The sequence below is a fragment of the Bifidobacterium moraviense genome (assembly GCF_012932365.1).
GTDB lineage: Bacteria > Actinomycetota > Actinomycetes > Actinomycetales > Bifidobacteriaceae > Bifidobacterium > Bifidobacterium moraviense.
In genome coordinates this window covers 1-115,343 of record NZ_JAAIIH010000005.1, presented here as the reverse complement: position 1 = coordinate 115,343, position 115,343 = coordinate 1, and the positions used below count along the sequence as shown (strand labels likewise).

Here is a 115,343-nt window from a genome sequence, read left to right as displayed (position 1 = left end):
GGCCGATCGGGTGCAGAGCAGACGTCACCACGTGCCGATCGGCGCGGCCACGGCGTCCAGCACGGTGAGCAGATCATGCGGATCCACGCCCACCGAGAATCCGCGCTTGCCGCCGGACAGCAGAATCCGGTCGAACTGGAGGGCGCTCTCGTCGAGCACCGTCCTGTGATGCACCTTCTGGCCCAGGGGGGAGATGCCGCCGACGACGTAGCCGGATTCGCGCATCGCCACCTTCGGATCCGCCATCGTGGCCTTCTTCGCGCCCACGGCCGCCGCCAGCGCCTTGAGATCCATGTGCCCGCTCACCGGCACCACGCCCACCACGCGTTCGGAGCCCGTGTCCGCCATCAGCGTCTTGAACACCTGATGCTCGTCGAAGCCGAGTTTCGTGGCGGCCTCCACGCCGTAGCCGTCGTCCATGTGGTCGTTGGAATGCTCGTACTCGTACGTCTCGAACGGCACGCCCGCCTGCTCCAGCTGAAGCGTGGCAGGAGTGGACCCCTTGCCCTTCGCGTTCTTCGATTTCTTGCTCATACGCACCGTTCTACCGCGACCCGTGGGCCGGTGACGTTCTGTTGGCGTCCGTTGTTGTGCGGGCTGGTACGAATTCGGACGGTGGTGGTCTGTGAGCGTCCGTTGTTGTGCGGGTCGATACGAAATCAGCCGCTAGGGCTCTGTCAACGTCCGCTATTGTGCGGTCTGGTACGAATTCGGACGGTGGTGGTCTGTGAGCGTCCGTTGTTGTGCGGGTCGATACGAAATCGGACGCTAGGACTCTCTTCGCGTCCGATGTTGTGCGCGTCGGCACGGAATCGGACGCGAATACACAGGCGCCCCGACCGGACGAACCGATCGGGGCGCCTGACGCTACGAAGCCGTAGCCGTTACTCAGCCGTCAGCTGCGGGGAGCTCAGTCCTCGGAGATCTCGGCGAAGTACAGCAGGGTACGGATCATGTTGCAGGTGAAGCCGTACTCGTTGTCGTAGAAGGAGACCGTGCGGGCCATGGTCACGCCGTCAACGGTGTTGACGTCGGTCTGGGTCGGATCGAAGACGCCGCCGTGGGTGTCGCCGATGATGTCGGAGGAGACGATCTCGTCGGCGTTGTAGCCGTAGTACTCCGTGTTGGAGAAGGCCTCCTTGAAGGCCTCGTTGATCTCTTCCTTGGTGGTGTTCTTCTCGAGCACGGTGGTCAGCTCGGTCACGGAGCCGTCCGGGACCTGGATGCGCTGGGCGTGGCCCTGCAGCTTGCCGTTGACCTCCGGGACGACCTTGCCGATGGCCTTGGCGGCGCCGGTGGAGTGCGCGATGGTGTTGATCGCGGCGGCGCGGTTGTTGCGGGCCTTCGGGAAGCGCGGGCCGTCCAGGATCATCTGGGTGCCGGTGTAGGCGTGGATGGTGGTCATGAAGCCGGCCTTGATGCCGAACTTGTCGTTCAGCAGCTTGACCATGGCGGCCATGGAGTTGGTGGTGCAGGAGCCGGCGGACACGATCACGTCGGTCGGCTTGAGGATCTCCTGGTTCACGCCGAACACGACGGTCGGAGTGGTGTCGTCCTTGGCCGGGGCGGAGATGAGGACCTTCTTGGCGCCGGCGTTGATGTGGGCCTGGGACTTCTCGGCGGAGGTGTAGAAGCCGGTGCACTCGAGCACGTACTCGACGCCGTCGTTCTTGACCCACGGGATGTTGTTGGCGTCCTTCTCGGCGTAGACCTTGTATTCCTTGCCGTCGACCACGATGGCGTCGTCGGTGGCGGTGACCTCGACCGGGGTGCCGTCGTCGTGGCGGAAGGTGCCGTGGGTGCTGTCGTACTTCAGCAGGTAGGCAAGCATGGAGGGGGTGGTCAGATCGTTGATGGCGGCAACCTCGATGTCACCAGCCTGGCCGCCGCGAGCCTGGAGCTCGAAGATGCGGCGGAAGGCGAGACGACCAATGCGACCGAAGCCGTTGATACCAATCTTAACTGTCATGTAATTCTCCCTTGAGGGTGGCCGTGGCGCGCATTGGCACCGGGCCATTGTTTACCAACGGTCCTTACTCTAATGCGCCGCCTGTACTTACGGCAACGTTGTCCGTCATGTTTCGCGCGCCGTTCAACGCACCGTGTGTGAGCGTTCACTCGGCCGTCCGGCGTGCGGCGCCGCGGCCTGCCGGACGGTCTGTCACGCCCGGGCCGCCGGCGAGAGGATCGAGGAGATCTCCGTGTCGAGCGGACCCAGATCGCCCTCGAACCCGTGGTATCGCGTCACCTTCGGCGCCGGCGCCTCGGCCGGGAACGTGACGATCAGCGTGCCGCGGCGCACGCTGATCGCCGAGGGGACGCCGGGCAGGAACTCGTTGCTCACGCCCTGGACCACGGTGTTGGTCAGCTCCCCGTGCTCGAGCTGGTATTTGAGACCGGGCTCGCTCACATCGTGGGACGCGTCCGAATGCGAGAACACCGAGACCATGCGCCCGGGCGCCACGTCGTTCGCCGGGAACGCGAGCTCGCCGTCGGCGATGGCGGTGACCACCATGCCGTCGCCGTGCAGGAACCCGATGCCGCCCCGCGAGGCCAGCAGCGCCATGAGCTGCACGTTCGCGAGCGTGTGGTCCAGCCGACCGCCGAGGCCGCCGTAGACGTGGAAGGTGCGCCGCCCGTGCAGCCAGCCGATCTTCAGCGCGGAGAGCATGTCCGGATCGTCCTTCTGCGGCGGCAGCGCGATCGTGCGCTCGCCGGCGGCGGGACGCGACCCCTCGAGCGAGTCGAAGTCGCCGATCACCAGATCCGGCGCCACGCCGAGCGCGCGGGCGTGGTCGAGGCCGCCGTCCGCGGCGATCACCAGCGCCCCCTCCGGCACGACCGGGGCGTCGAACGGGCCGGGGTAGTATTCGCCGGCCCCGAAGATCACGCAGGTTTCGTTCGTCATGCGTCCCACTGTACGCAGTCCCCGCGTTCCCGCGCCCGCCGCCTTCGTCCCGGGCGGAAACGATCGACTTCGAGCCGCTCGAACTGATAGGCTCTGCGGGTATGCGGCCGGGTCCCGCGCCTCGGCCGCGATCGGCAGCGCGGAGGAGAGAAGGTCGGCATGGCGAAGGCGGCGGAACGGACGAAGGATCGTCCCATCCTCAACTCGAAGGTGTTCCTCTACGTCACCGAGTTCTTCTCCGGCATGGCCGTGATGGCCGCCGAGCTGGGCGCCTCGCGCCTGCTCGCCCCGTACTTCTCCAGCTCGCAGATCGTGTGGACCATCATCATCGGCACCATCATGATCGCGCTCGCCCTCGGCGCCGTGTTCGGCGGGCGCTGGGCCGACCGGAACCCCGACCCGGACCGCCTCTACCGCCGCATCCTCGCGGCCGCCGCGTGGATCGCGCTCATCCCGCTCGTGGGCAAGTACCTCGTCATCCTCATCTCGGGCGCCCTCATCGTCACCGTGTCCACGAACTTCCTCGTCGTCGCCGCGTTTGCGTCGTGCATGCTCATCTTCGTGCCGCCGCTGTTCCTGCTCGGCACCGTGACGCCGGGACTCAACAAGTTCGCCACCGACTCGCTGGAGAACAACGCGAGCGTGGTGGGACGCCTGTCCGCCTGCAACACCGTGGGGTCGATCCTCGGCACCTTCCTGCCCACGTTCGTCACGATCCCCGCCGTCGGCACGTTCGTGACGTTCCTGATCTTCTCCGGCGCGCTCATGGCCATCCCGATCGTCTACTTCGTCGCTGCGCGCACGAAGCTCGTCGCGTCGGCCGTCGCCGCGGCCGCGTTCGTCGTCTCCGCCGTCGCCTCGCCGATGAGCGGCTTCGCGTTCTGGGAGACGAACCTCGCCTACGAGGGCGAATCGATCTACAACTACCTGCAGGTGAGGAACCTTTCCGACCGCACGATCCTGTCCACCAACGTGCTCTTCGGCGTCCAGTCCGTCACGATGAAGGACCGGGGCCTGACCGGCATGTACTACGACACCGCGCTCGCCGCGCCTGCGCTCGCCGACCATGCCGACTCGGCGCTGATCCTCGGCATGGGCACCGGCACGTACGCCCGGCAGCTCAGGCGCTACTACCCGGACATGGCGATCACCGGCGTGGAGATCGACGAGAGGATCACCGATCTGGCGGGGCGGTACTTCGACGAGCCCGCGGACATCCCCGTGACCACGTACGACGGGCGCGCCTGGCTCGCCGCCTCGAAGGACACGTACGACGTGATCATGGTCGACGCGTACCAGGACATCACGATCCCGTTCCAGATGAGCTCGGCCGAGTTCTTCCGCATGGTGCGCGCGCACCTCAATCCGGGCGGCGTGATGGTGGTCAACATGAACATGATCTCCGACGGCGCGGGCTCCATCAACGAGGCGCTCACGGACACCATCGCCTCCGTGTTCGGCTCGCGCAACATGCTCACCGCCGACGTGCCGGGCGCCACGAACCGCGAGCTGTTCGCCAAGACCGTGGGCGAGGGCCGCTCCACCAAGGGCGCCAGCGACATCCGGCGCGACGCGAAGGCGATCCCGCTGCGCTCCACCACGTACATGCGCACGCACGACGACGAGCTCAAGTGGTACATGGACCAGGTGGCCTCGCGCATGCGGGAGGTGGCCGATCCGGGCGACGGCGCCACGGTGCTCACCGACGACAAGGCGCCGGTGGAGGTGCTGGGCATGCGGGCCATCGACGCGCTGATCGCCGAGCAGGCCGGTCCGTACCGCGAGATCCTGCGCACGCAGGGCATCGGCGGGCTCATGAAGGCCGTGCGCTAGACGCGGCGGTCCCGGGGCGGTTCCGGGGGAGGGCGCGTCCGGGACGTGTCCGGGGTGTGTCCGCGACGCGCCGCGCAACCGCTGGCATGCGCGGCCGCGCGCGAAGCGGCTCGCGCTACGGTGGTGGGCATGGGCATATGGCAGTTCGTCTTCCTCGTCGCGGCCGGCGTCGCCGCCGGATTCGTGGGCTACAGCGTGGGACTGGCCTCGCTGGTGTCGTTCCCCGCCACGCTGGCGGTGGGCGTGCCGCCGGTGATGAGCTCGGCCACCAACACCGCGGGCAACGTGGGCATCACCATCGGCGGATGCCTGGGCGCGCGTCCGGAGCTCAGGGCGCGCCGGAGCCTGGCGGTCATCTACGCGTGTCTGGGACTCGTGGGCGGCGTGGTCGGCGCGTTCCTGCTGCTCGCGCTGCCGGCGCGGTACTTCGAATACTCCGTGCCGCCGTTCATCGCGGTCAGCGCGCTGCTCATCCTGATCCGTCCGAGGAAGGGCGCCGCGGCGCCGGAGACGGACGGGGATGCCGAGGACGCCGAGGCGCGCGGAGAGGTCTCCGCGGAAGGGCGGCGCGATCCGGGACGCAGCCCGCTCATGATCGCCGCCATGGCGCTGCTGTCCGTGTACTCGGGATACTTCGGCGCGGGATCCGGCACGGCCACGCTCGCGGTGCTCAGCGTGGGCCGCGTGGGCCCGTACGCGCAGATCAACGCGCTCAAGACCATCGGCTGCGGGTTCGGCAACATCTCCGCCACCGTGGTGTTCATCGCCACCGGGGTGATCCACTGGCCGGCCATGATCGCCCTGTTCATCGGATCCACGATCGGCAGCCGCATCGCGCCGGCGGCGGTCAGACGCGTGCCGGAGGGACTGATGCGCGCGTTCGCCTGCGCGGCGGGACTCGCGCTGGCCGCGTATCTGGGCGTGCGCTACTACGGCTGAGTCCTCTGCGACGGCTGATGGCGACCGGGCCATGCCGCGACACGCCCGAGGGGCGGCGATATGGTAAAGTGTCCATTCGGCTTGAGAAATCAAGAAAGCGGATTTTCCCACCTGGAGGCCTCTCATGGCTTCGGGTTCAAGGCAACGGCCTGGCCACGCGCATCGCGCGTGCGCATGACGGGCGGCGGCGCACATCGTCTGCGTCCGACCGGCCCCGTGAAGCGTGACGCCCTCGGGTGTCTTCTTCGGCGTGCCTCGAATCGCACGGATGGGGATTGAAGCGACGAAGGCATCGAGGAATGGAGTCATCATCAGCGACGAACCACGCATCAACGACGAGATTCGTGTCTCCCAGGTACGCCTGATCGGCCCGAACGGCGAGCAGGTGGGAGTCATCGCAACCTCGGTCGCGCTGAATCTGGCCAAGGAGGCGAACCTTGACCTGGTCGAGGTGGCGCCGAACGCGAAGCCCCCGGTCGCCAAGCTCATCGACTACGGCAAGTTCAAGTACAACGAGAAGATCAAGGCTCGCGAGGCTCGCCGCAACCAGAGCACGGCGGAGATCAAGGAGATCCGCTTCCGCCTGAAGATCGACGAGCATGACTTCGATGTGAAGAAGGGCCATGTGGTGCGCTTCCTCAACGGCGGCGACAAGGTCAAGGTCACCATCATGCTGCGTGGCCGCGAGCAGTCCCGCCCGATCGGCGGCGTGGAGCTCCTGCAGCGCCTCGCCTCCGAGGTGGAGGAGTACGGCTCCGTGGAGTCCGCCCCCAAGCAGGAGGGCCGCAACATCATCATGACGCTTGCGCCCAAGGGCAAGAAGGTGCACACCCAGTCCGAGCAGCGTCGTCGCGGCGATCAGTCCCGCGCCGAGCGTCAGGCCCGTCAGGCCGCGCGCTTGGCGGCCAAGCAGGAGGCCCAGGCGCAGGCCGCGGCCGATGCGAAGGCGTCCGTCACCAAGACTTCCGCACAGAAGAACACAACCAAGGAGGGCAGCAATGCCGAAGATGAAGAGTAATTCCGCCGCTTCCAAGCGCGTCCGCGTCACTGGCACGGGCAAGCTGATGCAGGTCGGCAGCGCCATGCGCCACAACCTCGAGCACAAGTCGGCCCGCAAGCGCCGCGCTCTGTCCGCCGACCAGGTGCTGGCCCCGGCCCAGATGAAGAACATCAAGAAGATGCTCAACAAGTGAGCCACTGCTCGCAATAGATAGACATTTCAGAAAGCTGAGGAATAGATTATGGCACGTGTCAAGCGCGCAGTGAATGCCCACAAGAAGCGTCGCGTCGTCCTGGAGCGCGCGTCCGGTTACCGCGGTCAGCGTTCCCGCCTGTACCGCAAGGCCAAGGAGCAGCTGCTTCACTCCTTCAACTACAACTTCCGCGACCGCAAGGCTCGCAAGGGCGACTTCCGCAAGCTGTGGATCCAGCGCATCAACGCCGCGGTCCGCGCTGAGGGCATCACCTACAACCGCTTCATCCAGGGCCTGCGTCTCGCCGGCATCGAGCTGGACCGCCGCGCTCTCGCCGAGCTGGCCGTCTCCGATCCCGAGACCTTCAAGACCATCGTCGAGGCCGCCAAGGCCGCTCTGCCCGAGGACGTCAACGCCCCGGTCGAGGCCTGAGTCGCTGATTCGTCGGGCAGGTCGGTTTCGTCCATTCGTTTGGGTGAGCCGATCAGCTGATTTCGCCGAGAACCCCGCCATCGTGCGGGGTTCTCGCGTATCTGTGCGACTTCCTTCCGCCATGCCTCCAGTGAAGGCGCGAGGGACTCGATTTGCTCAGTCTGTGTTGCACGGGACTTGATTTGCTCAGTCTTCAGGTGAGCCGTCGCAGATTGAGCGGATCCAGTTCCGAAGGAACCTTGCCGAGCCTTCCCTGAACTCGATCTGCTCAGTCTGTGTTGCACGGGACGCAATCTGCTCAATCTGCAACGCAGGAACTGACCAATGAACAGCCGTCAGTTGTGCACGGCCGCTGGAATAGTCGTCGCGTCCGTTTTTGTACGGGCAGGTACGAAAGTGGACGCTGGGGATGGTCGTTGCGTCCGGTTTTGTATGGGTGGATACGAAAACGGCCGCTGGGACGTGCTGTACGTCCGTTTTCGTATGGATGGATGCGAAGGCGGACGCTTAGGCGGCCGTTGCGTCCGGTTTTGTGTGGGGTCGTACGAAAGCGGCCGCTGGGGCGTGCTGTGCGTCCGGTTTTGTATGGGCGCGTACGAAACCGGACTGATGGGCGAGTGTGATCGGCGCGGCAGTCAGCCGGCGCGGAAGGCACGGTAGTCGCGCAGCAGGAACGCGAGGGCGAGCGTCGTGTGGTCGTCGAGGCGGCGCGGATTGTAGCCGGTGCGCGCGGCGAGATCGTTGAGATGGTTCTGCAGCGTGTTCTTGTGGATGAACAGGTCCTGCGCGGCACGGGTGACGCTGCCGTTGCGTGCGGTGTAGGCGTCGAACGCGGCGCGGAACGCGTCGATGCGCTCCGGGGGAAGATCGGCGAAGATGCGGGCGACGAACCGGTCGGCGGCATCGGCGTCGATGGCCGGCAGGATCATGCCGAGGTCCAGATCGTCGTATGCGATGACGCCGGCGTGCGCCGTGAACCGCAGCCAATCGACGGCGACCTGCGCCTGACGGTAGCTGGTCGGGTACCGCGCCGCCTCCGCTGTCGAGCCGACGCCCATGCTGATGGGGCGGCCGAGCGCCCGCTCGATGCGCTGCCGCATCCGCTCGATCAGCTGCATGTCCGCGTCTGCGGCCGACGTGCTGCCATCCGCGCTGCCGCCGGCCTCGCCATCCGCGCCGCCCTGAGCGTCGAGCAGCACGCAGAATCCCTGCGCCGACGCGCTGAACACCGCAGCCGGACGGTCTGCCAGCGTCGATTCGAGCACGTCGAGCAGCAGGTCGCGGCGCGTGTGGTCGGCGTATCGTCCCGTGCATCGGCCGAACACGGCGCGTCGCGGCATGCTCAGGTTCACGTCGAGCGACGCGGCGAGATAGTCGATGAGGTTCGCGTCGCGCTGCGGGGAGACGAGCAGGCTGACGAGGTTCGTCATCATGAGTCGGCGGTCGAAGCGCGTGAGCTGCTCGACGTTCTCGCGGATGAGGATCTCGGTCATCTTGGTGATCATGATGCCGAACGGCTCGACCTCGCTGCGCCGTCCGGTCACGCCGATGACCGCGGCGACCGTGCCGTTGAACATGACCGGCGCGTTGATGCCGTTGCGCGCGCCGGCGAACTGGCCGTCGCCGTCCACGGCCACCATGCGCTTGCGTTCGGCGGCGAGCCGCGCCGCCTCGTGCAGCGTGCCGATGCGCGTGCGGTCGGTGCTGGCGATCATGCGTCCGCGCGCGTCGAAGAAATTGATGTCGTGGCGGATGATGCCCTTGAGGTTCTCCACGATGGTCTGCGCGATGTGCGGATCGATCTCCACGCCGGTCTCCTTGCATGACGCATGCGGTCGTAAATGGTATGCATACCAATTCTAGGATGCCAGCCGTTACTGAAACGCGGTCTGCGGCATATGGAATTCGACTGAAATCGCAGGAATAATGGGGGTCATCAACGCGGATGCCAATGCGATGCAGCATCACCTCATAGTTTGCAGACCATCATTCGCGTATCCCGCTGCATGCGGCACAGCAGCCATGCAGCACTGCAGAGATCACGAGATCAAAGGAGATTCCCATGGTTACCGGTGTTTCGATCGCCTGGTGGGCCGCGCTGGTCGGCCTCGCGCTGGCCATCGTGCTCATTCTCAGGAAGCTCAACGCCACGTACGCGCTGCTGCTCGGCGCGATCGTCGGCTGCCTGATCGGCGGCGCGTCGCTCACGCAGACCGTCAACGTCATCGTCGCAGGCGGACAGAGCGTCATGGGCACCATCGTGCGCGTGCTCGCGGCGGGTGTGCTTGCGGGCGTGATGATGGAGTCCGGCGCCGCCAACCGCATCGCCAAGACCATCGTGTCGAAGTTCGGCGAGAGCCTCGCGATCTTCTCGATGGCGTTCGCGACGATGATCATCTGCGCGGTCGGCGTGTTCATCCCCGTCGCCGTGCTCATCGTGGCGCCCATCGCCATCGAGGTGGGCAACCGTCTCGGCATCTCCAAGCTCGCCCTGCTCGTCGCGCTGTCCGGCGGCGGCAAGGCCGGCAACATCATGTCGCCGAACCCGAATACCATCGCCGCCGCGTCCGGCTTCGGCGTCCAGCCCTCGCAGGTCATGATCGGCAGTGTCCTGCCCGCGCTGTGCGGCCTGGCCATGGCCGTGCTGCTCGCCACGCTGCTGCGCAAGCGCGGCGCCGCGCCGAGCCTCGACGAGGTCGACGCCACCGACGAGGACGACAAGGACCTGCCGCCGATCGGCCGCGCGCTGGTCGCGCCCATCGTGGCCGTGGCGCTGCTCGTCATCAACCCGCTCGGCAGCCTGCTGCACATCGATGCGCTGGCCAGCTTCCAGATCGACGCCATGTACATCCTGCCGCTCGCCGCCGTGATCGGCCTGCTCGCCATGAGGCAGGGCCGCAACCTGCTCGCCTTCACCAAGGCCGGCCTGGGCCGCATGACCGACGTCGTGCTCATCCTCATCGGCGCCGGCGCGCTCGGCGGCCTCATCACCAACTCCGACCTGTCGGCCCAGATCGTGGGCCTCATCAAGGCGTGGGGCGTCTCCGGCTCGCTGCTCGCCCCGCTCGCCGGCATCCTCATGGCCGCCGCCACGGCGTCCACGTCCACGGGCGTGATCCTCGGCGCCAGCTCGTTCGGCGCGTCGATCCTCGACTTCGGCGTCTCGCCGGTGGCCGCCGCCGTGACCATGCAGGCCGGCGCGACGGTGATCGACCACCTGCCGCACGGCAACTACTTCCACGTCACCGCGCAGGCCATGAAGATGACCGTGGGCGAGCGCATGAAGAGCGTGCCGTTCGAGTCGATCGTGGGTCTGACCATGACCGTCGCGGCCACGCTGCTGACCATGGTGTTCTGATCCGGTCCCACCCTGATTCCCATCCAGACGAATATGATTCATTGCAGGCAAAGGAGCAAGTCATGAAGTTCGTGATCGCACCCGATTCGTTCAAGGGATGCATGACCGCCAAGCGCGCCGCGGAGGCGATCCGGGAAGGCGTGGCGCGCGTGTTCCCGGACGCCGAGTACGTGATGGTGCCGATGGCCGACGGCGGCGAAGGCACCGTGCAGTCGCTGGTGGACGCCACCGGCGGCGAGCTGCGCGAAGCCGAGGTGCTCGACCCGCTGCAGCGCACCACCACGACGGCCTACGGATTGCTCGGCGGCTCCGGCGAGCGCACGGCCGTGATCGAGATGGCGGCGGCCAGCGGCATCCAGTTCGTCGACGAGACCACGAAGAACCCGCTGGAGACCACGACGTACGGCACCGGCCAGCTCATGCTGCACGCGCTGGACGACGGCGCCCGCACCATCATCCTGGGCGTGGGCGGATCGGCCACCAACGACGGCGGCGCCGGCATGGCCGAAGCGCTCGGCGTGCGCTTCCTCGACGCGGACGGCAATCCGATTCCGCGCGGCGGCGGCCATCTCGATGCGCTCGCCACGGTGGACGTGTCCGGTCTGGACCCGCGTCTGGAGGAGACGACGATCCTCATCGCCTCCGACGTGACGAACCCGCTGGTCGGCCCCACGGGCGCGTCCGCGGTCTTTGGCCCGCAGAAGGGCGCCACGCCCGAGATGGTGGCGCGTCTCGACGCGAACCTGACCCACTACGCGGCCGTCATCAAGGATCAGCTCGGCATCGACGTGGCGCATGCGCCGGGCGCGGGCGGCGCGGGCGGACTGGGCGCCGGCCTGCTGGCCTTCACCCGTTCGACCATGCGCGCCGGCGTCGAGATCGTGGCCGACACGGTGCGTCTCGCCGAGCGCGCGGCGGGCGCGGACTACTGCTTCACCGGCGAAGGCGGCATCGACTTCCAGACCCAGTACGGCAAGACGCCCATGGGCGTGGCGCGCGCCGTGCATTCGCTGAGCCCCCGCACCGGCGTCATCGCGCTCGCCGGCTACGTAGGCGACGGCATCGACCAGCTCTACGATCTGGGCATCGACGCGGTGTTCGGCATCGTGCCGGGCGCCATGCCGCTGGCGCAGGCGCTCGAGGCCGGACCGGAGAATCTGGCGCGCACGGCGGAGAACGCGGCCCGGCTCATCGCGATCGGCCTGCGGTAGCCTCCGGCAGGCGATCCGCCCGCCTCCGACGCCCGTCACGGCCATGCGCCGCGGCGGGCGTCGCCGCATGTCCGCGTACAATCGTCGCCTATGACGAAGGACGACGCGAAGGACGATCTCGACGGGCTGCTGGGACGCTTCGAGGCACACATCGACGTGGAACGCGGGCTCGCGCCGGCGACCGTCCGGGCCTACGCCTCCGATCTGGCGCGCTACGCCGCGTGGCTCCGCGGCCGCGGCACGACGCGGCTCGGCAACGTGACGCGACGCGACGTGGAGGACTACGTGGCGCATCTGGACGCCGAGGGGGAGTCCGCCCGGTCCAGGGCGCGTCGGCTCGCCGCGGTGCACGAGCTGCACCGCTTCGCCGCGGCGGACGGCGCCGTGGACGCGGACGTGGCGGCGTCCGTCAAGGCTCCCAGGGCGGCGTCGACGCTGCCGGACGTGCTCACCGTGGACGAGGTGACGCGCCTGCTCGACGCCGCGGGCATGCACGGCTCCGACGATCCGGTGGTGCTGCGCGACAAGGCGCTGCTCGAGTTCATGTACGCCACCGGCGCGCGCGTGTCCGAGGCCGTGGGCGCGAACCTCGACGACGTCGACCTCGACGAGCGCGTGGCGCGGCTCATGGGCAAGGGATCCAAGCAGCGGCTCGTACCGGTCGGATCGTACGCGTGCGCGGCGATGCGGCGCTATCTGGACGCGGGACGCGGCGAGCTGGAGCGGCGGAGCACGGCGGCGACGCCGGAACGCCGCGCGATCTTCCTCAACAAGCGCGGCAGGAGGCTGTCGCGGCAGTCCGCGTGGGAGATCATCCGCGAGGCGGGGCGCCGCGCGCACATCGACCGTCCGCTGCATCCGCACACACTGCGCCACTCGTTCGCCACGCACCTCATCCAGGGCGGCGCCGACGTGCGTTCGGTGCAGGAGCTGCTCGGACACGCCTCCGTCACCACCACGCAGATCTACACGCACGTCAGCCCCGAAACGCTCATCGAGACGTATCTGACCAGCCATCCGCGCGCCCGGTGACGCCGGAGGCGCACGGCACGTCGCACCCGTTCGACATGCACGGATGTTGCTATGGTGGTCGGTATGCCTACGGATCTGCTTGGACGCGACTATGAGACTTTTCCCGCCCCCGACACACTGAGCCAGCACGGCCCCGCCCGTGTGATCGCCATGTGCAACCAGAAGGGCGGCGTGGGCAAGACCACCAGCTCCATCAACATCGCCGGCGCGCTGAGCCAGTACGGCCGCCGCGTGCTCATCGTGGACTTCGACCCCCAGGGCGCCGCCACCGTGGGACTGGGCATCAACGCGAACAGCGTGGAGAACACCATCTACACGGCGCTGTTCAACCCGCGCATGGACGTGCACGACGTGGTGCAGCACACGCGGTTCCCCGATCTCGACATCATCCCGGCGAACATCGATCTGTCCGCCGCGGAGATCCAGCTCGTCACCGAGGTGGGGCGCGAGCAGGTGCTGGCCGGCACGCTGCGTCCGCTCAAGGACGAGTACGACGTCATCATCATCGACTGCCAGCCGTCGCTGGGCCTGCTCACCGTCAACGCGCTGACCGCCGCGGACGGCGTGATCATCCCCGTGGCCGCCGAGTTCTTCGCGCTGCGCGGCGTGGCGCTGCTCATGCAGTCCATCGACAAGGTGCAGGCGCGCATCAACCCGGGGCTCGAAGTGTATGGCGTGCTCGTGACCATGTACACGCGCACGCTGCACTCCGAGGAGGTGCTGCAGCGCATCTACGAGGCGTTCAAGGGCAAGGTGTTCCACAGCGTCATCACGCGCTCCATCAAGCTGCCGGACGCCACGGTGGCGGCGGCGCCGATCACCATGTACGCGCCCGAGCACAAGACCGCCAAGGAGTACCGCGAGGTGTCCCGCGAGCTGATCTCGCGCGGCATCGTGGCCTGAGCGGGGCCTCGCGGTGAGCGTCGCGGACGCGTCCGGCGGCGGGTTCTCGGTCAGTCTCGAGGCGTACTCGGGCCCGTTCGATGTGCTGCTCGGCCTGCTCGCCAACCATCGTCTGGAACTCACCGAGGTGTCGCTCGCGCAGGTCACCGGGGAGTTCCTCGCCTACGCGGGGACGCTCGACCGGACGCGCGGCATGGACGAGGCGAGCGCGTTTCTCGACGTGGCGTCCGTGCTGGTGGAGGCGAAGAGCGCGGCGCTGCTGCCCGGCGACGAGCGGGGACGCCGCGACGAACGAAGCATGGAGGCGCTCAGGGAGCGTGATCTGCTGTTCGCGCGGCTGCTGCAGTACAGGGCGTTCAGACAGGCGGCGGCCGTCTTCCGCGAGCGCATCGAGGCGAACGCGGGACGTTTCCCGCATCCGGGCTTCGCGGACGCGACGGTGGGCGCGATGCTGCCGGAGCTCGTCTGGACGCTGGACGCGGACTCCCTGGCGCGCATCGCCGCCCGCGCGTTCGCCAACGCGCCGGCGAGCGAGGTGAGCGTGCATCAGCTGCACGTGCCGCCGGCGGATCTGCGGGCGCAGGCCGCCATCGTGCGCGCCCGGCTGCGCGGGCGTGAGGGGCGTGCCGTCGCGTTCGACGAGCTCGTCGCGGATGCGGCGGGCCGCATCGAGGTGGTGGCGCGGTTCCTCGCGCTGCTGGCGTTCTTCAAGCAGGGCGCGGTGCGGTTCAGGCAGGACGGGCCGTATGCGCCGCTGTATCTGCGCTGGGAGTCCGGCGCGGACGGCGGCGACGTGGCCGGGACGATCGACGAGGGGGATTTCTCATGAGCGTGCGGGAACGGACGGCGGCGGGTTCGGACGGCGCGGCGGCGGGCGGAACGACGACGGACGGGACGGGAGCCGGCGGCGTCGACGCGTATCTCGGCGGGCTGCGCGCCTGCCTCGAGGCGGTGCTCATGGTCGCTGATGCGCCGCAGGCGGCGGAGGATCTGGCGCGCGTGCTCGGTGTGGGGGAGGATCGCGTGCGGCGCGGACTGGAGGCGATGCGCGCGGAGTACGACGACGAACGTCGCGGCTTCGAGCTGCGGTGCACGGCCAGAGGATGGCAGCTGTGCAGCCGTGCCGCGTTCGAACCGGTGGCTGCGGCCTTCGTGACCGACGGGCAGACCGCGCGTCTGAGCCAGGCGGCGCTGGAGGCGTTGGCGATCATCGCCTACCGGCAACCGGTGACGCGCGCGCAGGTGGGCGCGATCCGCGGCGTCAATTCGGACGGCGTGATCCGCGCGCTCGCCGTGCGCGGGCTGGTGCGCGAGGAGGGCGTCGACCCGGATTCGCGCGCGGCCCTGCTCGTCACCACAGCGCTGTTCCTGGAGCGCATGGGGCTCGATTCGTTGGACCGTCTGCCGTCGCTGGCGCCGTTCCTGCCCGCGTCCGCGGCCGACGTCGCCGACGAGGCCGGCTGCCTGCCGTGACGTCGCGTGGCGTTGCGTGGAGTCACGTGGCGTTGCGTGACACGCGCTGCGCGCATGACTATTAGTCATGCTGACCATTAGTGATAGGCTCTGCCCGGACGTCGGGGACGCTGAAGGCCCCGGGAAAGGCGGAGGCGTCGGATATGGGACTCAACGTCAGCGAACGCCTGCGGCAGCCGCCGCGGGTGGGGGTGTCGGTCGTCGTGCTGGCGCTCGACCCCGACAGCGAGCACGGCCGCCTGTGGCTGCCGCTCGTGCGGCGCGTCCGCCAGCCGTTCCTCGGAAGCTGGGCGCTGCCCGGCGGCGACGTGAGCGCCGACCGCACGCTCGCGCAGTCGGCGTACGAGGCGCTCGAATCCATCACCGATCTGCGTCCGAGCTACCTCGAACAGCTGCACGCCTTCGGCGGCCCCGACCGCTCGCGCGGCGGGCTGCCGATGGTCTCCGTGGTCTACTGGGCGCTCGTGCCCGAGGCCGAGGCCGGCGACTTCGTCGAGACGGACAACGTGCGCTGGTTCCCGGAGACCGATCTGCCCGGACTCGACCTCGCCTTCGACCACCGCGAGATCATCGCCTATGCGCTCGGCCGGCTGCGCACGCGCATCGAATACCCGGACATTGCCGCGAGACTCGTCGGCCCCGCGTTCACGCTGCGCCAGCTGCACGGCGTGTACGAGGCGGTCACCGGATCGGTGCTCGACCTGCCGAACTTCCGCCGCAAGATGCTCGCCTCGGGCGAGATCGAGGCGACGGGCGAGACGCTGCGCGAGGGCCGTCATCGTCCCGCCGCGCTCTACCGGTACGCGGCCGGCGCGACGTCCGCCGAGGCCCACGCCTACGCGATATCGGGGGAGCGGCTCGCCGAGCTCGACGCCCGCGTGCGCGCGCACGACGGCGACCGGGGGACGGGCGGCGCCGGGGACGACGCGCTGTCCGCGCTGACCACCGTGTAGCGCACGGGCCGGCCCATGTCCCCGCCGCGGCGAGGACCGGAACATCAGGAGAGGAAACCATGTCATCACCAATCGCGCGGCAGCGGACCGCGCAGCAGCCATCGGAACAACCGGCGAGGCTCACCCGCAACGAGCGCCTCGACCGTCTGCCGTTCAACAAGGCCCACCGCCGGCTCCTCGTCGCCTCCGGCATCGGTTGGGCGTTCGACGCCATGGACGTCGGCCTCGTCTCGTTCGTCGTCGCCGCCATCGCCGCCGACCCCCTGTTCCACCTCACCGCCACCGAGAAGTCGTGGGTGCTGTCGATCGGCTTCATCGGCATGGCCATCGGCGCCGCGCTCGGCGGCTACGTGGCCGACCACGTGGGCCGCAAGACCGTCTTCACCGCCACGCTCGTCATCTTCGGCCTCGCCAACGGCGGCATGGCGCTCGCCTGGTCGCTCGCCGCGCTGCTCGTCGCGCGGTTCGTGATCGGCCTCGGCCTCGGCGCCGAACTGCCGGTCGCCTCCACGCTCGTCTCCGAGTTCTCGCCCACGAAGCACCGCGGCCGCATGACCGTGCTGCTCGAATCGTTCTGGGCGGTCGGCTGGATCATCGCCGCGTGCATCGGCACGTTCGTCATCCCCAACACCGGCGACTGGGGCTGGCGCTGGGCGCTGCTCATCGGCGCGCTGCCGCTGCTGTACGCGATCGTCACGCGCATCCACATCCCCGAATCCGTGCGCTTCCTCGAGGCGCAGGGACGCGAGGACGAGGCCGAGCGCGCCGTGCGCTACTTCGAGGAGGCCGGCGGCGTGGCTCCCGTGCCGTCGCCCAAGGGCCGTCCGCTGCCGAGGATCAGGACCCGCGAGCTGTTCGGCTCCCGGTACGTCGCGCGCACCGCGGCCATCTGGGCCACGTGGTTCTTCGTCAACTTCTCGTACTACGGCGCGTTCACGTGGATGCCCTCGCTGCTGGCCGACCAGTTCGGCTCGCTCACCAAGTCGTTCGGCTACACGCTCATCATCTCGCTCGCCCAGCTGCCCGGCTACTTCCTCGCCGCGTGGCTCGTGGAGATCTGGGGCCGCCGCTGGACGCTCTCCGTGTTCCTCGCCGTGTCCGCCGTGGCCGCGTTCGCGTTCTCGCAGGCCGGATCCGTGGCCGCCGTGCTGTGCTTCGGCATGCTGCTGTCCGCGTCCAATCTGGGCGCGTGGGGCGTGCTGTACGCCGTGACGCCGGAGATCTATCCGACCCGTCTGCGCGGCGCCGCGGCCGGTGCCGCCGCCGCGTGCGGACGCGTGGCCGCCATCATCGCGCCGCTGCTCATGCCGTGGTTCCTGGGCCTTGCAGGCGGCAACAAGTCCGTGGCGTTCGTGATCTTCGCCGGGGCGTTCGTGCTCGCCTGCGTCGCCGCGCTGTGCCTGCCCGAGCGCAAGGGCCTCGAGCTGGAGGACTGATCGCGCGGGCGGCCGCGTCGTTCCGTGGCCGTCATCCTGCGCATCCCGATCCGCAGACACCTGTCCCGCGCTTTCAGATTGCAGGCATCCGCCCGACATCTTCCTGACCGGCGGATCGTCATCCGGGCTCCTGATGCGAGGGACCGCCGTCCGGCGTCTCCCGGGCCTTGGACCGGACCCCAATTCACGGGCTGAAAAGGACGAAATCCGCGATTCCGAGTACCAAACCGACGCTCCGGCGGGGGTTTGACGCTTGGAATCGCGGATTTCGTCCTTTTGCGCCCGTAATTGCTGCGTGCAGTCGGCGACCGGTCACCGGTTGCCGCGGACGCCGGTCAACGCATGCCGCTATGCTTGGCTCGGTTTGTGTGTAAGTACAGGTAGAACCAAGCAACAGAATCGATAGAGAGAGGTTTCGATGGCGGTTCGTGGCGATATTCGAAATGTGGCGATCGTGGCGCACGTCGATCACGGCAAGACCACGCTCGTGAACGCGATGCTCCAGCAGTCCCACGTGTTCAGCGAGCGCGAGGAGGTGCCGGATCGCGTGATGGACTCCAACGATCTGGAGCGCGAGAAGGGCATCACCATCCTCGCCAAGAACACGGCCGTGGAGTACACCGGTCCGCTGGCCGCCAAGTACGGCCACCCGGAGGGCATCACGCTCAACATCATCGACACCCCCGGCCATGCCGACTTCGGCGGCGAGGTGGAGCGCGGCATCTCCATGGTCGACGGCGTCGTCCTGCTCGTGGACGCCTCCGAGGGCCCGCTGCCGCAGACCCGCTTCGTGCTGCGCAAGGCGCTCGAGGCCAAGCTGCCGGTGATCCTGTGCGTGAACAAGGTCGACCGTCCGGACGCCCGCATCTCCGAGGTGGTGGGCGAGACCTCCGACCTGCTGCTCGGTCTGGCCGACGACGTGCAGCACGAGGGCATCGACCTCGATCTGGACCAGCTGCTCGATCTGCCGGTGATCTACTGCGCCGCCAAGGCCGGCTACGCCTCCGCCAACCAGCCGGCGGACGGCGCCCTGCCGGACAACGACAACCTCGAGCCGCTGTTCGAGGACATCATCAAGTACATCCCCGCCCCGGAGTACGAGGAGGGCGCGCCGCTGCAGGCCCACGTCGCCAACATCGACTCCTCCGACTTCCTCGGCCGACTCGGCCTCGTGCGCATCTACAACGGCACGCTGGAGAAGGGCAAGACCTACGGCCTGTCCCGCGTGGACGGCTCCATCGAGAACTTCCGCGTGGCCGAGCTGCTGCGCACCCAGGGCCTCGAGCGCACGCCCGTCGCCTCCGCGGGCCCCGGCGACATCGTGGCCGTGGCCGGCGTCAACGACATCATGATCGGCGAGACCATCGTCGACCCCAACGACCCGAAGCCGCTGCCGCTCATCCACGTCGACGACCCGGCCATCTCCATGACCTTCGGCGTCAACGACTCCCCGCTGGCCGGCACCGAGGGCAAGGACCACAAGCTCACCGCCCGCATGATCAAGGACCGTCTGGAGCGCGAGCTCATCGGCAACGTGTCCATCAAGGTGCTGCCCACCGACCGCCCGGACGCGTGGGAGGTGCAGGGCCGCGGCGAGCTGGCGCTGGCCGTGCTGGCCGAGCAGATGCGTCGCGAGGGCTACGAGCTGACCGTCGGCCGCCCGCAGGTGGTCACCAAGAAGATCGACGGCGTGGTCAACGAGCCGATGGAGAACACCACCATCGACGTGCCCGAGGAGTACATGGGCGCCGTCACGCAGCTCATGGCCGACCGCAAGGGCCGCATGGACAACATGACCAACCACGGCTCCGGCTGGGTGCGTCTGCAGTTCACCGTGCCGTCCCGCGGCCTCATCGGCTTCCGCACCGCGCTGCTGTCCGCCACGCGCGGCACCGGCATCGCGTCCTCCATCTCCGCCGGCTACGCGCCGTGGGCGGGACAGATCGTCACCCGCCAGAACGGCTCCATGGTCTCCGACCGTCAGGGCATCGCCACCCCGTACGCCATGCAGCGCCTGCAGGCGCGCGGCAACTTCTTCGTCGAGCCGCAGTCCCCGGTGTACGAGGGCCAGGTCGTGGGCGTGAACAACAAGCCCGACGAGCTGGACGTCAACATCACGCTGGCCAAGCACATGACCAACATGCGCTCCTCCACCGCCGACGTGCTCGAGACCCTCACCCCGCCCATCAAGATGAGCCTCGAGGAGTCCCTCGACTTCGCCAACGAGGACGAGTGCGTGGAGGTCACGCCCGAGTCCATCCGCGTGCGCAAGATCATCCTGGGCCGCGAGGACTGGTACAAGTGGCGCGCCAAGCAGCGTCGTCAGAACAACCAGGCCAACAAGTAAGCCTGCCGGTTCGCCTGATTGACGGGGAGTTCCTTCGGGAGCTCCCCGTTTTTCGATGCTCTGCGTGCGGTTCCGCACCCGCCCAGACGATTCCGGACGCGGAACGGGCGCGCGTCCGTCCCGGGCATACACTGGTGAACCATGACGACATCACAGCAACCGTCGCGGCAGCGCGACCCGATTCCCTACGCCGCGCGACTCGCCTCCTGTGCGCTCGTCGGCGCGGTCGTCGCGGTGACCGGCACCGGCGCGCACCGCATGGGCGCCGCGCAGAACGTGCCCTACGGACTGGCGCTGGCGTTCGTCCTCGTGGCGATGGGCGCGCTGCTGTCCCGCACGCTCGCGGGGACGGTGGGCGCGGCGCTGCATCTCATCGTCTCCTCGGTCGTCGTGTATCTCATGAGCGGCTACGGTCCCGGCGGCGACATCATGATGCCCACCGGCGGCGCGGCGCTCACCACGTTCTTCTCGCTCAACGCCACGCTGATCTGGATGGGAGGTCTGCTGCTCGTCCAGCTCGCCGTCATCATGCTGCCGCGCGGCGCGGTGGAGCGTCTGGTGCCGCGCCGGTCCGTCGCCGCGCCGTCGCCGTCCCGCCGCGCGAAGGACCCGAAGGAGGCGCGCGCATGAGCCGCACCGTCGCGTTGCACTATCTGGGGCCCGAGGGCACGTTCACCCATCAGGCCGCCATCGCCGCGTGCGAGTCGCTGCGTCCGCTGAGCGACGCCGGCACGGAGTTCGAGCTCGTCGCCGAGCCGGACGCGGCCTCCATCGTTCGCGCGGTGCGGTGCGGCGAAGGCTATGGCGTGATCGCCTGGGAGAACAACGTCGAGGGCTACGTGGTGCCGAACCTCGACATGCTGCTCGACGCCGAGGACGTGGCCGGATTCGCGCGCGTGGGCGTGGACGTGGCGTTCGACGCGTTCGTCCGCCCCGGCACCGACGTGTCCGCCGTGCGCGAGGTGAGCGCGCATCCGCACGGGCTGGCGCAGTGCCGCCGCTTCATCGCCGAGCACGGCCTCACCCCGGTGCCGGTCTCGTCCAACGCCGCCGCCTGCCGCGATCTGGAGGTCGGCAGGATGGCGTTCGGCCCGGCGATCTGCGGCAGGCTGTACTGGCTCGACACCGTGGCGTCCGGCGTGCAGGACTATCAGGGCGCGCGCACGGAGTTCCTGGTGCTCGGCACGCGCGACGACGCCGCGGCGATGCTGGACGGGGCGCGCGGCAACGGCGTGACGGAGTTCGAGTCGATCATCACGTTCATCCCGCTGGTCACCGGTCCCGGCGTGCTGGCGAACCTGCTCGACGTGCTGCGCGACGCCGGGCTCAACATGACGAGCTTCATCTCGCGCCCCATCAAGGGGCAGGACGCCACGTACAGCTTCATCACCACGCTCGACGCGGCCCCGTGGCAGGAGAACTTCCGCGAGGCGCTGACCGAGGTGGCCGAGCACGGCGACTGGATCAAGACGCTGGCCGTCTACCCGCGGCGCGAACGGCCCAACCCGCCGGTGGACGCGTGGATGCTGCCGGAGGGCGGCGTGCATCTGGACGCCGGGGCGCGCGGCGGTGCGCCCGGCGAGGGGTGGCGCGATGACGAACGAGTGAGGAAGGAGCTGCTGTGGTGAGCGTCGGGGCGAAGGGGACGGCCGCAACGGCCGGGACCGCCGCGCGCGTGCGGCGCGTGGGCGTCGTGGGGCTCGGCCTGATCGGCGGATCGCTGGCGCTGCGGCTCGTGGCGCGCGGCTTCGACGTGGTGGCGTGGAACCACACGCCGCGCCCGTATGGGTCCGCGGAACGCGCCGGCGTGCGCTGCGCGGCGTCGCTGGCTGATCTTGTCGCGGCCGCCCCGGACGTGATCGTGCTGTGCAATCCGCTCAGGGCGATGCCGGAGATCCTGCGCGCGCTGGCCGCGCTGGCCGAGGACGGCGCGCTGGACGAGTCCGTCACGCTCACCGACGTGGGCAGCGTCAAGGGCATGGTGCGCGACCAGGTGAAGGCCGCCGGGCTCGCCGACCGCTACGTGGGCGCGCATCCGATGGCGGGCAACGAGAAATCCGGCTGGGACGCCGCCGACCCCGCGCTGTACGACGACGCGCTGTGGGCCGTCACCGTGGACGAGGGGACCTCGTACCGCAGGTTCCTCGACGTGGCCGAGCTGATCACGGCAGGCGTGGGCGACCGGATGATCGTGCTGGACGACGGGACGCACGACCGCGCCGCCGCGCTGATCTCGCACATGCCGCACGTCGTGGCCACCGCGCTCGCCAACGAGCTGACGGAGAGCGACGACCGCAACGTCGCCGTGGCGCTGTCCGCCGGATGCTGGCGCGACATGACCCGCGTGGCGCTGACCGACCCGGACCGCACGCGCGCGATGGTGGAGGAGGACGCCGCCAACGTGGAGGCGCTGCTCAGGTCCATGGCCGACCGTCTCGTGGCCGTCGCCGATCTGCTGCGCGGGGAACGCGAACAGGCGGCCGAATCGCGGGACGCCGACGCGCACACGCCGCAGGCCATGCTGGACTTCTTCGCCGACGCCGATCCGTTCCGCGCCTACAAGGCCGCGCAGCCGGGGCATCTGGCGGCCGGCGACCATCCGCGCGTCACGGTCATGGTCTCCGCCGACGGCTGGCGCGGCGAGCTGCTGGCCTCGGCCCGGCGCGGCGAGCACATCGTGCGCATCGACGCCGAGCGCACGTTCACCGCGCTCGTGCGTTCCGCGCTGTGAACGAGGGACGTTCGGGCACCGGCTTGAGCCGCACGATCGATGCGGCCGGGATCGCCACGTCCTGTTCCGGGCGCGACCCGTTGGCGGCCGCGTCGCGCGTCAGGCACAGCAGCCCGCCGTCCCATGAGCGCACATGGCCCACGTAGTCGCGGTACTTCTCGCGCCCGTCGGCGGGGTCGACGCCGATCGCCGTGCGCACCACGACCCGTGCGCCGGCGGGGATGGTCCGGGGCAGTCGCTGATCCGTCATCGTGTGTTGTCCTTTCCCTGCATGAACCCTTGCATGAACGCGTCGCACATGAGCGTGCTCGGCATGAGCGCGTCCGGCGTGCGCGTCACTCGTCGCCCACCGCGTCGAGCACCGGCTGCCTGAGCGCGTGCGAGGCGGGGGAGACCGACGCCACCAGCCCTACGAGCACCGACAGCGCCAGGAACAGGCCGATCTGCCCCCACGGGATCGACAGCACCTCAAGCCCGTCGGCGGCGTACGTCGCACGGATCACCACGCCGGCCGCCACGCCCACGACGAGCCCCAGCAGCGTGCCGAACACGGCGATGATCGCCGCCTCGATGCCGAGCATGCCGCGCACCTGTCCGCGCGACGTGCCGATCGCGCGCAGCAGGCCGATCTCCCGAGTGCGCTCCGAGACGCTCAGCGCCAGCGTGTTCACGATGCCGAAGATCGCGATGACGATCGACAGCGCCAGCAGCGCGTAGAGGATGAGCAGCACCTGATCGACCATCGATCCCATCGTGGACTTATAGTCATCGCGGTTCATGACGCTGACCACGTAGTACGGCCTGACGGCCTCCCTGAGCCGCGTCTCGAGCGATGCGAGATCCTGCCCGGGCTCCGCGGCCAGGTACATGGCCATGGTGACCATGGTCTCCTTGGTGCCGAGCTCGTCGCCGAGGGCGTCGTTGACGATGATGCACGTGCGGTACACGCTGTTGTCGATGATCGCGCCGACCGTGACCTGCCGGCTGACGCGACGCGTGGTCGTCCTGACGAACCGGCTCTGGTCCACCTGCCGCGCCTCGTCGCCGATCTGCTGGATCTGCGCGGCGGTCTGCTGCGCGGCGGCGACCTGCCGGGCGGCGGTCTGCTGTGCCAGCTCGGTCTGGAGCTGCGCGATGCGCGCGGCGACCTGGTCCTGATAGTCCTGCGCCGCCTTGCGCGTGGCGTCCTCGTCGACGACGGTGTTCTCTGTGGACACGTCGACCGTGTCGCCCACCTTCCATCCGCGGTCGTCGGCGATGTCCTTGCCGACCACGAGCTGGCCGCCCCTGAGCGCCGCGTTCGCGTCGCCGGATTCGGCCTCGGGCGCGAAGACGTCGGTGAACAGCGTGTCCTGCGCGGCGAACGTCATGCCCCGCACGCGCTCGCCGTCGAACTTCGCGCCGAACAGGAACCGGTTCGCCGACACGGACTTGATGCCGTCCACCGCGCGGATCGCGTCCTCGGCGCCTTGCGGAATCCGCCCGGACGACGCGGACATGACCGCGAAGTCGGCCTTGAGCCCGGTGTCGACGATGCCGTTGACCGACGCCTTCGCCGACGAGGCGATCACGCCGAGGCAGCTGACGATCGCCACGCCCACGAACAGCGCCGCCGCCGTGTTGGCGCTGCGGCGCCGGGCACGGGCGAGGTTGCGCGCCGCGAGGCGCCCGGTGACGCGGAAGACGTGCGCGGGGATCCAGCCGAGCACGGTCCCCGCCGGGCCGACCAGCGCCGGTCCGAGCACGATCACGCCCACCACGAGGCATGCCGCTCCCACGCCGAGCGGCCAGCCGGCGCCGGTCCATGCCGCGAAGCCGTCCAGTGCGGGCACGCCGGTGGGGACGCCGTCCATCGCGGCGATGCGCCATATCCACAGCCATGCGGCCGCACCCAGCACGCACAGTGCCGCGCCCGCCGCGCCGCGACGGGCGACGGGACGCTCCGGGTTGACGGTCTCGTTCATCGCCTGGATCGGCGGCGCGTAGGCGGCGTGGCGGGCGGGCATCGCCGCGCCGACCAGCGTCACCATGAGTCCCACGGCCAGGCCCGTGAGCGCGTCCGTCGCGCTCGGCGCGGCCGAACCGGACAGCGGCGTGCCCATGCGCGCCAGGCCCGCGGCGATGAGCTCCGTCATGCCCCAGCCGAGCCCGATGCCCAGCGCCGAGCCGATCGCGCCGAGCACGAGCGCCTGCACGATCACCGTGGCGAACACCTGCATGGGCGAGGCGCCGATCGAGCGCAGCAGCGCGTAGCCGCGCATCGACTCGCGCACGATCATCGAGAACGTGTTCGCGATGATGAACGAGCCGACGAACAGGGCGATCGCCGCGAAGATCAGGATGAGCGGCTGGACGAAGCCGAGCGCGTCCTGCGTGGACGAGGTGGCCTCGGCGCGGTACTCGTCGCCGGTGACGGCGTGCGCGTGCGCGTCGGCGGGCAGCGCCGCGTTGACCGCATCGGCCAGCGAACGCTGCTGCGCGTCCGTGAGCGGCGCGCCGCCGTTCGCGTCGCCGTACACGCCGATCGCGTCCGTGGTGGTCGGATCGCTGGTCTTCAGATCGCTGTAGTGCTTCGCGGTGGCCGGGTCCAGGCCGAGGATGATCGCGCCCGCCTGCGCGCTGGACGTGGCGAAGACGCCGGACACGGTCACGTCCCTGGGGCCGTCGTCGTAGACGACCTTCGCCGTGTCGCCGACCGTGAGCCCCGCGCGCCGCGCGGCGAACTCGTGCAGCGCCACCTCGCCGTCGCCGCTCGGATACGTGCCGGCGGTGAACGTCGCGGCGCGCCACGGGTGCTCGGCGCTCATGCCGATGCCGAGCGTGGGGGAGCCCATCGTGGAGACGGGGTCGCCGGCGCCGTCCACGAGCACGAGCCCGCTGACGGCGTAGGTGACGGCCACGGGCTCGGTGCCGGGCACGGCGTCGATCGTGCCGGTCAGATCCGTGGCCACCGGGTTGTACTTCGACGAGGAGACGCCGGAGGCGGAGACGGCCGCGGATCCGTCGTCCCCGTCGTCGGTCCTGTCCGTGCCGCGCACGTACACGTCGTGGTCGGCGTTCGTGGCCATCATCTGCGCGACCTGGTCGTTCATCATCGCGCGGAAGCCGAACGATCCGACCACGAACGCCACGCCGAGCGCGATCGCGACGATCGACATGGCGAACCGTCCCAGATGGGCGCGCGCGTCCCTCAGTCCGATGCGGATCATGCCCGGGCCTCCGCGTCCGTGCCGTGCGCGTCGTCCGCGCCGTGTCCGTCATCGGTTCCGGGATCCTCGTCCCCGGCGAACACGTCGAGGATCTCCTCGTAGGAGGGATGGTCCAGATCGCGCGTGATGCGCCCGTCGGCGAGCACGAGCACGCGGTCGGCGTAGGATGCGGCGCGCGGATCGTGCGTCACCATGACGATCGACTGGCCGTAGTCGCGCACGCACTGCCGGAGGAACCCCAGCACCTCGCGCCCGGAACGCGAGTCGAGGTTGCCGGTGGGCTCGTCGGCGAAGATCACCGAGGGGCGCGCCATCATCGCACGCGCGCAGGCGACGCGCTGCTGCTGGCCGCCGGACAGTTGGCTCGGGCGGTGGGAGAGACGCCGTTCGAGCCCCACCACGCGCACGATGCGACGGAACCACGCGCGGTCGATCGGACGGCCGTCGATCTCGAGCGGCAACAGGATGTTCTCCTCGGCGCTCAGCGTGGGCACGAGGTTGAACGACTGGAAGATGAAGCCGATCCGGGTGCGCCGCAGATCGGTGAGCTGACGCTGGCTCATGGCGGAGACCTCGAGCCCCTCCACGAACACGCGCCCGGACGTGGGCGCGTCGAGTCCGGCCATGCAGTGCATGAGCGTGGACTTGCCGGAGCCGGACGGGCCCATGATCGCGGTCATCTGCCCGCGGCGAAACTCCACGTTCACGTGGTCGAGCGCCGTGACGAGCGAGTCGGCGTCGCCGTAGGTCCTCACGAGGTCCACGGCGCGCGCCACCACCGGATCCGCGTCGGCGCCACGGTCGTCGGCGCCCCGGATGCCCCTGTCGTCCCGTGCCTTCGCCTCGCGCACGCCCTTCGCCGAATGCCTGCCCATGGTGCCTCTTTCGCCGCGTTGCCGTCCTTGATTGCAGTGTATGCGGGGCTTGCGTCATCCGGGGAGGGGCGTCCGCGCGGTTCGCCGTCGCAACGTTGCGACGATGCGCCGTCGCGCGGTGCGGAAGGCTCCCATCCGACGGTCGTTCCCCGCAACGTTGCGACGATGTGCCGTCGTACGGCCCGGAAGGCTCCCGTTCGATGGTCATTCTCCGCAACGTTGCGACGAAGGGGACGGTCACGAGGCCGGAAGGCGGGACGGAACCGAGGGACGCGCCCCTAGGATGGTGGGCATGGCATGGTATGACGAGCCGCTCGACGAGTATCTGACCTTCCTCAGGGCGAACCGGGGCCTGAGCCCGAATACGCTCAGGGCGTACGGCGCCGACGTGGCCGGATGCCTGCACCTGCTGACGCTGCGCGGCGTCGGGAGCCTCTCCGACGTGACGATCGACGCGCTGCGCCTGTGGATGGCCCACGAATCGCGCTCCCATGCGCGCAGCAGCATGGCGCGCAGGACCGTGGCGGTGCGCGGCTTCTTCCGGTTCTGTCTGGACCGTGGGCTGATCGGAGCGGATCCCGCGGCGGGGCTCATGACGCCGAAGATCCCCTCGACGCTGCCCGCCGTGCTCACCGAGGCGCAGGCAGCCCGGCTCATGACCAGCGCCGACCGTGTGGCCGATGCCGCGACGGGGGAGACACGGAAAGCAGGGGAGACTGACGCCGGCTGCGACGGGCATGGGCGCGACGGACTCGGCTGCGTGGCCGATGACGGCGCAGGGAACGATGGCGTCGGGACCGACGGCGACACGGACACGCCCGTCGCGCTGCGCGACGCCGCGATCATGGAGCTGCTCTACGCCACCGGCATCCGCGTGGCCGAGCTGACCGGGCTCGACGTGGACGACGTGGACTTCGCGCAGCGCACGGCGCGCGTGACCGGCAAGGGGAACAAGCAGCGCGTGGTGCCCTTCGGCGCGCCGGCCGCGAGGGCGCTGCGCCGATGGCTGGAGCGGGGACGCCCGGCGCTGCTGCGCGACGATACGCCCGCGCTGTTCCTGGGCGTGCGCGGCGGACGGCTCGGCCAGCGCGCGGCGAGGCGCACGGTGCACGAGGAGGCCGCGCGCGCCGGCGTGCCGGACATCTCGCCGCACGCCCTGCGCCATTCGGCGGCCACGCACATGCTCAACGGCGGCGCCGATCTGCGCGAGGTGCAGGAGATGCTCGGACATTCCTCGCTCGCCACCACGCAGCGCTACACGCACGTCTCCATCGAACAGCTGCGCGGCCGCTACGCGCAGGCGTTCCCTCGCGCCTAGCGCCCGGGCGCGCCCGCACCCGGCGAGTTTCACGCAATTCCCCCAAGAATTAACATTCCCGTAACATGGGGAACGCGGATCACGGCCGCCTTGGCGTTGCCTGTGAACACGCCGCGCCCAGTCTGCCAATCGGCCGCGCGTCCCCATGTTTCCAAGGTGAATCACGCATGGACGCGGACGGCGTGACCCCCGTTCGAGACCGCGTTCGAGACGGGACGGGGCGGCGGATCGGTTTTGGACGGATGAATTGTGCGATTCACGATCGCGGGGAACAATGGAAACCAGCAAGCAAAGGGGTTGGCGTGAACGAGCACCGACCCCTTTTGCATGTTGCGGGCATCGGAAACCCGCATCCATAGGAAAAGGAGACAACCCTTATGAAGAAGAGTGTGAAGCTCTTTGCTGCCAGCGTGTGCGCGGCCACCATGCTGCTCTCCGCCTGCGGCGGCTCCGGCAACACCACCGCCGACGCCACCGGCTCCGTCGAGACCGACCCGAACGCCATCATCAACGCCTACGGCTGCGAGCCGCAGAACCCGCTGATCACCACCAACACCAACGAGACCTGCGGCGGCAACCCGATCGACCTCATGTACGCCAAGCTCGTCGCCTTCGACAACGAGGGCAACGCCAAGAACGAGGTGGCCGACTCGATCACCGCCAACGAGGACAACACCGTCTACACCATCAAGCTCAAGGACGGCTGGAAGTTCACCGACGGCACCCCGGTGACCGCCGAGTCCTTCACCAAGGCCTGGAGCTACGGCGCCAACGCCAAGAACGCCCAGGTCTCCTCCGGCTTCTTCGCCAACATCGCCGGCTACGACGACCTGCAGAACGCCGACGCCCTGACCGGCAACGAGCAGCTCTCCGGCCTCAAGGTCGAGGACGACAAGACCTTCACCGTCACGCTGTCCGCCGCGTCCTCCACCTTCCCGATCCAGGTGGGCTACACCGCGTTCGCCCCGCTGCCCGAGTCCTTCTTCCAGGATCCGGCCTCCTTCGGTGAGCACCCGGTAGGCAACGGCCAGTACAAGTTCGACTCCTGGAACCACAACCAGGACATCAAGCTCGTCCGCAACGACGACTACAAGGGCAACTTCCCGGCCAAGAACGGCGGCATCGACTTCAAGGTGTACACCGACACCGAGCCGGCCTACGCCGACGTCTCCGGCGGCAACCTGGACATCATGGACACCGTCCCGAACTCGGCCGTGAAGACCTTCCAGTCCGACGGCAACGTCCAGGCCATCAACAACCCGGGCTCCGTGTTCCAGTCCTTCACCTTCGCCGCCAACATGAAGCACTTCGGCCTTGACCAGGAGGGCCGCCTGCGTCGCCAGGCCATCTCCATGGCCATCGACCGCAACCAGGTCAACGAGAAGCTCAACGGCAACCTGAACACCGTGGCCACCGAGTGGACCTCCCCGGTCACCCCCGGCTACAACGACAAGCTCGAAGGCAACGACGTGCTGACGTACAACCCGGACAAGGCCAAGCAGCTCTGGGAGCAGGCCAACGCCATCAGCGCCTGGGGCGCCGACGACAAGTTCCAGATCGCCTACAACGCCGACAACGGCTCCAAGGACCAGTGGGACGCCATCTGCAACCAGATCTCCAAGACGCTCGGCATCACCGCCGAGGGCGCTCCGTACCCGACCTTCAAGGAGATGCGCACCGCCGTCTCCAAGCGTCAGATCACGACCGCCTTCCGTTCCGGCTGGCAGCCCGACTACCCGTCCCCGGAGTCCTACCTGGTCTCCCTGTACGCGTCCTCCGCCGCTGACGGCAACGGCTCCAACGACGGCGACTACAAGAACCCGGCGTTCGACGACTTCATGGCCAAGGCCGCCGCCGCCAAGTCCACCGACGAGGCCAACAAGTTCTACCAGCAGGGCGAGCAGATCCTGTTCCAGGACATGCCGGCCGTGCCGCTGTGGTACACCTCCACCAAGGCCGTGGCCGCCAAGAACGTCCAGAACGTGGCCACCAACTGGAAGAACGAGCCCGACTACGCGTCCCTCGCGAAGCCGGCCGCCTGATCCCCGGATCTGATCCGACGCGATCGGTGAACGATCGGCCGCTGCCCTGAGCGGCGGCCGATCCACGACAACCCAATGCGAAAAGGCGAGGTGCGAGCCTCGCCTTTTCTGCGTTCATCCCTATCCTTGATGCCAGCTGGAAGCCGGCGGCGTGCGACGACGATGTGTGCACGGCGTCCGGGCCCGTCCGACGGGATGCGCGGGAGGCCCTTCGTTACCGTCCCGTTTCCCGCGATGTCGGCGGTGCTGGTACACTACATACAGTTTCTTCACAGGTGGGTGCCTGTTCACCTGGGCGTAAGGTCGTCCATGCGGTTCGCCGCACAGCCCACCGCAATCCAAAAGGAGCACAGCCGATGGGCCGATATCTTCTGCGACGCATTCTGCAGATGATCCCCGTTGTTCTCGGCACGACGCTGCTGATCTACGCGCTTGTCTTCCTCATGCCTGGCGACCCGGTGGCCGCCATGTTCGGAGCCAAGCCGGTGCAGCCCGCCGTCGCAGCCCAGATCAGGGCGGAGTACAACCTGGACAAACCGTTCATCATCCAGTACCTTCTCTTCCTCAAGAACGCGCTGACCTTCAACTTCGGCAAGACGTTCTCCGGCCAGCAGGTCCTCGCCGTCATCGGCCGCGCCTTCCCGGTCACCGTGAAGCTCGCCATCATGGCGTTCGTCTTCGAGGCGGTCTTCGGCGTGGTGTTCGGCATCATCTCCGGCCTGAAGAAGGGCAAGTGGTACGACACGGTCATCCTGGTCATCTCCCTGCTGCTCATCTCCGTGCCCACCTTCGTGACCGGCTTCGTCATGCAGTACTTCCTGGGCGTGCAGTGGCACCTGCTGCCCATCACCGCCGGCCCCAACCCCGGATTCCTCGACCTGCTCATGCCCGCAATGGTGCTGGGCAGCGTCTCGATGGCCTCCATCATCCGCCTGACCCGTTCGGAGATCACCGCGAACATCGCCGAGGACTACGTGCGCACCGCGCGCGCCAAAGGCATGAGCAACAAGATGGTCGTGCTGCGCCACGTGCTGCGCAACTCCCTGATCCCCGTGGTCACGTACCTCGGCGCCGATCTGGGCGCGCTGATGGGCGGCGCCATGATCTCGGAGCGCATCTTCAACATCCAGGGCATCGGCAACACGCTGTACCAGGCCATCAACCGAGGCGAGGGTACGCTGGTGGTCTCCATCGTCACGCTCATGGTGCTCATCTTCGTGGTGTGCAACCTGATCGTGGACATGCTGTACGCCGTGCTCGACCCGCGCATCCGCTACCAGTGAGTGAGGGGAGCGAGACAACCCATGTCTAACGACCAGAACATCAACCAGAACTCGGACGAGTTCTTCGCCGACCCGCTGCCCGGTCAGGAGCGCTACGTGGCGCCCCTCGACGAGACGCCGCTGCAGGACGTCGACACCGTCGACGAGACCAACCCGCCCACCAGCATGTGGGCCGACGCGTGGAAGACCCTGCGCAAGAACCCGCTGTTCATCGTCTCCGCCGTGCTCGTGGTCCTCGTGTTCGTGGTGGCGCTCTTCCCGCAGCTGTTCACCCGCATCGACCCGCGCGACTGCGACCTGACCTACTCGCTCGAGCCGGCCTCCCCGGGCCATCCGTTCGGCTTCAACAACCAGGGCTGCGACGTGTACGCCCGCGTGATCTACGGCGCGCGCACCTCCGTGGCCATCGGCATCTACACCACGCTGCTCGTGAGCGTCCTCGGCGGCCTGATCGGCGCCGTGGCCGGCTTCTTCGGCGGCTGGGTGGACGCGGTGCTCTCCCGCCTGACGGACATTTTCTTCGCCGTGCCGCTGCTGCTCGGCGCCATCGTGCTGCTGCAGATGTTCCGCACCTCCTCCTCCATCTGGAAGGTCATCTTCACGCTGACGCTGTTCGGCTGGGTCTCCATGGCCCGCATCGTGCGCGGCGCGGTGATGGAGGCCAAGAACCTCGAGTTCAACACGGCGTCGCTGGCGCTCGGCTCCACGCCGGGACGCAACCTGTTCCGCCACATCCTGCCGAACTCGCTCGCTCCGGCCATCGTCATCGCCACCATGTCCCTGGGCAGCTACATCGTCTCCGAGGCCACGCTGAGCTTCCTCGGCATCGGTCTGCCGAGCTCCGTGGTGAGCTGGGGCGGCGACATCTCCACCGCCCAGCAGTACCTGAGGACCAACCCGTCCGTCCTGTTCTACCCGTCCGCGGCCCTCGCCATCACCGTGCTCGCGTTCATCATGCTCGGCGACGCGGTGCAGGATGCGCTTGACCCCAAGGCCCGTACGGCGTGAGTGGAGGAATCATGACTGACAACCAGAGCATCATCGCAGCCCAGCAGATCAAGCAGGGCCCGATCCTCGAAGTCAAGGACCTGCAGGTCGACTTCACCACCGACACCGGCAAGGCCGTGCACGCGGTGCGCAACTCCTCGTTCTCGGTCTACCCGGGACAGTGGGTGGCCATCGTGGGCGAGTCCGGCTCCGGCAAGTCCACGTCCGCCATGGCCGTGCTGGGCCTGCTGCCCGGCACCGGACACGTCGTGGGCGGCTCCATCAAGCTCGAGGGCCAGGAGATCGCCGGGCTCTCGCAGAAGGAGTACGACAAGCTGCGCGGCTCCAAGATCGGCCTGGTCCCGCAGGACCCGATGAGCAACCTCAACCCGGTGTGGCGCATCGGCACGCAGGTCAAGGAGGCGCTCGACGCCAACAACATGGACGTCTCCAAGGAGAAGCGCTCCAAGCTGGCCGCCGCCCTCGCGTCCGAGGACTCCTCCGTGGCGCTCAAGGGCGAGGACGACGAGCTCTTCGTCGCCTCCAAGGACCTGCCCGCGCTGCTCGACGCCGCCAAGGCCGCTCTGGAGAAGAACGGCGTCAAGCGCGTCGAGGAGGAGATGAACTACTTCCGCGACGAGTGGGTGCCCGGCTCCGAGACCCGCTGGCGCGTGGCCAAGGACCTCATCGACGCCGGCGTGAAGGACGACGAGGCGTGGGCCATCGCCAAGAAGTACGTGCTCGGCTCCACGATGGAGGACCGCATCGCGGGCCTGCTGTCCGAGGCCGGCCTGCCGGACGCCGCCACGCGCGCCCGCCAGTTCCCGCACGAGTTCTCCGGCGGCATGCGCCAGCGCGCGCTCATCGCCATCGGTCTGGCGTGCCGCCCCGATCTGCTCATCGCCGACGAGCCGACCTCCGCGCTCGACGTGACCGTGCAGAAGAAGATCCTCGACCATCTGCACATGCTCACCGACTCGCTGGGCACGTCCGTGCTCTTCATCACCCATGATCTGGGCCTCGCCGCCGAGCGCGCCCAGCACATCGTCGTGATGTACAAGGGTCAGGTCGTCGAGTCCGGCCCGTCGCTCGAGGTGCTCCAGCACCCGCAGCACCCGTACACCAAGCGCCTCGTGGCCGCGGCCCCGTCGCTTGCCTCCCAGCGCATCATCTCAGCCAAGGAGCGCGGCGAGAACACGGACGCGCTGCTCGAGCACAAGGTGGCCGGCGAGAACGAGCTGGCCAAGAGCGAGCACATCATCACCGTGGAGCATCTGACCAAGGAGTTCAAGCTCCCGCGCAAGAAGGAGATGTTCAAGGCCGTCGACGACGTCTCGTTCTCCGTCAAGCGCGGCACCACGCTGGCCATCGTGGGCGAGTCCGGCTCCGGCAAGTCCACCGTGGCGAACATGGTGCTCCACCTGCTCACGCCCACCTCCGGCAAGATCACGTACGAAGGCCGCGACACCTCGACGTTCAAGGCCAAGGACATCCTGGACTTCCGCCGCCACGTGCAGCCGGTGTTCCAGAACCCGTACGGCTCGCTCGACCCGATGTACTCGATCTTCCGCTCCATCGAGGAGCCGCTGCGCATCCACGGCATCGGCGACAAGAAGAGCCGCTCCAAGCGCGTGCGCGAGCTGCTCGACATGGTCGAGATGCCGGTCAGCGTCATGGGCCGCTACCCGAACGAGCTGTCCGGCGGCCAGCGCCAGCGCATCGCCATCGCGCGCGCCATGGCCCTCGAGCCGGACGTGATCGTGTGCGACGAGGCCGTGTCCGCCCTCGACGTGCTGGTGCAGGACCAGGTGCTGCGTCTGCTCAACGACCTGCAGGCCGAGAAGGGCCTGAGCTACCTGTTCATCACCCACGATCTGGCCGTGGTGCGCCAGATCGCCGACGAGGTCGTGGTGATGCAGCACGGCAGGCTCGTGGAGCACGCCACCACCGACGAGGTGTTCGACCACCCGCAGAAGCAGTACACGCGCGACCTGCTCGACGCCATCCCCGGCGGCAAGCTGCAGCTCGGCCTCGACTGAGCCGACTGCGCGCGTCCGCGATGGCGCTGCACTAGCGCTTCGATATCGCCGCGACAACGAATGAGCCCCTTCCCGTGGAATGCGGGAAGGGGCTCATTCGCGTCAGAAGGCGTGGAATCGCTGCATCAGCGGCAGATGCGGGAGATCGGCTCCCACGGCTGGATCACCGTCGCCTCGCCGTCCGCGGCGGCCAGCGTGCGCTCGTCCAGATACTCCCTGCGGATGATGAGCTCCTGCACGAAGCGGTCGAACCAGTCGGCGGAGGCCACGAAGTAGCCGTCCTCGCCGTTGTCCTTGCCCCAGCTGTTCTCCACCTTCCAGCGGTCGGGACGGCCCTGCTCGTCCAGGTTCACGCCGGTGAGCGTCATCGCGTGGTTCGAGGGGCTGTCGCCGTACTCCAGCCCCTGCGCCTTGTCGAACGTGAACTCGGTGCCGAACAGCTCGTCCACGCGCACGCTGGCGCGGTCGAAGATGCCGGCCTTGCGCAGCGCGAACTGCGTGCAGTCGCAGGCGAACCAGATCGGGTGGCCGGCGGCGAGCTGGTCCACGGCGGCCTTGCGGAACGCGTCGAGCGGCACGTTGACGAAGCCCATGAGCCCCGCCTCGGCCACGTTGCCCGTGTAGGCGAGCTCGTAGCGGCGCCAGTACGGGCGGCTCTTCAGCGGCGCGTTGACGATGGAGACGAAGCCGTCGAGGTCCTCGCCGACGTACTTGGCGGCGAACTCGCGGGGCGTGATGCCGCGCTCGACGATCCGGCGGCGCGCGTCGATGCCGGAGTGGGCGTCGCCGTCCTTCGTTGCGTCGTCGGCGCCGTCCTTGACGCGCAGCAGCAGGTCGAAGCGCGCCGGCGGCTCGCCCATGGCGATCGCGCAGATGCGGTACACGGTCGCCATCATCGCGCGCTTCGCCTCGCGCAGCTCGTCGACCGAGGCCCCCGCCGCATGGCGGTCGCGCAGCTCGGCGGCGAACTCGCGCGCCTTGGTGTTGAGGTACTGCCCGAACGCGGCGGAATCCTCGGAGTTCGCGGTCTCCGGGTAGGCGCTCTTGGGCACGAGGCCGTACTTGTTCACGAGGTTGACGAACATCTGCCACCAGCCGCCGTCGTCGGCGGGGCCGGCGTTGATCTCCTGGAAGACTCGGCCGTCGGTCGGCTCGTCCAGCGTGGCCAGCACGTTCTCCAGATAGAAGTTCGTCTTCTCCAGCTTGTCGTAGAAGAACAGGTAGCTTTCCGAGAACTCGAAGTCCTCCAGGTTCCAGCGGTGCATGAGCTCGTAGCGCAGCGTGTTGAGCGCGGCGAACATCCAGCAGCGGCCGGAGTGCTTCTGGTTGGTGATCGAGCCCTGCTTCAGCTCGATCGAGAACGTGCGCGGCAGCTCGCGCACGCCGCGGTACGCGGTGGCGGCGGCGAGCACGCCGACCGACGTCGCGGCGTTGGCGGCCACGAGGTTGGCGCGGTCGGCGTTGAACGCCTTCGAGTATTCGCTGAGCTGTTCGGGCGTGATGGCCGTCGCGGACGCGGATGATGCCATGGGATTCCTTTCGTCGGATCGTGCGGGCTCCTCGGGCCCGCCCGTGCGGAAGTCTACTCGGCGCGCCGCGGCCGCGGCGGACGGCGCGGGGATGCGCGGCGCGGCATGCGCGGTAGGGGAGGAGCGGTATGGTCGGCAGATATGACGATCACCATCACGACATCGAACCTCAACGGCATCCGCGCGGCGAAGCGCAAGGGCATCGACGCATGGGGGCGCGCCAACGCGCCGGACGTGTGGTGCATGCAGGAGGTGCGCGCCCCGCAGCAGGACGTCGACGCGATCTTCGACGGATTCGCCGAGGAGTATGCGGCCGCCGGCAAGGTGAAGGGTCCCGGCGATCTCGGCCGCATGAACGAGGTGTGCCGCGTCAGGGGACGCGCCGGCGTGGGCCTCCTCACCGATCTGGAGGTGCTCGGACGCCGCTTCGGACTGCCGGGCCTCGACGAGGACGTGGACTCCGGGCGTTGGATCGAGGCCGACGTGAGGACGCCGCAGGGCTACGTGATCACCGTGGCCTGCGTGTACGTGCACGCGGGCCAGGCCGAGGACGAGACGAAGATGGCGCAAAAGTACCGTTTCCTCGACGCCATGGGGGAGCGCCTCGCCGCGCTGCGCGACGAGGCCGCGCGCGGCGGACGCCAGGCCGTGCTGTGCGGCGACTTCAACATCGCGCACACCCCGCTGGACATCAGGAACGCGAAGGCCAACGTCAGGCACGCCGGGTTCCTGCCCGCCGAGCGCGCCTACGTGGACCGCTGGACCGACGAATACGAGTTCGTGGACGTGGTGCGCTACCTCGCCGGCGACATCGACGGGCCGTACACGTGGTGGAGCCAGCGCGGCCGCGCGTTCGACAACAACGTCGGATGGCGCATCGACTACCAGTTCGCCACGCCCGAGCTCGCGGAGACCGCGTGCGGGTTCGTGGTGGACAAGGCGCCCACGTACGAGGCGCGCTGGAGCGACCATGCGCCGCTGACCGTCCGCTACGACGTGTGAGGACGGGCGCATCCCGCGTTCAGGCGACGCCAAGGCGGGGTGCTAGGCTTGGCAACGTTGCAACCTGCGATCCGTGTTTGAAATGAGGAACCATGGGACTGTTTGGATTCGGCAAGAAGAAGCATCAGGACGACGCCGCGTCCGAGGCCGAGGCCGACGAGACGAAGAAGGACGCCGTCGAGGCCGAGGCCTCCGAGGCCGATGAGCAGACCGATGCCGACGAGCAGGCCGCCGAGGGCTTCTCCGGCCGCGGCGAGACCACCGGCCCGTGGGACGTGGACGACGAGGACGTGCCCGACTACGACGAGTACCTCGACATCGGCTCCCTGATGCTGCCGATGCTGCCCATGCAGTTCGAGAACGCCGCGCTGCGCCTCAAGGGCGACCGCGCGACCGGCGCCGTGCTGGGCGCCATCATCACCGTGGGCAACTCCACGCTGGAGCTCGAGGCCTACGCCGCGCCGAAGACCATGGGCCTGTGGGACGACGTGCGCGCCGATCTGCGCGACGCCAACCAGGAGGCCACCGAGGTGGACGGCACCTTCGGCAAGGAACTGCTGCTGCCGGTGCACCTCAAGGGCGGCACCGTGCTCACCCGCATCGTGGGCGTGGACGGCCCGCGCTGGATGCTGCGCGGCATCTTCGCCGGCAAGGCCGCCGAGGACGGCGAGGAGCAGAAGAAGGTCCTCGACGAGTACTTCACCAAGGTCGTCGTGGTGCGCGGCGAGGAGCCGCTCGCCCCGCGCGACATGATCCCCATGCACCCGCCCATCACCCCGGCCCAGCGCCGCGCGATGGCCGAGGCCGCGGCCAACGGCGAGCAGGACGACGCCGCCGACGGCGTGATCCCGGGACGCCCGCAGGGCCCGTTCAACTCCGACCACGAGACCGAGACCAAGACCACGCTCTCGCGCGGTCCGATGTTCTCCGAGGTGCGCTGATCCCCGCATGGCAGGCATGAGCGACGGGAACGCGGCCGGACGGGACGCGCGCAGACGCACGGGACTGGCCTCGCTGGCAGGCGCGGACGCCGACGACTTCTCGGTGATCGAGGCGATCGGCGGTCCGCGCGGCGTGGTCGAGTCCCTGCTGCCCGGACTGGTGTTCGTGGTGATGTTCATTGCCACCTCCAACCTCGAGCTCACGGTGATCGTCTCCGCGGTGCTCGCCGGCGTGCAGGTGCTGGCCCGGCTCGTCCAGCGCCAGTCGGTGATGGGCGCGCTGAGCGGGCTGATCGCCGTGGGCATCTGCCTGGTCTGGGCATGGAAGAGCCACGAGGCGCGCAACTACTACACGTTCGGCTTCATCACCAACGCCGTGTATCTGGCGCTGCTGTCGCTGTCCATGATCGTGCGCGTGCCGGGCATCGGCCTGATGGTGGAGTTCGTGCGCACGCTGCCCACGTCGAACCTGCGCGCGTGGCTGGCCGACTGGCGCGGCGACCGGGCGCTGTGGCGCGCGTACATGATCGTCACGGGCCTGTGGATCGCCCTGTTCGGGCTGCGTCTGGCGGTGCAGGTGCCGCTGTGGCTGGCGGACAACGTGGCGGCGCTCGGCATCGCGCGTCTGATCATGGGCATCCCGCTGTGGGCGATGGCGATCTGGGTCTCGTATCTCGTCATCGCCACGCCGCTGCACCGGCACCGCGCCCGCGCGCTCGCCGGCCCCACGGAACCCACGGAACCGACGGAAAGGAACCGCACCGCATGAAGGCACAGGTGCGCATCGAACGCTACGCCGATCAGGGACGCTGCGTGGCGCACATCGACGGGCGCGTGGTGTTCGTCCGCTTCGCCCTGCCCGGAGAGCTGGTGACGGTCGAACTCGACGAGCCGCATGAGCGCGACGACCGTTTCTGGACCGGCGAGGTCACCCAGGTGCTGGAGCCGAGCGACGACCGCGTCGACCCCGTCTGGCCGCTGGCCGGACCGCTCGCGTTCGGCGGCGGCGTGGGCGGCGCCGATCTGGTGCACGTCTCGCTGCCCGGGCAGCTGAGGTGGAAGGCCGCCACGGTGGCCGAGCAGATGCGCCGTCTGGGACACGTGGACGTGGACGTGGACGTGGAACGCATGCCCGGGGACGAGGGGGAGCAGGGCCTGCACTGGCGCACCCGCATCGAGCTGATCGCCGACGAGGAGGGATTCGCCTCGATGCGTCGCCGCGGATCGCACGTGCGCGTGCGTCTGGACGACATGCCGCTGGCTAGCCGGGCGCTGCTCGACGTGGCCCGGCGCGAGCACGTGTGGGACGGCGGCTTCGAGCCCGGCGCGCAGATCCGGCTGGCGGTGCCCGAACCGCGCGGCGGCGCGGCGGACGGCGATGCGGCGGGGGACGACGACTTCGCCGTGCTGGTCGACGGCGAGCTCGTCGCGGGACGCCGCCGCCTGACCGAACGCATCCGCGTGGACGGACGCGGCTTCCGTTACGACGTGGACGCCGCCGGCTTCTGGCAGATCCACCGTCAGGCGCCCATGCGTCTGCCCGAATACGTGCTCTCGCTGGTGCGCGGGGCGCTCGACGGCGCCGGGAACGCCACGATCTGGGACCTCTACTCCGGCTCGGGCCTGTTCTCGCTGCCGCTGGCCGCGCTCGCCGCGCCGCGCACGCGCATGCTCACCGTCGAAGGCGCGCCCGCCGCCGTGAAGAGCGCCCGGCGCAACCTGCGCGCCGCGGGTCTGGACGGCGTGGACGCCCGCTGCGGCGACGTGGCCAAAACCCTCGCGCAGGTGCCGGACGATCTCGCCTCCCCGGACGTGGTGGTGCTCGACCCGCCCCGCGCCGGCGCCCGCGCCAAGGTGTGCCGCAGGATCGCCGCATCCGGCGCCCGGGCCGTGGTCTACGTCGCCTGCGACCCGACGAGCCTCGCGCGCGACACCGCGACGTTCGGCGAACTCGGCTACGTGCCGGCGAGCGTGCGCGCGTTCGACATCTACCCGATGACCCACCACGTCGAGACGGTGGCCCTGTTCCGCCGGGCCTAATACAATCGCGTCCTATGGCAATGGCAAGGAACAGCATCCGGCGGGTCGCGCGCGCCGCCGCATCGCTCGCGGCGCTCGCCTCCGTCGCGTCGCTCTGCGCGGCATGCGTGCCGAACGGCGTGGCCGTGGGCGACACGCAGGCGGTCGAACCCTCCATCCAGCACGACGGCGTGGATGTGTGGGACGCCATCATCATCTACGTGGGCTCCACGGGCGAATCGTCCACCGACCGTCCGGTCGTGAACGCGTTGCAGGACTCCGGGCTCAACACGGCCTACATGTCGATGCAGGGCATCGACCCGTCCTCGGGCAACCGCGCCATCGTGGACGCCACCAACCGCAACCTGTCGGCCGTGATGATCGGCCCCAACGACGTCAACGGCTGGGCGGACGGCCTCGCCACGGCGCGCGAGGCCGGATATCCGGTCATCCTCGTGGATCCCACCGCCCCCGTGACGCTCGACGAGACGCTGTACGCCGTGATCTTCCACGTCACCGACGATCCGTCCGCGCCCACGGTCCACGACGCGGCGATCCAGGTGATCGACGACCACGCGCACGAGAAGACCATGGACGTGCGCCTGGGCTGACCGGCATACGTGCGTTTCGTACGCATCCGTCGACGGACCGCACCGTCCAGCGCATGCTGCGGCTAGGCTACGAACTATGACCTCCCAAGCCGCATCCGCCGGCCGCGCCGCGTCGCCGGCGCCCGCCGAGCCCGCACCGTCCGCATCCGCCGCCGCGTTCCCCGAAGTTCCCGAGACCGGCCTGACCGACGCGCAGGCCGCCGAACGCGCCGCGCAGGGGCAGGCCAACCGGGTGCGGACGCGCTCGTCGCGCTCCGTGGCCGAGATCGTGCGCGCCAACGTGTTCACCCTGTTCAACGGCATCATCTTCGCCGCCATGGTCATGGTGCTCGTCACCGGGTCGTGGAGGGACGCGGTGTTCGGTTTCGTCATCATCATCAACACCGGCATCGGCATCGTCACCGAGCTGAAGGCCAAGCGCACGCTCGACCGCCTGTCCATCCTCGTGGCCTCGCGCTTCACGGTGCGCCGCGGCGGACGGGACGTGGAGGTGCGCCACGACGAGATCGTGCTGGGGGACCTCCTGTGGCTCAGGGGCGGCGACCAGGTGCCCGCCGACGCGAGGATCGTGCGCACGTGGGGGCTGGAGCTCGACGAGTCGATGCTCACCGGCGAGTCGCGCACCGTGCGCAAGGGGGAGGGCGACCAGATCTACTCCGGGTCCACGGCCGTCTCCGGCATGGCGCTCGCGGAGGTGAACGCCGTGGGCGAGCACGGCTACGCGGCCACGCTCACCGTGCAGGCGAAGGTCTACAAGAAGACCGTGTCCGACCTGACGCGCGGCATCAACACGATCCTCAAGTTCATGACGTTCCTCGTGGTGCCGCTGTGCGTGCTGCTCGTCTGGTCGCAGATCCGCGCCGTGGGCGGATGGGACCATGCGCTCGCCACCGGCGAATGGCGCGCGGCCGTGGTCTCCGCGGTGGCCGGCGTGGTGGGCATGATACCGGAGGGCCTGGTGCTGCTCACCTCGCTCAACTTCGCGCTCGCCGCCATGAGGCTCGCGCGCCGGCAGACGCTGGTGCAGGAGCTGGAGTCCGTGGAGACGCTGGCGCGCGTCGACTGCCTGAACCTGGACAAGACCGGCACCATCACGGACGGCGGCATCGCGTTCGACCGGATCGAGATGCTTCCCGGCGCGGCGACCGGCGAACCCGAGGCGCTGCAGGCCCTGTACGATCTGGCGAACGAGGAGAACCCGAACGGCACCGGGCTCGCCGTGCTCGCGGCGCTCGGCGCAGGAGACGACGGGGGAGACGGGGGAGACGGAGCGGGACTCGCCCCCGGCGACGTGTCCGCGCGCGTGCCGTTCTCCTCCGCGCGCAAGTGGAGCGCGGTGGCGCGCCCCGACGGCACGGTCTGGTTCATGGGCGCCCCCGAGGTGCTGCTGTCCGCGCTCGACGCGGACCGTCCCGACGTGCTGGAGCGCGTCAACGCCCACGCCGCGGACGGCAGCCGCGTGCTGCTCGTCGCCCGCGCGGACGTCTCCCGCTCCGCCGCCGCGTCCCTCGCCGACGCGCCGGGCCTGAACCCTCACGCCCGTCCAGAGGCGCTCGTCCTGTGCTCCGAACGCATCCGGGCCGACGCCGAACCCACGCTCGCTTGGTTCCGCGAACAGGGCGTGCGCTGCCGCGTCATCTCCGGCGACAACCCCGTCACCGTGGGCGCCATCGCCCGACGGGTGCGCCTCACCGGCGACGAACCGCCCGTGGCCATGGACGCGCGCGACCTGCCCGAGGACGTGGACGAGCTGGCGCGCGTGCTGGAGAACGTGGACGTGCTCGGCCGCGTGCTGCCGGACCAGAAGAAGGCCATCGTGAAGGCGCTGCACACGCAGGGCCACGTGGTGGCGATGACCGGCGACGGCGTCAACGACGCACTGGCGCTCAAGGAGGCGGACCTCGGCATCGCGATGGGCAACGCCGCGTCCGCCACCAAGGCCGTGGCGCAGGTGGTGCTCGTCGATTCGCGGTTCTCGCACCTGCCGGACGTCGTGGCGCGCGGACGTCAGGTCATGGCGAACATGGAGCGCGTGGCCAGCCTGTTCCTCGTCAAGACCGTCTACTCGGCGCTCATCTCCCTCGCCGTGGTGCTCACGCAGATCCCGTACCCGTACCTGCCGCGGCACATCACGTACATCGGCGCGCTGACCATCGGCATGCCCGCCTTCATCCTCGCGCTCGCGCCCAACACGCGCCGCTACATGCCCGGGTTCCTCCGACGCGTCGTGCACTTCGCGCTGCCCGGCGGCGTGGCCACCGCGGCCTCGGTGCTGCTGGCCGCCTACGCGCTGCCGCGCGTCATGGGATGGGACGTGGACGCCTCGGACGCCGACCTCGCGAATCTCAGGGCCACCTGCGCGATCATCCTGTTCGTCATGGGCATCTTTGTGCTCGCCCGCGTGGCCCGTCCGCTCAACGGATGGCGCGGCGTGCTGGTCGCCTGCTTCGCGGCGGCCGGCGTGATCGGCCTGTTCATCCCGTTCGTCCGGCGCTTCTTCGCGCTCGTGGTGCCCGGCGGCACGCTCATCCCCGCCACGTTCGTCGCCATGGCCGGATCGGCCGCGGTGTTCCTCCTGTGCCTGTGGATCGTGCCCATGATCTGGCGGATTATCGCACGCATGACCGCGACACGCTAGAGTTCATGTTTACGTAACCGACCACTGTTGCGCGGATAATCAGGATCATCCACACAACGACGTTCAAGCACGGAGGAAGCATGTCCGTTCGCGATGACCAGCTGTCCACGCTCAGCGTGGGAGGCAAGGACTTCGACTATTACCGCATTGACAATCTGCCCGGCATCGACCATCTGCCTTACTCCCTCAAGGTGCTGGTGGAGAATCTGGTGCGCAACATCGACGGCGCCAACATCACCGACGACCACGTCAGGGCGCTGCTCGACTGGGACGCGGACGCGCAGCCGAGCCACGAGATCCAGTTCACCCCGTCCCGCGTGGTGATGCAGGACTTCACCGGCGTGCCGTGCGTCGTGGATCTCGCCACGATGCGCGACGCCGTGGCGGATCTCGGCGGCGACCCGGAGGTCATCAACCCGCAGGTGCAGTCCGACATGGTCATCGACCATTCCGTGCAGATCGACAAGTACGGCACGCCGGACGCGCTCAAGCAGAACATGGACATCGAATACCAGCGCAACGGCGAGCGCTACCAGTTCCTGCGCTGGGGCCAGCAGGCGTTCCGCAACTTCCGCGTGGTGCCGCCGGGAACGGGCATCATCCATCAGGTCAACATCGAGTATCTTGCGAAGGTCGTCATGACCAAGGCTGCGGGGGAGACCGGGCTCGCGGACGGCCGCGACCTCGCGTACCTCGACTCCTGCGTGGGCACCGATTCGCACACCACCACCGTCAACGGCCTGGGCGTGCTCGGCTGGGGCGTCGGCGGCATCGAGGCCGAGGCGGCCATGCTGGGCCAGCCGATCTCCATGCTGGTGCCGCGCGTCGTGGGCTTCAAGCTCACCGGCTCCATCCCGGAGGGCGTCACCGCCACCGACGTGGTGCTCACCATCACCGACATGCTGCGCAGGCACGGCGTGGTGGGCAAGTTCGTGGAGTTCTACGGCGAGGGCATCGCGTCCGTGCCGCTGGCCAACCGCGCCACGATCGGCAACATGGGCCCGGAGTTCGGCTCCACGTGCGGCATCTTCCCGATCGACGACGTGACGCTCGACTACCTGCGTCTGACGGGCCGTTCCGACGAGCAGGTCGCGCTCGTGGAGGCATACGCCAAGGCCAACAAGCTGTGGGGCGACGCGTCCGCGCCCGACTACGTGGAGCCGCAGTACTCCGAGTACCTCGAGCTCGACCTCGGCACCGTGGTGCCGTCCATCGCCGGCCCGAAGCGCCCGCAGGACCGCATCGTGCTCGCCGAGTCCAAGCCGATGTTCGAGAAGACGCTGCCGGCCTACGAGACCGAGAGGACCGTGAAGGATCCGGTGGCCGTGTCGACCGACTTCCGCGGCGACTTCGCGCTGAACAACGGCGACGTGGCCATCGCGTCGATCACCTCCTGCACCAACACGTCCAACCCGTCCGTGATGGTGGCGGCCGGCCTGATCGCGCGCAACGCGCACGCCAAGGGCCTGAAGCCCAAGCCGTGGGTGAAGACGTCGCTCGCGCCCGGCTCGCAGGTCGTGGCGGACTATCTCGCCAAGGCGGGTCTGCAGGACGATCTGGACGCGTTGGGCTACGAGCTGGTCGGCTTCGGCTGCGCCACCTGCATCGGCAATTCCGGCCCGCTGCTGCCCGAGATCTCGGAGGCCATCAACGCCAACGACCTGACGGTCACGGCGGTCCTTTCCGGCAACCGCAACTTCGAGGGCCGCATCAGCCCCGACGTCAAGATGAACTACCTCGCCTCACCGCCGCTCGTGATCGCATACGCGCTGGCCGGCACCATGGACTTCGACTTCGCCACGCAGCCGCTGGGCGTCGACCGGGACGGCAACGACGTGTACCTCAAGGACATCTGGCCGTCCAACGAGGAGATCGAGCAGGTCGTGGCCGATACGGTCAGCCGCGAGATGTTCGTCAAGGACTATGCGTCCGTGTTCGACGGCGATGCGCGTTGGAAGGGGCTCGACGTGCCGGAGGGCGAGCGCTTCGCGTGGGATCCGAAGTCCACGTACGTGCGCCGCCAGACGTTCTTCGACGGCATGAGCGCCGAACCGGAGCCCGTGAAGGACATCCACGGCGCCCGCGTGCTGGCGCTGCTGGGCGATTCGGTGACCACCGACCACATCTCCCCGGCCGGCGCGTTCAAGGCGTCCAGCCCGGCTGGCCGCTATCTGATCGAACGCGGCGTGGAGCAGCGCAACTTCAACTCGTACGGCTCCAGGCGCGGCAACCATGAGATCATGGTGCGCGGCACGTTCGGCAACATCCGCCTGCGCAACCAGCTGCTCGCCTCGGTGGGCGAGGAGGTCACGCCCGGCGGCTTCACCTACGACTTCCTGGCCAAGAAGCCCACGACGATCTTCGAGGCGTCCGAGGACTACATCGCCAACAAGGTGCCGCTCGTGGTGCTCGCCGGCAAGGAGTACGGCACCGGCTCGTCGCGCGACTGGGCTGCCAAGGGCACGGTGATGCTGGGCGTCAAGGCCGTGATCACGCAGAGCTTCGAGCGCATCCACCGCTCCAACCTCATCGGCATGGGCGTGCTGCCGCTGCAGTTCCCGGAGGGCGAATCCTACGAGTCGCTGGGGCTGGACGGCACGGAGACGTACGACATCTCCGGCGTGGAGGAGCTGAACTCCGGCGTCACGCCGAAGACCGTGCACGTCACCGCCACGCACGCGGACGGCTCGGTCACCGAGTTCGACGCCGTGGTGCGCATCGACACCCCCGGCGAGGCCGACTACTACCGCAACGGCGGCATCCTGCAGTACGTGCTGAGGAACCTCATGAAGTGACGTTTGTTCGGGCGACGTTTTCGTCGTCCGAACAAACGTCATCCTGAGCGAAGGTGAACGCCGGATCCGAAGGATCCTTGGACTCTCCGGGATGTCCGTTTCCCGGGCGTCCAAGGATCCTTCGACTGCGCCCTGAAGGGCTTCGCTCAGGATGACGGGAGAGTACGGCTGACGGGAGAGTACGGCGCCCCGCCCATGTGCGGCAGGATGGCGTCAGGATGACGGGAGCAGGGCCGCGCTCCGCTCGGCATGATGGGGGAACGCGGCCCTTTCGTTCAGGGGACGGCGGAGGATCGCCGGGCATTCCGCCCGGCATGGCGCTTACGCGGCGCCTCTGCGGTACGTCTGCCAGATGTCGGAGAGGCTGCGCCCGTCGGAGACGCGTTTCCACACTTCGAGTCCGCCGCTGCGGCGTCCTCCCGCCGCGGCGCGTGCGGCGGCCGTCGGCGTGGGATATTCCGATCCGTCGTCGAGGCGGAAGCGTCCGTTCTCGGTCACCGTCGCGAACCATCGTTCGCCCTTGCGCGGCCGTTCCCACACCAGCTTCTCCCCGGGGATGAGGAGTCCCGCGGCGATGACCTGGCTGATGGTGACGCGCTTCGACCCGCGCTGCGGTCGCGCGGTCGCGGATGCGGGATCCAGCTCCTCCGGGGTCTTCTCCGTCAGGTCCGTGTGCCGCTCGTCGTAGCGGATGCCCCAGTATTCGGCGATCAGCCGTATCGTCGTCTCCTGCCGGTGCGCCAGCATCTCGGGCGTGCACGCGCCGAAGTCGTTGAGCTGTCTGGTCAGCGGGAACCGTTGCGAGTCCTTCTTGAGCGTGATGCGTTCGCGGCGGTCCGCGTATTCGGAGAGCGAGTCGAGCTGCTTCCGGTCGCCCTGCGCCAGCACCATGTTGCCCAGCCGCGGCAGCCAGCGGTCGTGGTCGTCCTGCGACCAGCCGGAGAACGATGCCGCGTGCGCGATGTCCAACGGCATGATGGGCAGCACGCACAGGCGTCGCGGCCTGGCGAGCCGGCGGCCGGTCAGCTGTTCGTTGGCTCGGACGAGCAGGAGCCGGGCGAGGTCGTCCTCGCCCTGGAAGTTGCCGTGCAGGCGGATGAGCGCCGCGTTGCGTTCCCGCGAGCCGACGTTGAGCGAGCTGATCTGCCGCAGCGCGAGTCCCTTGTCGAGTCCGCGGACGGCGTTGACCGGCAGCGCCTGACGGTCGTAGGCGCTCATGCGGGTGAGCGTGGCGACGCCGGTGACCCGTTCCAGCGCGGCGAGGACGTCGTCCAGCCGCTGCAGGTCGTGCGCGCCCAGGTCGGCGGTCCCGCCGGCTCCCGCGTGCGAGCCATGCCGTGCGCGCTGCGGCGTGTCTGCCTGCGCCGTGTCTGCCGGTGCGAACGGCGAGGCGTCGGGATCGCCGAGTCCGCGGAACGAGTGGACCAGCGCCCACATGGCCACGGGCTTCCATTCGTCGCTGCCGTAGTCGTTCAGCGCCTCCAGCCTGTCAGTGACGTTTCCGGGCAGCGCCGTCGCCGCGGACGGGCGTTCGATGACGCGCCATGCCATGGAGTATGGGGCGAGCACGTCGTCGATGAACGCGGCGGCCTTCCCGTCGTCCAGATATGGGCGCAGCACGCGCGTGGTGAAGTCGTCGATCAGGTTGCCTCGGGCCCGGTCTCTGGTGAGGATCACGGTCAGGGCGGTGAAGAAGCGTTCGATGACCGGCGAATCGTCGCCGAGCGGGTCCATGATGTCGTCCCACCGCGCGGCGTAGGCGTCGAGCTGCGTGGGGGAGAGCGCCGCGGCGACGTGCGACTTGAACACGTCGGCGGCGGTCAGCGGCAGTCCGCGCATGTTCATCACGTCGAAGATGCGGTGCGCGCCGTCCAGGTCATCGGTGGTGACGATCACCAGCGTGACGCCGTTGACCAGGTACGAGGCCAGATGATGCCGCTCGTCGGCGTCGAGGTTGTCGAGCGCATCGTACACGGCGCGCGTGTTGCGGAAGATGTTGCGCTGGGCGCCGGTGGGCAGGTCGTCCTCGTTGAGGTCGAACAGCGGCTCGAGGTTGCCTTCCTGCACGTATTCGCGGAAGAACGCGGCGTCTCGCTCGCGCAGGGTCAGTCTCGGCTCGTGCTCGATGCCGCGCAGCTTGTCGCCGTGTTCCATGAGCAGTCCGTCGAGCTTCTCCATCCAGTCGGCGTCCTGCTCGTGGTCGCGCAGCGCCGCGATGATGATCGATAGCGAGATGAGTCGCTGCTGGCCGTCGATGACGCTGAACCGGCGGTCCTCCTCGCGCACCAGGATGAGCGACCCCAGGAAGTAGGGGATGCCGGGGGTCTTGCATGCCTGCTCGAGATCCTCCACGAGCTGGAGGATGTTCTGCACCTTCCACACGTATGCGCGTTGGAAGGACGGGATGGTCAGTCGGAAATCCGGCGTGAACACCTTGCTGAGCGTCAGTTCCTGCGCATTGATCGCCATGCGACCCCCTTGGCTTGCGGCGCTTCGTGCGCCGATGGTTCCACCCTAGCAACGTGCGTGTATGTGCCCGGCGGCGGACCGGCGGCGGATGGACGGGCGATGGGCGGGCGACGGATGATGGACGACGGGCGAAGGACGCTACGGCCGCATGGGCAGGTCGGCGCGCTCCACGAGCCGGGCCATCTGGACCCGTCCCATGTCGAGCTTGTCGGCGGCGGAGGAGAGGTGGGCCTTCGCGGTGCGTTCGGAGATGAACATGCGCTGGGCGATCTCCGCGTTGGTGAATCCCTCGGCGGCGAGGACCACGGCCTCGCGTTCGCGCTCCGGCAGCCGGTCCAGCAGCGCCCTGGCCTCGTCCCTCCGGGATTGCGGCCGGGAGACGTTGAGGTCGGCGATGAGCTGGCGCTGGCTGGAGGGGTTGAACTGCGGGTCGCCGTCGCATACGCCCAGCACGCGGCGGATGATCTCGCCCGGCGCGTCGGTCTTGGAGACGAATCCCTCGGCCCCTGCCTCGATCGCGCGTTCCACGGTGCCCGCGGGGCTGAGCGACGTCAGCATGAGCACGTGCGGCGCGTCGGGCAGCGCCCGCAGCCGCCGCGTCGTCTCGATGCCGTCGATGCCGGGCATGGCGATGTCCATGAGCACCACGTCGGGGTGCTCCGCCGCGGCCCGTTCGAGACAGGTCGCGCCGTCGGTGGACGTGGAGATGACGGTGAGGCGGCCCGACGAATAGTCGGTGAGGATCAGGCTCATCGCCTGGCAGATCATCGGGTCGTCGTCGATGACGCTCACGGTGACGGTGCGTGCGTTCACCGGCGTCCGCGCGTCCGGCGCTTCCGCGCCGTCCGCGTGCGGGACGGTCATGCCCTGCTTGGCCGATCCGGGCACTGCCTCACCCGTGACGATGCCCGTGCCCGCGTTCCCCGCGTCCTGCACCCGTCCGTATCCGTCGTCGCTGCTCTTCTCGCTCACGTTGGCCATCTTAACCGTGCCATGGCAGCGTCACGTCGACGTGGAAGACATGTCGCTCGTCGACGCCGTACCGGCAGGTGCCGCCCGCGGAACGCACGCGCGCCACCAGCCCGGGCAGACCGGCGCCGTTGCGGGCCTCCGGCACGCCGGGCGGCGTCTCCCGTCTGGACGCCGGGTCGGGAGACGGCAACGCGCCCGTGCGAGATGAGGGTTTCCCGGATGCGGGTGTCCCGGAGACGGGTGCCGCGGCCTGTGCCGGCGCGATCGATGACGGCGCGGACGGTGTCGTCGCAGACGCCGGCATGTCCGGCGCGGGGGGAACCGCCTCACGCGTCGCTTCCCGGTCGGCGGGGACCGGATTGCTGATGTGGATGTGCACGCCGTCCTGAGGCGCGGCGGCGACCTCCAGCGACACCGGCGTGCCGGGCGCATGGCGGCGCGCGTTGGTCAGTCCCTCCTGCACCGCGCGGTACGCCACCTTGGCGATGTCGTCGTCCAGGGTGCTGATCTGGCTGATGTCGATCCAGGTGTTGAGCTGCATGCCGCTGTTGCGGACGTCGGTGATGAGATCGTCCAGCGATTCGCGGGTCAGCGACGTGCTCGTGGAAGGCCCGAGCTGCCGCCATGCCTGTGCGGGGTCGCGCAGCATGTTGATGATCGAATGGGCCTCGTCCAGCGCGCCCGCCGACTGACGTCGGATGTCCTCGGCCTTCTGCGCCAGCGTGCGGGCCTGCGCCGAATCGGGCAGGTGCGACGCCTCGGTCTGCAGCGCGCTGGCGTTGAGCGCGATGAGCGACAGCGAGTGCGCCAGCGTGTCGTGCGCCTCGGCGGCGATGGCGTCCGCGAGCTGCTGGTTGTTGAGGTCCGTTTGCAGGTTCTCCGCGTGGTGCCGCGCCGCGTTCACGCGGGCGTCGGCCTCGTCGAGCGCGGCCTTCGAGCGGATGTGCAGTCCGATGAGCACGGCGACCAGCGTCTCCGTCATCGCCGCGACGATGGCGAAGATGACGATCGTCAGGTCGTCGGTGAGCGGCACCAGCGGCACGCCGTTGGTGCCGGTTCCCGGCTTGGCGAACACCATGTGCCAGAACGAGGAGTCCGCGGGATGATAGGCGTCACGCGTCTCGGCCCACACCGAGACGACGGATCCGGCCACGATCGCGCGCAGCGTGCGCGACCGGTCGCGCCTCCTCGCCAGCAGCGAGGTCAGGGACATCAGCATCAGCGCCGGGCTGTAGGGCAGCAGCGAGACGATCGCGCAGCAGCACCAGAACACCGGTTCCGGGCGTGCGTCGCGCAGCAGCAGGACGAACGGCAGCACGAAGGACAGCAGCGTGGCGACGATCATCAGCGTGCCCATGGCGTTCGCGGCGTCGGCCACGTACCGTTGCGCGGCGAACGAGCACTGCGCCAGACAGCAGAAGACCGCGCACGGGATCATCACGGCCGTGCACCAGCGACGCGTGCGCACCGGCACCTCGTCCGGCGCCGGCGTCTGCGGATGCGCCCATGGTCTCGGCATGGCGCGATGCGGTCTGTCTGATTGAAGCATGACTCCACCGTATCGCCATTCCGCGGTCCGACACCATGGGACGAACGGGCACCGTGTTGACATGCACGTTGCCCGAACGGGCAGAGAGAAACGACCGGTCGGACAGTAGCGGCAACGATGCATGTTTTCATACCGTGAGCATGGACCTATCGAGATTCGAGAAAGAAGAACGACCATGGGAGACTCGAAAACGACTGCGCAGACGCAGCCCGTGAACGGCAAGAATGCGGAGAAGACCAAAAAGCCGATCTGGAAGCGTTGGTGGTTCTGGGTGATCGTCGTGATCGCGGTAGCGGCCATCGGAGGACAAGGCATGAAGTCGACGGGTGATCAGTCATCCGCTCCGACGACCGTGTCGCAACAAACCACATCGCAGCAGCAGACCACGACGCAGAACGATGCACCGTCCCAAACCGCGGCTCCGTCACAATCGGCGCAGCAGCCTCAGCAGTCCGCCGAGCCGAGCGTGCCCGCGGAATACCAATCCGCGCTAAAGCAGGCCGATACCTATGCGAACGTGATGCATATGTCGAAGGCAGGTCTACTCGCTCAGCTGACGAGCGAATACGGTGGACAGTTCTCTCAGGAAGCTGCCCAATACGCAGCGGATAACGTTCAGACGGATTGGAATGCCAATGCGCTGGCCAAGGCAAAGATCTATCAGAAGGATATGGCCATGTCTCCCAACGCGATCCACGATCAGCTGACGAGCGAGTACGGCGACAAGTTCACCCAATCCGAAGCGGACTACGCCATTCAGCACCTCAACGATTGAGTGCGGAAGATACCCTCGCCATGTCATGAACGCATGATGATGTCCCGATCACGGCGGGGTCACGGATATTCGGCAAGCTTTCAGGAAACCTCCTGAAAGCTTTGCCGTCTTTCCGGGAGGAATCGCACGGGGAAGTCGGTTCGCGTTCGGGCTGCGACGGTTCGATGGGGACCATGAACAACGAAACCAACATTCCGCAGGCCGGCCCCGCAGCGCCGGCAGCCGCTCCCCGTCGGAGCGACGCTCTTCCCACGGACGGCGGTTCCCGGACCGTCGAAGCCGTCGCCGTCGGCGCCGGCGTTCCCGGCCCCGCCGACGTCATCGCCCAGCACGCCGGCGCCCCGCGCCGCGTGGACGCGGACATCGTGATCCCCGTCTACAACGAGCAGGAGCAGCTGGCCGCCTCGGTCGTCACTCTGATGAACCATCTGGAGACGCACCGACGCGAGGGCTGGGCCTACACCTGGAACATCGTGATCGCGGACAACGCCAGCACCGACGCCACCTGGGGCATCGCCGAGCGGCTCTCCGCGCAGTACCCCGAACGGGTCCGCGCGATCCGCATCCCCGCCAAGGGGCGCGGCCGTGCGCTCAAGCTCGCGTGGGGCGAATCCCGGGCACGGGTCGTCGCCTACATGGACGTGGACCTGTCCACGGACATCGCGCAGACCGACGAGCTCATCGGCGCGCTGCTGTACGGCGGGGCCGACGTGTCCATCGGATGCCGCCTGTTCGACGAGTCGCAGGTCGTCCGCTCCGCCAAGCGCGAGGTCATCTCGCGCACCTACAACACCATGCTGCGCGTCATGCTGGGAGCCGCGTTCCACGACGCCCAGTGCGGCTTCAAGGGCATGACGTCCGAGGCGGCGCGGTATCTGCTGCCCCTCATCCGGGACGACGAATGGTTCTTCGACACGGAGATGCTGCTGCTGGCGCAGACCGTTAACATGCGCATCTGGGAGTTCCCCGTCCACTGGGTGGAGGACGCCGGCACCACCGTCAACATCCCGGACACCGTGCGCAAGGACCTCGCCGGCATGTGGCGCATGCGCCGCACGCTTTCGCGCATGCGGGCGAACGCCGAGGCCGCCGTGCCGCCGGCACCGGACGGACGCGGCAGGACGGCGGTCGCCGGGACGTCGGGCAAGACGGGACCCGCCGCGGCCGCGGCGACGGCATGAACATCCGGACACGCAAGGAGAACGCAAACTGATGGTCAACGCAGCATCACCCGCCGTGTCCGCAGGCCGCGGCATCCGCGGATACGTCCGACAGGCGACGGCATGGATGACGGGAGGACGGTTCGTGCAGCCGGAACCCGTCGTCACCGTCCGCGAGTCGGTCGCCGCCAGACGCACGCGCGCCGACTGGATCGGCCTCGGCACGCTCATGGGGTTCAGCCTCATCGTCATGTTCGTCAACCTCACCGCATCCGGCTACGCAAACGAGTTCTACTCGGCCGCGGCGCAAGCCGGATCCGTGGACTGGCGGGCGTTCCTGTGGGGCTCTTCCGACGCAGGCAACTCCATCACCGTGGACAAGCCGCCGGCAGCGATCTGGCTCATGGCCCTGTCCGTGCGCATCCTCGGACTGAGCTCGTTCGCCATCCTCCTGCCGGAGGCTATCTGCGGCGTGATCTCCGTCTGGCTCGTCTACGCGTGCGTCCGCAGGACCTGGGGCAACTGGGCCGGCATCATCGCCGGCTTCACGCTCGCCACCACGCCCGTGGCCGCGCTCATGTTCCGGTTCAACAACCCGGACGCCCTGCTCGTCGCGCTCATGACGGGCGCCGCCTACGCCGTGCTGCGATCGCTCGAATACCCGGACGAACGCCGCGCCAACCGCAGACGCACCGCATGGATGGCGCTCGCCGGCGTGCTCATCGGCTTCGGATTCCTCACCAAGCAGATGCAGGTCTTCCTGGTGCTTCCCGGCTTCGCCCTGGCGTTTCTCGTCGCCTCGCCCACCGGATTCCCGCGCCGCATCGTCGACGGTCTCGCCGCCGTGCTCGCGCTGGTGGTCTCCGCCGGATGGTGGGTGCTGCTCACCGTCATCGTGCCGTCCGGCTCGCGCCCCTACATCGGCGGCTCGCAGGCCGATTCGTTCCTCGAACTCACCTTCGGCTACAACGGCCTCGGCCGTCTGACCGGCGATGAGACCGGCGCCGTCGTGGGCGGCGGCGGCAACGGCAACGGCGGCGGCATGTGGGGCCAGACCGGCATCACGCGACTGTTCGACGGCGAATACGGCGGCCAGATCGCCTGGCTCGCGCCGCTCGCCGCCATGGGCATCATCGCCGGACTCATCGTCACGCGCCGTGCGCGCCGCACCGACGTGCGCCGCGCCAGCGTCATCGTCTGGGGCGCCTGGCTGCTGGTGACCTGGCTCACCTTCAGCCATATGGCGGGCATCTTCCACCAGTACTACACGGTGGCGCTCGCCCCCGCGCTCGCCGCGCTCGTCGGCATCGCCGCATCCGCGCTCTGGTCGCGCCGGAACACCTGCTGGGCGCGCGCCGCGGCATCCCTCACCGTGCTCGTCTGCACGCTGTGGAGCATCGAACTGCTCGGCCGCTCCACCTGGATGCCCGCGCTCAAGGCGCCGGTGCTGGTCTTCGGTCTCATCGCCACGGTCGCGCTGGCCGTGCTGGCGCTCGCGGCGGTGCCGATGCGCGGTCTGCGCGCGCTCAGAGGCATGGAGGCGACCGCGGCGCTCAACGTCGCGGGAGCGGCGTCGCTCGTGCTCGCCGCCGTGGCGCTCGCCATCGGGCCCGTGGCATGGACCGCCTACACGGTGTCCACCGGCCATCAGGGCTCAATCGTCACCGCCGGCCCCAATGTCACCAACTCCACCGGCATGGGCGGCGGCCCCGGCGGTCAGGGAGGTCCCGGCGGCCGCGGCGGCATGGGCGGTCCCATGGGCGACGGCGGTTCCGATGGCGGCTCATCCGACGGGGGCTTCCCCGGCGGCGACGGCGGCTCGGACGGCCAGAACCAGAGCCAGACGCAGGACGGCACGCGTCCGGGCGACGGCGGCAACGCCGAAGGCACCGGCATGGGCGGCGGCCGCGGCGGCGCGGGCGGACTGCTCGGCGGCGGCACCGCCAGCAGCACCGTCGTCGAGATGCTGCAGGAGAACGCCGACCAGTACACCTGGGCGGCGGCGACCACCGGATCCCAGAACGCGGCCAGCTACCAGCTCGCCAGCGAGCAGGCGGTCATGCCGATCGGCGGCTTCAACGGCTCGGATCCGAGCCCCACGCTCGAACAGTTCAAGCAGTACGTCGCCGAAGGGCGCATCCACTACTACATCGGCGGTGGCGGCATGGGCGGCAACCAGCTCGGCGGCTCCAGCGCCGCCAGCGAGATCGCCGAATGGGTCGCCGCCAACTTCGAGGCGCAGACCGTCGACGGCGTCACCATCTACGACCTGACCCAGACCGCCACCCAGACGGAGTGACGGAACGGGAAAGAAGACCCGCGCCCCGAACGGGAAGGCCCGGACCGATCGTCACCACCGATGGACGATCGGTCCGGGCCTTCCCGGCGTCTCCGCCGCGGTCAGCGGCCGGTTCGATCCGCCGGTCGCCCGGACCGTCTCCGCGGCAGCCGCGCAGGCATCTGCGCCATCATCGTGCCGGCGAAGATCAGCGCGCAGCCCAGATATCCGCGAAGCGTCATCGCCTCGCCGAGGAACAGCGCCCCGCCCACCACGGAGAAGAACGACTCCAGACTCATGAGCAGCGACGCGCGCGTCGGCGGCACCCAACGCTGGCCCACCACCTGCAGCGTGTAGGCGATGCCCACCGACCCCACACCGGCATACAGGACCGGCATCCACGCGCCCGCCGCGCCCGCCCAGTCCACGGAGCCCTCGACGAACGAGCCAACCCAGCTCAGCGCCGCGGTGGTGACGAACTGCGCGAACGACAGCCTCAGCGGATCGACCCGCGCGCCGAGCGTGTCGATGATCAGGATGTGCGCCGCGAACAGCAGCGCCGTGAACAGCAGCAACGCGTCGGCCAACGTGAGCGAACCGAATCCGTCGGTGATGCACAGCAGATAGAACCCCGCGATCGCGACGACCACGCTCGCCGCCACCGTCACCGTGATGCGGCGCCGCAGGAAGACGAACGCCAGCAGCGGCACCATCACGATGTACAGCGCCGTGATGAACCCGGCGCGGCCCGCGGAGCGTCCGAACATGATGCCGTACTGCTGCAGCGTGCTCGCGGAGAACAGGAACACGCCGCACAGCGCCCCCACCAACGCCGGGCTGGAAAGCCACGAGCGCCCCTGGCGGCGCCGGTCTCCGTCGTCCGCCGCCGCGCCGGGCGCACTCCCATGCCCGCGGCCCCGTCCGCGTCCGGCGACCATCATCACCGGCAGCAGCGAGAGCGCGCCCAGCGTGAATCGCGTCGCGTTGAAGAACAGCGGCGTCATCGTGTCCATGCCCTGCACCTGCGAGACGAACGAGAATCCCCAGATCAGCGCCGTCAGCAGCAGGCACAGCATGCCGACCGGTTCCTTGCTTCCCATGCTCATGGGGGACAACGCTAATCCGGCATGATGACGAAACGACGGCGGGGACGCGGCGGGGACGCGACGGCAACGCGACGGCAACGCGAAGCCCCCGGACCGCTTTCGAGGCGATCCGGGGGCTTCGAACGATGTTCCGGCGAGACGGCGGGAATTAGTCGCGGTTGCCGAACAGCTGCAGCAGGTAGAGGAACATGTTCACGAAGTCGAGATACAGGTTCAGCGCGCAGATGATCGACACCTTCCTGATCATGTCCGGGCCCTGGCTCTGGTACTGGCGGAAGATCGCGCGCGTGGACTGGGCGTCGTACACGGTCATGCCGGCGAACAGGATCACGCCGATCGCCGCGATGAGCTGCAGGGCGCCGTCGGACGGGAAGAAGATCGCGACGACGAGCTGCGAGACGATGAGCATGAGCAGGCCCACGAACAGGATGGGACCGGCCTTGAGCATGTCGAACTTCGTGGTCAGGCCCAGCATCGTGAGCGCGAAGAAGAACCCGGCGCACAGCGCCAGGCACACGCCGATGTCCGCGATGTCGTACGCGGCGAAGATGGAACTGAGCGTGAAGCCCATGAGCGCGGCGTAGACGTAGAACATCGCGCGCGCCGCGGCGGGGGTGATGCGCATGATGCGCGCGCCCAGATAGATGGCCAGACCCACCTGAACGACCGCGAGGCCGATCCAGCCGACCATGCCGGTGGCGGCGAGGAACGCGTACAGCGCGCCGGTGGTCTGGGTGAGGATGGCGACTGCGGCGGTGATGGCCAGTCCGATGGTCATCTCGCCGTAGGCCTTGGTGATGGAGACACGCTGCGCCTTCTCGTAGGAGTAGGCGAGTCCGGCATCCATGGTGGCGGCGCCGGCCCCCGCGGTGCCCGCGTAGGGCGTCTGCGCGTACTGGTCCTGCGCGGGCGTCTGCTGATACTGCTGATACTGCTGGTACTGGGGAGCCGCGTACGGCTGTCCGTACCGCGGCTGCTGGTTATCGTCGGGAATGCGACCGAACGTCATGACGGCTCCTTCTCGGTTGTTTCGACACGGCCCACCGTAGGGGAGCAACCTTACAGAACGGTGAATACGCCCACGGCGAGCGCGCGCACGCCGTTTGGGAGGCGTCCCGCCTACGATGGGGCATGATCGAAACCACTCACCAAAGGAGGTAAGACATGGCCGATCAGCCGACCATCACCCTGAACAACGGCATCACCATCCCGCAGCTCGGTCTGGGCGTCTTCCGCACGCAGAAGGGGCAGGAGACCGTGGACGCGGTGCGCTGGGCGCTCGAGACGGGATACCGCCACATCGACACCGCCAAGGCGTACGACAACGAGGAGTCCGTGGGGCAGGGCATGCGCGAGTCCGGCGTGAAGCGCCGCGACGTCTTCCTGACCACCAAGCTGTGGAACCAGGACGTGCGCGACGGGCGCGCCCGCGAGGCGTTCTTCGAGAGCCTCGACCGTCTGGGCACCGACTACGTGGACCTGTATCTGATCCACTGGCCCGCCGACGGCTGGCAGAAGGCGTGGGAGGCGATGGAGGAACTGTACAACGAGCGTCGCATCCGCGCGATCGGCGTGAGCAACTTCCACCGCCATCATCTCGAGGAGCTCAGGAGCTTCTCGGATCTGACGCCGGCGGCGGACCAGATCGAGTCGAGCCCGCAGTTCCCCAATCAGGAGCTCATCGACTGGGACAGGGCGCAGGGCATCACCGTGGAGGCATGGAGCCCGCTGGGCGGCACCGGAGGCGACCTGCTGCACAACCCCGTGGTCGCGCGCGTCGCCGAGGAGCACGGCAAGTCCCCGGCGCAGACGATCATCCGCTGGCATCTGCAGCGCGGCGTGGTGGTCATCCCCAAGTCCACGCACGAGGAGCGCATCCGTCAGAACTTCGACGTCTTCGACTTCGCGCTGACGGACGACGACATGGCGGCGCTGTCGAACCTGGGCATCAACCGCCGCCACGGCTCCGACCCCGACAACTTCAACTTCTGACCGGTCGTTCCAGCAGTCCTGCACGCGCGGACGCGCGAGTGACCGTCACCGTGCGCCCGCTCGAGGACCGGAGCGCGCATGGAGTCCGCGACCGTAGGCTTGGCCGAGCGGCCTTGAGCGTGTCGCGGACTCCATGCGCGCGGAGCGTCCGGAAGTCACCGTCGAACGAACAGCCAATCAGGCGTCCGTCGCCGGCGACTGCCCCTCCATGCGGGGCGCCCCGTTGATGTCGCGGTGGATGTTCTGCATCTGCACTTCGATGTTCTGCAGGCTGCGCGCGCAGTCGAGCAGCGTCTGCGAATGCTCGCTGAGCTTGGCGTCCGGCAGGTCGGTCTTGTAGCGCAGCGCGTGTTCGAGGCTGGCCCAGTAGTCCATGGCGATGGTGCGGAACTGCACCTCCACGGGCGTGTAGTGCGGGCCGGAGGAGAGGAACACCGGCACGGCGTAGATGACGTGCAGCGAGCGGTAGCCGTTCACCTTGGGGTTCTTGATGTAGTCCTTGACGCGCAGCACCTGGATGTCGGACTGCGCGGACAGGTAGTTGGACACGGAGTATACGTCGTCGCGGTAGTTGCAGATCACGCGGATGCCGGCCACGTCGAAGAGGTTGTCGCGCACCGACTTCACGGTCACGGGCAGCCCCTTGCGGTCGAGCTTGCCGATGATCGAGTTGACGGACTTGAGCCGGCGCTCCATGTGGTGGATCGGGTCGTGCGCGAACCGCACCTGGAACTCGTCGTCGAGGATCTCCAGCTTGGTGCTGATCTCGTACATGGCGCCTTCGTACACCTGCATCATGTCGATGAACCTGCCGACCTCGTCCATGTCGAAGCGCTGATCGCCGAGGTCGATGGTCTTCAGTCGGGCCTGGATTTCGGAGGTGTTGATGCGGCTGTGTCGGTCTAGAATCACGGCATCCATTCTAACGGGAGGGAGCCCCGGATCCTGAGCGAAGGCTGGGAGCGTCCGGCGAGACGGCGGGGAGGCCGCGGCCGCACGCCGACGGCGCTGACAAGCCCGGCGGATAGGATGGGCCATTATGGATGAAGCGATGATGACCGAGGCGGAGCGCGCCTCGAAGACGAGTGACGCCGCCGACCCCGCGGCGCGTGCGGGCGGCCGCGGCAAGGGCGTGTTCGCCATTCACACGCTCGGATGCCAGATGAACGTGCATGATTCGGAGCGCATCGCCGGCGTGCTCGAGGCGGACGGCTACGTGGCCGCCACCGAGGAGCAGGCGGCCGACTTCGACGTGGATCTGGTGGTGCTCAACACGTGCGCCGTGCGCGAGAACGCCGCCGAGCGCATGTACGGCACGATCGGACGGTGGATGCGCTACAAGTACGCCCGCCCCAACCTGCAGATCGCGGTGGGCGGCTGCATGGCGCAGCTGGACCGCGAGCGCATCGCGCGCCGCGACCCGTGGGTGGCCGCCGTGTTCGGCACCAAGAACATTGGCAGCCTGCCGCGCCTGCTGGAGCAGAACCGCGTGACAGGCAAGCCGCAGACCGAGGTGAGCGAGACGCTGACGACGTTCCCCAGCGACCTGCCCACGGCGCGCGCGTCGAAGATCAGCGCGTGGGTGTCCATCTCCGTGGGCTGCAACAACACGTGCACGTTCTGCATCGTGCCCACCACGCGCGGCCGCGAGCGCGACCGCCGTCCGGGCGACATCCTCTCGGAGATCCGCCGCTGCGTGGACGAGGGCGCGAAGGAGGTGACGCTGCTGGGGCAGAACGTCAACTCGTTCGGCTACGCGATGGGCGACCGCTACGCGTTCTCCAAGCTGCTGCGCGCCTGCGGCGAGATCGAGGGGCTGGAGCGCGTGCGCTTCACGTCGCCGCATCCGGCGGCGTTCACCGACGACGTGATCGCGGCGATGGCCGAGACGCCCAACGTCATGCACCAGCTGCACATGCCGCTGCAGTCCGGCTCGGACCGGATCCTCAGGGCCATGCACCGCAGCTACCGCAGCGCGCGGTTCATGGACATCCTCGGCAGGGTGCGCGCCGCGATGCCGGACGCGCAGATCTCCACGGACGTCATCGTGGGGTTCCCCGGCGAGACGGACGAGGACTTCGAGGAGACGATGCGCGTGGTGGAGCAGGCGCGCTTCTCGTCCGCCTTCATGTTCGAGTACTCGCCGCGCCCCGGCACGCCGGCCGCGGCGATGGAGCAGATCCCCAAGGCCGTGGTGCAGGAGCGCTTCGACCGTCTCGTGGCGCTGCAGACCCGCATCACCGAGGAGGGGCTGCGTCGGTTCGAGGGGCGTGACGTGGAGGTGATGATCACCGGCGCGCAGGGCAAGAAGGATGCGGCCACCAAGCGCGTCACCGGGCGCGAGCGCACGGGCGTGCTGGTGCACATCGGCGTGCCGGAGGGCTTCCCGGAGCCGCGGGTGGGCGACTTCGTCACGGCCACGGTCACGCACGCGGCGGGGCACAACCTCATCGCCGATCCGGATCCGAAGGCGGGGCAGACGTATGTCGTGCGCCGCTGAGCAGGGGACTTCCGGGCGCGTCTCCGGACCGCGCGTCGTGTCGATCGTGGGCCCCACCGCCTCGGGCAAGACGGGGCTCGGCATCGCGATCGCCGAACGGCTGTCCGCGCGCGGGGAGCGCGCCGAGATCGTGAACGCCGACGCCTACCAGATGTACAAGGGCATGGACATCGGCACCGCCAAGCCGTCCGCCGAGGAGCGGGCGCGCGTGCCGCACCATCTCATCGACGTCATCGAACCGGACGACGCGATGAGCGTGGCGCGGTTCCAGACGCTGGCGCGCGACTGCATCCGCGATCTGCGCTCGCGCGGGATCCGTCCGATCCTCGTGGGTGGATCCGGGCTGTACGCCAGGGCCGCCATCGACGACATCTCGTTCCCCGGCACCGATCCGGCGATCCGCGAGCGGCTGGAGCGACGGGCCGAGACCGAGGGACCGGGGCTGCTGTTCGACGAGCTGCGCGAGAAGGATCCGGAGGCCGCCTCCCACATGGATCCGCGCAACCCCAGGCGCACGATCCGCGCGCTCGAGGTGATCGAGCTGACCGGGCGCCCGTACTCATCCACGCTGCCGCGCTACCGGTACGTGATCCCGTCCGTGCAGATCGGCCTCGATCTGGACCGCGCCGATCTGGACCGCCGCATCGCGCTGCGCACGGCGCGGATGCGCGACGAGGGGTTCCTCGACGAGGTGCGGCGCCTGCGTCCCCGGCTCGGCTTCACCGCGGGCCGCGCGCTCGGCTACCAGCAGATGATCGACGTGCTCGACGGGCTCGTGGACGAGGACGAGGCGTTCGCCGACGTGGCGCAGAAAACGCGGCGTCTGGCGCGCAAGCAGATGGGATGGTTCGGACGCGACCCGCGCATCCACTGGCTGCAGGCGCTCAACCCGGCGCTCGTGGACAACGCGATGGCCGTGATCGCGCACGCGGACGCCGGCGACTACGATCCGATCGACGCGCGCGCGGACGACTACGTGCAGCACCATCTCGGCGACGTCGGAGCATAGAACCGCCCGCCGGCCGGAAGCATCGACGCGCGGACCGCACGGACCGGTACGCTAGGGAGACGTTATGGCACGAGAAGCATCATCATCGAAGAAGGGGAGCGGGGACGCGGCCAAGCGCAAGGGCGGCGCCGCGTCGTCCCGCGCGCAGGCCGAGGAGACGCTCGGCAAGCGCGCGCTGCTGTTCGTCCCGCGGCAGCTGGGCGCGCTGGTGCGATCGCTCACTGGCGTGGGCGAGTACGACCCGGTGTACCGCCGGGACGGCCTGTGCTTCGTGCTCATCGTGCTCGCCATATGTCTGGTGGCGAGCGAATGGGTGCGCGTGCAGGGCGCCCTGGGACTGGCGCTGCACGCCGTGGCGTCCGCGGCGCTCGGCGTGATGAGCGTGGTGCTGCCGGTGATCCTGATCATCGTGGCGATCCGCCTCATGCGCAATTCGGGCAAGGGGTCGGACAACCCCCGCGTGGTGAGCGGCTGGGTGCTGCTGCTGTGGTCGGTCTGTTCGATCATCGACGCCGCCGGCGCGTCCGACGTGCGCGGCTTCGATCTGGGCGCGCTGCAGCGCACCGGCGGACTGCTCGGCTTCGTGCTGGGGTCGCCGCTGGCATGGGGACTCTCCAAGGCGTTCGCGATCGTGGTGTTCGTGGTGATGGCGCTGTTCTCGCTGCTGCTCATCACCCGCTCGCACGTGACCGACCTGCCGGACAAGGCGCGCGAACTCGCCGACCGGATCCGCGAGGGCGTGGGCGCCGGCGACGGCGCGCGGGACGGCCGCGACGCCGCGGACGACGACCAGTTCCCCAACGAGGTGCGCGTGGGCGACACGACCCTCGCGCTCGCCGACGGCGTGCCCGCGCACGACGGCGAGGACGAGGGGACGGAAGCCGCGCCGGGCCGCCGCTCGTGGCTGGACCGGTTCGCCGGGCTGTTCCGTCGCCGCGACGCCGACGACGACCGTTCGCTGGACCGCTACGAGGGCGATCAGGCGTTCGACCGCGCCGCCCGCCGGCACGGCGAGGCCGCCGAGACCTCGCTGCTCAAACCGCATGCGTCGTCGGATCGGATGCCGGCGTCGCCGCGCATGGCCACGTCGGCGCTGCCCGACGGCTACGGCGTGCAGCCCGCCGCCGCGGCGGATCCCGCGCCGACGCCCGCCGCGCGCCAGACGCGAAGCGTGTCCTCCGCCTCCGCGCCGCCGCCCGCGCCCGCCGCGGGCGGCGACCCGTGGGACATCGACGCCGCGCAGCCTCCCGTCGCCGGATCCGTCTCCGCCGCGCCGGCCGCCGCATCCGCCGCCGCGGACGCCGCGGGCGGCGCCTCGCCCGACGAATCGGCCTACGACGCCGCGCCGGACGATCCGGACGCCGCCTACCATCTGCCCGATCTGGGCATCCTCGTCAAGGGCCAGCCGCATCAGGCGCGCACGCCCGCCAACGACCGCGTGATCCGCGCCCTGACGTCCACGTTCCAGCAGTTCGGCGTGGACGCGAAGGTGGTCGGCTTCCTGCGCGGCCCCTCGGTCACCCAGTACGAGGTGGAGCTCGGCCCCGGCGTGAAGGTCGAGAAGGTCACCAACCTGCAGCGCAACATCGCCTACGCGGTCGCCAGCTCCGACGTGCGCATCCTCTCGCCGATCCCCGGCAAGTCGGCCATCGGCATCGAGATCCCCAACGAGGACCGCGAGATCGTGCATCTGGGCGACGTGCTCCGGAGCGACAAGGCCATGAACGACCCGAACCCGATGCTCACCGGCATCGGCAAGGACGTGGAGGGCCACTTCGTCACCGCGGACCTCACCAAGATGCCACACCTGCTGGTCGCCGGCGCCACCGGCTCCGGCAAATCGAGCTTCATCAACTCCATGCTCACGTCGATCATCATGCGCGCGAACCCCGAGCAGGTGCGCCTGATCATGGTGGACCCCAAGCGCGTGGAGCTTTCGGCGTACGCGGGCATCCCGCATCTGCTCACGCCCATCATCACCGACCCCAAGAAGGCCGCGCAGGCGCTGGAATGGGTGGTCAAGGAGATGGACTCGCGCTACTCCGATCTGGAGTTCTTCGGATTCCGCCACGTCAAGGACTTCAACGAGGCCGTGCGCGCCGGCAAGGTGCACGCGCCGGCCGGATCGAACCGCAAGGTGGCGCCCTACCCGTACATCCTCGTGGTCGTCGACGAGATGGCCGACCTCATGATGGTCGCCAAGAACGACGTGGAAAGCTCGATCCAGCGCATCACGCAGCTGGCGCGAGCCGCGGGCGTGCACCTCGTGCTCGCCACGCAGCGCCCGTCCGTCGACGTCGTGACCGGCCTGATCAAGGCGAACATCCCCTCGAGGCTCGCGTTCGCCACGTCGTCGGCCACCGATTCGCGCGTCATCCTCGACACCACCGGCGCCGAGACGCTCATCGGCCAGGGCGACGCCCTGTTCCTGCCGATGGGCGAGGCCAAGCCGCTGCGCGTGCAGGGCTCCTGGGTGAGCGAATCGGAGATCCGCAAGGCCGTGGAGTTCGTGCGCACGCAGCGCAAGCCGCACTACCGCGAGGACATCGAGCAGATGGCCCGGGAGGCGGAGAAGAGCGCGCTCGAGCCCGACGAGGAGATCGGCGACGACATGGACCTGCTGCTGCAGGCCGCCGAGCTGGTGGTCACCTCGCAGTTCGGCTCCACGTCGATGCTGCAGCGCAAGCTGCGCGTGGGCTTCGCCAAGGCGGGCCGCCTCATGGACCTGCTGGAGTCGCGCGGCGTGGTGGGTCCGTCCGAGGGCTCCAAGGCGCGCGAGGTACTCGTGCAGCCGCAGGATCTGCAGGCGGTGCTCGCCTTCATCCGCGGCGAGACGAGCTCGCTCGAGACGTCGCCGGCGAACGCGGGCGGGGAGGACGCGTGACGCAGCCCGCCGCGGCGACACGGCGCGCGACGCGCGGGCCGCGCACGCGGTACGTTTGAAACGCACAGTGCTGCGGACCTGTGTCGGAATTACGCAAGGCTATGCAAGGCAGGGAGGCTCCGTGAACGAGCGCGAAACGAAGAAGTCGCTGTTCGAAGGCTGGAACAGCGCGCCGAATCTGGTGACGTACGCGCGCATCGCGCTGGTGGTGGCGTTCATCGTGCTGCTCGCGATGGCCGGCCCCCAGCCCAGCGCCGACATGCCCTCGCTGGGCGGCGCGCTGACGCCGGGCGTCGCGGACGCGGGACGTCTGGGACTGCGCTGGGCCGCGGCCGGGGTGTTCCTGGTGGCCGCCTGCACGGACAAGCTCGACGGCTGGCTGGCGCGCAGGACCAACGCGGTCACCGAGCTGGGCAAGCTCATGGATCCCATCGCGGACAAGCTGCTCATGCTCTCCGCGCTGATCGTGCTGTCCGTGTTCGGCGAGGTGGCCTGGTGGGTGACGGCCCTGTTCCTGGTGCGCGAGATCGGCATCACCGTGATGCGCCTCGCCGTCATCGACGGCGGCGGGAAGGTGATCGCCGCGGCGTGGCCGGGCAAGCTCAAGACGCTGTTCCAGTCGATCTCGCTGACCATGCTGCTCGCGCCGTTCCTCGCTCTGGGGGCCTCCGCGGCACAGCCCGATCTCCTGCCCGCGGAATACGTGAGGGTCTACTACGTCCTCGCCTACGCGATGCTGTACGTGGCGCTGGCGCTGTGCGTCTACTCGGGCGTGGAGTACGCGGTCAGGGCGTGGACGGCGAGGGGCGACCGAGCCGCCGCGGAGCGGTGACGGTCGAAGGCATGATAGCGCCGGACGGCACGGCGTCGCCGGCGAATGTTCCTTCCGAGGAGGTTCCGATGACGGATGACGCGCAGACCCGCCGCGACGAGCTGGCGGCGACGATCCTGGACATGTGCGGGCGACGGGGGGTGTACGTCGCCGCGGCGGAGTCGCTCACCGGAGGGCTGCTGGCGGACGCCTTCGTGCGCATCCCCGGCGCCTCCCGGGTGTTCCTCGGCTCGGCGGTGACCTACGACATCGCGGCCAAGGCGGCGGTTCTCGGCGTGGACGCGGGGCTGCTGGCCGCGGGCGGCGCGGTGCAGGCCCCGGTGGCGGCGCAGATGGCGGCCGGCACGGCGCGTCTGTACGGCGTGCCCGGCAAGGCGGGGCGCGTGATCGGCCTGTCCACCACCGGTGTGGCGGGGCCCGGCCCGGACGGCGACAAGCCCGCCGGACTGGTGTACGTCGGCATCGCGCTGCCCGGTGCATCCGGGCCGGAGACGAGCACCTACGAGCTGCATCTGGGCGGATCGCGCGAGGACGTGCGGCTGGGCACGGTGCTGCACGTGCTGCGGCACCTGTCCGAGGCGATGCCGCGCATCCGTCTGTGACGTGCGCCACATCGGCGTTCACCCGGGGAATAATGGCCGCCGGACATCGGTTGAACGCAGTAGTTCGAATCGAGAAAGGGCTTGCTATGACGATGACCGAGACGGCCGCGATCCGCGGCGACGAGACGGTGCTGGTCCCCACGGTGACCCCGGTGCCGCGGGAGACGGGCGCCCGCGTGCGCAGCCTCACGCCGGCGCAGCAGCGTGCCGTGATGTTCGCCCAGCAGCAGATCCTGCGCGCCAAGGCGGCCCGGAAGGCCAGGGACGAGCGCGAGGCGGCATTGGGGCGCATGCGCGAGGAGGAACCTCGCGACGACGTTCGCACGGAGGAGCCCGAGACGCGTCGGGGACGTCGCCGCGGCCAGACGCTGTCGCTGCGCGAGGCGATCGGCCACGTGCTGCGCGACCTGCGCACCAAGGACCGCAAGACGCTGCGCGAGGTGTCGGAGAAGGCCGGCGTGTCCCTGGGATACCTGTCCGAAGTGGAGCGCGGCCAGAAGGAGGCCAGCTCCGAGCTGCTCAGCTCCATCGCCGAGTCGCTGGGCGTGAGCACGCCGCAGATGCTGCGCATGGTGGCCGACTACATCGAGTCCATGGAGGACTGACGGCGGCGTCCGCTAGGGTGTGGTCCCATGCAGGAACGTGAATTCTGGGAGCTGCTGGACGAGGTGTTCGGCCGTTCGTACGGGCGCAGTCTCGCCCATGACCAGCGTCTGGCGGCGCTGCGGTCGATGACCGTCGTCGAGGCGCTCGCCGCCGGCGAGGAGCCGCGGACGGTGTGGAACGTGCTGTGCGATCAGATGGACGTGCCCGACGCCAGACGATGGGGCAGGGGAGACGATCATGTCGCGCCGCCCAAGCCGTACGGGTGGCGCGCCTGAGCCGCCGCTTTCGCGTCGCCGGCGCCGCGGTCCGGCGTGTCCGTTCGAACAAATGTTCGTAGTGTTGTGTATAGTGATGCCTCAGACGTCCACATGTGGATAACTCCGCGTGCGACACGCCCGAACGAGCGGTGGATGGGGCACATTCGACCACATGCATCCGTCGGGGTTGTGCCGCCGCGCGGAGCGACCGTACCGTGATCGTACGGTTGTTGGACACGAACGTAAGGAGCGCCGGATGGCACAGCAGACAGACAGCAAGGAACAGTCCGTGCAGGACAAGCGCAGGGCCGCGCTGGACACCGCGTTGGCGCAGGTGGAGAAGAGCTTCGGCAAGGGGTCGGCCATGCGTCTGGGGGACAAGCCCCCGCAGAACGTGGAGGTCATCCCCACCGGTTCCCTGGCGCTGGACATGGCGCTCGGCATCGGCGGTCTGCCCAAGGGGCGCATCGTGGAGGTCTACGGCCCCGAATCGTCGGGCAAGACCACGCTGGCGCTGCACGTGGTGGCCAACGCCCAGCGCGCCGGCGGCGTGGCGGCGTTCATCGACGCCGAGCACGCGCTCGACCCGGAGTACGCGCGCAAGCTCGGCGTGGACACGGACCAGCTCATCGTCTCCCAGCCGGACAACGGCGAGCAGGCGCTGGAGATCGCGGACATGCTCATCCGCTCCGGCGCGCTGGACGTCATCGTCATCGACTCCGTGGCGGCGCTGGTGCCCAAGGCGGAGATCGAGGGCGACATGGGCGACAGCCACGTCGGCCTGCAGGCCAGGCTCATGAGCCAGGCGCTGCGCAAGATGACCGGCGCGCTGTCGCAGGCGGGCACCACGGCCATCTTCATCAACCAGCTGCGCGAGAAGATCGGCGTGTTCTTCGGCAACCCCGAGACCACCACCGGCGGCAAGGCCCTGAAGTTCTACGCCTCGGTGCGACTGGACATCCGCCGCATCCAGACCATCAAGAACGGCGACGAGCCCATCGGCAACCGCACCAAGGTCAAGGTGGTGAAGAACAAGATGGCCCCGCCCTTCAAGGTCGCCGAATTCGACATGCTCTACGGTCAGGGCATCTCCGAGGAGGGGTCGATCCTCGATCTCGGCCAGCAGGTGGGCCTGATCAAGAAGTCCGGCTCGTGGCTGCTGTACGAGGACGGCCAGCTCGGTCAGGGACGCGAGAAGGCGCGTCAGTACCTCAAGGACAATCCGGAGGTCCGCCACCGCCTCGAGGATCAGATCAAGATCAGGTTCGGCCTGCTCGAGGATCCGGAGGCGGCCGAGGCCGACGCGTCCGTGGACGGCGATGCGGCCGAGACCGAGGCCGTGGCCGAACAGCCGCAGGCATGATCGACGCGAAGGAGTTCCTCGCCGCCCATCCCGTTCCCGACCCCGCTCATTCCGTCCCCGGCTCCGCCATGCGATTCGACGGGGATCGCGGTCGCGGACCGGGCGAGGACGGGGCGCGCGGCGAAGGGGTACCCAACGCGGTGATGCGTGACGAGGGGATGCATGACTCGGAGATGCATTGCGGCGTCCGTGGATTCGGGATCTCCGACGCCGACCGGGCGGATGACGGTCCGTACGTCGGCGTCGCGCGGCGTGGTTCCGCGCGACGTGGCACCGGCATGCGGAGATCCGGTCGGCGGCGCGCCGTCGACCGTGCGGTCGCTTCCTTCCCCGATGCGGCCGACGCGTTCGATCCGGCTGACGCGTTCGATCCGGCTGACGAGGACGCGTGCCGGGAAGCCGCCCTGCGGCTGCTGGACGCGGCCGCGCGCTCCTCGGGTTCGCTGCGTCGGCGGCTGACGGACAAGGGCTACGCCGCGCCCGTGGCGGACGCGGTGGTGGAGCGACTCGTCCAGGTGCGGCTGATCGATGATCTGGCCTACGCCCGCGACGTGACGCGGCACTGCGCCGGGCGGGACATGGGGTCGCGCGGCGCCTTCGAGGAGCTGCTGCGCAGAGGCGTCGCAAGGGACGTCGCCTCGAGGGTCGTGGCCGAGGCGGAGTCCGACGGCGTGTTCGAGGATGCCGCATGGGAGCTCGGGCGGAAGGTCGCGTGCAGGACCGAGGGGCTGGAACGCGCGGCGCGGCTGCGCCGGCTGTGGGCCGCGGGCGGGCGCAAGGGGCACGACGCCGAGACGCTGCGCAGGATCGCGCAGGAGCTTTTCGTCTGAACGCGTCGCGGACAGCCGGTTCGCGACGATGCCCGTCGACGTCGCGACGGCGCGAACGGGGCGACGGGTCGGATATATGGACCGGAAACGGTGTCATGGCATGACGCCGCGGATTCAAAGAATGAGGTGAGACCCCTTATACCCCGGGTTCTGTCGCATCGCCGAAGCGATGCGGATGGCCATCCATCTCGACCTGACGTCGCCGCCAGGCTCTAGCAGCCTACCCGAGGACGCGGGCGAGCAACCCGATGGTCCTCTGCTTGGCCTTGCTCCCGATGAGGCTTGCCATGCGGCCTGCCGTTGCCGGAGGCCCGGTGGTCTCTTACACCGCCGTTTCACCCTTACCGCCCGGCCGGAGCCGGGAGGCGGTCTGTTCTCTGCTGCGCTATCTCTCAGGTCACCCTGGGCGGACGTTATCCGCCATCGTGCTCTGCGGAGCCCGGAAGTTCCTCAGTCCGGATCGCTCCGGACCGCGGCCATCAAGGGGTCTCGAACGCACAAGCCTATCAGAGGCACCGGCCAACGGAATTCCCATCATGTTCCGGGAAGAAATTCAGCGAGTTATACCGTTGTTTACCTCCGGTTCGATTACAATTGGCACTACCCGGACGCGAAGACGCTGATCCGGCACACACAGCGGCTCACACCGCTTGAGCATAAGGGAGGTCCACATGGAAATCGTCGTTACCGGACGTCACACTCAGGTCAAGCAGAGGTTCCGTGATGTCGTCGAAAGCAAGATGAATCGTGTGACCACCATCGCTCCCGATGCCCAGCGTGCGCAGATCGTGCTGACCCACGAGGGCAACCCGAGCCAGGCCGACACGGCCAAGCGCGTGGAGATCACCATCATCGCGGGACGCACCGTGGTGCGCGCCGAGGCCTCCAGCACCGACGAGTTCAGCGCGCTGGACATGGCGCTCGACAAGCTCACCCTGCGTCTGCGCCGCACGCGCGACCGTCGCAAGGACCATCGCCGCGGCTACACCAACCCGGTCCCGGTGGATCTGGGCGTCGTCACCCCGGAGCCGCAGGCGGAGGAGCCCGAGGAGGCCGAGGAGGAGCCCAACAACAGCCCGGCCGCGGCCGTGGCGTCCGATCTGGGTCCCGGCGAGTCCGTCGAGGTGCAGGTGGGCGACACCCCCATCGTCATCCGCCGCAAGCTGCACATCGCCGAGCCCATGAGCATCGACGAGGCGCTGTACGAGATGGAGCTCATCGGCCATGACTTCTTCCTGTTCGTGAACAAGGAGACCGGTCGCCCGTCCGTCGTCTACCACCGTCACGGCTGGAGCTACGGCGTGTTCGAGATCGACACCCCGGAGAACGTCAAGAAGGCCGAGGCCTGATCCGTCGTCCCGCGGCCGGCTGACGAGGCCGGTCCCGTGACACGCAACCGACACGCATGGGTCCCGCGCATCACCGCGATGCGCGGGACCCATGCGTTTGCGCATGCCCGCGATCGGGTATGCTCGAAAACCGTAAGCGTCATGGCGATTATCCCATCGTTCGCGTAGTATGGTCGGAGTTTGTGCCTGACGGTAAGCAATGAGGAGCATAACGTGGTGAATATCCTGGACAAGGCCCTGCGCATGGGTGAGGGCCACCAGATCAAGAAACTCGAGAACGTGGCCAAGGCCGTCAACGCCAAGGAGGACGAGATCTCGGCGCTGAGCGACGAGGAGCTCAAGGCGCAGACCGGCAAGTTCAAGCAGCGCATCGAGAACGGCGAGTCCCTTGATTCCCTGATGCCCGAGGCGTTCGCCACCGTCCGCGAGGTCTCCAAGCGCACGCTCGGCCAGCGCCACTTCGACGTGCAGCTCATGGGCGGCGCCGCCCTGCACTGGGGCAACATCGCCGAGATGAAGACCGGCGAAGGCAAGACCCTCGTCGCCACCCTGCCGAGCTACCTCAACGCGCTCGAAGGCAAGGGCGTGCACGTGGTCACCGTCAACGACTACCTCGCCAGCTACCAGAGCGAGCTCATGGGCCGCATCTACCGCTTCCTCGGCCTGTCCGTCGGCTGCATCATCACCGACCAGAAGCCGCCGGAGCGCCGCAAGCAGTACAACGCGGACATCACGTACGGCACCAACAACGAGTTCGGCTTCGACTACCTGCGCGACAACATGGCGTGGGAGAAGGCCGATCTGGTGCAGCGCGGCCACCACTACGCGATCGTGGACGAGGTCGACTCCATCCTCATCGACGAGGCCCGCACCCCGCTCATCATCTCCGGCCCGGCGGAGGGCGACGTCACCCGCTGGTACCGCCAGTTCGCCCGTCTGGTCCCGAAGCTGACCCGCGACGAGGACTACGAGGTCGACGAGAAGAAGAAGGTCGTCGGCATCCTCGACCCGGGCATCACCAAGGTGGAGGACTACCTCGGCATCGACAACCTGTACGAGCCGAGCAACACCGCGCTCATCGGCTACCTCAACAACGCGATCAAGGCCAAGGAGCTGTTCCTCAAGGACCGCGACTACGTCGTCACCGGCGGCGAGGTGCTCATCGTCGACGAGCACACCGGCCGCATCCTGCCCGGCCGCCGCTACAACGAGGGCCTGCACCAGGCCATCGAGGCCAAGGAGAACGTCGAGGTCAAGGCCGAGAACCAGACCTTCGCCACGATCACCCTGCAGAACTACTTCCGCATGTACGACAAGCTCGCCGGCATGACCGGCACCGCCGAGACCGAGGCCGCCGAGTTCATGGGCACCTACAAGCTCGGCGTGCTGCCGATCCCGACGAACCGTCCGATGATCCGCAAGGACCAGGACGACCTGATCTTCCGCACCAAGAAGGAGAAGCTCACCGCCATCGTGCGCGACGTGGCCAAGCGCCACGCCACCGGCCAGCCGGTGCTGCTGGGCACCGCGTCCGTCGAGTCCTCCGAGGTCGTCTCCTCGCTGCTCGACGTGGCCGGCATCCCGCATCAGGTGCTCAACGCCAAGCAGCACGCCCGCGAGGCCGCGGTCGTCGCGGTCGCCGGCCGCAAGGGAGCCGTCACCGTGGCCACCAACATGGCCGGCCGAGGCACCGACATCATGCTCGGCGGCAACGTCGAGTTCCTCGCCGACGCCAAGCTCAAGGCGCAGGGCTACTCCCCGGAGGACACCCCGGAGGACTACGAGCGCCTGTGGCCCGAGACCCTCAAGCAGGTCAAGGAGCAGGTGAAGGACGAGCACGAGGAAGTCAAGAAGCTCGGCGGCCTGTACGTGCTCGGCACCGAGCGCCACGAGTCCCGCCGCATCGACAACCAGCTGCGCGGCCGTTCCGGCCGTCAGGGCGATCCGGGCGAATCCCGCTTCTACCTGTCGCTCGAGGACGATCTGATGCGTCTGTTCAACACGCAGCTCGTGGCCCGCGTCATGGCCAAGGGCATGCCGGAGGGCGAGCCGATCGAGTCGAAGAGCGTCTCCAAGGGCGTGCGCAACGCGCAGAAGGCCGTGGAGTCCCGCAACTTCGAGATCCGCAAGAACGTCCTCAAGTACGACGACGTGATGAACAAGCAGCGCACCGTGATCTATCAGGAGCGTCAGGCCGTGCTGCAGGGCGAGGACATCCACGAGGACATCGAGCGCTTCATCAACGACACCGTTGCCTCCTACGTGCGCGGCGCGAACAACGGCTCCGACAAGCCTGCCGACTGGGACTGGGACGGCCTGTTCAAGGCGCTCGGCGCGGTCTACCCGGTCAAGGTGGACGCGGACGACGCCAGGAAGGCCGCCGAAGGCAAGAAGGGCGAGAAGGCCCAGGCGGCCGTCGCGGAGCTCATCGTCAAGGACGCCAAGGAGCAGTACGCGCTGCGCGAGGCCAAGCTCGGCGAGGACGGCACCCGCCAGCTCGAGCGCCGCGTGGTGCTCGCCGTGCTCGACCGCAAGTGGCGCGAGCACCTGTACGAGATGGACTACCTCAAGGACGGCATCGGCCTGCGCGGCATGGGCCAGCGCGATCCGCTGGTCGAATACCAGCGCGAAGGCTACCAGATGTACAACTCCATGATCGAGGCGATCAAGGAGGAGTCCATCCAGCTGCTCTTCCACGTGGACATCGAGCAGATCGCCCGCACCGAGGACATCGAGTCCCACAAGGACGAGGACGCCGCGGTGGACGCCGCCGAGAACGAGGTGGGTATCGAGGCCAAGTCCGAGGCCCCGGCCGCCGAGGAGCTGAGCGCCCCCGCCGAGCCCGACGCGCAGGACGAGGACGCCGACGAGGAGCAGGCAGCCGACGAGGTGGCTGCCTCCGAGGCCGCCCGTGACGTCGAGTCCGAGGAGGCCCCGTCCGTCGAGGAACCGACGAAGTCCGAGCCCGAAACCATCGTGGGTCCCGCCCCGATGAGCCACGCCGAAGGCAAGGTCCCCGCATCCAAGCGTCCCAAGAGCGAGGAGCTCAAGACGCCGTGGGCCGACGGCCGCACCTTCCCCGGCACCGCCAAGAACGCGCAGTGCCCGTGCGGTTCCGGCCGCAAGTACAAGATGTGCCACGGCCAGAACGAGCAGTGAGCGGTCCGCCGGTCGGTGACCGGTGACCGCTAGAGCACGAGGGGGCGCCATCCATGCGATGGCGCCCCCTCGTCGTATGTGCGCGTCGTATGTGCGCGTGCCCGCCGCCGCGCCGGCCGCGCGGGCCCGGCGGTCTCAGCCGGAGCAGGTCACCCGGTAGCCCTGCGAACGCGCGTAGCCGGGCAGCTCCGCAAGCCAGTCCCGCACCGCCGCGGGAGAGCCGCCGCCGGGCCTCAGCTCCGGCAGCACGCGCGAGGCGAACCCCGCGGACATGAACGCGTCGAACGGCAGATAGTCCCAGTCCCGGTTCACCAGATGCGCGGACTCGGTGTAGACGCGGTAGACCTGCTGCTCGAAGTAGGGGTCGACCGTGTCGAGCAGGTCGGGCTTGGTCTGGAAGTAGCGCGTCGCGGAGTAGCCGCCGATGGCGCGCAGATCCACCGACGTGGGATCGGCCTGGAACCAGTGCGCGAACTCCAGCGCCGCGCGCTGATGGTCCTTGGGGATGCGCGCGCTCACGGTCATGACGGACCCGCCGATCTCCGCGGTCATGAGCTTGTCCGGGGCGCCCCACGACGGCGGCAGCGCGACGCGCCACCTGCCGGCGCTCGCCGGATAGGACGCGGCGATGATCTTGCCGTACCAGTTGCCGTTGAGCACCGTGGCCACGAGCCCGTCGCGGATCGTGGCGTAACGTCCGTCCCACGTCCGCTGGGCCACGAGCACGCCGTCGTCCAGGCACCGCTGCAGGAACGAGGCCACCTCGCCGATGCGCGGATCGGCCAGATCGAAGGTGATGTGGTCCGGGCCGTCCATGCGCCACGGCCGGAGTCCCGCGGCGCGCAGGAACGCCAGATAGTACTGCATCGTCGTGTCCATCACGCCCAGATAGAGGGACGGTTCGCGCCGGTGCAGCTCCACGCCGGACCGATGGAACTCCTCGTACGTGCGCGGCACGGCGATGCCGTATTCGTCGAGCAGGTCCCTGCGGTAGAACAGCACCGTCTGCGCCTGGTCGCCGGGCAGGCCGTACAGTCCTCCGGCGTGATGCGCCTCGCTCCATGCCGCCGGATTGAACTCGGCTCCCCATTCGGTCTCCACCCGGGGCGTGGACAGGTTCATGAACGCGCCCGACGCGGCGAACTGCGGCATGACGTCGATGTCGAGGTTGAACACGTCCGGCACGGGACGGCCGGACTGCAGACGCTCCCAGTACAGGTCGTTCGCCGCCTGCTTGGTGTGGCCCTCGATCGGATCGATGACGATGCCGGGGTGCGTGCGCATGAACTCCTCGATGCGCGGCATGAGTTCGGTGAAGGTGGCGGACAGCACCGTCAGCGTCAGCGTGCCCGACGTCTCGGCGTCGTCGGGGCGCGTCATGGCGTAGGGGCCGAGCTTCATCACGCTGCGCCTGCCCGCGCTCACCGAGTCGCGCTCCACCAGCGTGGCCTGTTCGATGAGGTTGACGCGCCTGGACTGCGGGGCGCGGACCAGCTCGACGATCGTGCGCGCGGCCATGTCCCCCAGCGTCTCGGCGTGCTGGTCGATCGTGGTGAGCGCGGGAAGCGCCGCGGCGCCGGCGGGGTCGTTGTCGAACCCGATGAGCGAGACGTCGTCCGGGATGCGCATGCCGCGGGCGCGCATGGCCGCCTCGAACCCGATGGCGAGCTGGTCGTTGTAGGTGAAGACCGCGTCCGTGGGATGCTGCATGAACTGGCGCGCCGCCTGCTCGCCGCCGGAGACCGTGGCCTGGAACCCGCCGTGCGCCACGCGCAGCTCCATGTCGTAGCGGTACGCGGCGGCCTTGATGGCGCGACGGCGCACCTCGTTGGCCCAGCTGTTCGACGTGCCGGTGATGTAGGTGACGCTGGCGTGTCCGGAGTCGCGCAGCATGCGCATCGTGCGCTCGATGGCCGCGGTGGAGTCGACCGCGATGGTGGACAGGCCGCTGAGCTGCTGGTTGACGAGCACGGTGGGGCGGTTCGTGGTCATGCGGCGCAGATCCGGCTCGTTGATGGTGGGGGAGATGAGCACCACGCCGTCGATGTCGCGCATGAGCAGGGACGTGGCTCGGCGCTTGATGGCGTAGTTCATGGCGAAGTCGGAGCAGACGGCGGCGTACCCGTGGCGTTCCAGCCCGCGCTCGAGCGCCGCGAGGATGCGCATGTTGTAGGGGTTGTCGAAGCCGGACGACATCACCAGGATGAGACCGCTGGCGGGGGAGGCGCCGTCGCCGTCGCGCCGGTGCGACAGGTATCCGAGCTCCTCGGCCACGCGGTGGATCTTCATCTCGGTGGCGATCGCCATGCGGCCCGGCTTGCTCAGCGCCCGGGAGACGGTGGAGGGACTCACGCCCGCGGCCTTGGCGATGTCGTAGATGGTGACGTTGCGCGACATACCCGTCTCCTTCGATCCCCTCACGCATACCGGCCATCCACTCTACCAGCCGGGGAGCCGATGGGCCATCCGTGATGAGAAACGAAACATGGCGCTGCGGTGCGTCTGCGTACAATGGCGGCGAAACAACAGTCAACGAGGAGGCACGATGAGCGACGGTTTCACGTGGAAGGCGATCCTGGGCAAGCTGATCGAAGGCGATCATCTGACGGCGGAGGAATCCGAGTGGTTCGTCGATGACCTCATGAAGGGCAACGCCAACCCGGCCGCGGTGGGCGCCGTGCTCGCCACGCAGCAGCAGCTGGGGCTTACGGCCGACGAGGTGCGCGGCGCCGCCAAGGCGATGGTCTCGCACGCCGTGCCGCTGAAGGTGAGCGGCGAATGCTGCGACATCGTGGGCACCGGCGGCGACGGCGCGGCGACCGTGAACCTGTCCACCATGGGCGCCGTGGTGGCGGCCGCCGCGGGCGTGAAGATCGTCAAGCACGGCAACCGCGCCGCCTCGTCCAAGTGCGGCGCCGCCGACTGCCTCGAGGCGCTCGGCCTGCCGCTGGATCTGAAGCCCGAGGCCGTGGGGGAGATCGCGGACGAGGTGGGCATCACCTTCGCGTTCGCCAAGACGTTCCATCCGGCCATGCGCTTCGTGGGACCGATCCGCGCCGCGCTGGGCGTGCCGTGCGTGTTCAACGTGCTGGGACCGCTGACCAATCCGGCGACCCCCAAGCACATGGCCATCGGCTGCGCCAAGCGCGAGATGAGCCCGATCATGGCCGCCGTGTACGCGGCCAACGGCCAGACCGGCATGGTGTACACCTCGCACGAGGGACTGGACGAGATGGCCCCCACCGGCCCGATCTCCGTCTGGGAGTTCCGGGACGGCAAGGTCGGCGAGACCGAGTTCGACCCGACGACCGAAATGGGGCTCGCGCCGGTCACCGTGGCCGATCTCAAGGGCGGCGAGCCCGCCGAGAATGCGCAGGCCGTGCGCGACCTCCTCGCGGGCAGGGACGTGCCGTTCCGTTCCACGGCGCTGCTCAACGCCGCGTCCGCGATCGTGGCCGACGCCCACCTGCTGACGAAGCCGGATGCGGGCATCGCCGAACGATTCGGGGAGGCGTACGCGCTGGCCGAGCAGGCGGTGGATTCCGGCAAGGCCGCGGCGCTGCTGGACCGCTGGATCGAGGTCGCCAAGGCCAAGGAGGCCGCTCAGGCCTGATCCCCGGCCGTCACGCCATATGTTCGGGGCCTCGGCGGAATCCGCATCGATTCCGCCGAGGCCCCGTTGCATCGCACGCCGGGCCGTGATCCCGGCTAGACGCGCGCGCCGTCGTCGAATTCGTCGGTGCGCGTCTGCGTGTGCCCCTTGTGCAGCATGAGCAGACCGGCGGCGCCCACCATGGTCAGCGCGCCGCCCAGCGCGCCCAGCAGGCTGGACATCGAGGGGATGAGCACGCATCCGGCCAGCGCCAGCACGCCGATCACCACGATGATCCACAGCACGAGCTTCGAGGCGCGCACCGGGATGTCGGGGTCCGGCGCGACGAAGTCGCTGCCCTGATCCATCACGTCGTCGACGTCCAGCCAGCTGCGGCCGGTGAAGTCGCGGGGGCCGGACCGCGCGCCGCCGGCGGAGGATCCGGCGAAGGCGTCGGGGGAGAGATCCCGCACGTCGAGCAGCGCCTCCTTCTCCTTCTTTTGGGCGTGGCGCTCGAACCGGCGCGCGGCGCGGGAACGCTCCACGGAGTCCAGCTCGTCGCCGTGCGCGGCGAGGAAGTCGCGCCACGCGGCGTCGTCGCCCGCCGCGTCGTCGCCGGGGCGCGCCGTTGAATCGTCGTGAGGGACGTTGCTATCCTTGTGGTCGGTCATACATACTTACTGTAGCCACAACGGATGCCAAGGAGACGTGCGATGCTGTACTGGTTCTTCGTCAAACTGCTCGGGCCGCTGGCCCGCGTCTGGTTCAAGCCCACGGTGCACGGGCTCGAGAACATTCCCCGGAAGGGTGCGGCCATCATCGCCTCGAACCATCTGGCCGTCATCGACGACGGTCTGCTGCCGCTTGTCAGCCCCCGCATGATCCACTTCATGGGCAAGGCGGAGTACTTCGAGGGCAAGGGCCTCAAGGGCAGGTTCAAGAAGTGGTGGTTCACGTCCGTGGGCGTGTTCCCCGTGGACCGCTCCGGAGGCTCGAAGTCGCTGGGCGGCCTGCTCACCGCGCGCAGGGTGCTGGAGGACGGCCACCTGTTCGGCATCCACCCCGAAGGCACGCGCAGCCCCGACGGGCGTCTCTACCGCGGACATACCGGCGTGGCGAGGCTGGCTCTGGAGACCGGCTCGCCGATCATCCCCACGGCCGTGATCGGCACGCGCGAGATGCAGGTGCCGGGACAGGTGTTCCCCAAGAAGGGCAGGACCACGGTGATCTTCGGCGAACCGATCCCCGTGGAGAAGGTGCCGGAGGACGAGATCACGCACGAGCAGCTGCGCACGCTCACCAACCGCATGATGCAGGCCATCGAGCGCGAATCCGGTCAGGAGTATGTGGACGTGTACGCGCAGGTGGTGAAGAAGGAGCTCGAGGCGCGCAAGGCCGCGCAGGCCGGGGCGGCGGGCAAGGAGACGCCGTCCGGGGCGGCCCGCAGGTAGGCGCGCGCAGAGGCTTCGCGGCGCATGATCGCGGCCCTCGGATTCCCCTGTGATCGACTTCAGGGGAATCCGAGGGCCGCTTCCGTATCCGGACCGGGGGCGCAGCCGCCGTACGCCGCGTCGTCACGCGACGGTCAGGGTGATGACCGTGGGCGTGCCGTTGGCGTCGCGGATGCGCACCGTGTCGCCGCCGGCCACGCTCTGCACGCGCACGGTGTGCGTCCAGTCGCCCAGCGGCGCCGACTTCTGCACGTCGAAGCCGAGCGCCTTGAGCGTCTGCTCTGCCTCGTCGTACTGCTTGCCCACCACGTTGGGCACGATGGCCGTCTGCGGTCCCTTGGAGACCACCACGTCCACGGCGTCGCCCCACTTGAGCTGGGCGCCCTCCTGCGCGGACGCGGAGACGACCTTGCCGGCCTCCACCTTGTCGTTCCACGCCTCGGTGACGTTCGCCTTGAGGTTGAGCGCGGTCAGCGCGGCCACGGCGTCGTCGCGGGACAGACCCGTGACGTTCGGCATGTTCACGGGCTTGGGACCCTTGGACAGTGTCACGGTGATCGGCGCGTTGTGGGCGTAGGTGCCGCCGGCGTCGACGCTGATCGAGAGCACGGCACCCTCGGGCACGGTCAGCGAATAGTCGTCGGACGACGCATCGTGCGTCACGGCGTCGAAGCCGGCCGCGGCGAGCGCCGCCAGCGGATCCTTGCCCGCGGCGGACGTCGGATCGGCGATGTCCGCCGGCACGGTGGCCTGGCGCACGCCCTTCGACACGGTGACGGCGACGGTCTGTCCGTTGCGCCGGGAGACGCGCGACCCCACGGCGTCGGGGTCCGTGGCGATCACGGAGCCGGAGGGCACGGTGTCGCTGTAGTCGTCGGTGCGCTCGTAGGGGATACCCGCGGCGGTGAGCTGCGTGAGATAGCGTTCGGCGTCGGCCCCGGCCACGGTGCACGGGGCGCTCTGCGCGCAGGCGACGTCGTCCGCGGCGGGCAGCGGCCAGTAGCTGCCAGGCCCCAGGTAGTACCACCATGCGTATCCGCCGGCGGCGCATGCCGCGGCGAGGATCAGTCCGGCCGCCGTCGCGATGATCGCGGTGCGGCGTCGTCTCGTGGGCGCGGCCCCGACCTTCGCGTTCGCGGGGGCGGCGTGGTCGTCCGGCGTGGACTCGAGGCCCTCGAGCAGCTGGTCGAAGGATTGCGTGCGGTTGGGGTCCAGCCGCTGCGTGGCCTGCGGATCGGCCAGCGGCAGCGTCGTGGTGGCGCCGGTGCGCGGACGGGACGCGAGGCCGGTCATGGGGGTGGTGGGCGCGACGGCCGGGACGTCGGCGCGCGCATCCCCGGCCGTCGGGGCGGCGGAAGGCGTCGCGACGTCGGTCGCCGGGGCGGCCGCAGACGATGCCGCGGACGCGGCGATGCCTGCGGGGACGCCGGACCCACCGTCGTCGCGACGCGCCGTCAGGCGCGCGTCCAGTTGCTCCGGGGCGAGCGCCGCTCGGATGCGCCGCAGCTCGTCCGCCGCCTCCATGGCGTTCGCGGGGCGTGCCGCGACCTCGCGCGCGGTGAGCCGGGACACGAAGTCGCACACCTGCGGCGCGGTCCCGGGCGCGGCGTCGGCGAGCGAGGGGACGTCCTCGTGGACGTGCTTGAACACCATGGTCACCGGGTTGTCCGAAAGGAACGGCACCTGGCCCGTGATCATCTCCCACGCGATGATGCCCACGGCGTACAGGTCGCCCTGCATGGTGGCACGGTTGTGCTCGATCATCTCGGGCGCCAGATACGCGGCGGTGCCGAGCAGCATGCCGGTGGAGGACAGCGTGGCCTGCGAGGCGGCCTTGGCCAGACCGAAGTCGGTGATCTGCACGTGCCCGCGGTCGTTGATGAGGATGTTCTCGGGCTTGATGTCGCGATGCACCACGCCCGCCCGGTGCGCGGCGGCCAGCCCGTCGAGGATCTCGCCCACGACGCGCAGCGTCTCGCGCACGCTGAACGTGCCCTCGGCGTTCATGTCGTGCCGCAGATTGACGCCGTGCACGTACTCCATGACCAGATAGTCGAGCCCGTCGAACTCGCCGGTGTCGTAGACCTGCACGATGTGCGGGTTGGCGATGGCCGCGGCGGAACGGGCCTCGCGGCGGAAGAGTTCCTGGAAGCGCGCGCGGTGCGGTCCCTGCGCCAGCTGGGTGTGCATGACCTTGATGGCGACCGGGCGCGACAGGCGCTCGTCCATCGCCTCGTACACGGTGGCCATGCCGCCCTCCGCGATCTTGCGGACGATGCGGTACCGTCCCTCGATCAGCTGCCCCACGGGCTGATTCGACGCTTCACTCATGGTGTCCATCGTACTTGGTGCGCAGCCGCTCGGGAATGAAGCGGGAGCAGGCCTGCGCGAGCGTTTCACGACGCGCCCCGGACAGGCCGAGCAGCTCCGCCGCGTCGTCGACCGCGCGCATCGCGGAGCTCCACAGCGTGGCGATGCGCTCGCGCGACCGTTCGACCGCGCCGGTCCGCTCGAACAGCTCGATGGCGCGGGCCACGTCGTCGCCGTCGCGCTCGGGGGCCTCGAACATGCGGATCAGCTCGGCGCGCTGGGCGTCGTCCGCGCGCTGCAGCGCGTCGGCGAGCAGCACCGTGCGCTTGCCCTCGCGGATGTCGCCGCCCACGGGCTTGCCGGTGCTGGAGGTGGACCCGATCACGTCGATGAGGTCGTCGGCCAGCTGGAACGCCAGACCCAGACTCACGCCGATGGACTCCGCGACGGCGCGCGCCTTCGCCGGGTTGACCACGGCGGCGATGAGCCCGAGCTCGATGGGGGCGATAGTGGTGTAGCTGGCGGTCTTCCAGCGGAAGACGCTCAGCGAGGTCTGCGCGAGGATCTCGGGCCTGTCGAGCGGGACCTGTTCGACGGCGAGGTCGAGCACCTGGCCGATCTCCACCTCGCGGTGCATCGCCAGGAAGGCGCGCAGCGCGGGACGCGACGCGTTGAGCCTCACGGCGGCGTCGTGCGCGATGGACACGCTGGCCGTGGCGAGCAGGTCGCCGAGCATGATGCCGAGCCCGCGCCCCATGCTCTCGGCCTGCGGCGCCGCGGCGAGGTCGTCGATGAGCGCGCGGTGCGCGGACGGACGGCCGCGGCGCAGATCGGAGTCGTCGATGATGTCGTCGTGCACCAGCGCCGCCGTCTGGAACACCTCGATCGCGCAGGCCATGTCGACCACCGCGTCCCGGCGAGCCGCGCCGCGGGCGTCGGACGGGTCGTCGCCGCGGGCCGCGTCGAACGCCGCCAGCGCGAGCAGCGCGCGCAGCCGTTTGCCTCCCTCGCTGGAGGTGACGGCCTGCCCGGCCACGTCGTCCATGACCGCGCGGCACGTTCGGGGCACCGTCATGCCTTCGGGGACGCCGGCGTGCTGTGCGACGAGTGCGGCGATGCGGGGTTCGAGGACGCTGAGATCTGTGACGAAATCCATACCTCCGAGGGTATCCACATTTTGCGCGGCACGGGCCGATCGACGCGGCCGCGAGGGGCATGACACGCCGAGGAGGGCGGTTTGCACCCCACATTCGACCACATGATCCGGAAACCCGCCTCCGGAGCCGCGCGATCTGGCATAGTGATCGCAAGCCGTGCGTGCAGGGCGCGGCGCCGACGACGAGACGGGGCGTCCGCCCGCGGGCGGACGGACGATGGGGGAGGAACTGGACGAATGCCATGCTGGACGAAGTCAGGAACGACCGCCGCGACGACGAGACGGACGCGGGGCTGCTGAGCGCGCGACGCGGATGGAGGGTCGTGTGCGTGGACCCGGACGACGACGGGGACCATACGGGGGAGCGGATCTCCGCGTGCGGTCCGGAAGGGGACGAATTCGGCGACGCGACGCGGCTGCTGCGCGAACGACGCCGGGCCATGGGTGCGCACCGGGCCGACGCGCTGTGGTTCGGCGATCCGCTGCACGCCTGGCTCGCGTGTCTGGAGGGCCGCTCGGACGGGCTCGACCACAGCCGGCTCGTGGCGCTGTCCGCGGGCATGCGCGAGGTCCTGGCGATGCGCGACGCGCTGATCGCCTCGCTGCTCGCCCCGGAGCTGGACGAGGACGCCCTGACGTCCATGGCGTCCAGCCCGCACAGCCCGCCCAACGTGCGGCGGCTGACGCGCATGATCGAGGGCACGTTCGGCGACGCCTCGCGCCGTCCCGACCCTTCGCGCTGCGCCCGGGGCATCGGGGAGCTGGAGCGGATCGTCCGGGACTCCCCGGAAAGCTACCGCGTCCAGCCGCTGGCCGCGGCGGCCTATCTGCGGTGGTGGGCGCGCCGCGGCGGGGCCGTGGAATGCGCGCTGCGGGCGCTGACGCTGGACGGCCGGTGCACGCTGGCGGCCATCGTGCTGGCCGCCGAGGAGCACGGCATCGTCCCGGCATGGGCTGGATGCGCCGATCGGCGCGACCCGTAGCGGCGCCTTGCGGCGCGCGTCGGACCGGCGCACGGAGCGGCCTCGGCCTCGGCCTCGGAGGGAGCGCGGGAATAATCGTCCTTGGAACGTGGTTGACTCTATGAGTTGACGATTTGCCCTTGCCAGAAGTGCGCCCATATGCTATGGAGGGCGCGGGCGGGAAGAGCCAGGAGGATAGATTGGCCACACAGAGCGCTGCCCAGCACGGTACCACTGCCAGGACCACGCGTACGTCGGGCAGGAAGACCACGGCCAAGGCCGTTGCCGACGAGACCGAAGCCACGCTGGCCGCCGGCGAAGGCGAACAGGAGAAGAAGCCCGCTCGCAAGCGCGCCGCCAGGAAGACGACCGCATCCAGGACCAGGACCGCGAAGTCCGCCGCATCCAAGACCGCGAAGACGTCCACGAGGAAGTCCAGGACCAAGGCCGTCGCCGACGAGGACGTGAATCCCGCCGCCGAGGACGAGGTCGCCGATCTCGACGACGTGGACGCCGACGACCAGCTGGAGGACGACGCGGACGAGGAGCTCGACGAGGACCTCGACGACGTGGACGGCATCGACGGCGACGAGGACGAGTCCGATGACGCCGAGGACGTCGACGAGGACGAGGACGACGAGGAATCCAAGCCCAAGGAGGAGGTCGTCGTCCCCAAGGCCAAGGGTGCGTTCGTGGTGCGTGACGACGATGACGACGACAACCTCACGCCATCGGGCAACCCCAAGCGCCGCGTGATCGCCGCCGGCGCCACCGCCGACCCGGTCAAGGACTACCTCAAGCAGATCGGCCGCGTGAGCCTGCTGAACGCCGAGCAGGAGGTGGACCTGTCCGAGCGCATCGAGGCGGGCCTGTACGCGCAGCACCTGCTCGACACCGAATCCGACAAGATGGACTTCAAGCGCCGCCGCGAGCTCAAGTGGGCCGCCGCCGACGGCAAGAAGGCCAAGGACCATCTGCTGGAGGCCAACCTGCGACTCGTCGTGTCGCTGGCCAAGCGCTACACCGGCCGCGGCATGCTGTTCCTCGACCTCATCCAGGAGGGCAACCTCGGCCTGATCCGTGCGGTCGAGAAGTTCGACTGGAAGAAGGGCTTCAAGTTCTCCACGTACGCCACGTGGTGGATCCGTCAGGCCATCACCCGCGCCATGGCCGATCAGGCGCGCACCATCCGCGTGCCCGTGCACATGGTCGAGGTGATCAACAAGCTGAGCCGCGTGCAGCGCCAGATGCTGCAGGACCTCGGCCGCGAGCCCACGCCGGACGAGCTGGCGCGCGAGCTCGACATGCCGGTCGAGAAGGTGCAGGAAGTGCAGAAGTACGGCCGCGAGCCGATCTCGCTGCACACGCCGCTGGGCGAGGACGGTGATTCCGAGTTCGGCGACCTCATCGAGGACACCGACGCCATCGCCCCGTCCGACGCGGTCGCGTTCTCGCTGCTGCAGGAGCAGTTCCGTCAGGTGCTGGAGACGCTGTCGCCTCGCGAGGCGGGCGTCATCAAGATGCGCTACGGCCTTGAGGACGGCCAGCCCAAGACGCTCGACGACATCGGCCGCGTGTACGGCGTGACGCGTGAGCGCATTCGCCAGATCGAATCCAAGACCATGTCGAAGCTGCGTCACCCGTCCCGCTCGCAGACGCTGCGCGACTTCCTCGATCAGTGATCCGCCGACGCTAGGCTCCCTCGCAAGGGGAGCCTAGTTGTTTGTCGTTTGCCCGATTCTTTCGCGAAGGAGAACCATGCCCGAATCCTACGGCGCCGACAGTCTGACCGTGCTCGAAGGCCTTGACGCGGTGCGCAAGCGCCCCGGCATGTACATCGGCACCACCGACAGCCAGGGCCTCATGCACTGCCTGTGGGAGATCATCGACAACTCCGTCGACGAGGCGCTGGCGGGGGCCTGCACCCACATCACGGTCACGCTGCACACGGACGGCTCCATCGAGGTGGCGGACAACGGTCGAGGCATCCCCGTGGACGTGGAACCCAAGACCAAGCTCACCGGCGTGGAGGTGGTGCTCACCAAGCTGCACGCCGGCGCGAAGTTCGGCAACGCCTCCTACAACGCGGCGGGCGGTCTGCATGGCGTGGGCTCCTCCGTGGTCAACGCGCTGAGCTCCAGACTCGACGTGGAGGTGGACCGCGACGGCAAGACGCATCACATGGCGTTCCATCAGGGGCATCCGGGCGTCTACACGGACGCGGACCCGGCGCATCCTTCGCCCGATTCGCCGTTCAAGCGCACGCGCAGGAACCGTCCCACCGAGCTGGAGATCATCGGCAAGGTGAGCCCCAGGACTACCGGCACGCGCATCCGCTACTGGGCCGATCCGGAGATCTTCAACGACACCGCGCACTTCAGCTACCAGGAGCTCGTGGACCGCGTGCGCCAGACCAGCTTCCTCGTGCCGGGCCTCAGGATCACCGTGGTGGACGAGAACATCCCCGAGACCGGGGACGAGGCGATCGACGACCTGCGCGAGGTGGACGCGACCGCGCCGGCCGAGACGCCCGCCGAGGCGTTGGCGGATGCCGCCGACGCCGCCGAGCCCGTCGAATCCGCCGGGTTCGTGCCCGCCGCCGATGCCGCGTCCTCGCCCGCGTCCGAGACCGTCGGAACGATCCCCGCGCAGGACGGCACCGTCGACTCCGGTCCATTCGGCACGCAGCCCGCGCACGCCCGCGTGGAGGAGTTCCTGCACACCGGCGGCGTCAGGGACTTCGTCGACTACCTGTCCAAGGGCGAGCCGGTCTCCGACATCTGGCGCATCCAGGGCGAGGGCGCCTACAAGGAGGAGACGCAGGCCGTGGGCGCCGGCGGCGAGCTGCACGCCGAACAGATCGAACGCACCTGCTCGGTGGACATCGCCCTGCGCTGGACCAACGGCTACGACACCACGATGGCGAGCTTCGTCAACGTGGTGGAGACGCCCGGCGGCGGCATGCACGTCGACGGCTTCCTCAACGGCATCACCAGGCAGATCCGCAAGGCCGTGGAGGACAATGCGCGCAAGCTCAAGGTGAACCTCAAGGACGGCGCGATGAAGGTGGAGCGCGACGACATCCTCGCCGGCCTCGTCGCCGTGGTCACCGTGCGCATCGCCGAACCGCAGTTCCAGGGCCAGACCAAGGACGTGCTCGGCACCGCGCAGGTCAAGCCGATCGTCACCAGGCTCACCGACCGCCAGTTCGGCGAGATGATCTCCGGCTCGAAGCGCGGCTACAAGGAGCAGTCCGGCCGCGTGCTCGAGAAGATCGTCGGCGAGATGCACGCCCGCATCCAGGCGCGCAAGACCAAGGAGGTCACGCGCCGCAAGAACGCGCTCGAATCGGCGTCCATGCCGTCGAAGCTGTCGGACTGCCAGCCGGGCAACGACGACATCGCCGAGCTGTTCATCGTGGAGGGCGACTCCGCGCTCGGCACCGCCAAGGCCGCGCGCAACGCCGGCTTCCAGGCGCTGCTGCCCATCCGCGGCAAGATCCTCAACGTGCAGAAGGCGTCGCTGAGCCAGATGCTCAACAACAAGGAGTGCGCGGCCATCATCCAGGTGGTGGGCGCCGGCTCCGGCGCGAGCTTCGACATCGAGCAGTCCCGCTACCACAAGATCATCATGATGACCGATGCCGACGTGGACGGCGCGCACATCCGCATCCTGCTGCTCACCCTGTTCTACCGCTACATGCGTCCGCTCATCGAGCACGGCTACGTGTACGCGGCCGTGCCGCCGCTGCACCGCATCGCGCTGACGGGATCGCGCAAGGGCGAATACATCTACACGTATTCCGACGACGAGCTGGCCGGCAAGCTCGCCGAGCTGGACAGGAAGCACATCGGCTACGCCGACGACATCCAGCGCTACAAGGGTCTGGGCGAGATGGACGCCGACCAGCTGGCCGACACCACCATGGATCCGCGCACGCGCATGCTGCGCCGCATCCGCATGGAGGACGCGGCCGAGGCGGCCGGCATCTTCAGCCTGCTCATGGGCGACGACGTGCCGCCGCGCAAGGCGTTCATCGTCGACAACGCCGACGACTTCGACCGCTCCAAGATCGACACCTGATCGGAAGGACACGGTTCCGCGATCGAATCGTGCGAACATCCCGAATGATATCGAAAAACGATATGAACATATCGTGAAGCAATGCCTTGCGGCATGATCATATCGTTTTTCGATAGGCTATCGTCGGTGTCAACGGCCGCGCCGACCGATGCCGCGCCGTTCGGAAAGGAACCGTCATGAACGCGAAGTCCATACCCGATGCCGCCGATCCCGAGCCTGCGCCGGAATACCATCCGCACGTCGTCACGGCGCTCAAGGCGATGATCGTGCTGTTCGAAGCGATCTGCGCGGTCGGCCAGTATCTCGTCATCGACATCTCCGGGCAGATCGTCGAACTCATCCCCGAAACCACGCCTGCCCTGTGGCCGTACCGCATCGCCGGCGTGCTCGGCATCGCCTGCTTCGAGGTCGCGCTCGCCGCCGTCTGGCCGCTGCTGACGCTCGTGCGCGAACGCGACATCTTCTCCGGGCGCGCGATCCGCTGGACGGATCTCATCGTCGCCTGCGCCTGCGCGGAAGGCGCGCTGGTGCTGTTCGTGCTCGTCTTCTCCGGGCTCGACCTGCACTACGTCGATGCATCCGGCAGGTCGATCGCCGCCACGACCAGCGCGCCCCTGTTCGCCGTGACGCTCATCGTGGCGCTGCTGCTCATCGCCGCGTTCGTGATGCTCATGCTCGTGATGCGCTCGCTGCTCACGCAGGCGATCGCACAGCGTCGCGAGCTCGAGGCGGTGATCTGAATGACCATCCGCGTCAATCTCGACGTCATGATGGCCCGCCGCCGCATGGGCGTCAACGATCTGGCCGAGGCCATCGGCATCACGCCGGCCAACGTCTCGATCCTCAAGAACGGGCGCGCCAAGGCCGTCCGGTTCACCACGCTCGACGAGATCTGCCGCGTGCTCGACTGCCAGCCCGGCGACATCCTCGAATGGGAACAGGACTGACCGCAGCGACGCCTATTCGCGCTCGCGGCACGTCTGGCCGAGCGTGCGCGCCAGTGCCGTCGTGTTCAGCAGCCGGTCCAGTTCCTCGGCCGGCAGGTCGGTGCGCTCGGCGGCCACTTCGCGTACGGTGCGCCCGGAGACGGACGCCTCCTTGGCGATGTCCGCCGCGCGTTCGTAGCCGATCGACGCGTTGAGCGCCGCCGCGATGGACGGCGACGACTCCGCATAGCGCCGGCCGAGGGCCGCGTTGATCGTGATGCCCTCCACGCAGCGCTCACGGAACATGCGCATCGCGTTGGTCAGCAGCTCGATGCCCTTGAGCAGCTCGTGGCTGATCACCGGATCGAACGCGTTGAGCTGCAGCTGGCCTTCGGACGCGGCCCACGTGACCGTGGTGTCCATGCCGAACACGCGGAAGCACACCTGGTTGACGCTTTCGGGAATCACCGGGTTCACCTTGCCGGGCATGATGCTGCTGCCCGCCTGGCGTGCCGGCACGTTGAGGTCGTTGAAGCCGTCGTGCGGGCCGGAGTTGAGCAGACGCAGGTCGTCCGCCGCCTTCTTGAGGTGGATGGCGAGGTTCTTGACGGTCTGGGACACGGCGATGTAGGCGCTCATGTCGGTCATGGCCGCGATCGGGTCGGGCGCGGCGGTGATGGGCAGACCGGTGATGCGCGCCAGATGCTCGGTGGCGGCCGCGCGGAAGCGCGTGTCCGCGCAGATGCCGGTGCCGATGGCCGTGGCGCCGAGGTTCAGCGTGGTCAGCTGCGGCACCAGACGCTCCAGCGCCGCAGTGTCCGCCTTGAGGAAGCTGGCGAACGCGTGGAACTCCTGCCCGTACGTCATCGGCACCGCGTCCTGCAGCTGCGTGCGGCCGATGGTCACGTCGTCGGCGTGGCGGTCCGCCAGATCGTGGAACGCGCGGGCGAGCTTCTTCGTCTCCTGCGCGAGCGGGCCGAGCGCGTCGATGATCGCGAGCTTGCAGGCGGCCGGATACGTGTCGTTGGTGGACTGCGACCGGTTCACGTCGTCGTTGGGATGGATGTGGCGGTAATCGCCGCGCTGGTGTCCGGCGATCTCCAGCGCGCGGTTGGCGATCACCTCGTTGGCGTTCATGTTCGTCGACGTGCCCGCGCCGCCCTGCAGCACGTCCACGGGGAACTGGTCGAGCAGCCTGCCGCCTTCGATCTCCTGGCAGGCGGCGATGATCGCGCGCGCCTTGTCGTGGTCGAGCAGGCCCAGCTCCTCGTTCGCCTCGGCGCAGGCGCGCTTGACGGTCGCGTAGGCGCGCACCATCTGCGGATGCGTCCAGTCTGCCAGGCCGGACACCGTGAAGTTGCCGATGGCGCGCTGCGTGTGGATGCCCCAGTACACGTCGGCGGGCACCTCCAGCTCGCCGATGCAGTCGTGTTCGAGGCGCGTGGCCTTGCCTGCCGTGTGCGCTGCGTTCATGTATGCCTCCCCGGTATGGTTGCGTGATGCACTCCATCATCGCGTGTTTTCGCGGGACGCGCCATCGTTGCGCCGATCGCGAAGCCCTGGCTTGTCGCCGAACGGGGCTAAGTTGAGGTCGCGCGCACGCCGGAGGCGCGCGGAACCGCGACGGGGCGAACCGCCGCGCCGAACGCCGGGAGTCCGGACCACATACCACAGTCTGCGAGGAGAGCCGTGGCCAATCTGCTGCTTGCCGTCATCTACGTGGCCTTCGTGAGCCTCGGCCTGCCCGACGCGCTGCTCGGCGCCGCATGGCCCACGATGAGCCGGGACCTGGGGGCGTCCGTCTCGTGGGCGGGCGGCATCTCGATGACGATCTCCGCCTGCACCATCGTCTCCGCGCTGCTGAGCGACCGCATGACGCTGCGCTTCGGCGCCGGGCGCGTGACCGCCGCGTCCGTGGCGCTGACGGCGGCGGCACTGTTCGGCTTCTCCGTCGCGCCGAACTACTGGACGCTGCTCGCGGTGGCGATCCCGTACGGACTCGGCGCCGGCGGCGTGGACGCGGCGCTCAACAACTACGTGGCCATCCACTACGAGAGCCGGCACATGAGCTGGCTGCACTGCATGTGGGGAATCGGCGCGTCGCTCGGACCGTACGTCATGGGGTTCACGCTCTCCGACGGACTCGGCTGGGCGTGGGGATACCGCATCATCGCCATCCTGCAGGTGGCGCTCACGGCGGTGCTCGTGCTGAGCCTGCCGCTGTGGAAGGCGCGAGGGGACGCGGCGCGCGGCGGAACGGCATCGGTGGCTGCACCGGACGATGCTTCGCGGAACGAGGCGACCGCCGGACGCAGGCCGCTCGGCGTGTCCGGCGTGCTGGCGATCCGCGGCGCGCGCGAGATCCTCGTCATGTTCTTCTGTTACTGCGCCATCGAGTCGACGGCGGGACTGTGGGCGTCCAGCTACATGGTGATCCACGGCGGGATGGACGCCACGTCCGCCGCGAGCCTGGCCAGCCTGTTCTACGTGGGCATCACGGCGGGGCGCGCGTTGAGCGGCTTCATGACCATGCGCTTCGACGATCCGACCATGATCCGCATCGGGCAGGCGGTGCTGGCGGTGGGCGTGGCGCTCGTCATCCTGCCGATCCCGGGCAACGCGGGCGCCGTCGCCGGACTCGTGGTCGCGGGGCTCGGCTGTGCGCCCATCTACCCGTGCGTCATCCACTCCACACCCGCCTACTTCGGCGCGGAGCGCTCGCAGGCCATCGTCGGCGTGCAGATGGCCAGCGCCTACGTCGGCTCCCTCGCGATGCCGCCGCTGTTCGGTCTGATCGCGCAGTACGTGTCCATCGCGCTGTACCCGTGGTATCTGCTGGCGCTGCTGGCGCTCATGACGGCGATGCATGAGCGTCTGCGGGCCCTGCGAGGATAGTCGGCATGAGCGAAACCGTGCTTGACCAATTGCAGTCGCTGTCCTCCGCGTCCGGGACGGTGGCGATCGTCGGATCGATGAACGCCGACTACACCGTGGTGACGGACCGTCTTCCCGCGCCGGGGGAGACCATCGAGGGCGGCCCGCTGCGGATCCTGCCCGGAGGCAAGTCCGCGAACCAGGCGTCGAGCGCGGCGCTGCTGGGCGCGAAGGTGCGCATGTTCGGCGCCGTCGGCTCCGACTCCAACGCCGACTTCCTGCTGGGGCACCTGAGCCGTGCCGGCGTGGACACCGGCGAGGTGCTGCGCGTGCCCGGCGCGAGCGGCACCACGGTCATCACCGTCGATGCGCACGGCGAGAACACGATCGTCTACTCGCCCGGGTCGAACGGGCTGGTGGACGCGGCGTACGTGGAGGGACACCGCCGCGCCATCGAGGAGGCCTCGGTGCTCGGCCTGTGTCTGGAGAGCCCGATGGACGCCGTGATCGCCGCCGCCCGCGCCGCGCACGGCGCCGGCGTGCCCGTGCTGCTCAACGATTCCCCGTTTGTGGCCGACCTTCCCGAGGAGCTCGTGGCGCTGGCGGACATCCTGCTGGTCAATGAGCATGAGGCCGCCGAGCTGCTGTCCGTCCCCTCGCTCGCCGGGTTCGCCGAGACCGGTCCCGACTGGGACGACGTGGCCGCGCGCATGGCGAGGCTCGGCTTCTCCCGCGCCGTGATCACGCTCGGTGGCGAGGGCTCCATGGTGCTCGACGGTGACGTGCGTCACCGCGTCGCCCCGGTGCGCGTCGACGCGAAGGACACCACTGGCTGCGGAGACGCGTTCATGGGCACGATCCTCGCCGGCCTCGCGGCGGGATTCACGCTGGCGCAGTCGGCGCGCATGGGATCGTACGTCTCCGCCTACGCCGCCACGGGATACGGCGCGCAGGCCTCCTACGGCACCGCGGCGCAGATCGCGGAGCGTTTCGCCGCGGACGACGGGACGACGTCCCCGACGCGCTGACGTCCGCCGACGGTCCCCGTCGCCCTCCTGCGACGCGGCGCAATGTCGGACGCCGCTGCCATACTCGAACATATGTACGATTGCTTGGACCTGTTCGCCGAACCCACCAGGACATGGTTCACGCATGCATTCGGCCGGCCTGCGGACGCGCAGCGCGGCGCATGGCCGGCCATCCGATCCGGGCGCAACGTGCTGGTCGTCGCGCCCACCGGCTCCGGCAAGACGCTCGCCGCGTTCCTGTCGGCCATCGACGCGCTCATGGCCTCGCGAGTCGCCACGCGCAGCGAGCCGCAGCCGTCGCAGTCGCCGAAGTCACAATCGCCGAAGTCGCAGTCGCGGCGCGGCAAGACGCATACGGGCGCGCGCGGCGTGAGCGTGCTGTACGTCTCGCCGCTCAAGGCGCTTGCCGTCGACGTGGCCAGGAACCTCGAGCGTCCGCTCTCCGGCATCGTCGCGGAATGCGAGCGGCAGGGCATCGCCGCGCCTCGCATCAGCGTCGCCACGCGCAGCGGCGACACCAGTCCCAAGGAGCGCCGGGCCATCGCCACGCATCCGCCCGACATCCTCGTCACCACACCCGAATCGCTGTACCTCATCCTCACCTCGAAGGCGAAGCGCATCCTTGAGACCGTGCGCACGGTGATCGTGGACGAAGTGCACGCGCTCGCCGGCACGAAGCGTGGCGCACATCTGGCGCTCAGCATGGAGCGGCTTGACACCATGCTCGCCAGGCCGGCCCAGCGCATCGGCCTGTCAGCCACCGTGAACCCGCCGAGCGAGGCGGCGCGATTCCTCGGCGGCGCGCAGCCGGTCGACATCGTCAATGCCGCGGCCAGTCCGGCCATGGACCTGCGCGTCGTCGAGCCGCTTGCCGACATGCACGATCTGAGCTCCGTGGATGCCGCGGCGCGCGCCGGAGGAGTGGAGCGGCTGCCGGCCGGGGCCACGCGCATCAGCGGCGTCACGCCAGCCATGCAGCGGCTCGCCGAGCGCAAGGGCCTCGCAGTGGGCGGCTCGGGCGCAGCGGGCGACGCTGCAGACAGTGCGGCGGGAGGCAGGGGCGCCGACGGGGGATCGGCGTCGGGCGGCACGGCAGGCGGCTCGATCTGGCCGGTCGTGGAGCGCAGCGTGCTGGACGCCGTGCTTGCGCACCGCACGGCGCTCGTGTTCGTCAACTCGCGCGGATTGGCCGAGAAGCTCACGGCGCGGCTCAACGATCTGGCGGCCGAATCGCGCGGCGAATCCGCGCCGCGCACGTCGCCGGAAGGCCGCGAAGGATTCGCCCGGCACTACGATGCGGTCGTCGGCTCCACCACCATGCTCGTCGGCTCGCACGATTCGGGCGAAGCGATCGCCATGGCGCACCACGGATCGGTGTCCAAGGACCGCCGCAAGCAGATCGAGGAGCGGCTCAAAAGCGGTCGCCTGCGCTGCGTCGTCGCGACCAGCAGCCTCGAGCTCGGCATCGACATGGGTTCGATCGATCTGGTTATCCAGATCGCGCCGCCGCTGTCCATCGCCTCGGGACTGCAGCGCGTGGGCCGCGCCGACCATCGCGTCGGCGGCGTCTCGCACGCCCTGTTCTACCCGCTGACGCGCGAACAGATCATCGGCACGGCCGCCGGCATCGAAAGCATGAAGGCCGGCGCCATCGAACCGCTCGCCATGCCGCGCAATCCGCTCGACATCCTCGCCCAGCAGACCGTCGCCGCCGCGTCCATGGGCGATCTCGCGCCGGACGACTGGTATGCGCTCGTGCGTCGCGCCGCGCCGTTCGCCGATCTGCCGCGCGAAACGTTCGACGCCGTGATGGGCATGCTGACCGGCGCCTACAGCAGCGAGGAGTTCTCCGCGTTCCGTCCGCCGCTCATGTGGAACCACGACGCGAACGCGATCGCCGCGCGGCCGGGCGCGCAGCGACTCGCCGTCACCAGCGGCGGCACCATCCCCGACCGCGGCCTGTACACGGTGGTGCTGCCCGAGGCCGACGCCGGCCAAGGGCCGCGGCGCGTGGGTGAGCTGGACGAGGAGATGGTGTACGAGTCGCGTGTCGGCGACGTCATCACGCTCGGCACGTCCACGTGGCAGATCCAGGAGATCACGCGCGACCGCGTCATCGTCACGCCGGCTTCGGGCCGCACCGCGCGACTGCCGTTCTGGCATGGCGAGGGCGCGGGCAGGGACGTCGGATTCGGCCGCGCGCAGGGACGCTTCACGCGCGAAACGGCCGCCGGGCTGGTCGATGCCGCGGCGGACGCGGCGCGGGGAAGCGCGGACGGTCCCCGGTTCGACGCGCGCATCGAACGGCGGCTGCGCGACGACGGACTGGACGACAACGCCATCGGCAACCTCGCACGCCTGCTCGCCGAGCAGCGCGCGGCCACCGGCATCGTGCCGTCCGATCGGACGATCGTCGTCGAACGATGCCCCGACGAGTCAGGGGACTGGCGCGTGATCATCCATTCGCCGCTGGGCCGGCGGGTCCACGAGCCGTGGGCGATGGCGATCACGAGCCGGCTGCGGCAGCGCTACGGGTTCGACGGGCAGATCTACGCCGCCGACGACGGCATCGTGCTGCGCCTGCCGGACGGCGACGGCGGCATTCCCATCGCCGATCTCATCCGATTCGATCCCGACGAACTGCAGCGCATCATCGAAACGCAGGTCGGGCAGAGCGTGCTGTTCGCCGCCCGGTTCCGCGAATGCGCCGCTCGATCGCTGTACCTGCCGCGCACCGAGCCGGGCAAGCGCGTGCCGCTGTGGCAGCAGCGACTGCGCGCCGCGCAGCTGCTCGAAGCGGCGCAGCGCCACCGGAACTTCCCGCTGCTGCTGGAAACCGCGCGCGAATGCCTGCAGGACGTGTACGATCTGCCGGCCCTGCGCGAGCTCATGGTCGCGTTGCACGCCGGCACGGTCACCGTCGCCGAAGCGACGACGTCCACGCCCTCGCCGTTCGCCGAGCATCTGCTGTTCGGATTCGTCGGATCGGTCATGTACCAGTACGACGTGCCGCAGGCCGAGCGCAGCGCCCAGCTGCTGTCGATCGACCCGGACGTGCTGGAACGGCTGCTCGGCAGCGCCGACATGGCCGCGCTGCTCGACCCTCAGGCCGTCGCCGAAGTCGAGGCGCAGCTGGCTTCGCGCACGTTCTGGAACGATCTCGATCCCGGCGACGTCATGGGCATTGCGGCGCGCTACGCCAAGACGCACGGGCCGTTCACCGCCGACCAGCTCATCGCCGACACCGGTCTGGCTGCCGACGACGCCGTGCATGCGCTGGACCGGATGGCCGCGGACGGCGAACTGCTGTCGGGGACGTTCGATGCCGCCCATCCGGACGAACGGCAATGGCTGCACCGCGAGGTGTTCCGGCGCATTCGTGCACGGTCGCTGGCCAAGGCGCGCGACGCCGTCAAGCCGGTGGATCAGGACGTCTATCAGGCGTTCCTGCTGAACCGTCAGGGAGCGGGGCCCGTGGGCGGCGAGCGGTTCCACGGGGCGGACGGGCTGCTGCGCGTCATCGAGCAGCTCGAAGGCGTCGCCCTGCCCGCGCAGACATGGGAGCGCGCGGTCTTTCCGGCGCGTGTGGCCGACTACGCGCCTGCCATGCTCGACGAGCTGCTGACCGACGGCAGCGTGGTCTGGACGGGCGGCAGCCCTGGCGACAGCGGCGCCAAGGCCAGCGAATCCGGCCGCATCGTCTTCCATCCGGCGGATTCCCCGCTGTTCGACGCCGATGAGGGGAACGCGGACGCCGGAAACGCAGCCGATGGCGAATTCGGCCGCACCCTGCCCGAGGCGATCCTCGCCGTGCTCGCATCAGGCGGCGCCTACCATGCCTCGCAGCTGGAGGCGATGACGCGTTCGCACTGGCAGTGCGACGCGGACGACGAGCTCATCGACCCCGCCACCGGCGAGATCATGCCGCGGGTCTGGAGCCGGCAGCAGTTCGAGGACGCGCTGTGGTCTCTGGTATGGCAGGGCAAGGTCACCAACAGTTCGCTGGCGCCCGTGCGCGCGCTCGAAGCGGGCCGACGCACCGTGCACGCGCCCGTCCGCGCGTCGCGTCGGCGCGTGCGCGTCGCCATGCGTCTGCCCGCCACGCTCGGCGGCCTGTGGTCGAGCGTGGCAGGCATCGTGGCGGGCGCCGCCGAGACTGCCGACGGCGATGCGATGGCCGCGGCGTCGACGCCGGAACGCCTGCTGCTCGATCGCGTGGACCTGCTGCTCGACCGGTACGGCATCATCGCCGCGCCGCTGATCGGCAAGGACGATGTTCCCGGAGGCTTCTCGGCGCTGTATCCGGTGCTCAGGCGCATGGAGGAGCACGGCACGCTGGTGCGCGGCATGTTCGTGCGCGGCTTCGGCGCCGCGCAGTTCGCGCAGCCCGCCACGGTGGACGCCCTGCGCGATGCGGCATCCGATCGCGGCGCCTCCGCCGTGGCGCTCGACGCCGACGATCCGGCGCAGCTGACCGGAGCGGCCATCGCATGGCCTGCGCCGCGGATGGCCGCAGCCGGTGCGAGCGCCAAGCCGATGAAGCCGACGCGGCGTGCGGGCACGATCATCGTGCTCGTGCACGGCCGACCGGCGTTGCTGGCGGCGCCGTCAAGCCGCCGTCTGCTCGCCTTCGGCGACGATGACGACATACTGCAGCAGGCGGCCACCGAACTCGCCTACGCGCTTGGCCGCCGCGCCGCGCTCGGTGCTTCGGGCAGCGTGACCTTCAGCGAGCTCAACGGCGAATCGCTAGCCGCGCGGACGCCGATCACGGGCATCCTGCACGCGGCCGGCTTCACCCCATGCCCGCAGGGCATGAAGCTCTACCGCTGACCGACCGCGGAGCCGTCCGCGGTCGGTCAGCGGCGTCGGTCAGGCGACGAACGCGATCGGCGCGGCGAGATCCACGCCCGAGCTGTCGCGGCGCAGATCGGGCTTCGGCAGCTCGACGGGCGCGCCGCTCGCCGTGGACGCGTGCAGCGGGTAGACGCCCACCTGCGCCGCGATGAGCACGTTCTGCCCCTTGAGGAACCGCTGCGAACGCACGCCGCCCGTCGCACGGCCCTTGGTGGGGTACATCTCCAGCGGCGTCACCTTGGCCGCGCCGTTCTCCGTGCCGGGCAGCGCGTCGGCGTCGCCGGCCACGGTGAGCACCACCGCGCCGGACGCGGCGCTCATGCCGTTGTCGCCCTCCTCGTACGTCCACGCGATCCTGCCGGCGGGCACCACGCCGAAGCACACCACGTGCGCCCCCTCGGCGAGGCGGATGCCGGCCATGCCGCCCGCGGTGCGTCCCTGCGGGCGCACGTTGCCGGCGTCGAAGGTCAGCAGCGACGCATCGGACGAGACGAACACCAGACGGTCGTCGTCGTCGGCGGGAGCCGCGGACAGCACCTCGTCGCCGTCCCTGAGGTCGATGACCGACCACGAGTCCATCGTCGTGGGCGCCTCGCGGTTCCAGCGCTTCACCACGCCGGCGCGCGTGCCGATCGCCAACGGCGCGGCGTCGTCGGTCATCGCCACGGCGGCCACCACGTGCTCGCCGCGCACCGGGTCCGTGCTCTCGGTCGATCCGATCAGTTCGTCGGCCCTCACGCCGCCCTGCGCCGAGAGCGTCTCGGACGCGGGCAGCGCGGGCAGGTCCGCCACGTGCGCGAGGACGAGCCGTCCCGCCGACGTGATCAGCGCGTACGTGGAGCGCGTCGTGGTGGGGAAGATCGACGTGATCACGTCCTCGGCGGCGCGCGGCTCCGCGCCGGTGCGCGCCCGCCACGCGTCGAACGCGCCCGCCCCCGTGCGCGCGATCAGGCCCGTGGCCGTGAGCATCAGCGTGCACGGCTCGTCGGCCACCTGCAGCAGGGCGGACGCAGCCTCCTCCTCGCCGGCCTTCTTGGCGGCCGCGGCCGCGGCCGCGGCATCGGCCGCGTCGGACACGGACGAGACCGTGCGGGCGGCCTCCAGCGCGGACGCGGACACCGTCCGTTCGCCGTGCGCCCGCACCGGGCTCAGCGAACCGTCCTCGGCGGCGTCGAGGATCACCGTGCGGCGTGGCGTGCCCCACCGTTCCACCGCCTCGTCCATCTCGCGCACCACCACGCGGTCCAGCTCCTCGCCGGACGCCAGGATGCGGTCCAGCTCCTCGATCCGTCGCTTCAGGTCGTCGCGCTCCGCCTCGAGCTCGATGCGGCTCATGCGCGTCAGCCTGCGCAGCCTGAGGTCGAGGATGTACTGCGCCTGGATGTCGTCGAGATCGAACACCGCCATGAGCCGGGTCTTCGCCTTGTCGGCGTCGTCGGACGTGCGGATGACCTGGATGACCTCGTCGATGTCGATCATCGCGAGCAGCAGGCCCTCCACCAGGTGCAGGCGCTCCAGCGCCTTGCGGCGGCGGAACTCGCTGCGGCGGCGCACCACCGCGCGGCGGTGGCCGATCCACACGTCGAGCAGCTCCCTGAGTCCCATCGTACGCGGACGGCCGTCGACCAGCGCCACGTTGTTGATCGCGAAGTTGTCCTGCAGCGGCGTGTGGCGGAACAGCTGCGCCAGCACGGCGTTCGGATCGAACCCGGTCTTGATCTCGATGACCAGGCGCGTGCCGTTGTGGCGGTCCGTCAGGTCGATCGCGCCGGAGATGCCCTCCAGCTTGCGGTTCTTCACGCCGTCCGAGATGCGTTCGAGCACGCGCTCGGGGCCCACCATGAACGGCAGCTCGGTGACGACGATCGCCTTCCTGCGCGCGGTGACGTTTTCGATGTGCGTGACGGCCCGCGTGGTGAACATGCCGCGGCCGGAGCCGTACGCGTCGCGGATGCCGTCGCGGCCCACGATGATGCCGCCCGTGGGCAGGTCCGGGCCGGGCACGAAGCGCATGAGCTCCTCCAGCGTGGCGTCCGGATGCGCCATGAGGTGCTTGGCCGCGGCCACTACCTCGCCGAGGTTGTGCGTCGGCATGTTCGTGGCCATGCCCACGGCGATGCCCGACCCGCCGTTGACCAGCAGGTTCGGGATCGCGCTGGGCAGTACGGTCGGCTCCCTGAGCTTGTTGTCGTAGTTCGGCACGAAGTCCACGGTGTCCTGCTCGATGTCCGCGTTCATGCCCAGCGCGGCGGGAGCCAGACGCGCCTCCGTGTATCGCGAGGCGGCCGGACCGTCGTCGAGCGAGCCGAAGTTGCCGTGGCCGTCCACCAGCGGCAGACGCATGGCGAACGGCTGGGCGAGGCGCACCATCGCCTCGTAGATCGCCGAATCGCCGTGCGGGTGCAGCTTGCCCATCACCTCGCCCACCACGCGCGCCGACTTCATGTACGGACGGTCCGGCATGAGGTTCATCTGGCCCATCTGGTAGACGATGCGCCGCTGCACCGGCTTGAGGCCGTCGCGGGCGTCGGGCAGGGCTCGCGCGTAGATCACCGAATACGCGTATTCGAGGAACGACTTGCTCATCTCCTCGTTCAGCGGCGTCTCGACGATGTGCTCCCTGACCGTGCGCGGATCATAGCCCGCGGAGGCCGGCTTGCGGTGTGCTGCCATGCGTACGACTCCCATCCCACAGTGCATCCAGTTTCACGGCGCATCCCGTCACGCGGCGCTTCCCACGCCGCGGCGCGTACCGCTGCGGATGCAAACCACACGATGATATCGTGCGCTACGGCCAAGGCCAGTGCTTGAATGGAGCGCATGGGCGTTGAAGTACCGGAGATGAACGAGCTGCTGCGGCTGGTGCCGACCGTGACGTACGGTGACGGCGACCCCGCCGAAGGGGAGCGCGGGGGAGCGAGGCACCTGTCCGCGGTGCTGCCCGCGGTGACCGCCGCGATCGGGAACCCCGTCGCCACGGCGGTGCACCGCGACCCGGAGTCGCTCAGGCGCGCGCTCGGACTGCCCGAGGCGCGTTCCGCGATCGTCGTGCTCGTGGACGGCCTGGGATTCTGGAACCTCGCCATGCGCCGCGGGCACGCGCCGTACCTGCGCTCGCTGATGGGCGAGCCGGCCAACGCGCGTCCCATCGCCACCTGCGTGCCCAGCACCACGGTCGCGGCCATGTCCACGTTCGGCACCGGCACGTGCCCGGGACTCACCGGCATGACCGGCTACACGCAGCGCAACACCGTCACCGGCGAGCTCAGCCAGCTCATCGCCTTCAAGAACGCCATCGCGCCGCTGGACCTGCAGCGCCAGCCCACGGTGTTCGAGACGCTCGCCGCGCGAGGCGTGCGCGTCACCAGCTCCGGATTGCCCAAGTTCGCGGACTCGCCGCTGACGGTGGCGGCCCTGCGCGGCAGCAGATACGTGGGCAACGCGTCGCCCGCCGACCGGATCCGCGCCGCCTGCGACGCGGCCCGCACGCCGGGGCTGACCTATCTCTACGTGCGCGACGCGGACAAGGTGGGGCACAACTACGGCTGGGACTCCGAGCGCTGGGTGGGCACGTTCGAACGCATCGACGCCCAGCTCGGCCAGCTGCGCAGACTCGCGCCGAAGGGCACGCTCATCGTCGTCGTCGCCGACCACGGCATGATCCAGGTCGATCCCGCCGAACGCATCGACATCGCCGAGGAGCCCGCGCTCGCCGACGGCGTGGCCATGGTGGGCGGGGAGCCGCGCTCGCTGATGCTCTACGCGGCGGACGGCGTAGACCCGGCGGACATCGTCGCCAGATGGCGGAACAGGCTGGAGGACCGCGCCCTGGTGCGCTCCGTCGACGAGGCGGTCCGCGACGGCGTCTACGGGCCCGTGGACCCGCGCGTGCGTCCGATGATCGGCGACGTGCTGGTGCAGGCGTCGGGAGCCGTCACCATCGTCGACTCGCGCATCCAGAACGACAAGGCCACGCATCTGCCCAGCGTCCACGGTTCGCAGACGCGGCTGGAGATGGACATCCCCTGCCTCGTCGATCTGGCCTGACGGCGCCCCGGTCCGAAGACCGTGCGGCGCTCACTCGCCGAACAGGATCTCGTCCCAGCTGGGCACGGCGGAGCGTCCGGACTTCCGCTTGGGCGCGCCCGCCGCGTTCGGCGTCTCCCCCCGCGCGGCGTCGTCCTCGGGGGAGGCGGCCGCGTCCCGACGGTCGGCCGCGGACCCGTCCCCTCCCGCGGGGGAGGATGCGGCGCCATGGGCGCCATGCGCGCCGGATCCGCCGTACAGCCATGCCGTCAGCGGGTTGGACCGGCGTTCCTCGGCCGCCGCACGGGCGCCGTCCGCGTCGCCCGAAGCGTCCGAGGCACCCGGGGCGGACGAGGGATCGGCGGAGTCCCCGGACGGCGAGGCGCTCGGGGACACCGCAGAGGAGAGGTCGTCGGCGGGGCGCGCGGCGTCGGCGTTGCCCGTCGGCAGGGAGTCCGAGGGGCCCGCGGCGCCGTCCGGGGCAGGGACGGTCCGCAGATCCGGGACCGTCGTGCCCCGCGTCGGCGCGGACGCCGGGTCGAACGCCGCGGGAAGCCGCACGGCGGGCGCGCCGGCCGCGCCGGCTCCCGGACCGGGGACGGCGTCGGGCGCCGCGAACCCCGTGATCGGCGCGGCGGACTGGCCGAGCAGCCGCTTGGCCGTGGCGTTGAGCGCCACCACCGTGTTGTCGCGCATGTTCCACGACCAGTCGGCGCGAATCAGACGTCCGGAGGTCTCGAAGGTCGCCTCGATGCGCCACGGTTCGTGATGGCGGCGCGTGGCGCGCCAGGAGAGCTCGTCCATGCCGATGCGCGCCGTGAGCAGCGACTCGGCGATCACCTCGGCGTTCGGACGCGGGCTGCGCACGTTCTTGCCGGTGGGCATGGACAGGAACTGGTCGATGGCGTACTTCTTCTCCGTCTCCACCGGCGCCGCGAACCGGCGCACCAGCGCCTCGGAGATGCCGAACTGCTGGGCCACCTTGTCCGGCGTGATCCCGGCGCGGATCATGGACTGGATCTGCGAGATCGGCAGCGCCGAGGCGGCCTGGGGCAACGGCATGCCCTCGCGCTCGGCCCGGACCTGCTTGGCCTCCAGGATGCCGCGCTCCAGCGCGTCGGTGACGCGTACGCGGAAATGCCTGTTCATCGCCTCGAACACCAGGTCGCCGGAGGCGTTGACGTGGTCGAAGCGTGCGATGTTCAACGGTTCCTCAGGCATGTCATGCACCTATCCTTCAGAAATATGGTTAATTCCATTGTGCCGCACCGTGTCGCATTTTACGGGTATTTCAAATCGTGTATCCTATGGCGCAGTGCAAGCCATGATCGATGTGTCGTGACGGCGGCGCTTGCGGTGCCGTCACCGAGGGAAAGGAATGCAATGGCTCAGGACTACGATTCGCCGCGCAACAAGGACGAGGACGAGGAGTCGCTGCAGGCGCTGGGGAAGTCCGCGCAGAACTCGTCGAGCGACATCGACGACGATGAGAACGCCATCGCCGAGGACTACGAGCTTCCGGGCGCCGACCTGAGCAACGAGGATGCGTCCGTGACGGTGATCCCGATGCAGGGCGACGAGTTCATCTGCTCCGAGTGCTATCTGGTCAAGCACCGCAGCCAGCTGGCCTACACCACCGCGGACGGGCAGCCCGTGTGCGAGGAGTGCGCCGCCTGACATGGCCGTCGACGAAACCTACAACGAACCGGAAACCACCGAGGTCCTCATCAAGTCCGTGTGCGACGGCGTGCCCGCCATGCTGCGCTACGCCCACGCGGGCGACGCGGGCGCCGATCTGACCTGCGCCGAGGACTTCGAACTCAGGCCGTTCCAGCGCGCGCTCGTGCCCACGGGCATCGCCATCGCGCTGCCCGCCGGGTACGTGGCGCTGGTGCATCCGCGCAGCGGCCTGGCCGTCAAGCAGGGCGTGACCGTCCTCAACGCGCCGGGCACCATCGACGCCGGATACCGCGGCGAGATCAAGGTGCCGCTCATCAACCTCGACCCGGAGCGCACCGCGTCGTTCCGCAAGGGCGACCGCATCGCGCAGCTGGTCATCCAGCGGTACGTCGAGGCCAGGTTCGTGCCGGCGGACGTCCTGCCGGGCTCGGACAGGGCGGAGCGGGGATTCGGCTCGACCGGCGTCGCATCCTGAACGCCGGGCCACGCATGACGCGCGCATGTGTCGTAGGATGATAGGACCGAAGAGCGAGGAGGCATGATGTCTGGCATGTCGGCGGATGAAACGAAGGCCGAGGACCACTCCTCGCGCGCGTTGGGATGCGAGATCAGCGCCGATCCGCTCAACCCGCTGCTGCCGATCTGGCAGGTGTGCGAGGACCACCATCCCGGGGAGGACCTCTCCATCCTCAGACGCGCCTACGCGCGCGCCGTCAAGCAGCACGCGCCGCAGCGCCGCAAGTCGGGCGAGCCGTACATCATCCATCCGCTCGCCGTGGCGCAGATCCTCGCCGACCTCGGCATGGGGCCGATCGTCGTGGCCGCGGGACTCCTGCACGACACGGTGGAGGACACTGACTACACGCTCGAGGAATGTCGCGAGGAGTTCGGGGACACGGTCGCCGGGCTCGTGGACGGCGTCACCAAGCTCTCCAAGATGGAATACGGCGATCTGGCGCAGGCCGAGACGATCCGCAAGATGGTCGTGGCCATGAGCCGCGACGTGCGCGTGCTCGTCGTCAAGCTCGCCGACCGCGTGCACAACGCCCGCACATGGCGCTACGTCAAGGCGTCGAACGCGCAGAAGAAGGCGCGCGAGACGCTGGACGTGTACGCGCCGCTGGCCAACCGCCTCGGCATGAACGCCATCAAGACGGAGCTTGAGGAACTGAGTTTCAAGGTGCTCTACCCCAAGATCTACAACGAGATCGTGGTGCTGGTGGCCCGCCGCGCCGGCCAGCGCAACGTCTACCTCAAGCAGATCCTGGCGGAGATCAACGAGGATCTGGACGAGCAGGGCATCAGGGGCTACGTCACCGGACGTCCGAAGGACTACTTCTCGATCTACCAGAAGATGATCGTGCGCGGCCATGACTTCGCCAACATCTACGATCTGGTGGGCGTGCGCATCATCGTCGACACGATCCAGGACTGCTACGCCGCGCTCGGCGCGGTGCATGCGCGATGGAACCCGGTTCCCGGGCGCTTCAAGGACTACATCGCCATGCCCAAGCTCAACATGTACCAGTCGCTGCACACCACGGTGGTGGGCCCCGGCGGCAAGCCCGTGGAGATCCAGATCCGCACGTGGGACATGCACCGGCGCGCCGAGTTCGGCATCGCCGCGCACTGGAAATACAAGGAGAACGGGCAGGCGGGCCGTGCGCTGAGCTCGCCCGACTCCTCGGACCGCCGCCGCGAGAACCAGGAGCTCACCGAGGCGGACAACCTCAAGTGGATCCAGCAGCTGGCCGACTGGACCAGCGAGACGCCGGACTCCAACGAGTTCCTCGGCTCGCTCAAGGAGGATCTCGGCGCCGCCGAGGTGTACGTGTTCACGCCGAAGGGCAAGATCGTCTCGCTGCCGGCGGACGCCACGCCCATCGACTTCGCCTACGCCGTGCACACCGAGGTGGGGCACCGCACGATGGGCGCGCGCGTCAACGGGCGTCTGGTCCCGCTCGACACCAAGCTGGAGAACGGCGACACCATCGAGGTGCTCACCTCCAAGTCCGACAACGCCGGCCCGTCGCGCGACTGGCTGAGCTTCGTCAAGAGCCCCAAGGCGCGCAACAAGATCCGCCAGTGGTTCAGCAAGGAGCGCCGCTCCGAGGCCATCGAGGAGGGTCGCGACGAGCTGACGCGCGCGATGCGCAAGCGCAACCTGCCGATCGCCGCGCTGCTCACGCCCGAAGCGCTCATCGGCGTGGCCGACGAGCTGAACTTCGCGAACGCCGACGCCGTGTTCGCCGCCATCGGCGACGGGCAGATCTCCACGCAGAACGTCATCTCGCGCCTCGTCAAGGACGCGGGCGCCGACGAGGTGGACGCCGAGGTGGAGCAGGAGGTGCTGCCGCTCAAGGAGGTGGAGCGCAAGAAGACCACCACCAGTTCGCTGGGCATCTCCGTCAAGGGCGTGGGCGACGTGTGGGTCAAGCTGGCCCGCTGCTGCACGCCGGTCCCGGGGGACAAGATCATCGGCTTCATCACCCGCAACCAGGGCGTCTCGGTGCATCGCGTCGACTGCATGAACATGCAGGATCTCAGGAAGCGTCAGCCGGAGCGCGTGGTGGACGTCGCGTGGACCAACACCAAGGGCACGTTCATGGTGAAGATCCAGGTGGAGGCGCTGGACCGCCCGCACCTGCTGAGCGACGTGACGCGCGTGCTCTCGGACCACGGCGTGAACATCATCTCCGGCACCATCGCCACCGGACGCGACCGCGTGGCCACCAGCCAGTTCACGTTCGAGATGGCCGACCCGCAGCACCTCAACACGCTGCTGTCCGCCGTGCGCAAGATCGACGCCGTATTCGACGTCTACCGCATCACCGGCACCAAGGACTCGTCCGAGCCGCGCCTGCGCCAGATGCGCTGAGCGCGCCGCGGGAGCGGGGAGCCATCGGAACGAGAAGAGGCACGACGATCCCGTTGTTCGTCGTGCCTCTTCTCGTCGGCGGACGGTGAAAACCGACGACAATGCGAAAGGTGGCCCGCATACGTGGCGTATGCGGGCCACCTCCCGATCAGGCGATGGACGCCGGCCTTACTTGATGGCGTTCAGCCACTGCTCCTTGGTGGCCTTCTCGGCCTCCAGCGCGGCCTTCTTCTTCGGGTCGGTCTCGGCGGCGATCTTCGCGGTCAGCTCGTCGAGCTGGGCGGTCAGCTGACCCTCGAAGCTGGACTTGCGGGCGTCGGCCTCCGGATCGGACTTCTTCCACGCGGCGTCCTCGACGGCCTTGATCTGCTTGTCCACGGCGTCCAGACGGCTCTCGATGCGGCGCATGTCCTCGCGCGGCACGTAGCCGATCTGGTCCCACTCGTCCTGGATGGCGCCCAGCGCCTCGCGCGCCTTCTTCGCCTCGGTCTCGGTCTTCACCGGCAGCAGCGCCTCGGCCTTGACGAGCAGCTCCTCCTTCTTGGCGAGGTTCTCGCGCTCGGAGGTGTTGATCTGGTCGCGGTCGGCCTGACGCGCGTTGAAGAACGTGTCCGCGGCCTCGCGGAAGCGGGCCCACAGGGCGTCGTCCTCGTTGTGGCCGGCACGGCCCGCCTTCTTCCAGCGGTCCATGAGGTCGTTGAACTTGCGGGAGGTCTCGCCCCACGCGGTGGAGTCCTTGAGCTCGTCGGCCTCCTTGATGATCTGCTCCTTGGCGGCCTTGGCCTGCGCCTGCTCGGCGTCGCGCTCCTGGGCCCACTTGCGGCGGCCCTGGTTGAACGTGGTGCGGGCGGCGGAGAAGCGCTTCCACAGGGCGTCCGCGTCCGTCTTGTCGATGCGGACGGTGGTGCGCTGGTGCTGCTGCCACTGGTCGAAGAGGGAGCGGAACTTGTCCGCGGTGGAACGCCAGTTGGTCTTGTCGTCCAGGGACGCGGCGAGCGCCTCGGCCTTCTCCACGATCTTGGTGCGCTCGGCCACGGCCTTGGCCACGGCGGCCTTGCGCGCCTCGGCGATGGCGGCCTTGCGGGACTCGCCCTCCGCCTTGAGACGCTCGAACTGGGCCTTGAGACCGGCCACGTCGCCCACGACCGGCGGCTCGGCGACCTCCTGACCGAGGGTCTTGAGGGACTCGTCGATCTCGCGCGGCTTGATGTTCGAGGACTTCAGGCGGCTCTCCAGCAGGTCGAGCTTGGCCTTGAGGTCAAGGAAGCGGCGGGCGTACAGGGACAGCGCCTCCTCCTTGGGCGCGTCCGGGAACTGGCCCACCTCGCGCTCGGTCTCGCCGTCCCTGACGAAGACGGTGCCGTTGTCGTCCACGCGGCCGAAGGCCTCGGCGGCCTTGACGTCGGCCTCGGAGTAGGCGTTGGGTGCGGGGGCCGGCGCCACGACGGCGGGCTTGGGAGCCGCGGCCTTCGGGGCTTCGGTGGCCGTCTCCTGAGCGGCGGCTGCCTCCGCCTGCGCTTCGGTGTTGGTGGTGGTCTCGGGTTCGGTCACGGTTTCGTCGGCCATGGTCAGCTCCTTAATGGCTGGTGAGCGTATGTCGTCAGCTGCGGCGGATCCGGCCGTCTCGAGTCATGGAACCAGTCATGGACCCATGGGACGGCCGCCCCGTTTTGTCGCAACTCCACCTATTATAAAGAGTCGTGGCTAAAGGTGCATCTTTATCAGGATTTCCAGAGTGGCTCCCGTCCGAGCGCGTCGTGGAGCAGCGCGTCATCGATACTCTGAGGCGTGTGTTCGAGTTGAACGGGTTCCTCGGCATCGAGACCCGTGCGGTGGAGCAGGGCTCCAGCCTGCTCAAGAAGGGCGAGACCAGCAAGGAGATCTACCTGCTGAGCCGCCTGCAGGAGGTGGGGCAGGAGAACGACACCCCCGTCGAGGAGCGTCTCGGCCTGCACTTCGACCTCACCGTGCCGCTGAGCCGGTACGTGGTGGAGCATTCCGGCGATCTCGCCTTCCCGTTCAAGCGGTGGCAGATCCAGAAGGTCTGGCGCGGCGAGCGTCCGCAGGAGGGCCGCTTCCGCGAGTTCGTGCAGGCCGACATCGACGTGATCGGCAACGGCGACCTGCCCGACCACTACGAGGTGGAGCTGCCGCTCGTCATGGTGACGGCGCTGGAGCAGCTGCGCGAGTTCGGCCTGCCCAAGGCGACCGTGCACGCCAACAACCGCAAGCTGTCCGAGGGCTTCTACCGCGGACTCGGCCTGACGGACATCGAGGGCGTGCTGCGCGAGATCGACAAGCTCGACAAGATCGGCGCGGACGAGGTGTCCAAGCTGCTCGTCGAAGGCTGCGGCGCCTCCGAGGCGCAGGCCAGGGCGTGCCTGGAACTGGCCGAGCTGACCGCCGCGAACGGCACGGAGCTCGCCGAGAAGTTCGATGCGCTGTGCGCGGCCCACGGCATCGCGACCGACGGCTCGAACGAATCGTACGCGCTCGCCCGCGAAGGCCTCGACACGCTGGCGATGATCGTGGACGAGGCGGCGCGCATCCGTCCGGGCTCGGTGATCGCCGATCTCAAGATCGCCCGCGGACTCGACTACTACACCGGCTCCGTGTACGAGACGTTCCTCGACGGCGCCGCGTCGCTGGGCTCCATCTGCTCGGGCGGACGCTACGACAACCTCGCCTCGCAGGGCAACCGCAAGTACCCGGGCGTAGGCCTGTCCATCGGCCTGAGCCGACTGGTGAGCTACATGCTGCACACCGCCGGCGCGCACGCGTCGCGCGTCTCGCCGGCCGCCGTGCTCGTGGCCGTGTGGAACGAGGACGAGCGCACGGCGTCCAACCGCATCGCCGACGCGCTGCGCGCCCGCGGCATCGCGGCGGACGTGGCGCCCACCGCGGCCAAGCTCGGCAAGCAGATCAAGTACGCCGACAAGCTCGGCATCCCGTACGTGTGGTTCCCCGGTCAGGACGGCGCGGGCGACGAGGTGAAGAACATCGTCTCCGGCGACCAGAACCCGGCCGACGCCACGTCGTGGCGGCCCGATACTGTGGTTGCCCGGCAGACCGTGGTCATCGACTGAAATACCAAGGCTTTGTGCATCACGGAATCGATACCCGAATCGATATAAGGAGTAGGGAAAGTATGGGCCAGACGGCTTATCGCACACATCATGCGACCGACGTGACGGAGGCGCTCGTCGGTCAGAAGGTCACCCTCGCGGGTTGGGTCGACCGTCGCCGCGACCACGGCGGCGTGGCGTTCATCGACCTTCGCGACAACACCGGCCTCGTGCAGGTCGTGATCTACGACGAGGAGATGGCCCGCCCGCTGCGCAGCGAGTTCGTCATCCAGGTCACCGGCGAGGTGCGCCTGCGCCCGGACGGCAACGAGAACACCCATCTGGCCACCGGCAAGATCGAGGTCGTGACCGAGTCCATCACCATCCTCGCCAAGTCCGACGCGCTGCCCTTCCAGGTGTCCACCGCGCTGGAGAACGAGTCCGAGAACAAGCTGCCCGGCGAGGACGTGCGTCTCAAGTACCGCTACCTCGACCTGCGCCGCCCGTCCATGCAGCACAACCTCAAGCTGCGCTCCGAGATGACCAAGGCCGCCCGCCACGCGCTCGAGGAGATGGACTTCACCGAGGTGGAGACCCCGACGTTCATCAAGTCCACGCCGGAAGGCGCCCGTGACTTCCTCGTGCCGGCCCGTCTGGTGCCCGGCTCCTGGTACGCGCTGCCGCAGTCCCCGCAGCTGCTCAAGCAGCTGCTCATGGTCTCCGGCGTGGAACGCTACTACCAGCTCGCCCGCTGCTACCGCGACGAGGACTTCCGCGCCGACCGCCAGCCCGAGTTCACCCAGCTGGACATGGAGATGGCGTTCGTCGACCAGGAGGACGTGATGGCCATGGCCGAGAAGGTCATCGCCGCCATCTGGAAGACCGCCGGCTACGAGGTCAAGCTGCCGATCGCCCGCATCTCCTGGCAGGAGGCCATGGACAAGTACGGCTCCGACAAGCCGGACCTGCGCTTCGGCAACCCGCTCGTGGAGCTCACCGAGTACTTCAAGGACACCCCGTTCCGCGTGTTCCAGGCCCCGTACGTGGGTGCCGTCGTCTTCAAGGGCGGCGCCGTCACGCCGCGTCGCCAGTTCGACGCGTGGCAGGAGTGGGCCAAGCAGCGTGGCGCCAAGGGCCTCGCCTACGTGGTCTTCGCCGAGGACGGCGAGCTCAAGGGCCCCGTGGCCAAGAACCTGTCCGACGAGGAGCGCGCCGGCCTGCGCGAGGCCGTGGGCGCCGAGCCGGGCGACGCGGTGTTCTTCGCCGCCGGCTCCCGCGAGTCCTCCCAGCTGCTGCTGGGCGCCGTGCGCGTGGAGCTCGCCCGCCGCGAGGGCCTGCTCGATCCGAAGAAGTTCGCCTTCACGTGGGTCGTGGACTTCCCGCTGTTCAAGCGCACCGACGATCCGGACGACGACGACGTGGCCGTGGGCCACTCCAAGTGGACGTCCATGCACCACCCGTTCACCATGCCGTCCGCGAACTGGATCGACAGGTTCGACCAGGATCCCGAGCACGCCATGTCCGACTCCTACGACATCGTCTGCAACGGCGAGGAGATGGGCGGCGGCTCCGTGCGTATCCACCGCGACGACATTCAGGACCGCGTCCTCAACGTCCTCGGCATCACGCCCGAGGAGGCCAAGGAGAAGTTCGGCTTCCTGCTCGACGCCTTCAAGTTCGGCGCCCCGCCGCACGCGGGCATCGCCCTCGGCTGGGACCGCACCGTGTCGATCCTCGCCGGCGCGGACACCATCCGCGACGTCATCGCCTTCCCGAAGGCCGGCGGCGGCCGCGATCCGCTGACCGGCGCTCCGGCCCCGATCACGGACGAGCAGCGCGCCGAGACCGGCGTCGACTACGATCCGGACGAGGACGAGGACTGACGACCGTCGTCTGACGGCGCGTCCCCGACGCTGAACCCAAGGGCTCCTTCCGCATGGAAGGAGCCCTTTTGCGTTGTTTTGCGTTGTCTGACTTCGGCCCGGAGCCGCTACGCCAGCCGTCGCCGCACCTCGTCCGGGTCCACGTCGGCGTCGAAGCCGGGCCATACGAGATCCATGCCCGCGATCGCGTCGCGCAGCAGCTCGGAGACCACGGCCCGGGAATACCATCGGTTGTCCGCCGGCACCACGTACCAGGGCGCGAAGTCCGTGGAGGTGCGTTCGAACGTCTCCTCCCACGCGGCCATGTAGTCGTCCCAGCGGTCCCGCGCGTCGAGATCGCTCATCGCGAACTTCCAATGCTTGGTCGGATCGTCCAGACGCCCCAGGAAATGGCGCTTCTGCTCCTCGGGGCTCACGGCGAGGAAGATCTTGACGATCGCGCAGCCGTCCGCCGCAAGCGCCCGCTCGAAGTCCACGATCCGCCGGTAGCGCGGCCGCCATTCCTCCTCGGGCAGCGTGCCCCACACGTGCGGCATGACCACGTCCTCGTAGTGCGACCGGTCGAACACGGCGATCCATCCGGGCCTCGGCAGTTCGCGTTCCACGCGCCACAGGAAGTCGTGCGCGCGCTCCTCGGCGGTGGGCGCGCCGAACCCGTGGTAGTGGATGCCCATCGGGTTGCCCTGCCGGAACACGTGCTTGACGAGACTGCCCTTGCCCGAGGCATCCATGCCCTGCAGGATGATGAGCACGCGTCGCCTGGAGCCCTTGAGCCCGTTGGCGTACAGCAGCTGCTGATAGCGGGCGATCTGGTCGGCGCTGATGCGGATGAACCGCTCGCCGTCCGTCTTGGCGCCGTGGAAGCCCGGCGTGGCCCCGCCGATCGCGTCGCTCAGCCGCCAGCCGTCGCGGAACGCCAATCGCTCCGCCGGCGGCGTGGACCACACGGAGCTCAGCAGTTCGCTGGACCGGGCCGCCTGCCGCAGCCGTTCCTCCGCGCTCGCCGTGGAGCCCGCGCCATGCACGGCGTCCAGCTTCGCCAGTGCCTGCTCGGCCTTGTCCAATGCCTTGTCGATTCGCCTCGTCGCGTCAGCCATGGATCCAGTGTAGTCCCGTCGCGGCAGCGCCGCCGGTGGCGGCGGCATGCGTCAGCGCAGCAGGTCGCGCAGCGCCGTCGCGAGGCCGTCGTGGTCGACGTCCGGCGCGATCACGTCGGCGGCCGCCTTGACGGCCGCGGTGCCGTTGCCCATCGCCACGCCGATGCCGGCGGCCTGGATCATCTCGAGGTCGTTCTCACTGTCGCCGATGGCGATCGTGTCGGACGTCGGCACCCCGAGCCGTTGCGTGATCTGCACGAGCGCCGTGCCCTTGTTCACGCCGGGGATGAGGATCTCGCCGTTGTCGTCGCCGGAGGCGTTGAGGGATCCATGGATGATGGTCGCGTATCCGGCGAGTGCGCGCCCGATGTCCTCCACGGTGAGGCTGCCGTCGTCGGGAACGTAGAACGTGCCCTTGCGGATCGCCGGCAGCGGCACCGCATCATCGGCGATGGTGTGCAGTCCGTCACGCATGCCGGGGTATCTCAGCAGTTTCTTCCATATGCCGGACCGGCGCAGGTAGCGTTCGGTGGCATGCATGCCGTCGGGGCAGTGCCAGGCGTACGGTATGGCGTGCGCGGCGAAGAACGAGGTCGCCACGCGGGCGGACTCCTCGGGCATGTGCTCGTCGATGACGGTCTCGCCGTCAAGCCGGGCGCATGCGCCGCCGTCGGACACGATGCCGTCGAATCCGAGTTCGAGCACCGGCGGATCGATGTCCAGCGCCGCGCGGCCCGAGCAGATGAACAGCCTGTGCCCGGCCTGCCGTGCACGGCGGCATTCCCTGCGCGCCGATTCGGGGATGCGGTGGCTGCTGTCCAGCAGCGTGCCGTCGATGTCGATGAATACCAGTTTGGTCGTGCCCATATGCGTGTCCTCCTCAGTGGAAATGCCGATTGATCGCCATGAGATGCCGACTGCGGTGTCCGGGACATTGATGGCGTCATCCATCAGTGTAATTCATTCGAATAACTTTGGCGATTTCGTTGTTTCCGTGGTCGGGAGTCCGCTGCCGAGCCGCTGGGGGAGCAGGGGCGGAGCGCCCTTTCCGGGCGGGATGCTCCCGACCGCGATGTCGGAATGCCCCGGCGACGACCGGCCTCGGAATGCCGGCGATCATGGCGATCAGGCAATCGGCGGTTTTGTACACTGTACTTGGGTCTGGGCCGTGGTCGTCACGGTGCGAGGCATGGCGTCCGCGGGCTGTCGACATGGAGGATGGGTATGGAAGTCGGATCCGTCACGATACGTGATGTGGCGAGGCTTGCCGGGGTGGCGCCGTCCACGGCGTCTCGCGCCCTGAACGGGGGATCTGCCTCCGAGAAAACCCGGGCGAAGGTCCGCCAGGCCGCTCAGGCCCTGAATTTCGTGCCCAATCAGGCGGCGAAGCAGCTGACTTCCGGCAAATCGGACATCGTGGCGATCATGGTGCCCGAGGAACCGGATTTCGTATTCCTCGACGCTTTCATCTCGGGGATGATCGCCCAGCTGTCGTCCACGCTTACGGCCGCGAACCTGCTGCCGTTCCTGGCGCTTACCAAGCCGCACGACGCCCGGGAATTCCTCAATGTGATCAGAGGATCGGGCGCGGTGGGCGTCATAGTGATCAGTTTCCACTATTCCAAGCCGTTCGCCGACGTGTTGAAGCAGTGCGACAAGCCCATCGTATGCGTCGGCACGCCGGATCCGGCCATGCGGTACCCGTACGTCGATGTCGACAATTATCAGGGCGGATATGATGCGGCCACGTTGCTGCACGACCGCGGTTGCAGGCATGTGGCGGTGATCGCCGGTCCGACGAACATGCAGGCGGCGGTATTGCGCACGCAGGGCGTGATCGCCGGGCTGAAAGTACTGGGTATGGAACCGGTTGCGCTTGTTCATGGGGAATATGGGTCTCGACATGGCGAGGAGACGATGCGGAGGATCCTCGCCGAGCATCCGGAAACGGACGGCGTCTTCGCGCAGTCCGATGAGATCGCGGCGGGGGCGCTGCGTGCGCTGCTGGACTGCGGCAAACGCGTTCCCGACGATGTGGCGTTGATCGGCTTCGACGATTTTCATGTAGCGCGCGTTGTTTCCCCAAGTCTGACCACCTTCGCCCAGCCGTTGGCGGTCATGGCCCAGACGGCCACGCAGATGCTGTCCGAACGTCTGAGAACCGGCAGATGGCAGCGTCGCGTCATCCTGTTCCCCGCTCCCGTGGTGCGGCGCCAGAGCGCCTGAGCGTCCGATCGTCCGGACCCGGGCGTTGCCGGTGTCCGCTGCTTTCGCCCGTCCCCTCCGGTGCCTCCATCGCGAGTTGTAGGGCAGTGGACGTATGATGCATGCGGAATTGGAATCGGTTCCATTTTGCTGATGCCGTATCGGCAACGCACGAACACAACCAGAAGGAAACATGAAGAGAAGTCTGCTTGCCCTGGCTGCCGGATCGTTCATCCTCGGTGCGGCCGAATTCGTGATGATGGGCATCCTGCCGCAGACCGCGGCCGCCACCAACGTGGACATTCCGACCGCCGGCCATTACATCTCCTCGTATGCACTCGGCGTGTGCTTCGGCACGCTCATGCTCGTCTTTGGCCGCAAGACGCCGCCGAAGAAACTCATCATCCTGTTCATGGTCATCGCGTTCGTCGGCAACGCGCTGTCCGCATGCGCGCTCAACGCCCCCATGCTGCTCGTCACGCGCTTCATCGCCGGACTGCCGCACGGCGCGTTCTTCGGCACGGCCACGGTCGTCGCGAAGGAACTCGCCGATCCGGGCAAGGAGGCGCAATCCGTCTCGATGATGGTCGCCGGCCAGACCATCGCGAACATGCTCGGCGTCCCCGCCGGCACGCTGCTCGCCGAAGTCCTCTCGTGGCGACTCGCGTTCGCGTTCCTCGCCGCATGGGCGGTAATGACGGTGGTTCTCGTGGCTGCTTGGGTGCCGCAGGTCGCGCCGATCAAGGATGCGGGCATCAGGGGCCAGTTCCGATTCCTCACCAAGATCGGTCCGTGGTTGATCATCGCCGCGATCTTCACCGGCAATGCCGGCGTGTTCTGCTGGTGGAGCTATGTCTCGCCGTGGCTGCAGAAAACCGGCGGCTGGGCCAGCGCGCTGGTGCCGCTGTTCATGATGCTCGCCGGATTCGGCATGGTCGTCGGCGGTCTGATCGGCGGCTGGGTGACCGATCATTGGCGCCATGCGGGCACCGCCTCGCTCGGTCAGACGATCTCCTGCATCGGCCTGCTGATGGTGCTTCTCGTGCCCGGCAACCACGCCACGACCACCATGCTCACGTTCTGGATCGCTTTCGGCCTGTTCTTCGTCAACGCGCCGCAGCTGCTGCTCATGGCCGAGGCGGGTCAGGGCGGCGGCGAGCTGATCGCCGGTGCGGCCGCGCAGGTCGCGTTCAATTTCGGCAACGCGGTCGGTTCGGCGGTCGGCGGCATGACGCTCAACGCGTTCTCGATGGACTACCGGTTCACCGGTCTCGCCGGTCTGCCGCTGAGCGTTCTCGGCGTCGCGCTGCTCGCGCTGTACTCGTGGCGGTACGAGACGGATACCGACGCGATCCACCGTCTGCGCGAAGTGCAGGTGTGACGGCGTCGGCTCGGCATCGTCACCCGTTCTCGCGGGGGGGTGTTCCTATGTTTTTGTCAACTCCTTGGGGAGTTGACGTGTCGGGATTCCGGTTGGCTGTCGTGGGCGCGCTTCGCCCTGCCGGTGGCGTCCGGCGTCCTTTCCCGTGTGGCCCGGTTCA

86 protein-coding genes and 1 other RNA gene are annotated in these 115,343 nt (G+C 69.0%); 62 read left to right on the top strand and 25 right to left on the bottom strand.

Annotated features, from left to right (window positions below):
- Nucleotides 1-24: 24 nt before the first annotated feature.
- From ybaK to G1C96_RS05150, 3 genes are all read right to left on the bottom strand, one after another.
- Nucleotides 25-534: a Cys-tRNA(Pro) deacylase gene (gene ybaK, locus G1C96_RS05160; protein ID WP_169275583.1), complete on the bottom strand. Its 510-nt coding sequence runs from the start codon at nucleotides 532-534 to the stop codon at nucleotides 25-27.
- A 376-nt stretch (nucleotides 535-910) separates the two neighbouring features.
- Nucleotides 911-1,969, bottom strand: a complete 1,059-nt coding sequence (gene gap, locus G1C96_RS05155; RefSeq protein WP_169275582.1) for a type I glyceraldehyde-3-phosphate dehydrogenase — start codon at nucleotides 1,967-1,969, stop codon at nucleotides 911-913.
- Between the two features lie 192 nt (nucleotides 1,970-2,161).
- Nucleotides 2,162-2,908, bottom strand: a complete 747-nt coding sequence (locus G1C96_RS05150) for a thiamine diphosphokinase (protein ID WP_169275581.1) — start codon at nucleotides 2,906-2,908, stop codon at nucleotides 2,162-2,164.
- A gap of 159 nt (nucleotides 2,909-3,067) precedes the next feature.
- Here G1C96_RS05150 and G1C96_RS05145 point away from each other — a divergent pair, with 159 nt between their 5' ends.
- From G1C96_RS05145 to rplT, 5 genes are all read left to right on the top strand, one after another.
- A complete protein-coding gene (locus G1C96_RS05145) occupies nucleotides 3,068-4,741 on the top strand; it encodes a spermidine synthase (RefSeq protein WP_240945107.1) in 1,674 nt (557 codons plus the stop codon).
- Between the two features lie 129 nt (nucleotides 4,742-4,870).
- Nucleotides 4,871-5,680, top strand: coding sequence for a sulfite exporter TauE/SafE family protein (locus tag G1C96_RS05140; RefSeq protein ID WP_169275580.1), 810 nt, complete (start codon nucleotides 4,871-4,873; stop codon nucleotides 5,678-5,680).
- A 268-nt stretch (nucleotides 5,681-5,948) separates the two neighbouring features.
- Nucleotides 5,949-6,698, top strand: coding sequence for a translation initiation factor IF-3 (gene infC, locus G1C96_RS05135; protein WP_169275579.1), 750 nt, complete (start codon nucleotides 5,949-5,951; stop codon nucleotides 6,696-6,698).
- Entirely contained in the window at nucleotides 6,679-6,873 is a 195-nt protein-coding gene (gene rpmI / locus G1C96_RS05130) for a 50S ribosomal protein L35 (RefSeq protein ID WP_169275578.1), read from the top strand. Before infC ends, rpmI begins: the two co-directional genes overlap by 20 nt.
- Nucleotides 6,874-6,921: 48 nt before the next feature.
- Nucleotides 6,922-7,305 (top strand): 50S ribosomal protein L20, encoded by a 384-nt coding sequence (rplT, locus tag G1C96_RS05125; RefSeq protein ID WP_169275577.1) that lies wholly within the window; start codon nucleotides 6,922-6,924, stop codon nucleotides 7,303-7,305.
- A 635-nt stretch (nucleotides 7,306-7,940) separates the two neighbouring features.
- Here the strand turns inward: rplT and G1C96_RS10200 are convergent.
- On the bottom strand, nucleotides 7,941-9,113 hold the full coding sequence (locus tag G1C96_RS10200) for a CdaR family transcriptional regulator (protein WP_169275576.1): 1,173 nt from the start codon (nucleotides 9,111-9,113) through the stop codon (nucleotides 7,941-7,943).
- 254 nt (nucleotides 9,114-9,367) lie between these two features.
- Between G1C96_RS10200 and G1C96_RS05115 the strand changes: the two genes are divergently transcribed.
- The 12 genes from G1C96_RS05115 to G1C96_RS05065 all read left to right on the top strand — a co-directional run bounded on the left by G1C96_RS05115 (nucleotide 9,368) and on the right by G1C96_RS05065 (nucleotide 22,749).
- Nucleotides 9,368-10,663 (top strand): GntP family permease, encoded by a 1,296-nt coding sequence (locus G1C96_RS05115; RefSeq protein WP_169275575.1) that lies wholly within the window; start codon nucleotides 9,368-9,370, stop codon nucleotides 10,661-10,663.
- 62 nt (nucleotides 10,664-10,725) lie between these two features.
- Nucleotides 10,726-11,874 (top strand): glycerate kinase, encoded by a 1,149-nt coding sequence (locus tag G1C96_RS05110; RefSeq protein WP_169275574.1) that lies wholly within the window; start codon nucleotides 10,726-10,728, stop codon nucleotides 11,872-11,874.
- Nucleotides 11,875-11,964: 90 nt separating this feature from the next.
- Nucleotides 11,965-12,906, top strand: a complete 942-nt coding sequence (gene xerD / locus G1C96_RS10110; protein WP_205832053.1) for a site-specific tyrosine recombinase XerD — start codon at nucleotides 11,965-11,967, stop codon at nucleotides 12,904-12,906.
- Nucleotides 12,907-12,969: 63 nt separating this feature from the next.
- On the top strand, nucleotides 12,970-13,809 hold the full coding sequence (locus G1C96_RS10105; protein WP_205832052.1) for a ParA family protein: 840 nt from the start codon (nucleotides 12,970-12,972) through the stop codon (nucleotides 13,807-13,809).
- 13 nt (nucleotides 13,810-13,822) lie between these two features.
- Nucleotides 13,823-14,638, top strand: a complete 816-nt coding sequence (locus tag G1C96_RS05100) for a segregation and condensation protein A (RefSeq protein WP_169275573.1) — start codon at nucleotides 13,823-13,825, stop codon at nucleotides 14,636-14,638.
- Nucleotides 14,635-15,282, top strand: a complete 648-nt coding sequence (gene scpB / locus G1C96_RS05095) for an SMC-Scp complex subunit ScpB (RefSeq protein ID WP_169275572.1) — start codon at nucleotides 14,635-14,637, stop codon at nucleotides 15,280-15,282. The genes G1C96_RS05100 and scpB overlap by 4 nt, the downstream gene beginning before the upstream one ends.
- Before the next feature lie 143 nt (nucleotides 15,283-15,425).
- Nucleotides 15,426-16,235 carry an NUDIX hydrolase gene (locus tag G1C96_RS05090; protein ID WP_169275571.1) on the top strand — a complete coding sequence of 270 codons (810 nt, stop codon included), beginning with the start codon at nucleotides 15,426-15,428 and terminating at the stop codon, nucleotides 16,233-16,235.
- Between the two features lie 59 nt (nucleotides 16,236-16,294).
- Nucleotides 16,295-17,671, top strand: a complete 1,377-nt coding sequence (locus G1C96_RS05085; RefSeq protein WP_169275570.1) for an MFS transporter — start codon at nucleotides 16,295-16,297, stop codon at nucleotides 17,669-17,671.
- Nucleotides 17,672-18,089: 418 nt separating this feature from the next.
- Nucleotides 18,090-20,018 carry a translational GTPase TypA gene (gene typA, locus G1C96_RS05080; RefSeq protein WP_169275569.1) on the top strand — a complete coding sequence of 643 codons (1,929 nt, stop codon included), beginning with the start codon at nucleotides 18,090-18,092 and terminating at the stop codon, nucleotides 20,016-20,018.
- Between the two features lie 141 nt (nucleotides 20,019-20,159).
- A complete protein-coding gene (locus G1C96_RS05075; RefSeq protein WP_169275568.1) occupies nucleotides 20,160-20,648 on the top strand; it encodes an alcohol dehydrogenase in 489 nt (162 codons plus the stop codon).
- The gene (locus G1C96_RS05070) at nucleotides 20,645-21,646 is read left to right on the top strand and encodes a prephenate dehydratase (RefSeq protein WP_169275567.1); all 1,002 of its coding nucleotides are present in this window, start codon (nucleotides 20,645-20,647) and stop codon (nucleotides 21,644-21,646) included. Before G1C96_RS05075 ends, G1C96_RS05070 begins: the two co-directional genes overlap by 4 nt.
- On the top strand, nucleotides 21,643-22,749 hold the full coding sequence (locus tag G1C96_RS05065; protein ID WP_169275566.1) for a prephenate dehydrogenase: 1,107 nt from the start codon (nucleotides 21,643-21,645) through the stop codon (nucleotides 22,747-22,749). The genes G1C96_RS05070 and G1C96_RS05065 overlap by 4 nt, the downstream gene beginning before the upstream one ends.
- Here G1C96_RS05065 and G1C96_RS05060 read toward each other — a convergent pair.
- The 3 genes from G1C96_RS05060 to G1C96_RS05050 form a co-directional block, all read right to left on the bottom strand.
- Entirely contained in the window at nucleotides 22,721-22,999 is a 279-nt protein-coding gene (locus G1C96_RS05060; protein ID WP_169275565.1) for a DUF6725 family protein, read from the bottom strand. The two genes, G1C96_RS05065 and G1C96_RS05060, sit on opposite strands and share 29 nt — an antisense overlap.
- Before the next feature lie 85 nt (nucleotides 23,000-23,084).
- Nucleotides 23,085-25,958: an ABC transporter permease gene (locus G1C96_RS05055; RefSeq protein ID WP_169275564.1), complete on the bottom strand. Its 2,874-nt coding sequence runs from the start codon at nucleotides 25,956-25,958 to the stop codon at nucleotides 23,085-23,087.
- A complete protein-coding gene (locus G1C96_RS05050) occupies nucleotides 25,955-26,833 on the bottom strand; it encodes an ABC transporter ATP-binding protein (protein WP_169275563.1) in 879 nt (292 codons plus the stop codon). The genes G1C96_RS05055 and G1C96_RS05050 overlap by 4 nt, the downstream gene beginning before the upstream one ends.
- A gap of 286 nt (nucleotides 26,834-27,119) precedes the next feature.
- Here G1C96_RS05050 and G1C96_RS05045 point away from each other — a divergent pair, with 286 nt between their 5' ends.
- The 5 genes from G1C96_RS05045 (at nucleotide 27,120) to G1C96_RS05025 (ending at nucleotide 34,502) form a co-directional block, all read left to right on the top strand.
- On the top strand, nucleotides 27,120-28,151 hold the full coding sequence (locus G1C96_RS05045; protein ID WP_417852171.1) for a tyrosine recombinase XerC: 1,032 nt from the start codon (nucleotides 27,120-27,122) through the stop codon (nucleotides 28,149-28,151).
- Between the two features lie 377 nt (nucleotides 28,152-28,528).
- The gene (locus tag G1C96_RS05040) at nucleotides 28,529-30,193 is read left to right on the top strand and encodes a peptide ABC transporter substrate-binding protein (protein WP_169275561.1); all 1,665 of its coding nucleotides are present in this window, start codon (nucleotides 28,529-28,531) and stop codon (nucleotides 30,191-30,193) included.
- Between the two features lie 356 nt (nucleotides 30,194-30,549).
- Nucleotides 30,550-31,476 carry an ABC transporter permease gene (locus tag G1C96_RS05035; protein ID WP_169275560.1) on the top strand — a complete coding sequence of 309 codons (927 nt, stop codon included), beginning with the start codon at nucleotides 30,550-30,552 and terminating at the stop codon, nucleotides 31,474-31,476.
- Between the two features lie 21 nt (nucleotides 31,477-31,497).
- Complete coding sequence (locus G1C96_RS05030) at nucleotides 31,498-32,484, top strand: ABC transporter permease (RefSeq protein ID WP_169275559.1); 987 nt, start codon at nucleotides 31,498-31,500, stop codon at nucleotides 32,482-32,484.
- A gap of 11 nt (nucleotides 32,485-32,495) precedes the next feature.
- Nucleotides 32,496-34,502, top strand: coding sequence for a dipeptide ABC transporter ATP-binding protein (locus tag G1C96_RS05025; protein ID WP_169275558.1), 2,007 nt, complete (start codon nucleotides 32,496-32,498; stop codon nucleotides 34,500-34,502).
- A 125-nt stretch (nucleotides 34,503-34,627) separates the two neighbouring features.
- On the opposite strand, the gene G1C96_RS05020 is transcribed toward G1C96_RS05025, so the two are convergent.
- On the bottom strand, nucleotides 34,628-36,031 hold the full coding sequence (locus G1C96_RS05020) for a C1 family peptidase (RefSeq protein WP_169275557.1): 1,404 nt from the start codon (nucleotides 36,029-36,031) through the stop codon (nucleotides 34,628-34,630).
- A 141-nt stretch (nucleotides 36,032-36,172) separates the two neighbouring features.
- On the opposite strand from G1C96_RS05020, the gene G1C96_RS05015 reads away from it, so the two are divergent.
- The 7 genes from G1C96_RS05015 (at nucleotide 36,173) to acnA (ending at nucleotide 46,037) form a co-directional block, all read left to right on the top strand.
- Complete coding sequence (locus tag G1C96_RS05015) at nucleotides 36,173-37,033, top strand: exodeoxyribonuclease III (RefSeq protein ID WP_169275556.1); 861 nt, start codon at nucleotides 36,173-36,175, stop codon at nucleotides 37,031-37,033.
- Between the two features lie 92 nt (nucleotides 37,034-37,125).
- A complete protein-coding gene (locus G1C96_RS05010) occupies nucleotides 37,126-37,974 on the top strand; it encodes a DUF3710 domain-containing protein (RefSeq protein WP_169275555.1) in 849 nt (282 codons plus the stop codon).
- Nucleotides 37,975-37,990: 16 nt separating this feature from the next.
- Nucleotides 37,991-38,743: a DUF3159 domain-containing protein gene (locus G1C96_RS05005; protein WP_169275554.1), complete on the top strand. Its 753-nt coding sequence runs from the start codon at nucleotides 37,991-37,993 to the stop codon at nucleotides 38,741-38,743.
- Nucleotides 38,740-40,014, top strand: coding sequence for a class I SAM-dependent RNA methyltransferase (locus tag G1C96_RS05000; RefSeq protein WP_169275553.1), 1,275 nt, complete (start codon nucleotides 38,740-38,742; stop codon nucleotides 40,012-40,014). The genes G1C96_RS05005 and G1C96_RS05000 overlap by 4 nt, the downstream gene beginning before the upstream one ends.
- Nucleotides 40,015-40,034: 20 nt before the next feature.
- Complete coding sequence (locus G1C96_RS04995) at nucleotides 40,035-40,604, top strand: type 1 periplasmic-binding domain-containing protein (protein WP_169275552.1); 570 nt, start codon at nucleotides 40,035-40,037, stop codon at nucleotides 40,602-40,604.
- 76 nt (nucleotides 40,605-40,680) lie between these two features.
- Entirely contained in the window at nucleotides 40,681-43,242 is a 2,562-nt protein-coding gene (locus tag G1C96_RS04990; RefSeq protein WP_169275551.1) for an HAD-IC family P-type ATPase, read from the top strand.
- Between the two features lie 80 nt (nucleotides 43,243-43,322).
- Nucleotides 43,323-46,037, top strand: coding sequence for an aconitate hydratase AcnA (gene acnA / locus G1C96_RS04985; protein WP_169275550.1), 2,715 nt, complete (start codon nucleotides 43,323-43,325; stop codon nucleotides 46,035-46,037).
- A gap of 321 nt (nucleotides 46,038-46,358) precedes the next feature.
- Here the strand turns inward: acnA and G1C96_RS04980 are convergent, their stop codons facing one another.
- From G1C96_RS04980 to G1C96_RS04970, 3 genes are all read right to left on the bottom strand, one after another.
- Entirely contained in the window at nucleotides 46,359-48,506 is a 2,148-nt protein-coding gene (locus G1C96_RS04980; protein ID WP_169275549.1) for a GmrSD restriction endonuclease domain-containing protein, read from the bottom strand.
- 138 nt (nucleotides 48,507-48,644) lie between these two features.
- Nucleotides 48,645-49,274: a response regulator gene (locus G1C96_RS04975; RefSeq protein WP_240945113.1), complete on the bottom strand. Its 630-nt coding sequence runs from the start codon at nucleotides 49,272-49,274 to the stop codon at nucleotides 48,645-48,647.
- Between the two features lie 214 nt (nucleotides 49,275-49,488).
- Nucleotides 49,489-50,916: a histidine kinase gene (locus G1C96_RS04970; protein ID WP_417852170.1), complete on the bottom strand. Its 1,428-nt coding sequence runs from the start codon at nucleotides 50,914-50,916 to the stop codon at nucleotides 49,489-49,491.
- 286 nt (nucleotides 50,917-51,202) lie between these two features.
- Here G1C96_RS04970 and G1C96_RS04965 point away from each other — a divergent pair, with 286 nt between their 5' ends.
- From G1C96_RS04965 to G1C96_RS04955, 3 genes are all read left to right on the top strand, one after another.
- Nucleotides 51,203-51,802 (top strand): Ltp family lipoprotein, encoded by a 600-nt coding sequence (locus G1C96_RS04965; RefSeq protein ID WP_169275548.1) that lies wholly within the window; start codon nucleotides 51,203-51,205, stop codon nucleotides 51,800-51,802.
- Between the two features lie 173 nt (nucleotides 51,803-51,975).
- Entirely contained in the window at nucleotides 51,976-52,983 is a 1,008-nt protein-coding gene (locus G1C96_RS04960) for a dolichyl-phosphate beta-glucosyltransferase (RefSeq protein ID WP_169275547.1), read from the top strand.
- A gap of 31 nt (nucleotides 52,984-53,014) precedes the next feature.
- A complete protein-coding gene (locus G1C96_RS04955) occupies nucleotides 53,015-55,261 on the top strand; it encodes an ArnT family glycosyltransferase (RefSeq protein ID WP_240945105.1) in 2,247 nt (748 codons plus the stop codon).
- 101 nt (nucleotides 55,262-55,362) lie between these two features.
- On the opposite strand, the gene G1C96_RS04950 is transcribed toward G1C96_RS04955, so the two are convergent.
- A complete protein-coding gene (locus G1C96_RS04950; protein WP_169275601.1) occupies nucleotides 55,363-56,316 on the bottom strand; it encodes a DMT family transporter in 954 nt (317 codons plus the stop codon).
- A gap of 178 nt (nucleotides 56,317-56,494) precedes the next feature.
- Nucleotides 56,495-57,355, bottom strand: coding sequence for a Bax inhibitor-1/YccA family protein (locus tag G1C96_RS04945; RefSeq protein ID WP_169275546.1), 861 nt, complete (start codon nucleotides 57,353-57,355; stop codon nucleotides 56,495-56,497).
- A gap of 155 nt (nucleotides 57,356-57,510) precedes the next feature.
- Here G1C96_RS04945 and G1C96_RS04940 point away from each other — a divergent pair, with 155 nt between their 5' ends.
- Entirely contained in the window at nucleotides 57,511-58,338 is an 828-nt protein-coding gene (locus G1C96_RS04940) for an aldo/keto reductase (RefSeq protein WP_169275545.1), read from the top strand.
- 177 nt (nucleotides 58,339-58,515) lie between these two features.
- Here the strand turns inward: G1C96_RS04940 and G1C96_RS04935 are convergent, their stop codons facing one another.
- Entirely contained in the window at nucleotides 58,516-59,259 is a 744-nt protein-coding gene (locus G1C96_RS04935) for a GTP pyrophosphokinase (protein WP_169275544.1), read from the bottom strand.
- A 118-nt stretch (nucleotides 59,260-59,377) separates the two neighbouring features.
- Here G1C96_RS04935 and miaB point away from each other — a divergent pair, with 118 nt between their 5' ends.
- The 9 genes from miaB to G1C96_RS04890 all read left to right on the top strand — a co-directional run bounded on the left by miaB (nucleotide 59,378) and on the right by G1C96_RS04890 (nucleotide 69,221).
- A complete protein-coding gene (miaB, locus tag G1C96_RS04930) occupies nucleotides 59,378-60,838 on the top strand; it encodes a tRNA (N6-isopentenyl adenosine(37)-C2)-methylthiotransferase MiaB (RefSeq protein ID WP_169275543.1) in 1,461 nt (486 codons plus the stop codon).
- Nucleotides 60,822-61,847, top strand: a complete 1,026-nt coding sequence (gene miaA, locus G1C96_RS04925) for a tRNA (adenosine(37)-N6)-dimethylallyltransferase MiaA (RefSeq protein ID WP_169275542.1) — start codon at nucleotides 60,822-60,824, stop codon at nucleotides 61,845-61,847. Before miaB ends, miaA begins: the two co-directional genes overlap by 17 nt.
- A 64-nt stretch (nucleotides 61,848-61,911) precedes the next feature.
- Nucleotides 61,912-64,731 carry an FtsK/SpoIIIE family DNA translocase gene (locus G1C96_RS04920; RefSeq protein WP_169275541.1) on the top strand — a complete coding sequence of 940 codons (2,820 nt, stop codon included), beginning with the start codon at nucleotides 61,912-61,914 and terminating at the stop codon, nucleotides 64,729-64,731.
- 121 nt (nucleotides 64,732-64,852) lie between these two features.
- A complete protein-coding gene (gene pgsA, locus G1C96_RS04915; protein ID WP_169275540.1) occupies nucleotides 64,853-65,563 on the top strand; it encodes a CDP-diacylglycerol--glycerol-3-phosphate 3-phosphatidyltransferase in 711 nt (236 codons plus the stop codon).
- A gap of 68 nt (nucleotides 65,564-65,631) precedes the next feature.
- Nucleotides 65,632-66,165, top strand: a complete 534-nt coding sequence (locus G1C96_RS04910; RefSeq protein ID WP_169275539.1) for a CinA family protein — start codon at nucleotides 65,632-65,634, stop codon at nucleotides 66,163-66,165.
- Nucleotides 66,166-66,257: 92 nt separating this feature from the next.
- Nucleotides 66,258-66,770: a helix-turn-helix domain-containing protein gene (locus G1C96_RS04905; RefSeq protein WP_240945110.1), complete on the top strand. Its 513-nt coding sequence runs from the start codon at nucleotides 66,258-66,260 to the stop codon at nucleotides 66,768-66,770.
- 27 nt (nucleotides 66,771-66,797) lie between these two features.
- Nucleotides 66,798-67,046 (top strand): DUF3046 domain-containing protein, encoded by a 249-nt coding sequence (locus G1C96_RS04900; RefSeq protein ID WP_169275537.1) that lies wholly within the window; start codon nucleotides 66,798-66,800, stop codon nucleotides 67,044-67,046.
- A 238-nt stretch (nucleotides 67,047-67,284) separates the two neighbouring features.
- On the top strand, nucleotides 67,285-68,391 hold the full coding sequence (recA, locus tag G1C96_RS04895; protein ID WP_169275536.1) for a recombinase RecA: 1,107 nt from the start codon (nucleotides 67,285-67,287) through the stop codon (nucleotides 68,389-68,391).
- 173 nt (nucleotides 68,392-68,564) lie between these two features.
- On the top strand, nucleotides 68,565-69,221 hold the full coding sequence (locus tag G1C96_RS04890) for a regulatory protein RecX (RefSeq protein WP_417852169.1): 657 nt from the start codon (nucleotides 68,565-68,567) through the stop codon (nucleotides 69,219-69,221).
- Nucleotides 69,222-69,344: 123 nt separating this feature from the next.
- Here G1C96_RS04890 and rnpB read toward each other — a convergent pair.
- Nucleotides 69,345-69,713: RNase P RNA component class A (gene rnpB, locus G1C96_RS04885), an RNA gene on the bottom strand.
- Nucleotides 69,714-69,892: 179 nt separating this feature from the next.
- On the opposite strand from rnpB, the gene hpf reads away from it, so the two are divergent.
- A complete protein-coding gene (gene hpf / locus G1C96_RS04880) occupies nucleotides 69,893-70,570 on the top strand; it encodes a ribosome hibernation-promoting factor, HPF/YfiA family (RefSeq protein WP_169275535.1) in 678 nt (225 codons plus the stop codon).
- Between the two features lie 213 nt (nucleotides 70,571-70,783).
- Entirely contained in the window at nucleotides 70,784-73,729 is a 2,946-nt protein-coding gene (gene secA / locus G1C96_RS04875; protein ID WP_169275534.1) for a preprotein translocase subunit SecA, read from the top strand.
- A gap of 135 nt (nucleotides 73,730-73,864) precedes the next feature.
- Here secA and G1C96_RS04870 read toward each other — a convergent pair whose 3' ends face one another.
- Entirely contained in the window at nucleotides 73,865-76,126 is a 2,262-nt protein-coding gene (locus tag G1C96_RS04870) for an extracellular solute-binding protein (RefSeq protein ID WP_169275533.1), read from the bottom strand.
- A gap of 148 nt (nucleotides 76,127-76,274) precedes the next feature.
- Between G1C96_RS04870 and trpD the strand changes: the two genes are divergently transcribed.
- A complete protein-coding gene (trpD, locus tag G1C96_RS04865) occupies nucleotides 76,275-77,342 on the top strand; it encodes an anthranilate phosphoribosyltransferase (RefSeq protein WP_169275532.1) in 1,068 nt (355 codons plus the stop codon).
- Nucleotides 77,343-77,437: 95 nt separating this feature from the next.
- Here trpD and G1C96_RS04860 read toward each other — a convergent pair whose 3' ends face one another.
- Complete coding sequence (locus G1C96_RS04860; protein ID WP_169275531.1) at nucleotides 77,438-77,992, bottom strand: hypothetical protein; 555 nt, start codon at nucleotides 77,990-77,992, stop codon at nucleotides 77,438-77,440.
- 42 nt (nucleotides 77,993-78,034) lie between these two features.
- Here G1C96_RS04860 and G1C96_RS04855 point away from each other — a divergent pair, with 42 nt between their 5' ends.
- On the top strand, nucleotides 78,035-78,772 hold the full coding sequence (locus G1C96_RS04855) for a lysophospholipid acyltransferase family protein (protein WP_169275530.1): 738 nt from the start codon (nucleotides 78,035-78,037) through the stop codon (nucleotides 78,770-78,772).
- A gap of 123 nt (nucleotides 78,773-78,895) precedes the next feature.
- On the opposite strand, the gene G1C96_RS04850 is transcribed toward G1C96_RS04855, so the two are convergent.
- Together G1C96_RS04850 and G1C96_RS04845 are read right to left on the bottom strand one after the other, a co-directional pair.
- Complete coding sequence (locus G1C96_RS04850; RefSeq protein WP_169275529.1) at nucleotides 78,896-81,103, bottom strand: Stk1 family PASTA domain-containing Ser/Thr kinase; 2,208 nt, start codon at nucleotides 81,101-81,103, stop codon at nucleotides 78,896-78,898.
- Nucleotides 81,096-82,238, bottom strand: coding sequence for a polyprenyl synthetase family protein (locus G1C96_RS04845; RefSeq protein ID WP_169275528.1), 1,143 nt, complete (start codon nucleotides 82,236-82,238; stop codon nucleotides 81,096-81,098). Before G1C96_RS04845 ends, G1C96_RS04850 begins: the two co-directional genes overlap by 8 nt.
- 242 nt (nucleotides 82,239-82,480) lie before the next feature.
- Here G1C96_RS04845 and G1C96_RS04840 point away from each other — a divergent pair, with 242 nt between their 5' ends.
- The 5 genes from G1C96_RS04840 to G1C96_RS04820 all read left to right on the top strand — a co-directional run bounded on the left by G1C96_RS04840 (nucleotide 82,481) and on the right by G1C96_RS04820 (nucleotide 88,230).
- Entirely contained in the window at nucleotides 82,481-83,221 is a 741-nt protein-coding gene (locus G1C96_RS04840) for a hypothetical protein (protein ID WP_169275527.1), read from the top strand.
- Nucleotides 83,222-83,364: 143 nt separating this feature from the next.
- Nucleotides 83,365-84,882, top strand: coding sequence for an RNA polymerase sigma factor (locus G1C96_RS04835; RefSeq protein ID WP_169275526.1), 1,518 nt, complete (start codon nucleotides 83,365-83,367; stop codon nucleotides 84,880-84,882).
- A gap of 76 nt (nucleotides 84,883-84,958) precedes the next feature.
- Entirely contained in the window at nucleotides 84,959-87,283 is a 2,325-nt protein-coding gene (locus G1C96_RS04830) for a DNA gyrase/topoisomerase IV subunit B (RefSeq protein WP_169275525.1), read from the top strand.
- 176 nt (nucleotides 87,284-87,459) lie between these two features.
- Entirely contained in the window at nucleotides 87,460-88,023 is a 564-nt protein-coding gene (locus G1C96_RS04825; protein WP_169275524.1) for a DUF2975 domain-containing protein, read from the top strand.
- Entirely contained in the window at nucleotides 88,024-88,230 is a 207-nt protein-coding gene (locus G1C96_RS04820) for a helix-turn-helix domain-containing protein (protein WP_169275523.1), read from the top strand.
- Nucleotides 88,231-88,242: 12 nt separating this feature from the next.
- Here the strand turns inward: G1C96_RS04820 and G1C96_RS04815 are convergent, their stop codons facing one another.
- Nucleotides 88,243-89,682, bottom strand: a complete 1,440-nt coding sequence (locus tag G1C96_RS04815; RefSeq protein WP_169275522.1) for an aspartate ammonia-lyase — start codon at nucleotides 89,680-89,682, stop codon at nucleotides 88,243-88,245.
- Between the two features lie 216 nt (nucleotides 89,683-89,898).
- Here G1C96_RS04815 and G1C96_RS04810 point away from each other — a divergent pair, with 216 nt between their 5' ends.
- The 3 genes from G1C96_RS04810 (at nucleotide 89,899) to G1C96_RS04800 (ending at nucleotide 96,944) form a co-directional block, all read left to right on the top strand.
- Nucleotides 89,899-91,104 (top strand): MFS transporter, encoded by a 1,206-nt coding sequence (locus G1C96_RS04810; protein ID WP_169275521.1) that lies wholly within the window; start codon nucleotides 89,899-89,901, stop codon nucleotides 91,102-91,104.
- 5 nt (nucleotides 91,105-91,109) lie between these two features.
- Nucleotides 91,110-92,111, top strand: a complete 1,002-nt coding sequence (locus tag G1C96_RS04805; protein WP_169275520.1) for a ribokinase — start codon at nucleotides 91,110-91,112, stop codon at nucleotides 92,109-92,111.
- Between the two features lie 72 nt (nucleotides 92,112-92,183).
- Nucleotides 92,184-96,944, top strand: coding sequence for a DEAD/DEAH box helicase (locus tag G1C96_RS04800; protein ID WP_169275519.1), 4,761 nt, complete (start codon nucleotides 92,184-92,186; stop codon nucleotides 96,942-96,944).
- Nucleotides 96,945-96,983: 39 nt separating this feature from the next.
- Here G1C96_RS04800 and G1C96_RS04795 read toward each other — a convergent pair whose 3' ends face one another.
- Nucleotides 96,984-99,641 (bottom strand): DNA gyrase/topoisomerase IV subunit A, encoded by a 2,658-nt coding sequence (locus G1C96_RS04795; RefSeq protein WP_169275518.1) that lies wholly within the window; start codon nucleotides 99,639-99,641, stop codon nucleotides 96,984-96,986.
- Between the two features lie 147 nt (nucleotides 99,642-99,788).
- Between G1C96_RS04795 and G1C96_RS04790 the strand changes: the two genes are divergently transcribed.
- Nucleotides 99,789-101,015, top strand: a complete 1,227-nt coding sequence (locus G1C96_RS04790) for an alkaline phosphatase family protein (protein WP_169275517.1) — start codon at nucleotides 99,789-99,791, stop codon at nucleotides 101,013-101,015.
- Nucleotides 101,016-101,045: 30 nt separating this feature from the next.
- Here the strand turns inward: G1C96_RS04790 and sepH are convergent, their stop codons facing one another.
- Nucleotides 101,046-102,215, bottom strand: a complete 1,170-nt coding sequence (sepH, locus tag G1C96_RS04785) for a septation protein SepH (protein ID WP_169275516.1) — start codon at nucleotides 102,213-102,215, stop codon at nucleotides 101,046-101,048.
- Between the two features lie 162 nt (nucleotides 102,216-102,377).
- Between sepH and G1C96_RS04780 the strand changes: the two genes are divergently transcribed.
- The 3 genes from G1C96_RS04780 to G1C96_RS04770 all read left to right on the top strand — a co-directional run bounded on the left by G1C96_RS04780 (nucleotide 102,378) and on the right by G1C96_RS04770 (nucleotide 105,552).
- The gene (locus G1C96_RS04780) at nucleotides 102,378-102,671 is read left to right on the top strand and encodes a DUF4193 domain-containing protein (RefSeq protein ID WP_169275515.1); all 294 of its coding nucleotides are present in this window, start codon (nucleotides 102,378-102,380) and stop codon (nucleotides 102,669-102,671) included.
- Between the two features lies 1 nt (nucleotide 102,672).
- The gene (gene dut / locus G1C96_RS04775) at nucleotides 102,673-103,149 is read left to right on the top strand and encodes a dUTP diphosphatase (RefSeq protein WP_169275514.1); all 477 of its coding nucleotides are present in this window, start codon (nucleotides 102,673-102,675) and stop codon (nucleotides 103,147-103,149) included.
- 75 nt (nucleotides 103,150-103,224) lie between these two features.
- Complete coding sequence (locus tag G1C96_RS04770) at nucleotides 103,225-105,552, top strand: RelA/SpoT family protein (protein WP_169275599.1); 2,328 nt, start codon at nucleotides 103,225-103,227, stop codon at nucleotides 105,550-105,552.
- 168 nt (nucleotides 105,553-105,720) lie between these two features.
- Here G1C96_RS04770 and G1C96_RS04765 read toward each other — a convergent pair whose 3' ends face one another.
- Nucleotides 105,721-107,118, bottom strand: a complete 1,398-nt coding sequence (locus G1C96_RS04765; RefSeq protein ID WP_169275513.1) for a DUF349 domain-containing protein — start codon at nucleotides 107,116-107,118, stop codon at nucleotides 105,721-105,723.
- A 134-nt stretch (nucleotides 107,119-107,252) separates the two neighbouring features.
- Between G1C96_RS04765 and hisS the strand changes: the two genes are divergently transcribed.
- Both hisS and aspS read left to right on the top strand, forming a co-directional pair.
- Nucleotides 107,253-108,638: a histidine--tRNA ligase gene (hisS, locus tag G1C96_RS04760; RefSeq protein ID WP_169275512.1), complete on the top strand. Its 1,386-nt coding sequence runs from the start codon at nucleotides 107,253-107,255 to the stop codon at nucleotides 108,636-108,638.
- A gap of 62 nt (nucleotides 108,639-108,700) precedes the next feature.
- Nucleotides 108,701-110,500 (top strand): aspartate--tRNA ligase, encoded by a 1,800-nt coding sequence (aspS, locus tag G1C96_RS04755; protein WP_169275511.1) that lies wholly within the window; start codon nucleotides 108,701-108,703, stop codon nucleotides 110,498-110,500.
- A 107-nt stretch (nucleotides 110,501-110,607) separates the two neighbouring features.
- Here aspS and G1C96_RS04750 read toward each other — a convergent pair whose 3' ends face one another.
- Nucleotides 110,608-111,597: a PPK2 family polyphosphate kinase gene (locus G1C96_RS04750; protein WP_240945103.1), complete on the bottom strand. Its 990-nt coding sequence runs from the start codon at nucleotides 111,595-111,597 to the stop codon at nucleotides 110,608-110,610.
- A 51-nt stretch (nucleotides 111,598-111,648) separates the two neighbouring features.
- Nucleotides 111,649-112,464 carry an HAD family hydrolase gene (locus G1C96_RS04745; protein ID WP_169275509.1) on the bottom strand — a complete coding sequence of 272 codons (816 nt, stop codon included), beginning with the start codon at nucleotides 112,462-112,464 and terminating at the stop codon, nucleotides 111,649-111,651.
- Between the two features lie 357 nt (nucleotides 112,465-112,821).
- Here G1C96_RS04745 and G1C96_RS04740 point away from each other — a divergent pair, with 357 nt between their 5' ends.
- Both G1C96_RS04740 and G1C96_RS04735 read left to right on the top strand, forming a co-directional pair.
- Nucleotides 112,822-113,823: a LacI family DNA-binding transcriptional regulator gene (locus tag G1C96_RS04740; protein ID WP_240945102.1), complete on the top strand. Its 1,002-nt coding sequence runs from the start codon at nucleotides 112,822-112,824 to the stop codon at nucleotides 113,821-113,823.
- 172 nt (nucleotides 113,824-113,995) lie between these two features.
- The gene (locus tag G1C96_RS04735; RefSeq protein ID WP_169275507.1) at nucleotides 113,996-115,183 is read left to right on the top strand and encodes an MFS transporter; all 1,188 of its coding nucleotides are present in this window, start codon (nucleotides 113,996-113,998) and stop codon (nucleotides 115,181-115,183) included.
- Nucleotides 115,184-115,343 lie beyond the last annotated feature (160 nt).

What these genes read in the sequence shown, in the direction of transcription:
- G1C96_RS04905 (WP_240945110.1), top strand. Translation starts at nt 66,258, where the DNA reads ATGACCGAGACGGCCGCGATCCGCGGCGACGAGACGGTGCTGGTCCCC.
- G1C96_RS04910 (WP_169275539.1), top strand. Translation starts at nt 65,632, where the DNA reads ATGACGGATGACGCGCAGACCCGCCGCGACGAGCTGGCGGCGACGATC.
- G1C96_RS04945 (WP_169275546.1), bottom strand. Translation starts at nt 57,355, where the DNA reads ATGACGTTCGGTCGCATTCCCGACGATAACCAGCAGCCGCGGTACGGA.
- G1C96_RS05150 (WP_169275581.1), bottom strand. Translation starts at nt 2,908, where the DNA reads ATGACGAACGAAACCTGCGTGATCTTCGGGGCCGGCGAATACTACCCC.
- G1C96_RS05000 (WP_169275553.1), top strand. Translation starts at nt 38,740, where the DNA reads ATGAAGGCACAGGTGCGCATCGAACGCTACGCCGATCAGGGACGCTGC.
- G1C96_RS04850 (WP_169275529.1), bottom strand. Translation starts at nt 81,103, where the DNA reads ATGAGTGAAGCGTCGAATCAGCCCGTGGGGCAGCTGATCGAGGGACGG.
- G1C96_RS04955 (WP_240945105.1), top strand. Translation starts at nt 53,015, where the DNA reads ATGGTCAACGCAGCATCACCCGCCGTGTCCGCAGGCCGCGGCATCCGC.
- miaB (WP_169275543.1), top strand. Translation starts at nt 59,378, where the DNA reads ATGGATGAAGCGATGATGACCGAGGCGGAGCGCGCCTCGAAGACGAGT.
- G1C96_RS05040 (WP_169275561.1), top strand. Translation starts at nt 28,529, where the DNA reads ATGAAGAAGAGTGTGAAGCTCTTTGCTGCCAGCGTGTGCGCGGCCACC.
- hpf (WP_169275535.1), top strand. Translation starts at nt 69,893, where the DNA reads ATGGAAATCGTCGTTACCGGACGTCACACTCAGGTCAAGCAGAGGTTC.
- G1C96_RS04935 (WP_169275544.1), bottom strand. Translation starts at nt 59,259, where the DNA reads ATGGATGCCGTGATTCTAGACCGACACAGCCGCATCAACACCTCCGAA.
- G1C96_RS04980 (WP_169275549.1), bottom strand. Translation starts at nt 48,506, where the DNA reads ATGGCGATCAATGCGCAGGAACTGACGCTCAGCAAGGTGTTCACGCCG.
- G1C96_RS10105 (WP_205832052.1), top strand. Translation starts at nt 12,970, where the DNA reads ATGCCTACGGATCTGCTTGGACGCGACTATGAGACTTTTCCCGCCCCC.
- G1C96_RS04940 (WP_169275545.1), top strand. Translation starts at nt 57,511, where the DNA reads ATGGCCGATCAGCCGACCATCACCCTGAACAACGGCATCACCATCCCG.
- G1C96_RS04920 (WP_169275541.1), top strand. Translation starts at nt 61,912, where the DNA reads ATGGCACGAGAAGCATCATCATCGAAGAAGGGGAGCGGGGACGCGGCC.
- rpmI (WP_169275578.1), top strand. Translation starts at nt 6,679, where the DNA reads ATGCCGAAGATGAAGAGTAATTCCGCCGCTTCCAAGCGCGTCCGCGTC.
- G1C96_RS04860 (WP_169275531.1), bottom strand. Translation starts at nt 77,992, where the DNA reads ATGACCGACCACAAGGATAGCAACGTCCCTCACGACGATTCAACGGCG.
- G1C96_RS04965 (WP_169275548.1), top strand. Translation starts at nt 51,203, where the DNA reads ATGGGAGACTCGAAAACGACTGCGCAGACGCAGCCCGTGAACGGCAAG.
- G1C96_RS05025 (WP_169275558.1), top strand. Translation starts at nt 32,496, where the DNA reads ATGACTGACAACCAGAGCATCATCGCAGCCCAGCAGATCAAGCAGGGC.
- G1C96_RS05075 (WP_169275568.1), top strand. Translation starts at nt 20,160, where the DNA reads ATGACGACATCACAGCAACCGTCGCGGCAGCGCGACCCGATTCCCTAC.
- recA (WP_169275536.1), top strand. Translation starts at nt 67,285, where the DNA reads ATGGCACAGCAGACAGACAGCAAGGAACAGTCCGTGCAGGACAAGCGC.
- G1C96_RS05005 (WP_169275554.1), top strand. Translation starts at nt 37,991, where the DNA reads ATGAGCGACGGGAACGCGGCCGGACGGGACGCGCGCAGACGCACGGGA.
- G1C96_RS04990 (WP_169275551.1), top strand. Translation starts at nt 40,681, where the DNA reads ATGACCTCCCAAGCCGCATCCGCCGGCCGCGCCGCGTCGCCGGCGCCC.
- G1C96_RS05070 (WP_169275567.1), top strand. Translation starts at nt 20,645, where the DNA reads ATGAGCCGCACCGTCGCGTTGCACTATCTGGGGCCCGAGGGCACGTTC.
- G1C96_RS05110 (WP_169275574.1), top strand. Translation starts at nt 10,726, where the DNA reads ATGAAGTTCGTGATCGCACCCGATTCGTTCAAGGGATGCATGACCGCC.
- G1C96_RS04735 (WP_169275507.1), top strand. Translation starts at nt 113,996, where the DNA reads ATGAAGAGAAGTCTGCTTGCCCTGGCTGCCGGATCGTTCATCCTCGGT.
- G1C96_RS04825 (WP_169275524.1), top strand. Translation starts at nt 87,460, where the DNA reads ATGAACGCGAAGTCCATACCCGATGCCGCCGATCCCGAGCCTGCGCCG.
- G1C96_RS05090 (WP_169275571.1), top strand. Translation starts at nt 15,426, where the DNA reads ATGGGACTCAACGTCAGCGAACGCCTGCGGCAGCCGCCGCGGGTGGGG.
- G1C96_RS04805 (WP_169275520.1), top strand. Translation starts at nt 91,110, where the DNA reads ATGAGCGAAACCGTGCTTGACCAATTGCAGTCGCTGTCCTCCGCGTCC.
- G1C96_RS04800 (WP_169275519.1), top strand. Translation starts at nt 92,184, where the DNA reads ATGTACGATTGCTTGGACCTGTTCGCCGAACCCACCAGGACATGGTTC.
- G1C96_RS04815 (WP_169275522.1), bottom strand. Translation starts at nt 89,682, where the DNA reads ATGAACGCAGCGCACACGGCAGGCAAGGCCACGCGCCTCGAACACGAC.
- G1C96_RS05085 (WP_169275570.1), top strand. Translation starts at nt 16,295, where the DNA reads ATGTCATCACCAATCGCGCGGCAGCGGACCGCGCAGCAGCCATCGGAA.
- G1C96_RS05015 (WP_169275556.1), top strand. Translation starts at nt 36,173, where the DNA reads ATGACGATCACCATCACGACATCGAACCTCAACGGCATCCGCGCGGCG.
- G1C96_RS05145 (WP_240945107.1), top strand. Translation starts at nt 3,068, where the DNA reads ATGGCGAAGGCGGCGGAACGGACGAAGGATCGTCCCATCCTCAACTCG.
- infC (WP_169275579.1), top strand. Translation starts at nt 5,949, where the DNA reads ATGGGGATTGAAGCGACGAAGGCATCGAGGAATGGAGTCATCATCAGC.
- G1C96_RS05030 (WP_169275559.1), top strand. Translation starts at nt 31,498, where the DNA reads ATGTCTAACGACCAGAACATCAACCAGAACTCGGACGAGTTCTTCGCC.
- G1C96_RS04950 (WP_169275601.1), bottom strand. Translation starts at nt 56,316, where the DNA reads ATGCTGTGCCTGCTGCTGACGGCGCTGATCTGGGGATTCTCGTTCGTC.
- G1C96_RS04795 (WP_169275518.1), bottom strand. Translation starts at nt 99,641, where the DNA reads ATGGCAGCACACCGCAAGCCGGCCTCCGCGGGCTATGATCCGCGCACG.
- sepH (WP_169275516.1), bottom strand. Translation starts at nt 102,215, where the DNA reads ATGCCTGAGGAACCGTTGAACATCGCACGCTTCGACCACGTCAACGCC.
- scpB (WP_169275572.1), top strand. Translation starts at nt 14,635, where the DNA reads ATGAGCGTGCGGGAACGGACGGCGGCGGGTTCGGACGGCGCGGCGGCG.
- G1C96_RS04790 (WP_169275517.1), top strand. Translation starts at nt 99,789, where the DNA reads ATGGGCGTTGAAGTACCGGAGATGAACGAGCTGCTGCGGCTGGTGCCG.
- rplT (WP_169275577.1), top strand. Translation starts at nt 6,922, where the DNA reads ATGGCACGTGTCAAGCGCGCAGTGAATGCCCACAAGAAGCGTCGCGTC.
- G1C96_RS04830 (WP_169275525.1), top strand. Translation starts at nt 84,959, where the DNA reads ATGCCCGAATCCTACGGCGCCGACAGTCTGACCGTGCTCGAAGGCCTT.
- miaA (WP_169275542.1), top strand. Translation starts at nt 60,822, where the DNA reads ATGTCGTGCGCCGCTGAGCAGGGGACTTCCGGGCGCGTCTCCGGACCG.
- G1C96_RS04995 (WP_169275552.1), top strand. Translation starts at nt 40,035, where the DNA reads ATGGCAAGGAACAGCATCCGGCGGGTCGCGCGCGCCGCCGCATCGCTC.
- G1C96_RS04845 (WP_169275528.1), bottom strand. Translation starts at nt 82,238, where the DNA reads ATGGATTTCGTCACAGATCTCAGCGTCCTCGAACCCCGCATCGCCGCA.
- G1C96_RS04780 (WP_169275515.1), top strand. Translation starts at nt 102,378, where the DNA reads ATGGCTCAGGACTACGATTCGCCGCGCAACAAGGACGAGGACGAGGAG.
- ybaK (WP_169275583.1), bottom strand. Translation starts at nt 534, where the DNA reads ATGAGCAAGAAATCGAAGAACGCGAAGGGCAAGGGGTCCACTCCTGCC.
- G1C96_RS04765 (WP_169275513.1), bottom strand. Translation starts at nt 107,118, where the DNA reads ATGGCCGACGAAACCGTGACCGAACCCGAGACCACCACCAACACCGAA.
- G1C96_RS04750 (WP_240945103.1), bottom strand. Translation starts at nt 111,597, where the DNA reads ATGGCTGACGCGACGAGGCGAATCGACAAGGCATTGGACAAGGCCGAG.
- G1C96_RS05035 (WP_169275560.1), top strand. Translation starts at nt 30,550, where the DNA reads ATGGGCCGATATCTTCTGCGACGCATTCTGCAGATGATCCCCGTTGTT.
- G1C96_RS04975 (WP_240945113.1), bottom strand. Translation starts at nt 49,274, where the DNA reads ATGATCTGCCAGGCGATGAGCCTGATCCTCACCGACTATTCGTCGGGC.
- G1C96_RS04960 (WP_169275547.1), top strand. Translation starts at nt 51,976, where the DNA reads ATGAACAACGAAACCAACATTCCGCAGGCCGGCCCCGCAGCGCCGGCA.
- G1C96_RS04900 (WP_169275537.1), top strand. Translation starts at nt 66,798, where the DNA reads ATGCAGGAACGTGAATTCTGGGAGCTGCTGGACGAGGTGTTCGGCCGT.
- G1C96_RS05060 (WP_169275565.1), bottom strand. Translation starts at nt 22,999, where the DNA reads ATGACGGATCAGCGACTGCCCCGGACCATCCCCGCCGGCGCACGGGTC.
- G1C96_RS04870 (WP_169275533.1), bottom strand. Translation starts at nt 76,126, where the DNA reads ATGTCGCGCAACGTCACCATCTACGACATCGCCAAGGCCGCGGGCGTG.
- xerD (WP_205832053.1), top strand. Translation starts at nt 11,965, where the DNA reads ATGACGAAGGACGACGCGAAGGACGATCTCGACGGGCTGCTGGGACGC.
- G1C96_RS05055 (WP_169275564.1), bottom strand. Translation starts at nt 25,958, where the DNA reads ATGATCCGCATCGGACTGAGGGACGCGCGCGCCCATCTGGGACGGTTC.
- G1C96_RS05115 (WP_169275575.1), top strand. Translation starts at nt 9,368, where the DNA reads ATGGTTACCGGTGTTTCGATCGCCTGGTGGGCCGCGCTGGTCGGCCTC.
- G1C96_RS05010 (WP_169275555.1), top strand. Translation starts at nt 37,126, where the DNA reads ATGGGACTGTTTGGATTCGGCAAGAAGAAGCATCAGGACGACGCCGCG.
- typA (WP_169275569.1), top strand. Translation starts at nt 18,090, where the DNA reads ATGGCGGTTCGTGGCGATATTCGAAATGTGGCGATCGTGGCGCACGTC.
- G1C96_RS04855 (WP_169275530.1), top strand. Translation starts at nt 78,035, where the DNA reads ATGCTGTACTGGTTCTTCGTCAAACTGCTCGGGCCGCTGGCCCGCGTC.
- aspS (WP_169275511.1), top strand. Translation starts at nt 108,701, where the DNA reads ATGGGCCAGACGGCTTATCGCACACATCATGCGACCGACGTGACGGAG.
- G1C96_RS04840 (WP_169275527.1), top strand. Translation starts at nt 82,481, where the DNA reads ATGCTGGACGAAGTCAGGAACGACCGCCGCGACGACGAGACGGACGCG.
- G1C96_RS05020 (WP_169275557.1), bottom strand. Translation starts at nt 36,031, where the DNA reads ATGGCATCATCCGCGTCCGCGACGGCCATCACGCCCGAACAGCTCAGC.
- G1C96_RS04740 (WP_240945102.1), top strand. Translation starts at nt 112,822, where the DNA reads ATGGAAGTCGGATCCGTCACGATACGTGATGTGGCGAGGCTTGCCGGG.
- G1C96_RS05050 (WP_169275563.1), bottom strand. Translation starts at nt 26,833, where the DNA reads ATGGGCAGGCATTCGGCGAAGGGCGTGCGCGAGGCGAAGGCACGGGAC.
- gap (WP_169275582.1), bottom strand. Translation starts at nt 1,969, where the DNA reads ATGACAGTTAAGATTGGTATCAACGGCTTCGGTCGCATTGGTCGTCTC.
- dut (WP_169275514.1), top strand. Translation starts at nt 102,673, where the DNA reads ATGGCCGTCGACGAAACCTACAACGAACCGGAAACCACCGAGGTCCTC.
- G1C96_RS04770 (WP_169275599.1), top strand. Translation starts at nt 103,225, where the DNA reads ATGTCGGCGGATGAAACGAAGGCCGAGGACCACTCCTCGCGCGCGTTG.
- G1C96_RS04745 (WP_169275509.1), bottom strand. Translation starts at nt 112,464, where the DNA reads ATGGGCACGACCAAACTGGTATTCATCGACATCGACGGCACGCTGCTG.
- trpD (WP_169275532.1), top strand. Translation starts at nt 76,275, where the DNA reads ATGAGCGACGGTTTCACGTGGAAGGCGATCCTGGGCAAGCTGATCGAA.
- acnA (WP_169275550.1), top strand. Translation starts at nt 43,323, where the DNA reads ATGTCCGTTCGCGATGACCAGCTGTCCACGCTCAGCGTGGGAGGCAAG.
- G1C96_RS05140 (WP_169275580.1), top strand. Translation starts at nt 4,871, where the DNA reads ATGGGCATATGGCAGTTCGTCTTCCTCGTCGCGGCCGGCGTCGCCGCC.
- G1C96_RS04970 (WP_417852170.1), bottom strand. Translation starts at nt 50,916, where the DNA reads ATGATCCCGTGCGCGGTCTTCTGCTGTCTGGCGCAGTGCTCGTTCGCC.
- G1C96_RS04835 (WP_169275526.1), top strand. Translation starts at nt 83,365, where the DNA reads ATGGAGGGCGCGGGCGGGAAGAGCCAGGAGGATAGATTGGCCACACAG.
- G1C96_RS04820 (WP_169275523.1), top strand. Translation starts at nt 88,024, where the DNA reads ATGACCATCCGCGTCAATCTCGACGTCATGATGGCCCGCCGCCGCATG.
- G1C96_RS04890 (WP_417852169.1), top strand. Translation starts at nt 68,565, where the DNA reads ATGCATTGCGGCGTCCGTGGATTCGGGATCTCCGACGCCGACCGGGCG.